The sequence below is a fragment of the Caballeronia sp. SEWSISQ10-4 2 genome, assembly GCF_030464885.1.
Taxonomy (GTDB): Bacteria; Pseudomonadota; Gammaproteobacteria; order Burkholderiales; family Burkholderiaceae; genus Caballeronia.
This window is the reverse complement of sequence record NZ_JALPRJ010000038.1, coordinates 1-87,869: the sequence shown is the minus strand read 5'-3', so window position 1 is coordinate 87,869 and position 87,869 is coordinate 1. Positions and strand designations below refer to the sequence as shown.

Sequence of the window (87,869 nt, the reverse complement as noted above, 5' to 3'; positions counted from 1 at the left end):
CTGGAACAAGCAGCGCTGGGTCGACGCCGAAAATCGCAACGACACAACGTTGCTCGAGGCGGCGTAAGCCGCCGGGAATCCTCGTTCATCAGGGCGAGGAGGACGTCAAGGTTTTTTCGGTATGATCGAACGTGAAAAATTCCAAGGAGAGCGTCATGTCCCAGATCGCTGAACCAGCGGCTTCCGTCGCGCCAACACCCTCTTCCGAACCGGCATCGTTGCCGTGGATCAAGAAGCTCGTCTCCTTCGATACTGTCAGCCGCAACCCGAACATGGGCCTGATCGAAACCGTGCGCGACGACCTGCGCGCCGCCGGTATCGAGAGCACGCTCACCACCGATCCGACCGGCAAATGGGCCAACCTGTTCGCGACCGTGCCCGCGCACGACGGCGCAACGAACGGCGGCATCGTGTTGTCGGGACATACGGACGTGGTGCCCGTCGATGGCCAGAAATGGGACAGCGATCCGTTCAAGCCGGAAATCCGCGATGGCCTGTTGTACGGTCGCGGGACGTGCGACATGAAGGGGTTTATCGGCGCAGCGCTCACTCTGCTGCCGAAGATGCAGGCGACGAAACTCGCGCGGCCGATCCACTTCGCGCTTTCCTTCGATGAAGAAATCGGCTGCGCCGGCGCGCCGCTGATGATCACCGACTTGCAAAAGCGCGGATTGCGGCCGGACGGGTGCATCGTGGGCGAGCCGACCAGCATGCGGCCGATCATCGCGCATAAGGGCATCAACGCGTACAACTGCTGCGTGCGCGGGTTCGCCGCGCATTCATCGCTGACGCCGAAGGGTTTGAACGCGATCGAATATGCGGCGCGACTGATCTGTTTCATCCGCGACGTCGCCGACGAATTCCGCGCGCAAGGCCCGTTCGACGAACAGTACGACGTGCCCTTCACGACCGCCCAGACCAGCACGATCAACGGCGGCAACGCGATCAACACGGTGCCCGCCGAATGCAACTTCGCGTTCGAATTCCGCAACTTGCCGACGCTCGATCCGGAGCCGATTTATCAGCGTATCGAGAAGTACGCGCGGGAGGAGCTGCTGCCGAAGATGCAGAAGGAACACGCGAACGCTGCGATTGAGTTTTCGAAGATTGCTGCAGCTCCCGGGCTCGATGCGTCCGAGCAAGCCGCCATCACGCAACTCGTGCGCGCGCTCACGGCGAATCAGGAGAAGCGCAAGGTGGCTTACGGGACGGAAGCGGGCTTGTTCCAGCTGGCGGGCGTGCCGAGCATTGTGTGCGGGCCGGGGAATATCGAGCAGGCGCACAAAGCGAACGAGTATGTATCGCTGGAACAGCTTGCTGCTTGCGAGGCGTTTTTGGGCAAGTTCATTCACAGCATGTCGGTCGAGGCGCAGGCACGTTGATGTTCTTTGAAATCGCTCGTTGAGGTCAGAAGGCAATCCATGTCCACCTCCCATCACTCCGACAACACCATCGACGGCACGCCGATTCCCACACTCGACGATATCGCCGGCCAGCACATGACGCTCTCGCCGTGGGTCGCGCGCACGCCGACCTTCGAGCGTCACGATTTCCCCATGCTCGGTGGCACACCCATCAACTTCAAGTTCGAGTTATTGCAGGTCGGCGGCACGTTCAAGACGCGCGGCGCCTTTTCGCACTTGCTCGCGCTCACGGAAAACGAACGCGACGCGGGCGTGACCTGCGTCTCGGCGGGCAATCACGCCGTTGCGGTCGCGTATGCCGCCATGCGCCTCGAAATCGGCGCGAAGGTCGTGATGCTGAAGACGGCAAGCCCGGCGCGCGTAGGCCTGTGCCACCGTTTCGGCGCGGAAGTGGTGATGGCGGAAAACGGCGCGGAAGCGTTCGAGACCGTGCGGCGAATAGAAGCCGAGGAAGGCCGCTACTTCGTGCATCCGTTCAACGGCTACCGGACCATCGTGGGCACAGCGACGCTCGGATATGAATGGACCTCGCAAGCGCCGGATCTGGACGCCGTGATCCTGCCGATCGGCGGCGGCGGGTTGGCCGCGGGGGTATCGCTGGCATTCCGGCTCGCGAATCCATCGATTCACGTGTACGGCGTGGAACCCAAAGGCGCGGACGCCATGGGTCAAAGTTTCGTCGCGAATCACACGGTGAAGATGGGCGCCATGCACAGCATCGCGGATTCGTTGATGGCGCCGCACACCGAAGACTACAGCTACGAATTGTGCCGGCGGCATATCGACCGTCTGGTAACCGTCTCCGATACCGAGCTGCGCCACGCCATGCTGCATTTGTTCAACGAGCTCAAGCTGGCCGTGGAACCGGCCTGTGCCGCAGCCACCGCTGCGCTGCTCGGGCCGCTGCGTGAAACCCTGCAGGGCAAGCGCGTCGGCGTCTTGCTGTGCGGCACGAACACCGACCCGGCGACGTTGAACGAACATCTGGCAACGGCGGCTCAAGACGACTGAGCGCTGTTACATCAACGCTGTTACAACACCGGGGCTACAACACACTCGTCAGCCGCTTGCGCTCATTGCGCTGCATAAAATAATTCGCGGCAATCACGCCGACCGTCACGAACGCAATGAACAGCGTGGCGAGCGCGTTCATCTCGGGATTCAAGCCGAGCCGGACGCGCGAGAACACCACGAGCGGCAAGGTTGTCGATCCCGGTCCCGACAAAAACGCGGACAACACCAGGTCGTCGATAGACAGTGTGAACGACAACAGCCACCCCGCCACCAGCGCCTGCGAGATCAACGGCAGCGTAATCGAGAAAAACACCCGCAATGGCGTCGCGCCCAAATCGAGCGCGGCCTCTTCAATCGATGGATTCAATTCCCTCACCCGCGATTCCACAATAATCGCCACGTAGGAAATACACAGCATCACGTGGCCAATCCAGATCGTGAACATACCGCGCCCGGCAGGCCAGCCGAATACCTTCGCCATTTCAACGAACAGCAAGAGCAGCGATATCCCCTGGATCACTTCAGGAATCACGAGCGGCGCGTTGATCATGCCGGCGTACAGCGTGAAACCGCGAAACCGCCCCATTCGCGCGAGCACATATCCTGCCCACGTTCCAATTACGACCGACGCGCACGCCGTGAATACCGCGATTCGAATGGACAACCACGCGGCGTTGATCAGTTCTTCGTCGTGCACCAACGCGCGATACCACTTCAGCGAAAACTGCGTCCATACCGTCACGAGCTGCGACTCGTTGAACGAATACACGATCAGACTGATGATCGGAATATAGAGAAACAGAAATCCGATACCGAGAAAGGTGAACCGGAGCGGGCGACTGGGTTGAATCATCGCTTCTGCTCCAGTTGCTTGGCCTGGTAATACTGGAAAACGGCCATGGGGACGAGCAGCAACAACACCATCGCACAGGTGACGGCGGAAGCCATCGGCCAGTCCGCGTTATCGAAGAATTCATTCCACATCACGCGGCCGATCATCAAGGTATCCGCGCCGCCGAGCAGTTCCGGAATAACGTATTCGCCGACCGCCGGAATAAACACCAGCAGACAGCCGGCGATAATCCCGTTCTTCGACAGCGGCAACGTGATCTGCAAAAACGCCTTCCACGGTTTTGCGCCGAGATCGTAAGCGGCTTCGAGCAAGGTGAGATCCATCTTCACGAGATGTGCGTAAAGCGGCATCACCAGAAACGGCAGATACGAATACACCATGCCGATATAAACCGCGATATTCGTGTGATACAGCTCGACCGGCGTATGAACAATTCCCGTCCACATCAGGAAGTTATTCAGCAAGCCGTTGTTCTTCAGAATCCCGATCCACGCATACACGCGAATCAGAAACGATGTCCAGAACGGCAGCATCACAGCCATCATCAGCAGATTGCGGGTGGCCGGACTCGAACGCGCGATGTAATACGCCATCGGATAACCGATCAGCAGACACAGCAGCGTCGATACCCCCGCGACCAGCAGCGAGTTCATGTAGGTCGCGAAGTACAGGCTGTCCGTGAGCAGGAACGCGTAGTGCGAAAAATCGAGCGCGATATTCAGCACGCCCTCTTTGAGCGCCGTCAATTCCGTATAAGGCGGAATCCCAAGGCGCGCATCGGAGAAACTGATCTTGACGACCAGCAGGAACGGCACGAGAAACAGCAGCACAAGCCACAGGTATGGTCCGGCGACGACCGCCGTCCGTCCGGTCAGGCCGAAGCGTTGCTTCAGTGAATGCAGCGTTTTCATGCTGTGAGCACCACCCCTGCCGATGCGGTCCAGCGCACGAACACTTCGTCGTCCCAAGTGGGCGAATCGATCTGCCCGAGCGCGAGGCTCGACAGGTTCGCCACCACCACTTTGCCGCTGTCGAGCTTCACGTGATACAGCGTGTAGCCGCCCATATACGCAATGTTCGCCACCTTGCCGCGGCCCCAGTTGTAGGAGCCCTCGGGCGGCTTGCTCGTCAGCGCAATGCGCTCAGGCCGCACGGAGATGGTGACCGGCATGCCGAGCGGACCTGTGATGCCGTGGTTCACATACAGTCGCGACGGTAATTCCTTCGACTCCACGAACACGTGATCCGGTTCATCCTCGACCACCGTGCCGTCGAACAGATTCGTCGAGCCGATGAATTCCGCTGTGAACCGGCTGTTCGGATATTCGTAGACCTCGTGCGGCGTGCCGATCTGCACGATCTCGCCCTCGCTCATGACCGCGATCCGGCCAGCCATGGTCATCGCTTCTTCCTGGTCGTGCGTGACCATCATGCAGGTGACGCCCACTTTATCCAGGATGTTCACCAGTTCGATCTGCGTGCGCTGGCGGATTTGTTTGTCGAGCGCGGACATGGGCTCATCGAGCAGCAGCAGCTTCGGACGCTTGACCAGGCTGCGTGCCAGCGCCACGCGCTGCTGCTGGCCACCCGACAGCTGGTGCGGCTTGCGCTTCGCATATTTGACCATCTGCACGAGGTCGAGCGTCGTGTGCACGCGCTCCTTGAGTTCCGCGCCGCGCACGCCTTCCTGCTTGAGCCCGAACGCCACGTTCGATTCGACCGACATGTGCGGAAACAGCGCATACGACTGGAACATCATGTTCGTCGGTCGCCGATACGGCGGCATGGCCGCCAGATCCTCGCCATCGATAAAAATCTGCCCCGACGTGATGGACTCGAGCCCCGCGAGCATGCGCAGCAAGGTGGACTTGCCGCATCCCGAACTGCCGAGAAGCGCGAACAGCTCGCCCTTTTTCACCGACAAATTCACGCCTTTCACTGCGACGGTTTCGTCGAATTTCTTGACTACATCGACGATCCGCACGAAGTTTTCGTCAGCCCAATCCGGGTCCCGCAAACCCGGTTCCGGCCTGCGGCCGTTGGCACCGGACTGGCCACCCTGGCCGTTTTGACTGCCCGGTCCGGCGGGCACTGCGCTCGACTGCTGCTCACTCATGATCTGCTGCCCGGCTCCTGCGCTATGCGCGTTCGTGCTGCCTTTTTTCACTTCGCGTTCTACGTCATTCTTCGATCCGGCCGCCATTCACGTCCAGCCGTGCCGAAACAAATCAAGCCGTCCACGAACAAAGCCCCCGGAGAACCGGGGGCTTCGCGTTTGTCGACTGCCTAGTACGACTTCAGCAACCTTACCGGAACCAGAATCAGCGTCCTGACTTGAATTCCGTCCAGAGCCGCGTTTGCAAACGCTGGATGTCCTGCGGCAACGGCTTGAGCAGGAACAGCGTCTTGATCACGTCTTGCGGCGGGTACACGGCCGGATCGTTGGCGACATCCTTCGATACGTATTTCCGTGCTTCGCTATTCGCACTCGGGTAATACACCTCGTTCGTGATCGCTGCGTGAACCTGCGGCGTCTCGATGTAGTTGATCCACTCGAGCGCGGCTTGCTTGTTCTTCGCGTCCTTCGGAATCGCCATCACGTCGAACCAGACCGGCGCGCCGCCCTTGGGAATGTAGTACTCGATCTTGTACGCCTTCTTCGCCTCTTCCGCACGATGCTTGGCGATCACCACGTCGCCCGACCAGCCGTAAGCGAAGCACACGTCGCCGCCGACCAGGTCGTTGATATAACCCGACGAGTTGAACTGGGTGATGTACGGGCGGATCTTCTTGAGCATCGCGAGCGCGGCGCGGTAGTCGGCCGGGTTCGTGCTCATCGGATCCTTGCCGAGGTAGTGCAGCGCAGCGGCAAACATCTGGTCGGGCGCGTCGAGTACCGAGACGCCGCAGGCCTTGAGCTTAGAGATGTTTTCCGGCTTGAACAGGATGTCCCAGTTATCCAGCGGCACGTTCTTGCCGAGGATCTGCTGGGCCTTCGTCACGTTGTAGCCGAGACCCGTTGTGCCATATGCCCATGGTACCGTGTACTGATTGCCCGGATCGGCGCCCGCGACCAGTTTCATCAAGTCAGGATCGAGGTATTTGAGGTTGGGAAGTTTGGACTTGTCGAGCGGGGCGAAGATCCCTGCCGCGATCTGCTTGCCGGCGTAGTTGCTGGTAGGCACCACGATGTCATAACCCGAATTGCCGGTAAGCAGCTTGGCTTGCAGCGTGTCGTCGCTGTCGTAGTTGTCGTACTTGACCTTGACGCCTGCCTGCTTCTCGAAGTTCGGAATCGTGTCCTTGGCAATGTAGTCCGACCAGTTGTACACGTTGAGCTGGGTGTCTTTCGCCGATGCCGCCAGTGGTGCTGTTATCGCCGCCACACCCGCGATGGCCATGGTAATCGACATAACCACGCCCGGTACCCCCGAGCGCTTCGACAACCGGTCCGCCACTTTTTCTGTCATTTCAGTTTCTCCGTCCTTTCGTCTTGCCGACCGTTACTTTCCACATCTCGATGCGCCGTTATCTCCCCTGCCCAGCCCAGTCGAGACGCTCTTTAAAAAAACGAAAACTATCATCAAAAGGTATCTTCGCAAAAAACAATCGGCGAGGTTTGTCGCGCAAAGGGCACAAGGGGACGCGTTTGATTGACGCTGGGTTTGGGAGGGGTTCTCGGGGGATCGTGGGGAGGGTTCTTGCTGGGGGGCGGGATGGCGGGTGCGGGTGATGGCGGGTTGGTGCTTTCGGCCTTAGTCGTCTGCTCGAGTTGGCTGATTTTTTTATCACTATTAGCCACTGTGCGTGGCAGCACGTCATTTCTTTGCAAACACGCAAAGAAACGAAGCAAAGAAACGCGTTCCAACCATCGGCAAGTTAGTGTCCGGGGGTGCAGACCCCAGTTTTTGGCACCTAATAGCACAGTGCTCGCCAGACTTAGAAACCCTCCTTCTCACGAATTCTTACACGAACACGCTTCGCCCCCAACGCTCTCGGGCAAGATCGACCGCCCACGCAACCATACGGCCTTTCAAGCACCGCCGGCGTTCCGCAACGCACCCGATTCGCCACGGCGCTTCCGCGCGATTCGTCTCAGTAAAGACCCCACTCGAATTGTTGAATCCAACCGCGTCTTCACCCACGTAATGTCATTATTGAGGCGTTAATGCGAAATTTACGCGACACGCGCAATTGCGGGACCACACGTTTGTTTGCTCTGAGACATCTCGCAAGCGGATTTGATTGCCTGCGGCCATGTAGTCCGGACGTCAGCGGAACAGTCATTGCTAAGGCTCTCCACGCACTCGGTTCGGCAACTCGGCACGCATGCAAGCCCTTGTCCCGATGCAGCTAACGCCCGTTTTTCGTCACTCGTGGCAACGCGCGGTTTATCGAAGTGCCAGCCGGTGGCCTGCTTCACTGCACACGCCTTTTCCCCAACCGCTTCGCATCATCCCAGCTTCAGGAAACAGGCCCCAAGAACCGCATGAACACAAATCCGTCCGCTCTCACCTCAACCGGCCCCGCGGCTCCCCCGCAATCCGATCCCGCGCCCGAGTCCGAAGATCGCGCCGGTCCGTCAAACGGTTCTCCCTCCAAGCGCGGACACTGGTTCTCGTTCGTCGGCGCAGGCGCCCTGGTCGCAGTCGGCTATATGGACCCAGGCAACTGGGCAACCGCGCTCGCCAGCGGCGCTAAATACGGCTATCAATTGCTAAGCGTCGTGCTGCTGGCAAGCCTGATGGGCCTCCTGCTGCAATGGGTCGCATCGAAAGTCGGCGTCGTGACCGGGCGCGATCTCGCACAACTCTGCCGACAACGCTACAGCAAACGCACCACCCTCTTTCTCTGGATCACCAGCGAAATCGCCATCATCGCCTGCGATGTGGCCGAAGTCGTCGGCAGCGCAGTCGCACTGCAATTGCTCCTGGGCGTGTCTCTGACAGTCGGCGTGCTGATGTCGGCGGTAGGCACGTTCGCCATGCTCGCCCTCCAAAGCCGCGGACAACGACCGCTACAGATCGCCGTGACCACGCTGATCTTTTTTGTGGGCTTCTGTTTTGTCGTCGAACTCGCACTCGCCAACCCTTCATGGTACGGCGCGCTGGCCGGCCTCGCGCCGCCCGCCGGGTTGCTGCGCGACGCCGGCATGATCTGGCTCGCGGCCGGTATCCTCGGCGCGACCGTGATGCCGCATAACCTCTATCTGCACTCCGCACTCGTCAAGGATCACGCGAAAAACGGCAACGATGAAGCCATTTCCAACGCGATGGTCGGCGTCAATATCGATACCTTCGCGTCGCTTAGCCTAGCGTTCACGGTCAACGCGTCGCTGCTGATCGTGGCGGCGGCCGTGTTCCACGCCAGCGGCCACTACGACGTCAACGATCTCGCCGATGCCCACCGTCTGATCGCCCCGCTCGTCGGCACTCACTGGGCCAGCATCATCTTCGCGGCAGCATTGCTCGCGTGCGGACTGAACGCGACAGTGACCGGCACGCTAGCCGGACAAGCCGTCATGGAAGGTTTCCTGCAGTTGAAGATCGCGCGCTGGGCGCGAGCGCTCCTCACCCGGGCGCTCGCCATGGGACCGGCGCTGCTCGCGGTCGGCGCATTCGGCGAACACGGCTCAAATCAGCTGCTCGTCGCAAGCCAAGTCGTGCTGAGCCTGCAACTGCCGCTGGCCGTGATCCCGCTCGTGCGCTTCGCATCCGATGCCGGCCTCATGGGCCGATGGCGCATCAAGCGTTTTCCGCTCGCGCTGGCATGGCTGTGCGCCGCGCTGATCGTGCTGCTGAACGGCGCGCTGTTGTGGCAGTTGCTGACGGACAGTTGATGCGGCTGGGTTGGAGAGACTTCCTTCAGTAATCCCCGTTTTGCACCGCGAACGATGTTCATCGTGCGCTACGCGTTTCCCCGGTTGCATCGTTTAGTAATCGGATGATGCACCTTCCGATACGCGCCATACTCGGCGCCGATACGCTCAACACAACACCCCTCCAGTCTGGCTAGCTCGTCGCTGACTGAGTAAATCAATGCAAGTCAGGATCGATTTTTGCTATTGCCGCCCGTTCTGCGCCCCTTTTTTGAGATGATCCCTTCACGCGTTTACAATTATGCGTTTCGCGAATTTCACCCGGAGGCCGATTGGCAAACAAGCGGTCGCGAACTGCGCAGCATGGACGGCCCGGAAGACACCTCCTTGCCGCATCGCCCGCGCCCGACGCTACTTAACGCAACAAGGACGTTCGCTTCATGGCCCGAGGCTCCCTGACGTTTTCCACCCGTTTCCGACAACGCGATGTCGCGACGGTTTGTCGCCTGACTACGCTCACGCTCGCCCTTGGCTTGGGCCTGGGGAGCAGCCTCGCCCAAGCAACCGTTTCCGTGCTCCAACCGTTGCGCGAGGCGGCCGCACAGCAGCCGCTCGAACTGACGCTGCTTTATAGCGACGACGACAAACAGCCGCTCACCATCGATGTCCCCAAAGCGCTCAACGTCACGCTGACCAATGGCGATCTGCCGCCGCAACCGCTTGCGCTGCAACGCGAGCCCAACGCTCCCGACAAGCTGACGCTACGCCCCGGCCAGTATCGAAAGATTAGTTATTCAGCGCCTTGGCCGGACACGGCTCGCGGCGTGGTGAAGGTCGATCCGGTCGGCTTCGATTCTTCGCCGATGCTAATCACGCTCAATCGCGGCAAGACGCAGACGCAAGTCGTGGCGGCGGAGAACGCTGAAACACAGGCGAAAACACCGCAGCAACTGGCCAGCGCCGAAGCCGCGGCAAACACGTCGGCCGTGCCTACGACTACCAGCGACCGCATGCTGAGCGGCCGGTTATCGACCTTCGAACCGATGTATTTCGCCGATGGCCAGAACGGCGATAACCTAGCGAAATTCCAGTTCAGCTTCAAGTACCGCCTGCTATTGCCCGACGATCCCCGCTCGCGCGCGCTCCTCGACAACCTGTATTTCGCGTACACGCAAACATCGATATGGGATCTGACGGCTGAATCGGCGCCCTTTCGCGACACGAGCTACGAGCCGCAACTGTTCTATTACCTGGAGAACACGGGCTGGAAAAGCTCGCTGTTTTCGCGAATGGGCGTCACGGCCGGTATCGGACACGAATCTAACGGCAAGGCCGGCGCCGATTCTCGCGGGATCAATATCGCTTTCGTGCGCCCGACCTGGGATTTCGGCGACATCAACTCGAGCCACCTGACGATATCGCCGAAAATCTACTACTACATCACGAAGAGCGGCAACGAGGACATCCAGGACTATCGCGGTTACGTGGACCTGCTCGTGAAATACGGCAGCCCCGATAGCTGGCAACTCGCCGCGACGCTGCGCAAGGGCACAAAAGCGGGATACGGCAGCGTCGACGCCCAGTTCACCTATCCGCTCGCCAAACTGATCAATAGCGCGTGGGGCGGCTATTTGTGGGTAGGCTACTTCAACGGCTACGGCGAGGACATCCTCGACTACAACCGGCGACAACACTGGATCGCGCGGATCGGCTACAGCATCGCGCGTTAAACTTGGATTTTTTGCGGGCGTTGCGCTCTTCACTGCATGCGGCGCCCGACTATAGGCGTTTTATGGCATCGAACCTTCATGACTTGCCCGACAGCCCGTGTATCGGTGTCTGCTCGACCCTCTTCGACGACGTCTGCAAAGGCTGCGGCCGCATGGCCGGCGAAGTTTCCAACTGGGTATTTCTCAGCGACGACGAAAAGCGCGCGATCTGGGAGCGCATTACCCGCGAAGGCACGGCCATGCGCTTCACGCGCGACAAGGTTTAATCTCGGATTGACCCGGGCCCGGAATCAGGTTGAGGTACGGGCCGATACCCGGGCAGCGCCTTTGCTCCGACCGTCCGCAGGCTGCTCCATGGCACGCTGTTGAAATATTTTGCGGAGGCACGGGGCAGGACATTGCAAACTGCTATGTCAACAGCCAGCAGCACCCGCGCCGTTCAAGCCGCCGCCGCGGGCCGGATATCCGCAACCAGCAAGTCGAGCAGTTCACGCACGCTGCGAATCGCCGATCCGAACGGCAGCGCCTCGCGCCCCCGAAAGAACAGCCCGGTCGCACGATCCCCACGCAACGCAGCGGCCAGGCGGGTATCGATACAAAAGTGCCCGAACTTCTCGATGCCATCGCGCAAACCGCACGCCGCGAGGCAATTGAGGCCCGTCGGGCACTTCTGTGCACGCGAGCCGATCTTGTCGCGAATCCGTTGCTCGTTGCGCAGATAACGCTCGAGCCACGGCGTCTTCACTGCACGCGCCGGCAAACCGGTCACACTCACGAATTCGACAATGTCTTCCGGCGTTGCGTCGGCGAGAATCCGCTTGAATTCGGGATGCGCGTCACACTCTTGCGTCACCGCGAACGCCGTGCCGAGCTGCACCCCGGACGCGCCTGCAGCCAGCCAGCGACGCACCGCCGCGTGACCGTCGATACCACCCGCCACAATCAGCGGAATCTGCGTGCGGCTGATGCCGAGGGTATCGAAGGTGAGCATCGTTTCCTCGATCACACGAGCGAAGTCAAAACGCTCGCTCGGGATATCCGCCACGCTCGCCACGCCGAGATGGCCGCCCGCATGCCCCGGATGTTCGATCACGATGGCATCGGGCAAGCGGTTCTTTTTCATCCACTTCTTCAGCACCAGCGTAATGCCGCGGCTATCCGACAGGATCGGAATCAACGCGATATCCACGCTTTGCGTCAGGTCCGGCAAATCAAGCGGCAGCCCTGCCCCCATGACGATGGCGTCGGCACCGCTCTCACACGCCGTCTGCACCGATGCTGCGTAGGAAGCCACCGCGCGCATGACATTCACAGCCACCACGCCGCGGCCTTCGCTGATCGCCTTGGCCGCAACAATCTCACGCTGCAGAGCCGTCTGGTTGGCGGCTTCCAGCGTTGCCTGAACCGGATTGTGTTTGCACATCTCAAGCAGATCCGGATGGTGATGCCGCAAGTCGATGCTCGAAATCGTACCCATTGCGCCCTCCCTGGCCACAGATCCAGCCAGGCGATGCGCTGAAACACCCACACCCATGCCTCCCTGAACGATAGGGAGCAAGGTGCGGCCGCGAATGATCAGATCCTATGAGCAGGGGGGCGTCGACGAACTGATACGTAAAATCAGCGTGTCGAGTCCCTGTTCAAAGGAGAGAGCATCATGCGCACGGATCACACATTCACGACGGGTGGTGAGGAACTGGTGCTGGCGGTGTCGCTTGAGCTGGCTGCGGCGAAGTGGAAGGTCGCGCTGCACGACGGCCGGCGAGAAAAGCCGGCCGTGCACACGGTCGCGCAGCCCCAGGCCGCCGCGCGCCTGCAGGCGGTACTGGACCTGATCGAGGCGCACAAGGAGAAGTGGTCGCTCCCGGCGGGCGTACGCACCGTCGTCAGCTACGAAGCCGGCCAGGACGCGTTCTGGATCTGTCGCGCGCTGCAGGTGCAACACATCGAGTGCTACGTCGTCGATCCGGCCAGCATTCCGGTCGAGCGCCACAAGCGGCGCGCGAAGACCGACCGGCTCGATGTCATCAAACTGGTCACCAACCTGCGCGCGTGGCTGCGCGGCGAGCGCGACCGCATGCACGTGGTGCACGTGCCCTCGCCGCAGGACGAAGCGTCCCGCCAGCTGATGCGCGATCGCGGGGAACTGCAGAAGGAAGTGCTGCAGCATCGCGACCGGATGCGCAAACTGCTGGTCACGCTCGGCTGCTGGGATGAGGTCGATCACAGGGCCTTTGCCGGCCGGCTCGCCCGTGACGAGGTGAAGTGCCACGACGGTGCGCCGCTGCCGCCCGAACTGCGCGAGCGGCTGCTGCGCGAGTGCGAACGGCTGGCGCTAGCGGAACAGCAGCTCGCCGCACTCGAGAAGACGCGGCAGGCGAGCGTGCCGGCACCCGCGCGCCAGCGCAGCGATGACCTGGCGCGCCTGAAGGGAATTGGCGAAGTGGGTGCGTCGCGCCTCGCGCTCGAACTGTTCTGGCGGGAGTTCAGCAACCGGCGCGAAGTCGGCGCGTGCGTCGGGCTGGTACCGCAGCCTTATGACAGTGGCGAGAGCCACACCGATCAGGGTATCAGCAAGCAGGGCAACCGACGGGTGCGCGCGCTGCTCATCGAGATGGCGTGGACCTGGCTGCGCTACCAGCCCGGCAGTGTGCTGACGCAGTGGTTCAACCAGCGCACGCAGGGTACCGGGCCCAATCGCCGTGCGCGGCGCATCGCGATCGTCGCGGTGGCGCGGCGCCTCGCGATTGCGCTGTGGCGCTACCTGAAGGATGGTGTGATCCCCGAAGGCGCACAGCTGAAGTCAGCCTGAGCCAGCCAGAGGCATCGCAACCACGCAAGCCCTGAAACCCGACCTATTGGCTATTGGCCCGACTTGAAGTGAACATGCCCGTGTTCCCCCCGGGTTGCCGACGCAACCGATGCTTCAGATGGGGCATGCTCCTGGAGAAATTCCAGCGTAACGCGCATGCAGGATGAGGCCGGCCAACGCGCCGGCGGATAGAAGGTGGTCAGACGTCAAGTCTGACGCGCGCGATGACCGGCTTCACAATGGGACCTTAGCCATGGGCTCACGGGTCGAGCTGCGCCGCAACACGCGAGGTGCTGGAATGGCTTGTAGGGCTGGCGAACGCAATAACCCCGCGCTCGCCAGCCCCTGGGCCAGCCTATTGCGCCTTCGCAGCGTCAAGGGTCGCTGCGCTCAGGCACTGCCTGCCCTTGACGCCGCTACGGCGCTCGCGCACTGGCCGCACGAAAGGGAGAATGGTCACTTGACCGATGATTTGTGAGTCAGCTCGTGAAAGGCCTTGACAACTTCCTGCTCATAGAAGGGGGGAAAGAGGCATCATCGAAGGGTCATCTCCAGAGTCAAATTTTTGAGCTTGCAGGAGGTTGGACAAGTACGCATTGCGTTTTATCAAGCAAGTTCGACTATGCTGTGTTTCAGTTTTCCGAGCCCGCCTCGAAACACAAACGGCCCGCTTCTTGCGAAGCGGGCCGTTTGTTTTACTGCTTATTTTTGCTTGTTTCTATTGGCTGACTGCTGTGTTACTCGCAGCGTTTCCTGTGATGTTACTGAACGCCCTGGCTCGCCAGCAATTCCTCGTACGTACCGCCAAAGTCGCGCAGCGTGCCGTCGCTCTTCACTTCGATAATCCGGTTCGCCAGCCCGTTCACGAATTCACGGTCGTGCGACACGAAAATCAGCGTCCCTTCGTACTTCTCCAACGCAATCTGCAAGGACTCAATCGATTCCATGTCCATGTGATTGGTCGGCTCGTCCATCAGCAGTACGTTCGGGCGCCCGAGCATCAGCTTGCCCCAGATCATCCGGCCTTTTTCACCACCCGACAGCACCTTGACCGATTTCTTGATGTCGTCGGCGTTGAACAGCAAACGGCCGAGCGTGCCACGGACCATCTGGTCGTCGTCGCCATCCTGACGATACTGATCGACCCAGTCGGTCAGCGTCTCGTCCTTCGGAAACTCTTCGTACGTGTCCTGCGGCATGTAGCCGACCAGCGCGTTTTCCGCCCACTTGACCGTGCCGCCGTCCAGTTCGATCGCGCCCTTCAACGCACGCAACAACGTGGTCTTGCCCGCACCGTTCTCGCCGATGATCGCAATTCGCTCGCCCGGCTGAACGCTCAGGCTGAAGTGATCGAAGATAGTGCGGTCGTATTTCTTCGTGATGCTGGTCGCCACCACCGCGATGTTGTGCAACTTTTTCTCGAACTCGAAGCGAATAAACGGATTCTGCCGCGACGAAGGCTTGAACTCCTCGATCTTGATCTTTTCGATCTGTTTCGCCCGGCTCGTCGCCTGACGTGCCTTCGACTTGTTAGCCGAAAACCGGCGCACGAAGTCCTGCAGATCGGCCACGCGGTCTTTCGCCTTCTGGTTCGCGTTCGCCTGACGCTCGCGCGCCTGGGCGGAAGCCAGCATGTAGTCGTCGTAGTTGCCCGGATACACCTTCAACGTGCCGTAATCCATGTCCGCCATGTGCGTGCAGACCTGGTTCAGGAAGTGTCGATCGTGGGAAATGATCACCATGGTCGAGTTGTACTGGTTCAGTACGTCCTCGAGCCAGCGGATGGACGTGATGTCCAGGTTGTTGGTCGGTTCGTCGAGCAACAGCACGTCCGGCTTCGAAAACAGCGCCTGCGCGAGCAACACGCGCAACTTCCAGCCCGGCGCGACGTTGCTCATCGGGCCGGTATGGTCCTCAATTGCAATGCCGATGCCCAGCAGCAATTCCCCGGCGCGTGCTTCCGCCGTGTAGCCGCCGTATTCGGCGAACTTCGCTTCGAGCTCCGCGGCGTGCATGTAGTCGTCGTCGGTGGCGTCGGGATTCGCGTAAATGGCGTCGCGCTCGGACATCGCGTTCCACATCTCCGTGTGGCCCATCATCACGACGTCGATCACGCGCATGTCTTCATACGCGAACTGATCCTGACGCAACTTGCCCAGGCGCACGTTCGGCTCGAGCATCACGTTGCCGGCGCTCGATTCCAGATCGCCACCGAGGATCTTCATGAACGTGGATTTGCCGCAGCCGTTCGCCCCGATCAGGCCGTAGCGATTTCCTTCCCCGAACTTGACCGAAATGTTCTCGAAGAGGGGCTTCGGCCCGAATTGCATGGTGATGTTGGCAGTAGACAGCACAGCGCGTCCTTTTGAATGGTGTACGGCGAAAAACCGATAATTTTAGCAGTTTTTGGGACGAATTGCGGCATTGCAGCGCAAAGCTGCAATGCGCGGGCGACAGTTCGACAGTTCGACGCTTCGCGCGACGCTCCGAACCGCCCGGCGCCGCCCGTCCCGAGCCTAGATGCGCTCCGCGATATACGCCTTCACCACACTCGCATCCGCCGCGACGATATCGAATTTCTGTGGCAATTCTTCGATACCGATAAACGCCGCCGGCCGCTCCGGCTCGCGTTCAAGCGCTTCGCGGATGGTTTCGCCGAATTTGATCGGCTGGGCGGTTTCCAGGACGATCATTGGAACACCCGGCTTCAGGTGCTCGCGCGCCACCTTCAGGCCATCGGCAGTGTGCGTGTCGATCATCGTGCCGTAGCGCTTGAATGCGTCGCGGATGGTATCCACCCGGTCCGCGTGGCTGCTGCGTCCCGACACAAAACCAAATTCCTTTACCCGCGCAAAGTCGCCGCTCGCCGCCAGGTCGAATCCACCCTTTTCCTCGACATCGCGGAACAGTTGCAGCACGCGCGCCGGATCGCGACCGAGCAGATCGAACACGAAACGCTCGAAATTCGATGCTTTCGAGATATCCATGCTCGGACTGGTCGTGTGATACGTCTCGGCGGCGGTGCGCACACGATAAATCCCGGTGCGGAAAAATTCGTCAAGCACGTCGTTTTCGTTCGTGGCGACGACCAGTTGCTCGATCGGCAAGCCCATCAACCGAGCGATGTGGCCAGCGCAGACATTGCCGAAATTGCCAGACGGCACCGTGAACGACACCCGTTCGGCATTCGATTTCGTCGCGGCGAAATAGCCCTTGAAGTAATAAACGACCTGCGCCACCACGCGTGCCCAGTTGATCGAATTGACCGTGCCGATCTTGTTGGCCGCTTTGAACGCGTGATCGTTGGACACCGCTTTGACGATGTCCTGGCAATTGTCGAAGTTGCCGACCACCGCCAGGTTGAAGATGTTCGGGTCCTGCAGCGAGAACATTTGCGCCGTCTGGAACGCGCTCATTTTCTGATGCGGCGACAGCATGAAAACGCGCACGCCCTGCTTGCCGCGCATGGCGTATTCAGCCGCGCTGCCGGTGTCGCCCGAGGTCGCACCGAGAATGTTCAGCGTTTGCCCCTGCTTGGCCAGCGTGTACTCGAACAGATTGCCGAGCAACTGCATCGCCATGTCCTTGAACGCGAGCGTCGGTCCGTTCGACAATTCCAGCAGCGACACGGTCGTGCCGCCCTCTTCGCCCAGCGTTTTCAGCGGCGTGATCTGCGCCGCGCTCTCATGATCGCGAACATTGCTGTAGACACTGGCCGTATAAGTGCTGCGCGTGAGCGAGCGCAGGTCTTCGGCGGGAATGTCGTCGCTGAATTTGCGCAGGATCTCGTAGGCGAGATCCGCGTACGAAAGCGTGCGCCAGGCGGTCAGCTCGTCCGCCGTGACACGCGGATATTCCGTGGGCAAATACAGGCCGCCGTCCTTGGCGAGACCGCCGAGCAGGATGTCGGAGAAAGTATGGCGCTCGCCGATACCGGCGCCGCGCGTAGAGATGTAGTTCATTTCAAAGCCCTAGTTCAACGCTTCCATGCGCAGCTTCGTTACCTTCGAGACAACGGTGGAGAGCGCCTCGATCTGCGCGATCGCCGCGTTGACCTGCTTTTCCACCGTCTCGTGCGTGATCAGGATGATGTCGGTTTCGCCCTTGTCCTCACCGTCGACGTGCTCGGATTCCTTCTGCAACAACGCGTCGATGGAAATCGCCTCGTCGGCGAGGATCCGCGTGATATTGGCAAGCACGCCTGTCACGTCCGCCACGCGCAGGCGCAGGTAATAACCGCTCGTCACTTCCTCGATCGGCAGGATCGGCGTGTTGGCCAGGCTATCCGGCTGGAACGCCAGATGCGGCACGCGATGCTCGGGGTCGGCCGTATGCAGGCGCGTCACGTCCACGAGATCGGCAACCACGGCCGACGCGGTCGGCTCAGCGCCCGCGCCCTTGCCGTAATAAAGCGTGGTGCCCACAGCGTCACCATGCACGACAACCGCGTTCATCGCGCCTTCCACGTTTGCCAGCAAGCGCTTTTCCGGGATCAGCGTGGGATGCGTGCGCAATTCGATGCCCTTCTCCGTGCGCCGCGCGATGCCCAGCAGCTTGATCCGGTAGCCGAGATCTTCCGCGTAGCGGATATCGATTGCGTCGAGCTTGCTTATCCCTTCCACGTAAGCCCGGTCGAATTGCACGGGCACGCCGAACGCGATAGCGCTCATGATCGTGACCTTGTGCGCAGCGTCGACGCCCTCGATGTCGAAGGTCGGATCGGCTTCGGCATAACCCAGTTCCTGCGCGGCCTTCAGCGCGGTCGCGAAGTCAAGCCCGCGGTCGCGCATCTCCGAGAGGATGTAGTTCGTCGTGCCGTTGATGATCCCCGCGATGTACTGGATCCGGTTGGCCGTCAGCCCTTCGCGCAGCGCCTTGATGATCGGAATGCCGCCCGCGACCGCTGCTTCGAACGCCACCATCACGCCCTTCTTGCTCGCCGCCTCGAAAATCTCGCTGCCGTGCACGGCGAGCAGCGCCTTGTTTGCTGTCACCACATGCTTGCCGTTGGCGATGGCGCGCAGCACCAGTTCGCGCGCGAAGCCCGTGCCGCCGATCATCTCGGCCACGATGTCGATGGAAGGATCGTCGACAACCGCGTTGAAGTCGGTCGTGACGTCAATGCCCGCGGCGCCCTGCACCTTCGACGGCGTGCGCACCGCGATGCGCGTAATTTCGATGCCCCGTCCGGCGCGCCGTTTGATTTCTTCCTGATTGCGGCGCAGCACCGTGAAGGTGCCGCTGCCGACCGTGCCGAAGCCCAGCAGGCCAACTTTGATCGGTTCCATTGCAGCGTGATTCTTATAAGAGGGGTTTAGACAGAGTGACGTTTTCGATAGCCATCGAGAAAACGCGCGATACGGTTGATCGAATCGGCGAGATCGTCCACGTTCGGCAGGAACACCACGCGGAAATGATCGGGCGTCGGCCAGTTGAAGCCCGTGCCCTGAACGAGCAGCGTGCGTTCTTCGAGCAAGAGATCCGTGATGAACTGCTGGTCGTCGACGATCGGATACATCTTCGGGTCGAGCTTGGGGAACATGTACAACGCCGCCTGCGGCTTGACGCAGCTCACGCCCGGAATGGCGGTGAGCATGTCGTACGCCAGTTCCCGCTGCTTGAAAAGCCGCCCGCCCGGCACGATCAGGTCGTTGATGCTCTGATAACCGCCGAGCGCCGTCTGGATGGCGTACTGCCCCGGCACGTTCGCGCACAGGCGCATGGAGGCCAGGATGCCGAGCCCTTCCATATAGTCGTTCGCGATGCGGCGGTTCTCACCCGTCAGGCCGGAGATGAACATCCAGCCGGCGCGATACCCGCAGGCCCGGTAACTCTTCGACAAACTGTTGAACGTGACCGTCAGCACATCCTCCGACAAAGCCGCGACCGCCGTGTGCTTGAGGCCGTCGTAGACGATCTTGTCGTAGACCTCGTCGGCGAAAATGATCAGGCCGTGCTTGCGCGCCAGTTCGATCATCTCCAGCAGCAATTCGTCCGAATACAGCGCGCCGGTCGGATTATTCGGGTTGATGATGACCAGCGCCTTCGTATTGGGCGTGATCTTCGAGCGCAGGTCGTCGAGATCGGGCATCCAGCCGGCTGATTCGTCACAGAGATAATGCACCGGCGTCCCGGACGACAAGCTCACCGCCGCCGTCCACAGCGGATAATCCGGCGCGGGCAGCAGCACTTCGTCGCCGTCATTGAGCAGCCCCTGCATGGCCATCACGATCAGCTCGGACGCACCGTTGCCAATGTAGATGTCATCCAGCTCCACGCCCGCCACGCCCTTTTGCTGGCTGTAATGCATGATCGCCTTGCGCGCGGCGAACACGCCTTTCGAGTCCGAATAACCGGACGACGTGGGCAGGTTGCGGATCATGTCCTGAATGATCTCGTCCGGCGCATCGAAGCCGAACGAGGCCAGATTGCCGATATTGAGCTTGATGATCCGATGGCCCTCGTCCTCCAGCCGCTTCGCGTGCTCGAGCACAGGCCCGCGAATGTCATAACAGACATTCTGTAATTTATTGGATTTTAGAATCGGTTTCACGGCGGGAAAACTCACTGGGTTGCTTGGAAATCAGGCTCTGGAATCAGGAAAAATCGGCAAATAAAGTTGGCACGCCAGGTTCCAATCGGGATGAACCCGGCCGCGCCGCCGTTTTCGCCGGGCGCTTCAGACGCAGAGCGCGAAAAAACGTCGAAACGGGCCGGACACCACACCGAAACCCTAAGTAGCGACGCGGAACAGGCAGTCTAGCGAAAATGCGCCGGATAGAGGCGGGTTTGGGCGGAATCATGTGAGCTTATGGCCATCAGGCCAAGGCAAAACGCCCCGGATTGCGTGTCGACAAGCAGCTTGTGGCGGCACACGATGCAATGCGCCGCCCGGGGCTCGCAACCCGCTGGCGGCTGAAAAGTTATAATTTAGCGGATTATCCGTGACTTTCGCAATGCGCCACCGGTGGCCGCGTGCACTTTGGCTTCAATCGGGGTGCCCGGGCGAGCCGACGAGCGTGCATTGCGATCCCAAGGCTGTCCCGCTGTTACAGGCCTTCGCGCAGTCACCTCTCGCCTTCAACCCGCCTGTCGGAATATCGATTTGAAATTACATCAGGAAGCCAGCGGCGCGCTCAATACCATCACGAGTTACGGCGCCGATTACGTCGCAATCAATCTGCAACGCCATGAAGGCAGCATCATCGTGATGCCGGAAACGCCGGTGATCGCGTGGCCCGTGTCGTCGTTCGAGGCGCTGACGCCGGAAGATTTCGACGCGCTCATCGAGATCGCGCCTGAAGTCGTCGTGTTCGGCAGTGGCGCACGCCTGCGTTTTCCGCATCCACGGCTCATCGCCAAGCTCTCTCAACAGCGCATCGGCGTGGAAACGATGGACTTCGGCGCCGCGTGCCGTACTTACAACATTCTCATGTCGGAAGGCCGCCGGGTAGCGGCTGCGCTGCTGATCGAAGCGTGATTCAGGCAGTCCGGCTGCAGTTGGCCTTGCTGGCGCAGACGGCGAAGCGACGCCTGGGCGCGGAATCGGCGCGCCAGTGCGATAAACTGCCGCCCGGCGTCAGCATTGGCATTCGCGACGCCTGTTTTGCGTTGGGCGCTGAGTGACGCGCACGCCTGCTATGCCCGCCGCGCGGCGATCCGCACAAGGTACTGGCCGTTTGGCCGACTTGTACGCTTCGTCAAAGCAGCGGAACCTGCACGGACTGAACGGTAAAACGTGTGCGCAGCCAAATGCCTGGCCTGGCGTAAGCCGGCCTTAAGCCTCAGTGCGTCAAACTCGAACGCCCTTTATTTTGCTACCGCCGCGCAAGCGGCATCGGACAGGTCGACTCTCATGAACGATACGCCTTCCCGGCTACCGCTCACCCGCCTCTCGCTTCTATTGCTGATCGCGGCACTCGCCGTCATCTGGTTCGCGCCATTGGGCCTGCGCCATCTGGTCCCAAGCGACGAAGGCCGCTACGCCGAAATGGCGCGCGAAATGTTCGTGACCGGCGACTGGATCACGCCGCGTTACAACGGCTACAAATATTTCGAAAAACCCCCGCTGCAAACCTGGGCGAACGCACTGACGTTCGCGTGGTTCGGCATCGGCGAATGGCAGGCGCGCCTTTACACGGCTTTGACGGGCTTTGCCGGCGTGCTGCTGATCGGCTATTCCGGCGCGCGGGTGTTCAACGGCGTAACGGGGTTTTGCGCTGCCGTCGTGCTCGCAACTTCGCCGTACTGGAACCTGATGGCCCATTTCGACACGCTCGACATGGGCCTGTCGTTCTGGATGCAACTCACGCTATGCAGCTTGCTGCTGGCGCAGCGGCCGAATCTGCCGGCGAACCAGGTCCGGCTCTGGATGTGGCTCTGCTGGGCCGGCATGGCGCTCGCGCTGTTGTCTAAGGGGCTGGTCGGGTTGATCCTTCCAGGCGCGGTACTGGTGCTGTACACGCTGATCGCGCGCGACTGGGCGCTTTGGCGGCGTCTTTATATCGGCAGCGGGCTGATCCTGTTCCTGGCAATCGCCGCGCCGTGGTTCGTGCTGGTCCAGATGAAGAACCCCGAGTTCCTGAACTTCTTTTTCATCGTTCAGCAGTTCCAGCGGTATCTGACCCCCGAACAAAACCGTCCGGGTCCGTTCTACTACTTCATACCGGTGCTGATTGTCGGATTCCTGCCCTGGCTCTCGGTGGTGTTCCAGAGCGTCCGGCATGCGCTGAAGGTGCCGCGCCAGCCGAACGGCTTCGCACCGGTCATGCTGCTCATCGTCTGGTCGGTGTTTATCTTCTTGTTCTTCAGCGCGTCGCATTCGAAACTGCTGTCGTACACGCTGCCGATCGCACCCGCCATCGCGTTGCTGATCGCCATCTACCTGCCGTTGCTCACGCGCGCGCAATGGCACCGGCATCTCACCGGATACGCGGTGTTTCTCGTGGTGGCAGCTTTTGGCGCGATTTTTTTGGGCCGGATGGGCAGCGGTCACACGCCTAACGTGCTGTATCGGGAATTTCAGGTCTGGGTGTACGCCGCGCTCGCCGTGGCCTTCGTGGTGACGCTTGCCGCCATCTGGGTGAACCGGCGCAGTTCGATCGGCGGCGTCGTGCTGCTGGGAACGGCGTGGTTGCTGATGGGTACCATCGCCGGCACGGGTCACGACGTATTCGGCCGCGAAAGTTCGGGCGTGCGGATGGTGCCGGCAGTAAAGGCGGCCATGGCGAGATTGCCGGCCGACACGCCGTTCTACTCTGTCGCCAAGCTCGATCACACCATGCCGTTCTATCTCGGCCACACCATGATCATGGTCCAGGAACCCGACGAACTGAAGTTCGGGGTCATGACGGAGCCCCAGAAATGGGTGCCGACCATCGACGCGTGGATTCAGCGTTGGGATGCGCAACGCTACGGCCTCGCGCTGATTCCGCCCGACCGGTATGACGAATTGCTGGCGAAGCACGTGCCGATGCAGGTCATTGCGCGAGACGAACGCAGGGTGATTGTCGAAAAGCCGCAGCCTTGAACAGTGGCGCCGGGCGCTGATTGCAGCGCCGGGCGCCGGCGAACACAGAAGGAGGAGATGCGACAAAGCCTTACCGCTTCGCCGCGCTCCGCAAAAAAACCCTATTACGGCCCACGATGAACCCGATATCCTTCATTTGCATCATCACCGGCGTCATGTTGAACGCCGGCGCCCAGTTGCTGCTCAAGGCGGGCGTGAATGCCGTCGGCCACTTTGAGTTCACGCCTGCAAACATCGTGCCGATCGGCCTCAAGATCGCGACACAATGGCCCATCATCGGCGGACTGGCATGCTACGTGTTCAGCGTGGTGGTGTGGATCGTGGGGCTGTCGCGGGTCGACGTCTCCGTGGCGTACCCCATGCTCTCGCTCGGCTACGTAGTGAACGCGATCGCGGCGTGGTATTTATTTGGCGAAATCCTGTCATTGCAGCGGCTGGTGGGCATCGGCATTATCCTGATCGGCGTCGTTGTGCTGACGCGTGCTTGAGGGCCCAGAGCCCACCTGAGCGCGCCCAAACGAACCTGAGCTCGCCTGAGTGGGGCTGAAACTGTGTATCAAAGATCTCACCGTTCCTTTCCTTTGCAGAGTTTCCATGACCCAGAACGTGCCTTCTAAAACGCTTCCCTTTCTGCCTTTCGTACGCTCCGAAATCGACGAAGAGACGATTCAGGGCGTCGCCGACGTTCTGCGTTCAGGCTGGATCACGACCGGCCCGCAAAACCAGCAGTTCGAAGCCGAACTGTCCGCCTATTGCGGCGGCCGCCCGGTGCGCACGTTCAATTCCGGCACGGCGACCATGGAAATTGGTTTGCGTATAGCGGGCGTAGGCGAAGGCGACGAAGTCATCACCACGCCGATGACCTGGGTCTCGACCAGCAACGTGATCATCGAAACTGGCGCCACGCCGGTTTTCGCCGATATCGACCCGGTCACACGCAATATCGATCTGGATCTGCTCGAAAAAGCCATTACGCCGCGCACCAAGGCAATCCTGCCGGTGTATCTGTCGGGACTGCCCGTGGATATGGACCGGCTGTACGGCATTGCGCGTGAACACGGCTTGCGTGTGATCGAGGACGCGGCCCAGGCATTTGGGTCGTCGTGGCGCGGCCAGAAGATCGGCGCATTTGGCGACATCGTTTCGTTCAGCTTCCACGCGAACAAGAATGTCACGTCTATCGAAGGCGGCGCGCTCGTCCTGAATAACGAGGAAGAAGCCGTGCTTGCGCAAAAGTACCGGCTGCAAGGCATCACGCGCACCGGTTTTGACGGCATGGACTGCGATCTCCTCGGCGGCAAATACAATCTCACCGATGTCGCCGCCCGTGTCGGCCTCGGACAACTCAAGCACGTCGAGCGGTTCACGGAACAGCGCCGCGAGCTGGCGCGCGCATACTTTGAGAGTTTCGCGAACGGCGCGGCCGTGCGAACCGGCGTGCAATTGCCGGTCCAGAACTTCACCGACAGCAACTGGCACATGTTCCAGATCGCGCTGCCGCTCGAGCGTCTTTCGCTCACGCGCGCCGAGTTCATGGGGCAGATGAAGGAGCGCGGCATTGGCACGGGCGTGCATTATCCTGCGCTGCACCTGTTCACGCTGTATCGCGGGCGCGGCTTTCACGAGGGCATGTTCCCGCACGCGGAAAAGTATGGCGCGTCAACGGTCACGCTGCCGCTCTTCACGCAGATGAACCAAGGCGACGTGACGCGCGTCGTACAGGCAGTCGACGAAATCTGCGCGGCGCATACCATTTAAGGCGCACTAAAGGCAAAGGTGCGCTAAGCGAACATGCGGAACCCGCAGCAAAAAACAGAACCAGAACCACATTCACCACCACGGACACCTAGCGGAACCATCGCCAACATGAGTCAAACGGATTATCTGCCGACCGGCCCCGAATTAACGGTCGTGGTCCCGGTATACAACGAAGAAGAAGGCCTTGGCGCACTCTTCTCCCGTCTGTATCCCGCGCTCGACACGCTCGGCGCGACGTATGAAGTCATCTTCATCAACGACGGCAGCCGCGACAAGTCAGCGGCATTGCTCGCCCAGCAGTTTCGCGCGCGGCCGGACACCACCCGCGTGATCCTGCTGAACGGCAACTATGGCCAGCACATGGCCATCCTCGCGGGCTTCGAACAATCCCGCGGGGAAATGGTCATCACGCTCGACGCCGACTTGCAGAATCCCCCCGAGGAAATCGCCAAGCTGCTCGATAAGATGCGCGAAGGCTACGACTACGTCGGCACGATTCGCCAGCAACGTCAGGACAGCTTCTGGCGCAAGAAAGCGTCGCGCCTGATGAACCGGTTGCGCGAGCGCATCACGCGCATCAGGATGACGGACCAGGGCTGCATGTTGCGCGGTTACAGCCGGCACATCATTGACACCATCAACCGCTGCGGCGAGATCAACACGTTCATTCCGGCACTCGCCTATACCTTCTCGCAGAACCCGATCGAAATCGACGTGGCGCACGAAGAACGTTTCGCCGGCGAATCCAAGTACTCGCTATACAGCCTGATTCGCCTCAACTTCGACCTGGTGACCGGATTCTCGGTCGTGCCGCTGCAGTGGTTGTCGTTCATCGGCGTGATCCTGTCCGTCGGATCCGCGGGCCTGTTCCTGCTGCTGTTGGTTCGACGCTTCATGTTCGGCGCGGAAGTCGAAGGTGTGTTCACGCTGTTCGCTATCACCTTCTTCATGCTGGGCGTGATCATCTTCGCGCTTGGGCTGCTCGGCGAATATATTGGCCGGATCTACCAGCAAGTGCGCGCGCGGCCTCGTTATCTGGTGCAGACCATCCTGGAAGAACGCGACGGCCTGGTTGCGCGAACCATGCCACGTCAGGAAGCGGTGGCCGCGATTACCCGCGAGGTCGATCCGCTATGAGGTCGTTATGAATTCGGCGATCCAGCCACGCGCGAAGCCCCGTGCCGTTGTGTTCGCGTATCACAATGTCGGCGTGCGCTGCCTGCAGGTGCTGCTCGCGCGCGGCGTGGAGGTCGCGCTTGTTGTCACGCACGAAGACAATCCCGACGAGAACATCTGGTTCGGCAGCGTGAAGTCGGTGGCGGCGGATCATGGCATCACCGTCATCACGCCCGCCAATCCCAAGTCACCGGAACTGCATGAAGCGGTCAGCGAACTCGCGCCGGACTTCATCTTTTCGTTTTATTACCGGCACATGCTGCCGGTCGATTTGCTCGCGCTCGCCACGCGCGGTGCGTACAACATGCACGGTTCGCTGTTGCCGAAGTATCGCGGCCGCGTGCCCACCAATTGGGCCGTGCTGAACGGCGAAACGGAAACCGGCGCAACGCTGCACGAGATGGCAGCCAAACCGGACGCCGGGGCAATCCTCGCCCAGACGCCCGTGCCCATTCTCCCCGACGACACCGCCGCGCAAGTCTTCGACAAAACCACCGTCGCTGCCGAACAAACCTTGTGGCGCGCATTGCCGGCGTTGATCGCGGGCGAAGCGCCGCATCTGCCCAACGACCTCACGAAAGGCAGCTACTTCGGGGGGCGCAAGCCGGAGGACGGCCGCATCGACTGGTCACAAACTGCGCAGCAGGTCTACAACCTGATTCGCGCCGTCGCACCGCCGTATCCGGGGGCTTTTACGGACATCGTGCAGCAACGGTTTATCGTCGCACGAGCCCGGCTTGTTCCCGAAAACGGCTTGCCGGACATCACTGCGGACACCCTTCGCGCCGTCTCGAATTTGCCCCCTGGGCTGCACGTGAAGGATAATGCGCTGTTTGGCGTATGCGGCGACGGCCGCGTCGTCGCCATCCGTGAATTACGGCAGCCGTTCGTGGACGAAAGCCAGACTCCAGCCGGCGGCGAACGCGTCGTCAGTCCCGCCGAATTCGGCCGACTCACTCAATCACTTCCACATTCATGAAAAAAGTCCTGATCCTGGGTGTCAACGGCTTCATTGGCCATCACCTCTCCAAGCGCATTCTCGAGACGACCGACTGGGAAGTCTTCGGCATGGACATGCAACGCGACCGTCTCGGCGACCTCGCCAATCACGAGCGCATGCATTTCTTCGAAGGCGACATCACGATCAACAAAGAGTGGGTCGAATATCACATCAAGAAGTGCGATGTGATCCTGCCGCTGGTCGCTATCGCCACGCCGGCAACCTACGTGAAGCAGCCGCTGCGGGTCTTCGAACTCGACTTCGAAGCGAACTTGCCGATCGTGCGTTCGGCCGTGAAGTACGGCAAACACCTCGTGTTTCCGTCCACGTCCGAGGTGTACGGCATGTGCACCGACGAACAATTCGATCCCGAAGAATCGCAGCTGAGCTACGGCCCGATCAACAAGCCGCGCTGGATCTACGCGTGTTCGAAGCAGTTGATGGACCGCGTGATCTGGGGTTACGGCATGGAAGGCCTGAACTTCACGCTGTTCCGTCCGTTCAACTGGATCGGCCCGGGCCTCGACTCCATCTACACGCCGAAGGAAGGCAGCTCGCGTGTGGTCACGCAATTCCTGGGTCACATCGTGCGCGGTGAAAACATCAGCCTAGTCGATGGCGGCGCGCAAAAGCGTGCGTTCACGGACATCGACGACGGCATCGGCGCGTTGATGAAGATCATCGAAAACAAGAACGGCGTGGCGACGGGCAAGATCTACAACATCGGCAATCCGAGCAATAACTTCTCGGTGCGCGAACTCGCCAACAAGATGCTCAAGCTCGCCAACGAGATCAGCGAATACGCCGAAAGCGCGAAGTCGGTGCAACTCGTGGAGACGTCGTCGGGCGCCTACTACGGCGCGGGTTATCAGGACGTGCAGAACCGGGTGCCGAAAATCGACAACACGATCCAGGAACTCGGCTGGAAACCGGTCGCAACCATGGACGACGCGCTGCGCAAGATTTTCGAAGCGTATCGCGGCGATGTGGGCACGGCGCGACGTCTTGTCGAAGATCAGGCTTAAGGGCGGCGCGTGGCTCGGATCGTTCTGAAAATCGACGTCGATACCTTGCGCGGCACGCGCGAAGGCGTGCCGAATCTCGCGCGCCTGCTCGACAAATACCACGCCCGCGCCACGTTCCTGTTCAGTCTTGGACCCGATCACACCGGCTGGGCGTTACGCCGCGTATTTCGCCCGGGATTTCTCAAGAAAGTGTCGCGGACATCGGTGGTCGAGCATTACGGCATCAAGACGCTGATGTACGGCGTGCTGCTTCCGGGGCCGGATATCGGCCGCCGTGCCGTTGCCGAAATGCGCGCGATCCATGAAGCGGGCTTCGAGTGCGGCATCCATACGTGGGATCACGTGTACTGGCAGGACAACGTGCGTGCCGGCAACCGTGAGTGGACCGCCGTGCAAATGCAGCGCAGCCACGCGCGTTTCGTCGAAATCTTCGGCACGCCACCCGTCACGCACGGCGCGGCGGGCTGGCAGATGAACGGCTACGCGTTCGAGCAGATCGATGCCTGGGGCATGAAATACGCATCGGACGGACGGGGCCACACGCCCTACATTCCTGTGCTCGACGGCCGGACGCTGAATCACGTCCAGATGCCGACCACGCTGCCCACGCTGGACGAAATCCTCGGTGTGGATGGTGTCGATGTCAGCAATGTGGCCGCGCATTTGCTGAACCTCACGTCGAAGCACGCGCGCGACCAGGTCTTTACGCTGCACGCCGAACTGGAAGGACAAAAACTGGCCACCGTGTTCGAGCAATTACTGGCAGGCTGGAGCGCTCAAGGTCACAGTTTCTGCACGATGGGCGACTATCATGCGACGCTGGACCGCGCGACGCTGCCCACGTACCCTGTCGCGTGGGGCGAGATTCCAGGTCGCGCGGGCGAACTGATACTCCAGCCGGACTGACGCTGCTTCAGCCTGACTTCGCGCCTGACATTTCTGTTTCCAGGCTCGGTTTCAGGCTCGGCCGGACGGCCGCAGCCTTTCCCGGATCCGCACTACCGTTCCAACGGGCTCCTTCGCCAGAAACTGGCGTATGAGCACGCGCCTACCGATAAAAATAGGAGAAACTTCGTGCCGATCGCTGTCGATCAACCCGTTCCCGATTTCACCGCGCCCGCAACCGGCGGCGACTTTTCGCTGTCGACTCTGCGAGGCAAGAAAGTCGTGCTGTTTTTTTATCCAAAAGACAACACGCCGGGCTGCACGACCGAAAGCCTGCAGTTCCGCGATCTCTATGAGCAATTCAAGGCTGCGGGCGCTGAAGTCGTCGGCATCTCGCGAGACAGCGTGAAGTCGCACGATAACTTCAAGGCCAAGCTGGAACTGCCGTACACGCTGATATCCGATTCCGACGAAGCCATCTGTTCGCTCTTCGGCGTCATCAAAATGAAGAAAATGTATGGCAAGGAAGTACGCGGAATCGAGCGTTCGACCTTCCTGCTGGACGCCAAAGGCGTGCTTCGCCGGGAGTTCCGTGGCGTAAAGGTTCCAGGTCACGTAGAGCAGATTGTGGAAGCTGTACAAGCGCTTTGAGGCACGTTATATTGATTCGCAATGAGCGCTTGCCCCTCCCTCCATTTCTCTTTACGTAGCGTCCGGTGTTTCGCGGTTTCCCCCGCGACCGGCACGGGTACCCGCTACACGCCACGTCCGGAATCCAGGGGCGTGGTGGAAGTCGAAAGGCGTGTTGAAGCAGGCGCTGTAGAGCCGCTGGTCCCATCGTCCGGGACGGCGGCTTTTTTGTTTGCGGACGCTCCCTCACCTGCAGCGCGTGCGCCCTGGGCGTCCCGCGCCGTCCGTGCGTTTCATCCCCCGTTTCATCTTCAGGACGCAACTTCCAAGGAGCCGATCGAAATCTAGGCGAACCGGCGTTTTCGAAACCGAAGCGCGTCTCCGGGCGCAAACTGCATCGACGTCTACCCTTCTGGCATGAGGGCCCGAAAGTCGACCCGGCAGGATGCGACAGGCGACGCACGACATACGATCCGAATCCTTTCGAGGGAAACCATGCCTTTGCCTACTGCACCCGTCAAGCTCGGCAACCTCCTGCCGTCTGAAGAATACAAAGCCAAAGCCCGGCCTGCCCGATCATCGAAAAAGCAGGCAAGCGATGGCGATCTGGTTGATACAGAAACCGATTTCGGCGCGAGCGTCGGTGCTTTGCGGCCTGCTGCCGCGAACACCGCCAATACGTTGCGCGCCATCGCCAGCGAAACGCTCGCGAACGCGGCAAAAGGCTCGGCGGTAGAAGCCTCCGACGCGGCACCTGCCGCGCGCACCCGCCGCGCGAAACAAACGGCGGCTCTGCTGCAACCCGCTGCCGCGCCGGCCGAACAGGTCGAAACCGCAAAGCCCACCGTCGCCCGCGCGCCGGTCGAAGCACGCGAACGCGCTCGCTCCGAAGCGCCTGCCGCGCCCGTGGCCACAGCCGTTCAGCCGCGTGGTCAGCAGAAACGTCGCCAGCGTGGTCAGCCGGAAAACGAGATCGGCAAGCTGTTCGTGCTCGACACGAACGTGCTGATGCACGATCCGTCATCGCTGTTCCGTTTCGAGGAACACGACGTCTATCTGCCGATGATGACGCTCGAGGAACTCGATAACCACAAGAAGGGCATGTCGGAGGTGGCGCGCAATGCGCGTCAGGTCAGCCGCACACTGGATGCGCTGGTGGCGCACGTCGGCGAGATGGCGGCGGGATTGCCGTTGTCCGCGCTGGGCAATCGCGATGCAACCGGCCGCCTGTACTTCCAGACCACGCTCACGGACATTGAGCCGGTTGAAGGTCTGCCGGTCGGCAAGGCCGACAACCAGATTCTCGGCGTAGTCCGCGCGCTGCAGAAAGAACGTACGGATCGCCAGGTCGTGCTGGTGTCGAAAGACATCAACATGCGCATCAAGGCTCACGCGCTGGGCCTGCCGGCTGAAGATTATTTCAACGACCAGGTGCTGGAAGACAAGGACCTGCTCTATTCCGGCGTGCGCGCGCTGCCTTCGGACTTCTGGACGAAGCACGCGAAGGGTATGGAAAGCTGGCAGGACACCAAGACGGGCACGACGTATTACCGCGTGACCGGTCCGCAATGCGCGTCCATGCTCGTGAACGAGTTCGTTTATTTCGAACCGCAGAACGGCGAACCGTCGTTCTACGGCATCGTGCGCGAGCTGAACGGCAAGACGGCGCTGCTGCAAACGCTACGCGATTACAGCCATCACAAGAACAATGTGTGGGGCATCACGTCGCGCAATCGTGAGCAGAATTTTGCGCTGAACCTGCTGATGAACCCCGACGTGGATTTCGTCACGCTGCTGGGTCAGGCCGGTACCGGTAAAACCTTGATGGCGCTGGCCGCCGGCCTCGCGCAAGTGCTCGACGACAAACGCTACAACGAGATCATCGTGACGCGTGCGACGGTTCCCGTGGGCGAAGACATCGGCTTCCTGCCGGGTACGGAAGAGGAAAAGATGCAGCCGTGGATGGGCGCATTCGATGACAACCTCGAAGTCCTGCAAAAAACCGACGACGCTGCCGGCGAATGGGGCCGCGCCGCGACTCAGGAACTGATCCGTTCGCGCCTGAAGGTGAAGAGCATGAACTTCATGCGCGGCCGGACGTTCGTGGACAAGTACGTGATCATCGATGAAGCGCAGAACCTGACGCCCAAGCAGATGAAAACGCTCGTTACGCGCGCAGGTCCGGGCACGAAGATCGTGTGTCTGGGCAATATCGCGCAGATCGACACGCCTTATCTGACGGAAGGCAGTTCTGGGCTGACGTACGTGGTCGACCGCTTCAAGGGCTGGACGCATAGCGGTCACGTCACGCTCGCACGTGGTGAACGGTCACGGTTGGCGGATTACGCGTCCGAGATTCTTTAAGTTTCCTGACACGTTTTAAGAGCCCGGCAAGCAATGCTTGCCGGGCTCTTTTTGTCTTTTCATCGGGTATTGAGCAAAAAACACGTCCCGCCGAAGCAACACTTACAGCGTAAACCTCAAGTGACTTATCAAGAAAACTTGCCGCAGCCCCGGCTGACGGGCTAGTATCGCGAGACCGCCATCACGGCGAGCGCTCATGTTCACCCTCGGCTCGCCCTCCCGAATGCGTCGATTCTGGTCACTGCTGCTTCTCACCCTCCTCGTCGCCGCGTGCTCCAGCGCGCCGACGCGGGTGTCGCGTGCACCGGCCACATCGAGCACCACCGCTTCCAACCGCACCTTCGCTACGCCATCAGGTTTCCCGAATTTCGTCGATCACAGCGTCGGACGCGAGGAAATTTCCATCCAGGCGATGTCGCTGGTCGGTGTGCCGTATCGCTGGGGCGGGAACACGCCCGAAGCCGGTTTCGATTGCAGCGGACTTGTGCGATATGTCGTGGATCGAGCGGCATCGGTGAATCTCCCACGCACGACCGCGGACATGAGCGGACGTGGCGAATCTGTTGAACCCGACGAAGTCGCGCCCGGCGATCTGATTTTCTTCAACACGACAGGACGGCCACACTCGCACGTCGGAATTTATGTGGGCAAGCTGCGGTTCGTGAACGCGCCGTCGACGGGCGGAACCGTGCGGCTTGATTACCTCACCAACCCATATTGGGCCAAGCGTTTCGATGGCATCAGACGCGTCGCGCCGCCGAAATCCGCGCCCACACCATTCGATCCCCCGACGTACCTGGCATCGCCGGTCCCCCTGCCAGCTGATAGCGCATCGGGCCAGGGGACACAGGTTGCGGCGTCGAGCAGCAAAGCTACCGTCGCGGATCGTTATGAACCGCCACCCGTTATAGCAGCTGCACAACGGCCGGCTGCGGGTTCTCAGCCGATAGCAACTACGACGACCGCGACAGGTTCATACCGCACCGCCGCCGATCAGTTCGAACCGCCGCCGCCTTCGCTTTCCGCCGCGCAGCGTCAATCGCAGGCAGCAAACGCGATGTCGCCGCCACGCGAGTCGCAGGCTGAATCGAACGCGGTCGCGGCGGTATCGAATTCCACCGATCCCGTCACAGCCGCCGCCGACGCATTCGAACCACCGCCGCCCACCGCCCGGCTGGCGGCCCAGCAAGCACGCTCGGTGCAAGAGCAACAACCGTCATCGGTTGGTCGTATTCCTGCATCGGACCCCGCCGTCCACGTGATGCGCGCATCGACGAATTCGTTCGTGCCCACGCGTCCCGCTGCGACCGACGACCCCATCGCGAAGTTCGCTAACGGCAGCTACTGAGCCGTCGCTTAAGCCCCTATTCCGGAACCGCACATCCCCCGGCAGCGTCTGCTATCGTGTCTCGATAACGATTCCACGCATTAACGAATCGACCATCGGCCTCGATAGGAGTGAACCTCATGGACTTGGGACTCGCCGGCAAAGTCGTGCTCATCACGGGCGGCAGCAAGGGTATCGGCTTCGCGTGCGCGCGGGCGTTTGCAGCGGAAGGCGCGCGCGTCGCGATTGTTTCGCGCGATGCAGCAAACCTCGCACGCGCTCGCGAACAACTCGCGAAAGATGGCTTTCACGTGCATCTCGCGCGCGCCGATCTTCACGAGGCGCACAGTGCGCAAGACGTCGTGGAAGAAGCTACCGGTGCGCTCGGCCCGATCGATATTCTCGTGAACTGCGCGGGCGCCGCGAAACGCTACGATCCCGATCTCCTCGATGCCGACGCCTACAAAACCGCAATGGAAGCGAAGTATTTCCCCTGCATCTACCCGCAGCAAGCCGTGCTCAAGCAAATGGCCGAACGGCTGAGGGCGAACCCGAAAGCCGAGCCGGGGGCAGTGGTGAACATCATCGGGATGGGCGGGAAGATTGCGAGCGATATTCACATCGCGGGGGGCGCGGCGAACGCAGCGCTGATGCTGGCGACGGTTGGACTCGCGCATCATTACGCGAAGCTCGGCATTCGGATCAACGCCATCAATCCGGGCGCGACACTAACGGAACGCGTGGAGGAATCGCTCGCGCTCGAGGCGCAAAGACAAGGGATCACGCGCGACGAAGCGCTGGCCCGCGGACAGGCAAAAGTGCCGCTCGGCCGATACGCGAACCCCGAGGAAATCGCCGACGTTGCGCTGTTTTTAGCCAGTCGCCGCGCGAGCTACGTATCTGGCGCGATCATTCCAATGGATGGTGTTGGCGCGCCGCTGATCTGAAGCGCGAAGCGGGTGACCTGACCAAGGCGCCCGGCCATCACCCGCTTCAAAGAAAGCGATGCCCAAGCCACCAGGCGGCAGCGGACATCACGGCCGATGCGGGAATCGTCAGGATCCAGGCCCAGACGATATTCCCCGCCACGCCCCAGCGCACCGCGCTGAACTTCTGCGTCGCGCCGACCCCGACGATCGCGCCGGTGATCGTATGCGTGGTCGACACGGGAATACCGAGAAACGACGCAACGAACAGCGTGATCGCCCCGCCCGTCTCCGCACAAAACCCGCCGACCGGCTTCAGCTTCGTGATCTTCTGGCCCATCGTGCGGACGATGCGCCAACCGCCGAAGAGCGTACCGAGCCCCATCGACAGATAACATCCGCCGATCACCCAAACCGGCGGCGCATCGGCCGTAGCCGATGCATAACCGGCCGCGATCAGCAGCATCCAGATAATGCCAATAGTTTTCTGCGCGTCGTTACCACCGTGTCCGAGGCTGTACAAACCCGCCGATATCAGTTGCCACCGTCTGAAGCGCCGGTCTACCTTGGAGGGCGGCGTCCGGAAATACATCCACGACACGACCAGCATGAGCAACGACCCGAGCACGAAACCGAGCAGCGGCGAGATAAAAATAAACGAGACAGTCTTGAGCAAGCCGTCCATGTTTAATGAGTCCCACCCCGACTTCGCCCACGCCGAACCGATCAATCCGCCGATCAGCGCGTGCGACGAACTCGACGGAATACCGTAGCGCCACGTAATGAAGTTCCACCCGATCGCCCCGGCGAGCGCGCCGAAGATCACATATTGATCGACGATAGCCGGATCGATCGTCCCTTTACCGACGGTTGCGGCGACCTTCAGATGGAAGACGAAATACGCAATGACGTTGAACGCGGCGGCAAACGCCACGGCTTGCTGGGGTTTCAGCACGCCGGTGGACACGACCGTTGCGATTGAGTTGGCGGCGTCGTGAAAGCCGTTCATGAAGTCGAAAACCAGTGCGACCACGACGAGTGTAATGACAGTCCAGAGGGCGAGTTGAATCGAATGCATCGTTTATCGAGTAAGTGGCGCGGCTGAAATCAGGCGTTTTCCAGCACGATGCCTTCGATGATGTTCGCGACATCCTCGCATTTGTCGGTGATCGTCTCGAGCAGTTCGTAGATTGCCTTCAGCTTGATCAGCGTCTTGACGTTGTCCTCTTCGCGAAAGAGTTTGGACATGGCCGAGCGCAAGACCCGGTCCGCATCCGATTCCAGGCGGTCGATCTCTTCGCAGATCTTGAGGATTTCGCTGGCGCGTTTCATGTCAGCGAGTAGCTTGACGGCATGCTGCACGCGCTCGGCGGTGGCGGTACAAATGTGCGCGAGCTGGCTCATTTCCGCCGTCGATTCACGTACGTCGTACAGCGAAATGGCGGTGGCGACATCTTCCATCAGGTCGAGGATGTCATCCATCGTCGTGATGAGCTTGTGGATTTCGTCGCGATCAAGCGGCGTGATGAAGGTCTTGTGCAACAGATCGATGGTTTCGTGCGTGAGCTTGTCAGCACGTTTTTCGTTGGTCTGGACGTTCTGCTTGTGGACCTCCATCTGGTCCATGTTGTCGATCAGCAGTTCGAGTTCGTGACTTGCGTCGACGATGCACTTTGCGTGCGCATTGAAGATTTCGAAAAATTTGCCCTCGGTGGGCATGAAGCGACCGAACATTAAAGCTCCGAAATTCTATTTTTTTAATTAAAATCAACCAGTTACAATAATTCTCGCAAAACCATAATTGATCGATACGAAATTTATACGAAAAATCGACTTGCAACAATTCACCGTGACGATTTCGTGACAACTAGTGATTCTATCGGATAGTTCTCGATCACAGGCGCGCATGGTCTACGCATGTACCGGAGCCATCGCTCGGTTTTTGCCTCCTCCGGGCTCGATACCGTTCCGTAACTCGCTTGATACGCGAGGAGCGCGGCGGGTTACGCGAACCAACGAAGATCCCGTAAGATATTATTTAATGCTTACAAGACGGCTACACATTCGGGGGTAACGTGAGTGAAGGAATCCCGTTCATGAACACAACGGTTCGTGGGGGCCGGATATATCAAACGACCATCCTTGTCCCGCAATCGTCCGTAGCGTCGTTCCCACAGGGCGCGCACTGAATAACCGAACTACCTGCTATGCAGGCCCAAGCAGCGATCTGAGATTCCGACCTTCCCTCGCGTGCGCGCGCGTCATGGGGTAATTCCAAATCCCGCCTCCGCAACCGCTTGCGCGCATCATGGGTTATTTCGAAACTTCCCTTATCGTTCGATTTCGTTCACCGCGCAGGGCCAACCCTCGATTCCAACAAGGCGCTCAAAGCGTAACTACAAAAACATCTGGTCTAGCATTGTTTTTGTAACTACAATAACCGCATGCGCATCGAATATGACCAAAACAAAAGCGAGGCGAACGAGCGCAAACATGGCGTATCGCTCGTGCTCGCCGCAAAAATAGATTGGTCCGCTGTGTGGTGCGCGCCGGATGATCGCCGGGACTATGGCGAGCTTCGCGAGATTGGTTACGCGCCGATCGATGGGCACCTGTATTGCGTGCTGTTCACGCAGCGCGGAGAAGCGTTCCGCGTCATCAGCCTTAGACGGGCGAATTCGAGAGAGGTTAAACGCTATGTCGAGCAAACCTAAGCTTCACATGCCAACACCGGACGAAGATGCCGTGATCCAGCGAGGCATTGACGCCGACCCAGATACGTTCGTGCCAACCGATGAACAGTTCGCGCAAATGAAGCGGCGCGGCGGTCGCCCGAAAGTTGCCAAGCCAAAAGTGTCCGTGACGATCCGATATGACCATGATGTAGTCGAGCGGTTCAAAGCAAGCGGTGACGGCTGGCAAACCCGCATGAATGACGCTTTGCGCGACTGGATCAAGACACATCGAATCTGATTCGAAACACGCGGCCCGCTCGTGAAGAAATCATCGGCGGGCACAGTGTTACAGGATCGGCTTACCCTTTGGGCCGACAACGCTAATAACCCGGCGGTTCGTCGTCATCGTCGGGAGTTGCTTTCCCCGCCCGCTCGATTGCTGCGGCCAGCAACACGGCGCGGCTCTTTTCCAGCGATTCAATGCGAGCCAGCAGGATCGAAGCCTTAGCGCCGCAATCGACGCGTTCGTACACATGCTCGGGACCGGCTCCGAACATGAAAATCCCGGAAGGCGGCTCAAAATGGCGCTGACATAAAAGTGCCACATTGTACCTTCGCGGGACCGCCGCCGCACCCTGACGGGCGTCAAATCGAGTGCGTGCGGCGTATCAATTCCCTAGTCGCCGTAGAAATTCTGTGCCCCGGCAAAATTCTCGAACTTCGTGTATTGCCCTTGGAACGTGAGCCGAACAGGACCAATTGGACCGTTGCGCTGCTTACCGATGATGATCTCCGCCGTGCCCTTATCCTGGGTATCGGGGTTGTAAACCTCATCGCGATAAATGAAAAGAATCACGTCCGCGTCCTGTTCGATAGCGCCGGATTCCCGCAAGTCGGACATGATCGGACGTTTGTTCGGACGCTGCTCCAACCCGCGATTCAACTGCGAAAGCGCCATCACGGGAACATCAAGTTCCTTGGCGAGACTTTTGAGCGAACGCGAGATTTCCGAAATTTCCGTCGCGCGGTTTTCACCGGCCGAACCGGAGCCGGACATGAGCTGCAAATAATCCACGATGATCAGGCCCAGCTTCCCGCATTGCCTGGCCAGACGACGCGAGCGCGAGCGCAATTCCATCGTGTTCAGCCCACCGGTTTCATCGATAAAAATTTGCGCCTCGCTCATTTTCTGCACCGCGTGCGTGAGCTTCGGCCAGTCTTCGTCGGTGAGACGGCCGGTACGCATTCTGTGCTGGTCCAGACGGCCGACCGAGCCCAACATACGCATAGTGAGCTGCGTGCCCGGCATTTCCATGGAAAACACAGCCACCGGCAGGCCATATTCCACAGCCACGTACTCACCGATATTCATCGAAAACGCGGTTTTACCCATCGATGGCCGGCCGGCCACGATGATCAATTCGCCGCCGTGCATGCCCGACGTCATCCGGTCGAGATCGACAAAACCTGTCGGCGTGCCGGTCACGTCGCTCGGATTGGCGGTGTGATAAAGCGTGTCAATACGCTCGACGACCTGCGTGAGCAGCGGCCCGATCTCGAGAAAACCCTGCGTCCCGCGCGCGCCGCTTTCCGCGATCGAGAACACCTTCGCCTCGGCCTCGTCCAGCAACTGGCGCACTTCCTTGCCTTGCGGATTAAAGGCATCGGCGGAAATTTCATCGGCGACTGAAACCAGCCGGCGCAACACCGCGCGATCCCGTACGATTTCCGCGTATCGACGAATGTTCGCCGCACTCGGCGTGTTCTGCGCCAGCGCGTTCAGATAGGCCAGCCCACCGACTTCCTCGGCCTTGCCGGTGTTCGTCAGCGCCTCGTAGACGGTGATCACGTCGGCTGGACGTGTGGTCGCGATCAGCTTGCCGATCGCCTCATAAATGATCCGATGGTCGTAGCGATAGAAATCGCTGTGCGACATCACGTCCGCAATACGGTCCCATGCGGCGTTATCCAGCAGCAGGCCGCCAATGACGGACTGCTCGGCTTCGATGGAGTGCGGCGGAACTTTCAGCGCATCCAGTTGGGGATCTTTCGACGGTGCGTTCATGGGGAGGAATTATCGGCGAAATGACGGGCGGCGGCGAGACCGGAAAAACAAAAAGGCGGGAACCGCTCGCGGTTCCCGCCTTTCTTTTACTGCGGCACTACTTTTGCATCAGCGGCAGGACTCAGCCCGGCCGGCTAGATACTTAAGCGTGTTCGCCCAGCACCGACACCGTGACGTCAACAACCACGTCGGTGTGCAGTGCGATCTGGACGGCGTGATCGCCAACCAGCTTGAGCGGGCCGTCGGCCAGACGCACTTGCGACTTTTCGACTTCGGCCAGACCTTGCTTCTTCAACGCGTCAGCGATGTCCGCGTTCGTCACCGAACCGAACAAACGACCGTCGACGCCAGCCTTTTGCGAGATCTGAACGGTAGCACCGCTCAGCTTTTCGCCCAGGGCCGTAGCGACTGCCAGCTTTTCAGCCGCAACCTTTTCCAGATCGGCACGGCGCACTTCGAATTCCGCGATTGCGTCTTTCGTTGCACGGCGAGCCTTCTTGCCCGGGATCAGGAAGTTACGTGCGTAACCGTCCTTGACCTTCACGATGTCGCCGAGGTTGCCCAGGTTGACGACTTTTTCCAAAAGAATGATTTGCATTTGGCTTTTTCCTTATTGCGTCGTCTGATTAGGCCTTGTGCAGGTCGGTGTACGGCAGCAGCGCGAGAAAACGAGCGCGCTTGATAGCCGTATCGAGCTGACGTTGGTAGTGAGCCTTCGTTCCTGTCAGACGAGCCGGCGTGATCTTGCCGTTCTCACCAACGAAGTCCTTCAGCGTTTCCGTGTCCTTGTAGTCGATGTACTCGACATTGGCCGCGGTGAAACGGCAGAACTTCTTGCGCTTGAAGAGCGGGTTTTGTTGCTGACGACGTTTGTCGAATTTCTTACCAGTCGGGCGGGGCATGTTCAGTCCTTTCCAATATCCTGCAATTCTGTGATGTGAAACACCAGGGTTCGCGCGTTGCGGCTTTTCTTGGCCATGAAGCCCGTGAAGAGCGTTTCAACGCCCATCGCGATGCCTTCCAGCTTGCCGCTCGCAGCTCCGGCCGCTACCGCCGGGAGAGTCAGTTCGATTTGCCGGGCAATGCCCGCTTCGACGACTTCCGTACGGTGATGCAACGTGCAACTTGCGATCGGGACGCCGGCGGGGGTGTACCGCACCGGTTCGCGTTCCACGACGCTTGCTGTCAGTTGCAGCCGGTTCACTTAAATCCTGGTGGCTTGACGCCTGTAAGGGCTGTCTATTAAGCCTGCGCTTCAGTCGACGGCTGGCTGGCCGCCTTCTTGGCTTCTTCGCGATGCACTTCCTTCATCATCGGCGACGGACCGGTTTCGGCCTTCTTCATCTTGACAATGAGGTGACGCAGCACAGCGTCGTTGAACTTGAACGCGTGTTCCAGTTCTTCGAGCGTTTCCTGGCTGCATTCGATGTTCATGCACACGTAGTGAGCCTTCGCGAGTTTCTCGATCATGTAAGCCAGCTGACGGCGGCCCCAGTCTTCGATGCGATGGATCGAACCACCGTGAGTCGTGATCGTGGTTTTGTACCGTTCGATCATGGCGGGCACTTGCTCGCTTTGATCCGGATGCACGATAAATACGATTTCGTAATGACGCATTGTTACTCCTTGAGGATATAAAGCCACCCGGGCGTCGGACCGGTGCGGCAAGAGAGAAGCCAGCGATTATAGCGAGATCAGGTCGGCCGCACAACTGATTTACGCATTTCGCGGTTTACTTCCGCTGTGTTTTCAAGGGCTTAGCCGTGTGAAGCTGCGTTCCCCCGGAGCGTCACCGTTCGCGGCTCCAGTAATCCGGCTGCGCATAGATTTTCTTCAAATAATCAATGAAGTAGCGCACTTTTGCGGGCACGTAGCGCTGCTGCGGATAGACCGCGAGGATGTCGTAGTCGGGCAGCGCGAACTCGTCCAGGACGGTTTCCAGCTCGCCGGCCGCCAGTTGCCGCTGGATCTCCCACGTGGAGCGCCAGCCGAGCCCGTGCCCTTCCGACACCCACCGGTGCAGCAATTCGCCGTCGTTGCAATCCAGGTTGCCGGAGACACGCACCGTCACGAGTTTGCCGTTGCGACGGAAATACCAGCCGCGGTTCTGGCCGCCCTGCAAGTTGAACGCGAGGCAGTTGTGGCGCGGCAGGTCATCGAGGGATTTCGGCTTGCCGTACTTTTTGAAATACGCCGGCGTGCCGCAGACCACGCGGCGGTTCTCCGCTAGTTTCACCGCCACGAAGTTCTGGTCGACCGCGCCGCCGATCCGGATCGACAGGTCGTAACCTTCGCGGATCAAATCGGCTACGCGGTCGTTCAGGTTGAACGACATCTGCAGCGCGGGTTTATCGGCGAGAAAACCGGGGGCGTGGGGCGCCACGTGCATCCGTCCGAACGCTGCGGGCGCGGACACGATCAGATGGCCATCGACGGTGCGCTGGCCATCGGCGAGTTCGTCTTCAGCCTGGTTCCAGTCGGCCAGCAGTCCACGGCAGCGCTCCAGAAACGCCGCGCCCTCTTCGCTTACCACCAGCCGGCGGGTCGAACGGTACATCAATTTCACGCCCAGACGCTTCTCGAGCGCATCGATACGCCGCCCCAGAATCACTGGCGACACGCCCTCCTCCAGCGCCGCCGCGGCAAGACTGCCGGCCTCGGCGACCTTCACGAATGTCTCAATCTGCCTGAAGCGGTCCATTTGAGTGTCTCCATTCCATACTTTTTGTATTGGATAAAACGACCATGGCTGATCTTATCAACACTCCGGCATACGCATAAAGTCCACTAAACGACGTCCCGCAGTGGCGGAACGCAGCAGAACACAATGGAAGGAGACAGAGATGACAAAAATGCGAGCAGTCGACGCAGCCGTTCTCGTGCTGGAAAAAGAAGGGATCGAAATGGCGTTCGGCGTTCCGGGCGCGGCAATCAACCCGTTCTACTCCGCCCTGCAACGCGCCGGCAGCATCGGCCACGTGCTGGCGCGCCATGTGGAAGGCGCGTCGCACATGGCCGAAGGATATACGCGGGCAGCGCCGGGCAATATCGGCGTGTGCATCGGTACATCGGGACCGGCGGGAACGGACATGATCACCGGGTTGTATTCCGCCCAGGCCGACTCCATCCCGATTCTCGCGATCACGGGTCAGGCGCCGCGTGCGCGTCTCTATAAAGAAGACTTCCAGGCCGTCGATATCGAATCGATCGCGAAGCCGGTGACCAAGTGGGCAGTGACCGTGCGTGAACCGGCGCTCGTACCGCGCGTGTTCCAGCAGGCATTCCACCTGATGCGCTCGGGCCGTCCGGGTCCGGTGCTGGTCGATCTGCCGATCGACGTGCAGCTCGCGGAAATCGAATTCGATATCGATACGTACGAACCCCTGCCCGTCTATAAGCCCAAAGCGACGCGCGGTCAGATCGAAAAGGCGTTGACGATGCTGACGGCGTCCGACCGGCCATTGATCGTGTCCGGCGGGGGCGTGCTGAACGCAGCGGCCGAGGATCTCCTCGTCGAATTCGCCGAACTCATGAACGTACCGGTTATCCCCACGCTGATGAGCTGGGGCGCCATTCCCGATGACCATCCGCTGATGGCCGGCATGTGCGGTCTGCAAACCGCGCATCGATACGGCAATGCCACCATGCTCGCGTCCGACTTCGTGCTGGGTATCGGCAATCGCTGGGCTAATCGGCATACGGGCAGCGTCGAGGTTTATACGAAGGGCCGTACGTTTGTGCACGTGGATATTGAACCGACGCAAATCGGCCGCGTGTTTGGACCGGACCTCGGCATTGTCTCGGATGCAAAGTTCGCGCTCGAATTGTTCGTCGAGGTAGCGCGCGAGTGGAAGGCCGCAGGCAAGCTGAAGGATCGCGGCACGTGGGTTGGCGAGTGCCAGGAACGCAAGCGCACGATGCATCGCAAGACGCACTTCGACAACGTGCCGATGAAACCGCAACGCGTCTACGAAGAGATGAACAAGGTCTTCGGCCGCGATACCTGCTACGTCTCGACCATCGGTCTTTCACAGATCGCCGGCGCGCAGTTCCTGCATGTGTACAAGGCGCGCAACTGGATCAATTGCGGTCAGGCCGGCCCGCTCGGCTGGACCATTCCGGCTGCGCTCGGCGTGCGCGCTGCGGACCCGCAACGGCCAATCGTGGCGCTGTCCGGCGACTACGACTTCCAGTTCATGATCGAAGAGCTTGCTGTCGGCGCGCAATTCCAGTTGCCGTACATCCATGTGGTGGTGAACAACTCGTACCTCGGCCTGATCCGTCAGGCACAACGCGGCTTCGACATGGATTATTGCGTCCAGCTCGCCTTCGAGAACATCAACGCACCCGATCTGAACGGTTATGGCGTCGATCACGTCGCGGTGGCCGAAGGACTCGGCTGCAAGGCAGTGCGCGTCTTCAATCCGGAAGACCTCGCCCCCGCCCTTCGCAAGGCGCAGGGAATGCTCGCGGAATTCGGCGTGCCGATCATCGTCGAAGTGATCCTCGAGCGTGTGACCAATATCGCGATGGGCGCGGAGATCGATGCAGTCAATGAATTCGAGCCGCTCGCCGAAACCGAGCAAGACGCGCCGACGGCCATCGCGCACCACGCCTGAGAGAGAACTGAACCATGCCGAAATTCGCAGCAAACCTGACGATGCTGTTCAACGAAGTGCCGTTCCTCGACCGCTTTGCGGCGGCGTCCGATGCGGGCTTCGAAGCGGTGGAGTTCCTGTTCCCGTATCCGTACCCGGCAACGGACCTTCGTCAGCGTCTTGACGCCAACAATCTCCAGCTTGTGCTGCATAACCTGCCGGCAGGAAATTGGGAGGGCGGCGAGCGCGGCATCGCGTGCCTGCCCGATCGGAAAGAGGAATTTCGTGAGGGCGTGACGCGGGCTATCGAATACGCGAAAGCGCTGAACGTGCCGCAGTTGAATTGTCTCGTCGGCATTCCGCCTGCTTCGGTGAGCCTCGCGGAAGCACGGGCGACTATTGTAGAAAACCTGAAATTTGCGGCCGATGCGTTGAAGAAAGAAGGCATCCGTTTGCTGGTTGAACCGTGCAATTACTTCGATATCCCCGGCTTCGCGCTGAACCGGTCGCAGGAAGGACTGGATGTAATTCGCGACGTCGGCTCGGACAATCTGTTCCTGCAATACGACATTTATCACATGCAGCGCATGGAAGGCGAACTGGCTGCCACGATCAAGCGCAACCTGCCGTCGATCGCGCATATTCAACTGGCCGATAACCCCGGCCGCAACGAACCGGGCACGGGCGAGATCAACTATCCGTTCCTGTTCTCGCTGCTGGACTCACTCGGCTACGACGGCTGGATCGGTTGCGAGTACAAACCGCACGGCACGACTGAAGCCGGCCTTGGCTGGCTGCAGGAAACCGCTGGCTGGAAGACTGCGCGAGCAGTGGCATAACTGGAGGAGACGAACGTAATGGCAACAATTGGTTTTATCGGCCTTGGAATCATGGGCGCGCACATGGCGCGCAATCTGAAGAAAGCTGGCCACGCGCTGGTGCTGAACGGGGCGTATCCCGTGCCTGACGACCTGCGCTCGCTGGGCAAACTGGTTGCCAGCTCGACCGAAGTCGCTCGGGCAAGCGAAATCATCGTCTTGATGGTGCCGGACACGCCCGATGTCGCGAACGTCCTCTTCGCTGAAGACGGCGTGGCGAAGGGACTCGAGAAAGGCCAGCTTGTCATCGACATGAGCTCCATCTCGCCGCTCGAAACGCAAGCGTTCGCGAAGAAAATCAACGCGCTCGGCTGCGATTACCTCGATGCGCCTGTGTCAGGTGGCGAAGTGGGTGCCCGCGAAGCGACGCTGACGATCATGGTCGGCGGCCCCGAAGCAGCGTTCGAACGCGCAAAACCGCTCTTCGAAGTGATGGGCAAGAACGTGACGCTCATCGGCGATAACGGCGCGGGACAGACGTGCAAGGTCGCGAACCAGATCATCGTAGCATTGAACATTGAAGCGGTGGCCGAGGCGCTGCTGTTCGCTTCGAAATCCGGCGCGGATCCCGAGCGCGTGCGGCGTGCGTTGATGGGTGGGTTCGCCGCATCGCGGATTCTGGAAGTTCATGGCGAGCGCATGACGAAGCGCACGTTCAATCCGGGCTTCAGGATCGAATTGCATCAGAAAGATCTGAACCTCGCGCTGGAGAGTGCGAAGAAGCTGGGTCTGGCGTTGCCGCATACGGCGAGCGCGCAGCAATTGTTCAGCGTGTGTGTGGCGAACGGTGGGCGCGAATGGGATCACTCGGGAATGGTGAAAGCGCTGGAACTGATGTCGAATCATCAGGTTACCGAATGAACTGCCTGAAAACCGGTTGATGCATACGCATAGCCGGTTGCATAAAGTGCAATAAAAGCTGGGTCCGTCGAGCGGCGCCCGGTGATGACGTGGAAGCCTTGGTCGGTCAGACGTCATTGCCGGGTGTCCGCCTGCCGGATCTTTTTTTGTTTTACCGCCTGACTGTGGGCCTGACTGCGAGCCCGACCCAAGTTCCATCCACACAGTATTACAACTCCATCGGCGAAATCCGAGAGCTATCGGTTAGTTCTCGCGACTAACCGGCTCGGCTCTATCGAGCCGATTCACCCGGTTATTACAGGAGTTGCAGCATGGGCATGTTCAGTTTCATCAGGGAAGCAGGCGAGAAATTGTTTGGCGCCGTATCGACGACAGCAAAGGCAGCGCCCGCTGGCACTACACCGCCGCCCAATATCGCAGCGTTGAACAAAACAGCCGGCGACGCCATCGCTACCTACGTTCGTTCGCAAGGCTTGAACGCCGACAACCTCCAAATCAGCTTCGACGGTGCGTCGCACACGGTCACGGTCAGCGGCCAGGCAGCCGATCAGGCGACCAAGGAAAAGATCCTCGTGGCAGCAGGTAATGTGCAACACGTGGACAAGGTCGACGATCGACTAACCGTGCTGAACCCCACGCCCGTTTCGCAATTCCATACCATGGTTTCCGGCGACAACCTCTGGAAGATCGCCGACAAGTACTACGGCAACGGTGCGAAGAACGACATGATCTTCGAGGCCAACAAGCCGATGCTCAAGAGCCCGGACAAGATTTATCCGGGACAGGTCCTGCGGATTCCCGCCGTGGCTTGAAGACCGGTTGAATGGTTGAACTGTTGAATAAAAACGCGACTCGAGGGTCGCGTTTTTGTTGCGTGGGATTTCGAAGGGTTTGATATGCCCTGGTCGAACGACAACCCTCGCGTGGCTCCTTGCAAATGATCCAGGCTGGCTCTTTTGGGCTTGGCGAAGGCACTCTATGATCTCCTTCACCATTTCGCACCATCCCAACACACGCCAATACAAGGACGACCATGACATCAACAACCTCTCTTCAGATCAGATCGGTGGCCGTTGCTGATTTTGATGCGTGGTTGACGCTATGGCGCGGCTATCAGGCCTTCTACAAGACCGACATCCCCATGGATACCACGCGGCGCACGTGGGGGCGAATGCTCGATCCGGCAGAACCGGTGTTCGGCGCGGTAGCGGTCATGGACGGGCGTGTAGTCGGAATGGTGCACTGGATCATGCATCGGTCGTGCTGGACCACCGGCGACTATTGTTATCTGCAGGATCTGTTCGTGGAGAGCGATACTCGCGGCGCGGGAATCGGACGCAAGCTCATCGAGCACGTCTATGCCAAGGCCGAAGAAGCGCAATGCTCGCGGGTCTGGTGGCTGACCCACGAGACCAATACCGATGCGATGCAATTGTATGACCGCATCGCGGACCGGTCGGGGTTCGTGCAGTATCGGAAGATGCTGGGGTGAGCGGTAGCCAAGGCCCAGCGTTTCTCTTCCGTCAGTACGTATCGAACACGTGTTGCAGGTCCGCCGGTGTGGTGCCCGCCGCCAGCGCCAGCATCAGCAGCACGCGCGCCTTGTACGGATTCAAAGCGCCCGCCGTAATCGAGCCAAGTGCATCGTCCGGCGCGGCGCCGTTGCGCATCACGTGCCCGGCGCCCACCCGTGACGACCGCACGACCGCCACGCCTTGCTTGACGGCATCGGCGAGGGCTTGCTGCAGCGCCGAATAAATCGAGCCGTTGCCCGTCCCTGCGATCACCAGGCCTTTGACACCGGCAGCCACGAACGCATCGATAGCCGCTCGCGACGCCCCCGCGTAACTCGTCACGATCTCGACCGCCGGCGGCTCGGCGCTTATCTGGAACGGGCTCCGCAACGTATGCGGCCTCACCACCGAGCGCTGGAATTCCACCTGTCCGTCCTGCACCCAGCCGAGCGCACCGCCTTCGGGTGACCTGAAGGCATCGACGGCATAGGTGCTCGTCTTGGTTACGTCGCGAGCGCAATGGATCTGGTTGTTGAACGCGACCAGCACGCCCTGCTTCCACGATGCCCGGCTCGCCGCGACCGTCGCCGCATTTAAAAGATTCAGCGGGCCGTCGGCGGATAAAGCCGTTGCCGGGCGCATGGCGGCCGTCAGTACGACCGGCTTCTCGCTTTTAACGGTCAGATGCAGCAGGTACGCCGTTTCCTCGAGCGTATCCGTGCCGTGCGTGATGACGATTCCATCGATATCGTCCTGCGCCAGCAGCGCGTTCACGCGCGCGCACAACGTGGCCCACAGCGCCGGCGTCATGTCCTTGCTGTCGATGCTCGCGACCTGCTCCGACTGAATCCGCGCGACTTGCGACAGCAACGGCACGGCGCCGAGCAATTTATCGACGCCGACTACGCCCGCTTTGTAGCCCGAGGTTTTCGCGGCATCGCCGGCCTCGCCCGCGATGGTTCCGCCGGTGGCCAGCACGGCGATCCGCGGCAATGAAGTGTGTGAAGAGTTCATGGCCGCAATTGTAGCGGAGCGGCGGCTGGCCGGTCTCTAAGCGGCTTCCCGCAATTGCGCCGCGATCTGCGCTTCGTCGAGTTGCGGTGCGAACATCTCGATCAACCGGTACGCGTACGCCCTGAGGAAAGCGCCCTTGCGCAAGCCCACGCGCGTGGTGCTGGCTTCGAACAGATGCTGCGTATCGAGCGCGACGAGTTCGGTATCGCGCTTCTCGTCGAAGGCCATCGCCGCCACGATGCCGATACCCATGCCCAGCTCAACGTACGTCTTGATCACGTCGGCGTCGATAGCGGTCAGCACCACGTCCGGCAGCGCGCCCACTTTCGCGAACGCCTGGTCGACGTGCGAACGGCCGGTGAAATCGTGATCGTAGGTGACGATCGGATATTCGGCGATTTCATCGAGCGTGAGGTTTTCACGGCCAACGAGCGGATGCCCCTTCGGCACAACCACCGTGTGATGCCACGAATAGCAAGGGAACGTGACGATATCCGGATAACGGTCGAGCGCTTCCGTCGAGATGCCGATATCCGCCTCGCCATTGATGATCATCTGCGCGATCTGTTGCGGACTGCCCTGGCGCAGTGCGAGATGGACTTTCGGGAACACCTCGGTGAATTGGCGAATCACTTTGGGCAACGCATAACGCGCCTGCGTGTGAGTCGTCGCCACGACCAGATGGCCGTTGTCCTGATCGGCGAACTGGCGGGCAACGCGACGCAGATTCTCGGCGTCGAGCAGCATGCGCTCGATCACCTGATGCACTTCCTTGCCCGGCTCGGTCAGGCCTGTCAGGCGCTTGCCGCGTCGAATGAAAATGTCGACGCCGAGTTCGTCCTCGAGATCCTTGATCTGCTTCGATACACCCGACTGCGACGTATAAAGCACGTTCGCGACCTCGGTCAGATTCATGTTCTGCCGGACGGCTTCACGCACGAAACGCAATTGCTGGAAGTTCATGTCAGCCTCTCTTCTTGAGTATTCTTAATGCGCCGGAAACACGCGCAGGACGCGCGGTACGGCAGTCACGCCATCGCCGATATTCAGGTTCAATCCACGCCAGGTTTCGCGATCCAGTTCTGCTTCGAGCACATTACCTTCAGCGCCCTCCAGATCCACGCGCACCGAACCGCCCAGCGTCACGACGCGCCGGACATCGACCACGATGCCATCGCGATGACCGCTAGCCGTCGGGAACAGCGTGAGGTCGTGCGGCCGGACGTAGGCCACGGCCGGGCCCGCGAAATTCGCTTCAGTGGCGATCGGTTGTGCTGCGCCTTGCGCCACAAAACCGTTTGCATCCACGCTGCCTTTGAGCCGGTTTGCCGCGCCCAGGAACTCGTACACAAACGACGTCTGCGGATGATCGTAGACATCTTGCGGGCTGCCGACCTGCTCCACATGTCCACGATTGAGCACCACGATCCGGTCCGCGACTTCAAGCGCTTCTTCCTGATCATGGGTCACGAAAATAGTGGAGATATGCAAATCGTCGTGCAGGCGACGCAACCAGCTACGCAGTTCCTTGCGGACCTTGGCATCGAGTGCACCGAACGGTTCGTCGAGCAGCAGCACTTTCGGTTCGACGGCGAGCGCCCGGGCCAATGCGATCCGCTGCCGCTGTCCACCCGAGAGTTCCGACGGAAACCGTTGCGCCAGCCAGTCGAGCTGCACCAGCTTCAGCAATTCATGCACTTTTTCGCGGATCACCGCTTCAGACGGCCGCTCCTTGCGCGGTTTCACGCGCAAGCCGAACGCCACGTTCTCGAACACCGTCATGTGACGGAACAGCGCGTAGTGCTGGAACACGAAACCGACCTGCCTTTCGCGAGCGCCCACGGCCGCCACGTCCTCGCCGTTCAGCACGACCGAACCGGCGTCCGCGTATTCCAGCCCCGCGATCACGCGCAGCAGCGTGGTCTTGCCACAGCCCGACGGTCCGAGCAACGCGACGAGTTCACCCGCCGGAAAATCGAGCGAGACGTTGTCCAGCGCGACGAAATCGCCAAAACGCTTCTGCAAATTGCGAACGATGATGCTCATGGTGATCTTCGCCTTCTAGTTCTGGATTGACACTGACGCAGCGGGCACATCGGCGGGCCGGGCTTGCGCGGCTTCTATCGATTGCGCCATGCGGTTTTCGGCGAGCAGCTTGAGGCCCAGCGTGACGAGCGCGAGCAGCGCCAGCAGTGAGGCCACGGCGAACGCGGCCGAGAAGTTGTATTCGTTGTAGAGAATTTCGACGTGCAGCGGCATGGTGTCGGTCTGTCCGCGAATATGGCCCGATACCACCGATACCGCGCCAAACTCGCCCATAGCGCGCGCGTTGCAGAGAATCACGCCGTAAAGCAAACCCCACTTCACGTTCGGCAGCGTCACGCGGCGAAAGATCTGCCAGCCGGACGCGCCGAGCACGTGCGCCGCTTCTTCCTCGTCGTTGCCTTGCGCCTGCATCAGCGGAATCAATTCGCGGGCAACGAACGGGAACGTGACGAAGATCGTCGCGAGCACGATGCCGGGCACGGCGAAGATGATCTGTACGTCGTGGTCGATGAGCCACGGTCCGAACCAGCCTTGGGCGCCAAACATCAGCACGTAGATCAGGCCCGAGACGACCGGCGAGACCGAGAACGGCAAGTCGATCAGTGTGGTCAGAAAGGCCTTGCCGCGAAATTCAAACTTGGCGATACACCACGACGCCGTCAGCCCGAACACCACGTTCAGCGGCACCGCGATGGCTGCGGTGATCAGCGTGAGCTTGATGGCGGACCACGCGTCGGGATCCTTGAGCGAATCGAAGTAATACGCCACGCCCTTCGCGAAAGCCTGTGCAAACACGGCAGCCAGCGGCACCACGAGAAATAGCGCGAGAAAAATCAGTGCGATGGCGGTCAGAATCCAGCGCACGGCGCGCGACTCGGTGACCGGATCGAGCTTATGTTCGATCGGGCGCGAAGCCGCGACACCCACTGCTTTAGGGTTAACCGTGCTCATGCTTTCGCCCCATCGATATGCAGCGCACCGGCCGAAGCGGGCGCGGGCCCTGCCCCGCTGCGGCTGGTGCGCCGCTGCAGGAACCATTGCAGCGTATTGATCAGCAGCAGCATCAGGAACGACACGCACAGCATCACCACGGCGATTGCGGTCGCCCCGGCGTAGTCATATTGCTCAAGCTTCGTGATGATCAGCAGCGAGGTGATTTCCGACTTCATCGGCACATTGCCCGCGATGAAAATCACCGACCCGTATTCGCCCAGCGCACGCGCGAACGCGAGCGCAAAACCCGTCAAAAGCGCGGGAAACAACGACGGCAACACGACGCGGCGAAACGTCAGCCAGCGCGTGGCGCCAAGGCACGCGGCCGCTTCTTCCTGCTCGCGCTCGAAATCTTCCAGCACGGGCTGCACGGTGCGCACGACAAACGGCAAGCCGATGAACGTCAGCGCCACGAGCACGCCCAACGGAGTGAACGCCACCTTGAGCCCGAGCGGTGCGAGAAACTGGCCGATCCAGCCGTTCGGCGCATACACCGCCGCGAGCGCGATGCCGGCAACGGAAGTCGGTAAAGCAAATGGCAGATCGACGACCGCATCCACCACGCGCTTGAACGGGAACGTGTAGCGCACCAGCACCCACGCCACCAGGAAGCCGAACACCGCATTGATCAGCGCGCCGCCGAGCGCAGCAGTAAACGTCAGCCGATACGACGCCAGCACGCGCGGCGCCGTGACCGCGCGCACGAACGTCGCCCAGTCGAGCGTGGCTGTCTTGGCGAACGTCGCGGCGAGCGGGATCAGCACCACGAGGCTCAAATACGCCACCGTGATGCCGAGCGTCAGGCCGAAGCCCGGCAGTGCGCTGGGCTTGCGGAAAGTGAAAGTCGTCATGCGTGAATCATCCAGTTCCGTGGCGCCGCGGGGACGGCGCTTCGGGGTCAAACTTCGGGTTGGTTTCTGGCCGTCTGACGCGGCCGTAGTGTAATTTCAAGCTTCTTTACGACTACAGCACCGCGAGCGCTTCGGCGCCGGCGATGCTGTCTTTCATGCCACCGTGCTTACTGCGGCTGATAGATCGAATCGAACACACCGCCATCGGCGAAATGCGTCTTTTGCGCCTTGGTCCAGCCACCGAATGAATCGTCGATGGTGTAGAGCTTGATCTTCGGGAACTGCTTCGTCAGCGCGGCGGGCACTGCCGTCGAACGCGGCCGATAGAAGTTGCGCGCCGCGATTTCCTGACCTTCCTCGCTGTACAAATACTTGAGATACGCCTCGGCCAGCTTGCGGGTGCCATGGCGATCGACCACCCTGTCGACGACTGCAACCGGCGGCTCAGCCAGGATGCTCACCGACGGCACCACGATCTCGAATTTGTCCGATCCGAATTCCTTCAGCGACAAAAACGCCTCGTTTTCCCAAGCGATCAGCACGTCGCCCTGACCACGCTGCACGAAACTCGTCGTAGCGCCCCGCGCGCCGGAATCCAGCACGCCGGCATTCTTATAGAGCCTGGTCACGAAATCCTTGGCGGTCGTCGCATTGCCGCCGGGCAGATGTTCCGCATACGCCCATGCTGCGAGGTAATTCCAGCGCGCCCCGCCCGATGTCTTCGGATTCGGCGTCACGATGGACACGCCCGGCTTGAGCAGGTCCGGCCAGTCCTTGATCTGCTTCGGGTTACCTTTTCGCACCAAGAACACGATCGTCGATGTGTACGGCGACGCGTTGTCCGACAAGCGCTTCTGCCAGTCCTGGGCTACCAGCCCCTTGGCTGCCAGCGCATCGATGTCGTAGGCCAGCGCCAAGGTCACCACATCGGCCTGCAAACCATCCAGGACCGAGCGTGCCTGACCGCCCGAGCCGCCGTGCGACTGTTTGAACGTGACGGTTTCGCCAGTTTCAGCCTTCCATTTCTTGCCGAACGCCTGATTGAATTCTTGATACAACTCGCGCGTCGGGTCGTATGACACGTTGAGGAACGCTGTGTCGGCGTGTGCCTGCGTGATTAAACCCACGCCCGATGCCGCCCCGATCACGGCCATCGCGAATAGCTTTCTTGCGCGTGCGCCCCACCCCGAATTCCGACTCCGCATTCCCCGTTCTCCGTCTTATGTGTTTGAGGAACCGAGTCTATCGACGGGCTTTCATTATTAAAAATAATTGTTATTCATTCTTTTAGATGAAAAAGTGCTAATGACCGCTGGAAGCGGCGTTGCGGCCATCAAACAGGCGTTGGAGCACCATGTTTTCCCCTTCTGTGTGGTTCCGACGACGTCGAACTTAAAGTAAAGCTTGAAAAGCGCCGAATACTGTATAAAACTACAGGCATCTGTTCATCCATACAGTGGACGACCTGCCATATAAGGGGCAAAAGCACGTGACCAAAATGAGCAAACTGACTGCGCGGCAGCAAGAGGTTTTCGAACTGATCCAGCGCGCTATCGAACGCACGGGGTTTCCGCCCACGCGCGCCGAGATCGCGGCGGAACTCGGTTTCAGCTCCGCCAATTCGGCCGAAGAGCATCTTCGGGCGCTGGCGCGTAAAGGGGTGATCGAACTGGCCGCGGGTTCATCGCGTGGCATTCGCTTGTTGAGCCAGGGCGGCCCTGATGATGGACCCCATCAGTTCACTTTGCCGCATGCGAGCATCATGCAATTGTCCTTGCCGCTGGTCGGGCGCGTGGCAGCTGGCAGCCCGATCCTCGCGCAGGAACATATCTCGCAGCATTACACCTGCGATCCGGCACTGTTCTCCAGCAAACCAGACTATCTATTGAAGGTGCGTGGTCTTTCCATGCGCGACGCGGGCATCCTCGACGGCGATTTGCTCGCCGTGCAGAAGAAAAACGAGGCGAAGGACGGGCAGATCGTCGTGGCGCGGCTGGGCGACGACGTCACGGTGAAACGCTGGAAACGTCGTCCGGATGGCGTTGAACTGATCGCTGAGAATCCTGACTACGAGAATATTTTCGTCGCATCAGGCAGCGACGACTTTGCGCTGGAAGGCATCGCAGTTGGGTTGATTCGTTCCGGCGAGCTTTGATTTCCGCAAGGTTTTCGGTTGCTGATTCTGTTTTGATTTCTGTTTTTTGATTCTTCCGATATGCAGTGCGGTGGCGGGCGTTCCCGCTTCCAGCCGCGCTGCAGTTGAATTCCGGTCTTATAAAGCGTGACGGACATCGCAGCCGCGATGAACTGGCGCGCGTCCTATTGTCAACGGAGAAACATCATGGAACGATTCGCCCGCCTGTTTTCTGCCTCGTTTTTAACGGCATCTTTCGCACCGGCTGCACGCTCGCCCCTGTCGTTTCGGCAATTTCGTGAATTCGGCCGGTTGCGGCATCTGCGTGCGCTGATCTCTTGCAAGACGCAAAAGCCGGCCGATACCCGCGATCTCTTCGACGAAGTTCCGGTCCTGCCCTCTCGGCAGCCGGCGTTCGCCCGGGTATCGCTGAGCGCGTCGGTGCATACGCAGGCCGAGCAACGTGCGCCGGTGCGGGTTTATCGCGGGGAGTCGCGGGTCATCATGGTCGGCAATATCAACGCCGTATCGCGCATGATCGACCGGTGTATCGACGAAGAACATGCGGGCGTTGAAGACGGGCTACTCGCCTGATTTTCAGTATCGATGAGTTTTGTTTTGCAGGGATAATTTCGGCGCCATTGCGGTCCATCTGGAGAGTTGAGCTGTCTCTACTCTCGCATTCGAGCCGCATCCATCTCATCAGCCACGAGGCGCCCTAGCGTATGTCCCGCACCAGCAAGTCCGTTGTATTCACGCTGATCATCGTGGTTGTCGTAGCGGCACTCGGTTTGATCTATGCGTCGCCGTATATCGCGCTCGACCGGTTGAAGCGCGCCGCCGACGCCCGTGACGCGCAAACCGTGAATCAGTACGTCGACTTTCCGTCGCTGCGTGAAAGTCTGAAAGACCAGGTTGGGCAGTTGCTCACGCGGAAAATCGATATACAGAAGAGCGGCAATCCGCTCGCGATGATCGGCGCCATGATTGGTGCGGCGTTGATCGGCCCGCTCGTGGATTCGTACGCGACGCCCGACGGCGTGGCGGCGCTCCTCAACGGCATACCGCCGCGAGGCGATCCGGGCGAGAAACCGCCGGTTCCGTCCAAGGCGAACAGCGCTGCTGGCGGGGCTCCGGAAGCTGCGCCAGCGACGCAACCCGCGCCTGCTGCTGCACCATCCGCACCGAAGCCCCCGCCGCAAACCACGGCGGGGTATCGGAGTTTCGATACTTTCGCGGTGAACTACCAGCATGGCGCCGGCGACGCCCGCTATTCAGCGATTCTCCGGCGCTACGGGCTGTTCTCGTGGAAGCTCGTCGCGGTGGAGTTGAACGGCTGAGCGAGTAATCAACTTGGGCTCGCGGCAACAGGACTATCCACCCCGTTGCAATCCATTGGCGAATCCGGCTAAGCAACGCGCCGCGCCCGGACGCATCAGACATTCGCCTCGGCTTTCGCGGGCATCGCCGCGTGCGCTGCATCTTCCTGCTCGGCCGATGTGCCCGTCGGCGACACCGCTACCAAAATGCTGCATGACACGCGATCCATCAGCGGCGTGTTACCCGCGCCCATCCACCAGCGTGCGAGACCCGTGCGGCACCGATGCCCCACCACTACCAGATCGACCTGCAAGCTCTGGGCGAGCCCGGCAATTTCATCGATAGGATGGCCGAACGCAAAGTGACCCTCCGCCTTTACGCCCCGCTCGGTCAGCCATTCCACGCCTTCACGCAGAATGTCCCGGGCGGCGTCCTCGAAACGGCCACATGCCATATCGGTGAGAAGGCCTGCGCTTTGGGCAATGCTGGAGCGCATATCGACAACAGCCAGCACGTGCGTTTCGGCTTTCAGGTCGAGCGCCAGATTCGCGCCGTCGCGCAACGCCTTGCGCCCTTCACGGGAACCGTCGTAACACAACAGGATTTTTCGGTAGCTCGCCATGGTGGTTCTCCGCGCTGCACAAGGGCAGCAAAGGGCATCGAAAAAACGGTCGTCAAAGTCTTGCAGATTCTGCCCCGTGGGCCGGGCGGGCGACAAAACCCGGGCCGCGTTGCCTTCATCATGGTGCGTCGCTGAAACGGTGACAACGATGGAAAACGCTAATGCGGACCCAACGTTGGCGAAACGCCAAGCGGACACCGTGCCAGGAGCGTGAATCCCTTGATGGACGGGCTTTCCAGCCACCAGACCCGGCACAACTAACGCGCCGTGAGACCACAAAATCACCGGCATGCGCACCCGCAGTGCAGGTCGCGCGACGGGACGCGCCTCGTTGGTGCAATCGATTAAACTAGTTAGCTTGTTTTCAGACCCAACTTCCGACCCAACGCCCGAGTGTTTGCGCATGTCAGATGCAGCAGTGTTACTCAGCCACGCGACCCGCATGACAGGCGCGCCGGCAAACCCGGCGATCGAATTTATCGACGTCGAAAAACATTACGGTGGCAAGACGGTCGTCAACGGCCTGTCGTTCCACGTCCAGCCCGGCGAGTGTTTCGGCCTGCTTGGCCCCAATGGCGCGGGCAAGACGACCACGCTCAAGATGCTGCTCGGCCTCACCGCGCCGGATGCGGGCACGATCCGTCTGGTCGATGAACCGATTCCTTCTCGCGCCCGTTATGCCCGGCGCCGCGTGGGTGTCGTGCCGCAGTTCGACAACCTCGATCCCGACTTCACCGTGCGCGAAAACCTGCTCGTGTTCGGCCGTTATTTCGGCATGAGCGGCAGCGAGATAGAAGCCGTGGTGCCGTCGCTGCTGGAATTCGCGCGGCTGGAAAGCAAGGCGAATGCGCGGGTCGGCGAGTTATCCGGCGGGATGAAACGGCGGCTGACGCTCGCGCGCGCACTCGTGAACGATCCCGACGTGCTGATCATGGACGAACCGACCACCGGGCTCGATCCGCAAGCGCGGCATCTGATCTGGGAGCGGCTACGCTCGTTGCTCGCGCGCGGCAAGACGATCCTGCTTACCACGCACTTCATGGAGGAAGCCGAACGGCTTTGCGACCGGCTGTGCGTGATCGAGGAAGGCCGCAAGGTGGCCGAGGGAAAACCGGACGACCTGATCCAGCGGGTGATCGGCTGCGACGTGATCGAGATCTACGGTCCCGATCCGCAAGCCCTTCGCGAGGAGCTGTTGCCGTTCGTCGGCCGGATGGAGATCAGCGGCGAGACGCTGTTTTGTTATGTCGATGACCCCGCGCCCGTGCATCAGCGGGTAAAGGGGCGGTCAGGCGTGCGTTATCTGCATCGGCCGGCGAATCTTGAAGATGTGTTTTTGCGCCTGACCGGGCGCGAGATGGTGGACTGATCCATGTCGAGCGAACCGAATGTGAACACCGTGGAATCGCCACCGCGCGCTCCGCGCTCTGTGCAAAAGCCGGAGCACGAGCCGTTCGTGGCCGCGATGCCCGCGAACGCGACGAACTGGATGTCGGTCTGGCGGCGCAATTATCTCGTCTGGAAAAAGCTCGCGATCGCCTCGATGTTCGGCAATCTCGCCGATCCGATGATCTACCTGTTCGGCCTGGGTCTCGGGCTCGGCCTGATGGTCGGCCGCGTGGACGGTGTTTCGTACATCGCGTTTCTCGCGGCGGGTACGGTAGCGTCGAGCGTGATGATGTCGGCGAGTTTCGAGGCCATGTACTCCGGCTTCTCGCGCATGCATGTGCAACGCACGTGGGAGGCGATCATGCATACGCCGCTCACCCTGGGCGACATCGTGCTCGCGGAAATTGTTTGGGCCGCGAGCAAGTCGGTGCTGTCGGGCGTGGCGATCATGCTGGTGGCCGGCGTTCTCGGCTATGCAAGTTTTCCATCGATGCTTTATGCATTGCCCGTGATCGTCCTGACCGGTCTGGCGTTTTCCAGCACGGCGATGATCGTGACCGCGGTGGCGCCCAGCTACGACTTCTTCATGTTCTATCAGACGCTCGCGCTCACGCCCATGCTGCTGCTCTCGGGCGTGTTTTTCCCGCTTACGCAGTTACCTGCAATAGCGCAGCACGTCTCGCTGCTGTTGCCGTTGTCGCACGCGGTCGAACTGATCCGGCCCGCGATGCTCGACCGGCCGGCAGAGCACCTGGTGCTGCATGTGGCGGTGCTGGCGGCGTATGCCATCGTGCCGTTCTTTATCTGCGCGATGCTGTTTCGTCGACGGATGATGCGTTAAGCGGATGGCTGAGGCTCGATGCCACCTAAAGCGCTTAATAAAAAGCCGTTCCAACTTACGTTGGAACGGCTTTTGTTTGCTGTACTCCGTTCACTTCAGCCCAGGCGTGAATTCCTTATGTCCGCCGAACCCGAATCGCATCGCCGATAACATCCGGTCTGCGAACGAATTATCTTCACGCGACCGGAACCGCGAATAAAGCGCCGCCGATAAAACCTGCACCGGCACCGCTTCCTCAATCGCCGCCTCGATCGTCCAGCGCCCTTCGCCGCTATCGGCCACTTCGGAGGAATACTTGTCGAGCGTGCTGTTACCGGCCAGCGCACCCGCTGTCAGATCCAGCAGCCACGACGACACCACACTGCCGCGCCGCCAAACCTCCGCAATATCTGCGATATCCAGATCGTAGCGCTGCGCCTCAGGCAACTCCGTCGACGACTTGTGCTTCAGGATGTCGAACCCTTCCGCATACGCCTGCATCAAGCCGTACTCGATGCCGTTATGCACCATCTTCACAAAGTGCCCCGATCCCACTGGCCCCACGTACATGTAGCCGTTTTCCACACGCGGATCGCGGCCTTCGCGATTCGGCGTGGCGGGGATATCGCCGCGTCCGGGAGCCAGCACGGACAAAATCGGATCGTGCCGCTGCACCACGTCCTTCTCCCCGCCGATCATCATGCAATAACCGCGTTCGAGTCCCCAGACGCCGCCCGACGTGCCTACATCGACGAAATGGATACCCTTCTCTTTCAGCTTCGCCGCGTGGACGATGTCGTCCTTGTAAAAACTGTTGCCGCCATCGATAACCGTGTCGCCCGCTTCCAGGATCTCATAGAGATCGTTCAGCGTGTCTTCGGTGATCTTGCCCGCCGGCAGCATCAGCCAGACCGAGCGCGGTGCAGCCAGCTTTTGCACCAGATCGCCCAGATCGCTTGCGCCGGTCGCGCCATCGGCCACGACCGCCTGCGTCGCTTCGGGCGCATGGTCGTACACCACGCACGTCTGCCCGCCGCGCATCAACCGGCGTGCAATGTTCGCCCCCATACGGCCTAGTCCCACGATTCCGATCTGCATGATGGCTACTCCTTATGACTGGTTTTGACGCGTTCGATCTGCTTTTTAGCTTCGTCGTAGACGTGTTCCGGCGTGAAGCCGAATTTCTTCTTCAAGTCGGAGAGCGGCGCCGACGCCCCGAACGTATGCATCACGACTTGCGAACCGAGACGGCCCACATAACGATCCCAGCCGAGCGTGCCGGCCTGCTCCACGCACACGCGCGCATCCACGTCCGGCGGAAACACGGAATCCTTGTAGGCTTCATCCTGCCTTTCGAACAGATCCCATGACGGCATGGAGACGACCCGCGCCGCGATCCCCTCGCTCTTGAGCTTTTCGTAGGTATCGACGCAAACCGACACTTCGCTGCCCGTCGCCATCAGGATGACTTGTGGCTTCTTGCCGTTTTCGGCGTCGGCGAGAACATATGCGCCCTTGTGAACGCCCTTCGCCGATGCATATTTCGAGCGGTCGAAAGTCGGCAGCGGCTGGCGCGAGACGATGATGCAAGCCGGCCGTTGCGGCTCGGACAGTGCAGCACGCCACGATTCAGCGACTTCGTTTGCATCGCCCGGACGGTAGCTGCTGAGTCCCGGCACGCCACGCAACGAAGCTAACTGTTCGATCGGCTGATGTGTCGGACCGTCTTCGCCCACGCCGATGGAATCGTGCGTGAACACGTAGATCACCGGCACTTCCATGATCGCGGAGAGCCGGATAGGCGGCTTCATGTAGTCGCTGAAAATCAGGAACGTGGAGCCGTAGGGGCGCAGGTTCGACAACGCGATGCCGTTGCAGATTGCGCCCATGACATGCTCGCGAATACCGAAGTGCAAGTTGCGGCCGGCGTAGTTGTCGTGCTCGAAACTGCCCGCGCCTTCGAACTTCATATCGGTTTTAGTCGATGGCGACAAATCCGCCGAGCCGCCGATCATCCACGGGAAGCGCTTCGCGATGGCGTTAAGCACCTTCCCCGACGATTCCCGCGACGCCATGCCCTTTGCATCGGCGTCGAAGGTCGGGATGTCCGCGTCCCAGCCGTCCGGCAACTCATGCGCCTCGATCTGCGCAAACTCCTTCGCCAATTCGGGATACTTCTTCGCGTAGACGTCAAAACTCTTTTGCCAAGCTTCGCGCGCCGCTTTGCCACGCGCGCCGATGCCTTCATTGAAGTGCTCATACACGCCGTCCGGCACCAGGAAACTGGAATCCTCCGGCCAGCCGTAGAACTTCTTCGCGAGCTTGATTTCATCGACGCCCAGCGGTTCGCCATGCGCCGCCGAGGTGTCCTGTTTATGCGGCGCACCCCAGCCGATAATGCTTTTCACCACGATCAGCGTGGGTTTGTCGGTCGTTGCCTTCGCCTTGTTCAGCGCGGCTTCGAGCGCGGCGCCGTCGTTGGCGTCGTCCACGTGCATCGTGTTCCAGTTGTAGCCCTTGAAACGCGTTTCCACGTCGTCGCTATACGCCAGGTCCGTGTGCCCTTCGATCGTCACGCGATTGCTGTCGTAGATCCAGATCAGGTTCGACAACTTCAGATGCCCCGCCGTCGACGCCGCTTCGTGCGAGATGCCTTCCATCATGTCGCCGTCGCCGCACAGCGCATACACGCGATAGTCGAAAATCTGCGCATCCGGCTGATTGAAATGCGACTCGTACCAGCGCGCGGCCATCGCCATGCCGACGCTATTTCCAAGCCCTTGCCCAAGCGGACCCGTCGTGGTTTCGACGCCCGTTGTCATCCGGTATTCCGGGTGGCCCGGCGTCTTGCTGTCGAGCTGCCGGAAATGCTTGATGTCGTCCAGCGACACGGCCGGGCCATCGGTCGGCTGACCAGCATGATCGACCGCCTTCACCCCGGTCAGATGCAGCAGCGAATACAGCAGCATCGACGCATGACCGACCGACAGCACGAAGCGGTCGCGATTCGGCCACAGCGGCTCGGTCGGGTCGTAACGCAGGTGGTTTTGCCACAGATGGAAGCCGACCGGTGCGAGTGCCATCGGGGTACCCGGGTGACCGGAATTGGCTTTTTGCACCGCGTCCATGGACAGCGTGCGAATGGTGTTGATGGCTAGGGTGTCGAGATCGGAAGAGGACTTCGAGGGGGATTGCGGCATGAGCGACGACTCCTTTTGCGTAGAGCGCGCTGAGGCACGAGAGGCGCCACAGCGGGCAACCGGACCTTCGAGCAAGTGTAGTGCCATGAAAACAGGCGCGTCACCAAAGAACAATGAAGCGAACAACGAAGCGCGCGCCGCCAAAGGAGCGGCGCGGCTTATGACAGACGATTACGACATCGGACGCGACAACAACTTTACGCTTGAAACTATGCAAAAACGAACGCAATGGGTAAAAAATCGTGCTGCCTTTCGATCACCGGGTGTCGACCACCATAACGGGTGCGTATGACATTTTCCGGTGGTTTTATCAGGGCGCTGGATTCGGCTGCGCTTCCTGAAGCGCATCGATTTCAGCCAGGATCTCGTCCGACAATTTCACGTCCACGCTGCCGATGTTCTCATGCAATTGCGCGAGCGACGTTGCGCCAATCAGCGTGCTGGTCGTGAACGGCCGGCTGTTCACAAACGCGAGTGCGAGTTGCGACGGGCTCAGGCCGTGACGCTTGGCGAGTTCAACGTAGCCGCTGATGGCCTTGATCGCATGCGGCTTGCTATAGCGTGCAAATCGTTCGAACAGCGTGATACGCGCGCCGTCGGGACGCGCACCGCCTTCGTACTTGCCGGACAGCCAGCCGAACGCCAACGGCGAATACGCCAGCAAGCCGATGCCTTCCTTGTGCGTGAATTCCGAGAGCCCGGTTTCGAACGTCCGATTCACCAGGCTGTACGGATTCTGAATGCTCACGATCCGCGGCAGGCCGAGTTTATCGGCGGCATTCAGGAATTGTGCGACACCCCAGGGCGTCTCATTCGATACCCCGACGTAGCGGATCTTGCCCGCCTTCACGAGATCGCCGAGCACGCTCAGCGTCTCTTCGATAGGCACCGTGTATTCGTCCTCGACCCACGGATAGTTCGCGCGACCGAACGTCATTGTGCTGCGGTCCGGCCAGTGCAGCTGATACAAATCGACGTAATCCGTCTGCAGCCGTGCAAGGCTGGTATCGATGGCTTCGGTCAGGTTCTTCCGGTCGAACTGATTGCCCGCGCCACGAATATGCCGCGGATTGTGCGGCTGGCGCGCGGGTCCCGCGATCTTGGTCGCGAGCACGATTTTCTCGCGCGCGCTCCGGTGCGCTGCCAGCCACGTGCCGATGTACTCCTCCGTGCGCCCTTGCGTCTCGGGGCGCGGCGGCACCGGGTACATCTCGGCGGCGTCGATCAGGTTGACGCCGGCGTCGAGCGCGGCATCGATCTGCGCGTGCGCCTCGGCTTCCGTGTTCTGCTCGCCCCAGGTCATCGTGCCCAGTCCGATCAGGCTGACATTGATATCCGTTCCACCGAGTTTCCGGTACTCCATCGCGTGCTTCCCCATGTTCGTGTTCAGGTTTTAAAGGCGCTAGCCGAATGCCGAAGCTACCATAGCCCCGGCCATGCTGCATCGAAGCTCATCGCAACGGCGCTGTCCGGTCCACAAGCGATGAAGCTTCCGTTCTGCCTGTCATCGCCTTACATATCACCATCATTCAAGATCCAAGCAGGAGAACGCCTTCGATGCAGGCCCCCGACCTCACCCACACCACGTCCGGCGCGACGAACCCACGCGGTTCCTCCGTCATTGTGATGCTGGTCGCGGCGACCTTCTTCATGGAGAACCTCGACGGCACGATCATCGCCACGGCGCTGCCGCAGATGGCGCGCTCGTTTTCCCTGCATCCCGTCGATCTGAGCCTTGGTATTACGTCGTACCTGCTGACGCTTGCCGTGTTCATCCCGATCAGCGGCTGGGCCGCCGATCGCTTCGGCCTGCGCACCGTGTTCGCCAGCGCGATCGCCGTGTTCACGATTGCGTCCGTGCTGTGCGGCATGACGTCGACGCTGCCCACGTTCACGGCGGCGCGCGTGCTGCAGGGTATCGGCGGCGCGATGATGGTGCCTGTCGGGCGGCTCGCGGTATTGCGCGCTACACCCAAGGAAGGCTTGATGCGCGCAATTTCGATCATCACCTGGCCGGGCCTTGTCGCGCCCGTGATCGGGCCGCCGCTCGGCGGGTTTATCACCACGTATTCGTCGTGGCGCTGGATCTTTTATCTGAATCTGCCGCTTGGGGTCATCGGTCTTGTGCTGGCGCTGCGTTACCTCGACAACACCCGCGAGCATGCCGGCCGCCGCTTCGATTTTCCGGGTTTCGTGCTGTGCGGTCTCGCCTGCACCACCCTGCTCTACGCGATGGAACTCATCGGCCGTAACGACACGCCGTGGGTGCTCGCGAGCGGTCTGATTGCGACGGGCTTGATCGCAGGCGCAGGGGCGTGGCTGCATGTGCGGCGCTCGACCCAGCCGGTGGTCGATCTCACCGCGTTGCGAATCAAGACCTTCGCTGTGGCGATGGGCGGCGGTTCGCTGTTTCGCATCTCCATCAGCGCGGTGCCGTTTTTGCTGCCGCTGATGTTCCAGGTCGGTTTCGGGCTGAACGCGTTCGAATCCGGGCTGCTGACGTTGTCCGTATTCGCCGGCAATTTATCGATGAAACTCGTCACCACGCCCGTCATGCGGCGCTTCGGCTTTCGTCCGGTGCTGATCGTGAACGGAATTCTGGCGGCGGTGTCACTGGCGGTGATGAGTTTGATATCGCCGACAACGCCGACCTGGATCGTCGTCGCCGTGTTGTTCGCGAGCGGACTGTCGCGCTCACTGCAATTCACCGCGCTGAACACGCTCAGTTTCGCCGACGTCCCGAAGGCCCAGATGAGCGGCGCGTCCGCGTTGTCAAGCACGCTGTTTCAGTTGACGATGGGCGTAGGCGTCGCGTTAGGCGCGATTGCGTTGAGGCTCGCTGAATGGATGCATGGCCGCGATATGCAGACAGTCGTGCCGGCGGATTTCAACGTTGCGTTTCTGATTGTGGCGGCGCTCGGGTTGCTGGGCGTGGCGGATTTGTTCAGCCTGCAGCGCGATGCGGGGGCTGAGGTGAGTGGACATCGGCGAAAGGGGTGAGGGAAGAATTGGCTGACTGCGGATTTCAGCGGTAGCCCCGCCCCGCGAGCGGCCAGTCAGTGCTCTTCCGAGCGTTACGGTAAAATTACAAACTCGGCGCCGGAAAGGCGTCCAACGCTCAAAATTAGCAGTTCCCATGTCAACAGCTTTAAAACCCAGCCCGCGCCGCGTAAGCGTCGCCCCGATGATGGACTGGACTGACAGGCATTGTCGGTCATTTCATCGCATCTTGACGCGGCATACGTGGCTCTACACCGAGATGGTCACGACCGGCGCCTTGCTCCACGGCGACGTCGCGCGCCATCTCGCGTTCACGTCAGGCGAAGCTCCCGTCGCGTTGCAGCTTGGCGGCAGCGAACCGGCCGATCTCGCTCACAGCGCGAAGCTGGGTGAACAGTGGGGTTACGACGAAATCAACCTGAATTGCGGCTGCCCGTCCGAGCGCGTGCAGCGCGGCGCTTTTGGCGCGTGCCTGATGAACGAACCGCAACTGGTCGCGGATTGCGTGAAAGCCATGCGCGATGCGGTATCCATTCCTGTCACGGTCAAACATCGGATCGGCGTGGATGCGGTCGAGGACTACGCGTACGTGCGAGACTTTGTGGGCACGATCGCCGATGCCGGATGCGAGGTGTTCATCGTCCACGCGCGCAACGCGATCCTGAAGGGTTTGAGCCCGAAGGAGAATCGTGAGATTCCACCGCTGAAGTATGAATATGCGTATCAGTTGAAGCGCGATTTTCCGCATCTGGAGATATCAATCAATGGCGGCATCAAGACGCTCGATGAGGCGGAAGAGCATTTGAAACACGTCGATGGCGTGATGCTCGGTCGAGAGGCTTATCACAATCCCTATGTGCTCGCGGCCGTCGATTCGCGTTTTTACGGCGCGCAGACACCCGTGCTCGCGCGCGAGGAAGTGGAGGCCCGGTTGATCGACTATGCGCGTCAGGAAGTGGCGCAAGGGACGTTCCTTGGCGGCATCACGCGCCATTCGCTGGGCTTGTATCGAGGTGTAGCGGGTGCGCGTGGCTGGCGTCGAGTGCTCTCGGATAGCCGCAGGCTCGCGACCGGCGATCTGGCCATTTTCGATGAAGCACGCACGCATCTGCGCGAAGCCATCGAATTGATCGAATAAGGGACTAGGCAAACCGAATCTTTGTTCGTATAATCTCGTTTCTCGATTCGGCAAGCCAGTTCCTGGTGACCCAGAGAGGCAGTAAGAAGTAAGTCAGTGGTGGCTGTAGCTCAGTTGGTAGAGTCCAGGATTGTGATTCCTGTTGTCGTGGGTTCGAGCCCCATCAGCCACCCCAAAAGATTAGTTAAGGCTAAGCCGTTCCGAATTAAACCCGGAACGGCTTTTGTCTTTTCTGAAGTCACTCTGTTGCGCTCAGCCTTTCATCCCGTATTGACTATCGCATTTATGGGGCGTGCCGGTCTTCGACGTCTACGCAAAAGTCCCTAGATGGTTTTCAAACTAGTCCCGCGGGCAAAAAAAAACGAATCTTCCGCATTCTCCGGTGTCACAAAAGCAAAAGGCAGCGCTTGCCAGTCTCGATCGAAACGCGCCGCCGATCCGGAGAAACCCATGAACTGCCGTGCGATCAAAGCGCTCCCCGACACCGTCGTTGCCCTTGCCTTGCTAACGACAGGAATCGGCATCGGCATCGGAACAAGCGTGCAAGCCCAGACCGCTGCGCCAGCCGGTTCCGCGTCGATGGCCAGACCGCCTGTTGCCCCCAGCGCCCCGAATGCGAACGGTGCGCGTATGTACAACCCAGACAACATGCCGACGAAGCGCCCCGCCCTGCCGCCCAACAGCGACCGCATGCTGCACAACAACCCGGCAAGCGACGCGATCGCCAAATAAAACCGGCGGGCGAAAGGCATTGCTCCAAAACCCACACACGCCACTCGATCAATCCAGAATCCATCGTGGCTCTGGGCAAGCACCCCGTTGCATCCACCGCAAAGCCGGTCTCGATTGCACCATAACGCGGCATGCCCGACCCTATAATGACGCCACCTTAAAATATTCGCGCAGCCGCTGCTCGCGTCCCAAGCGGTGCTTTTCAATGCAAAAAGTAATTCTGCCGTTCGTCGCGGGCTTTCTCGCCGCCCTGTTCTTCCGTGAGTCCACCATAGCGCTGTTTCACGCAGCGGGTGTCGTCGATCCAGCCGGCTACTCCACCGCTCCGTTCCTGCCGCTGGGCATTCCCGAGTTCATCGTCAATGCGTTGTGGAGCGCATTTTTCGGCATTCTGATGGCATGGCTGCTGCGCGTCGCGCCTGACCGCACAGCGCCATGGATCGGTGCACTGGTGTTCGGCGGGATGGTGCTGACGGCTGCGAGCGTGTTCGTAGTCGATCCGCTGCGCGGCATCTGGCCGAGCGGCAACATGCTGCCGCGGCTAGCACTTGGATTTGCATCGAATGCGATGTGGGGCTGGGGCGCGCTTGTCTTCATGCGCGCCTTCATGGCCGGCAGCAACGCGGACTAATCCGCGAGTGCGGCAAGCGGATGGTCGTATCCAGTCCACGGGCTATCGAACATCCGCAGCACCTCTTCGCGCGTCACATCTTCCATACGCGTCACCTTCCACGCCGGCTGATTGTCTTTATCGACGATGCGCGCCCGGATACCTTCCATCACATCGCCATGATCGAACGTCGCGCGCGTGAGCCCGAGGTCGCGACGCAGCGTCTCGGCCATGCTCGACGACTTCGCGCGGTCCACGAGTTCCAGCGATACATCGACGGATAACGGCGAACGTTCGCGCAACTCAGCCGCCGTATGCGCTGCCCACTCGCTTTCCGCGCAGCTCGTCACGCTCTCCAGCGACTTCAGGCAATCCGCGCCGTTGCCCGAAGCAAAATGCTTGTCGATAAACGCGCGGTCCCGCTCGAGTTCGCTCGACTTGCCCACATCGCACCGAGCCTCGGCTTCGATAAACCGCACAACCTCCGCGCCTGAGGCGAAAGATTTCTCCTTCAGCGTGTCCACGAGCGCGGGCAGCGCTTCATCGTCCATATAGGCGTCGGCAAGACCGGCGTGGAGCGCATCGGCGGCATCGATCGTCGCGCCCGTGGCGGCGAGATAACGCCCGATCGCACCCGGCGTGCGCGCGAGAAACCAGCTCACGCCGACATCCGGAAACAAGCCGATACGCGTCTCGGGCATCGCCATCTTCGTCGAGCCGGTGACCACGCGTACGCCGCCCGTATGCCGTGCGCCTTGCGAAATACCCATTCCCCCGCCCATCACCACGCCGTTCAGCAACGCGATATACGGCTTCGGGTACGTGAAAATCGCGTGGTTCAGACGGTATTCATCGGCGAAAAATTCGTCGATGGCCGCGCGCTCGCCCGTCTTCGCCGATTGGTACAAAAAGCGGATATCCCCGCCGGCACAGAAAGCGCGGGGATGCGGGCTGTACACGACCACCGCGTGCACCGACGCGTCGTTGCGCCAGGCCTCGAGCGTGCGATGAATGGCATGCAACATTGGCGTGGACAGCGCATTGAGCGCCTTCGGCCGATTCAGCGCGATAAAGCCAATACCCTGTGCACGTTCAATACGAATTTCGTCGATAGTCTCGGTCATATGCGATACGCGTCTTGATGAATGTGATTAGAACTGGAGAGTATGGCGTCAAACGTCAGGCGGTCCGCGCGGACGGCCTCCTGCGAGCGGATTTTTTCTTGACGCCGACGTAGAGAGCCGGCAAACAAAGGTCAAGCGTTGCGTCAATAAGCACATCGGCCGGCGTGGGCAAATACTTCGCCGCGGTCAGGCTCAACGACACAATGCCATGCAACGCAGTCCACACTATTTCGGCTGCGGCTGGCGGGTTATCGGAGGATGTCAGCGCCTGCGTGAATAACGACAGCGCCGACTCGCCGGCCGCTTCGGGGTCGCTGAACGCTGCATCCGTGTACGCCGGATTCTGCATGAATATCAGCCGATACACCTCCGGATGCGCCCGCCCGAACGCGACGTACGCATGCGCCATCGCCTTCACGCGCTCGCCGGGGTCCAGCATGGAATCGTGCGTATGCAGCGAGACCAGCAACTGCGCGTAACCTTCGATGCACAGCGCGTGGGCGATTGCATCGCGTCCGCTGAAATGCAGATAGAGCGAAGCGGGCGAATAACCGACAACCTCGGCGAGCTTGCGCATCGACAACGCGTCGAAGCCCTGGCGCACAACGATAGAGCGCGCCGCATCGAGGATATGGCCTCGCTGGAGCGGTTGATTAGAGAGGTGTTGCGTTGAACGGGCCATCCCGCGCATTTTCCGGATGATACCGGCCAAGTCAATTCAAAACTGAACGGTGTTTAGCGCGGTCGCCTTTTCAGCATCTGTAATGAGCCTGTCATCATGCCGCGCCCGGCGGAAAATGCCCGCTTTTCAAAAGCACCGGCGCGCCCTGACTGATCGACAGGTGCTCCCGCGCCACGGCTTCGATCTTCGGGCGCGCCGCGTCGAATGCGCGGATCCAGCCGCTGCTGTCGAAACTCTCCACGCCGAAATGATCTTCAAGCGCTTCGACTGAAATCGCACATGGAATGCGCTCCCCGTCGACCAGTGCGGCAAACACCACCGTCAGATTCGTGTCGCGATACGCGGGCGCATCGGCCGGAAAGTGGATGTTCATGATTGCCTCGGGCGCAAGAAAAACGGGATCGCAACGATGGTACTCGCGGCGCACGGATTCGGTCTACCCCACGTACCCCATGGCGGCCATGCTCTTGCGGACCAGCTCGGCCGGCACATCGACAATCTTCAGCGAAACCGCGTCCGGATCGGCGTAGTCGAACTTCAGATGCCGGCTCATGTCCCTCACCTGCTCGCAGAACCGGTGCTGGGCGGGTTCGGAGGCGAGATCGAAAAGACTCAGCGCTTCGGCCTCGAACCGGTAATGCACGCCCCAGGCGATATTACCCGGGTGGCTCGCCATGCCGCCCGTGCGCCAGCTCACGAACAGGCACGGTTTCGCGTCCGTGCCGATTTCGCTGATATCCGCGCCGCTCGGAAACAGATCGAGCAGCGCCTCGGCAACACATCGCATAGCCGGGTGACGGATGTTGAGCGTGCGCATCAGTTATTTTGCAACAATCTGTCAATGTAGGCGCGGGCCGCTTGCTCTACGTGACCCAGCGCCTCGTCCTCGGTCGCGAAGCGCTGCTGTTCGCCGAGATCGACGAGTGCTTCGAACCGGTGGACGTTGTCCGGGCCGCCCTGCGCGACGCTGACCGTGCCGACGTAAATAGGCGGACCCGGCTCGCCGCCGGCCGGATCGGGTGATTGGATGAGACGTGCCGCAGCACTGACGTAATACCCGCGATATGGGCCGCTAACGCGTTCAGCCATGGCTTTTTCCTCTCATATGTTTTTTAGATGTTCGTCAATGCTCCCGCTTCTGTAAGGCGTACGTGCTCGCAATAAGTTCTCGCCCGTTGCATCCGGTTGCATTTTCTTCCGATCACCGGATGTCCGCTGCGTTAGAAAGTTGGATCGATGAAACGCGTGTTGCAAAGGCAAAGCGCGCCAGCAAGCTGAGTACGAGGTTTCAGGACAAGTCCTTCATCGAAAGCGTCTTTGACGACCGTCAAAGACGCGGCTTTTAACCGCGCTCATTGGCGTGTGGGAAAATGCTGCACGAAACATGTCCGGGAAAACGTCTGAGTGTAAGGTCCCTGTCGGGATCGATCCTGGCTCAATCGTGGCTCGGACGCAATCCGGCGTTGGTCACCAGAGGAACAGAATGAAGCAATTTGCACGGCGCTTGCCGCTTACCCCATCTCTTCGCGCTTTGCGCGTTCTACAGGTCGCTGGCGTGGTCGCAGCGGCCGCGGGCGTGATGAGCCTCGGCGGATGTGCATCGTCGACCGATGCCTCGCTGATCCATCTCCCCGATGGCCAGAGCGGCTACGCCATCAACTGCAGCGGCGCGGACGCCAGCACGACGTGGGCGAGTTGCTATGTCATGGCCGGCAATAAATGCGGCGCGACGGGCTACACGATCGTATCGAAGGATAACGAGGAAGGCGGACCGTCGGGCGGCAGTATTACCAACGTGGTATCGGCGAATGTGAAAAATCGTTCGATGGTTGTGCGTTGTAACTGACTTTAGGAGCGCCCGTCCTGCTACAAAAACTAGTGCGGACTCACCTTCGAAAAAACGTTGAGGACGATCACGCCCACCACGATCAGGCCCATGCCGAGCACGGCGGGCAGATCGGGGATCTGCTTGAATAAAAGCGCCGCCACGAGCGTGATCAACACGATGCCCGCCCCTGACCACACGGCATACACAATGCCGACGGGCAGCGACTTCAGCGTCAGCGAGAGCAAGTAGAACGAGATGCCGTAGCCGATCACCACAATGACGGACGGCACGAGCCGCGAGAATCCCTCCGATGCCCGCAAAGCCGATGTCGCCACGACCTCGGCAACGATAGCGACCGCGAGCAGCACATAAGCGGAAGAGCGCATGGATTAAGCCTTGTCCGATGCAAACGCGAGCGCGCTTGCATCGTGGCCGAGGACCGCGCACAGCGCTTCGACCACGAACTCATGATCCTGGCGTTGCGGCAAGCCGGACACCGTCACCACACCGATCACGCCGGCGCCTTTGACCGTCAGCGGGAACGCGCCGCCGTGCGAGGCGAACTCGGCGGCGGGGAGACTGTATTTATCGGCGAGGGTTGTCGATGCCTGCTGCAGGCTCAGGCCGATCGCATATGAACTGCGGCGAAAGTGCTCGACCGTACGCGCCTTGCGTTGTACCCAGCGGACGTTGTCGGGCGTGGTGCCATTGAGGGCGGCGAAAAACAGCGGCAAGCCGAAAGTGCGCACGTCGATCACCATCGCCGCGCCGCGCGCGACAGCCATTTCGCGAAGCTGCGAGCCAATCTGCCAGGCACGGTCAGAATCGAAGTGCGGGAAGACGAGAGTCTTTTCCTGTTGGGCGATGGTCTGCAGGTCGTGGGGAATGTTCATAAGCAATGGTTCCTGGCAAGTGATAGATCAAGCGACGCGGCCATAGAACGCGCGACGCAATTAGACAAATTGTGACACGGTCAGGCGATCGAGCTTGCGTGATCGCGTCATTGAACTGCTCTTCGACGACGAGTGCGCGTCGTCGACACTCGATTTGCGGATCGCCCCCATCGCCCAAGAATTCCCAACTAGTCTTAAATCGTCCTATAAAGCCCATTGATTCGGGTGCCTAATATGTTGTTTATCTTGTACTACGAGGTGAATTAGGAGCTTTCTCATTAGGGCATTCAGGCTTGCTCAGTAGAGTTCTAACCCTGTCCACACAGCCATCGGCGAGTCCAAGCGAATTCGACAACGGCACTGGCCCGGCACGCAGATCACGCCTCATCTCTCTGCGAGCTCGCGTCATGGATTCGGATCAACTTTACGCAGGTATGCAAAATGAATAATGTTTACAAGTCCGTCTGGAATGAAGCCCTCGGCGCATGGGTCGCGGTTTCGGAAACGGCAAAGGGTCGAGGGAAGAAATCTAACAAAAAGATAGTCAGTTCTGTGTTGCTGGCGAGTGCGTCAGCAGCGGGAGGCATGGCGTTTGCACCCGCAGCATTTGCCAGTCAGATATGCGGTACGAACGCTAACGGCGCCTTAACGTCATCAATACAGGGAGGTTCAACTTCGCTTGTGCCAACTGTGGTACCAACGCCTATCTGCCTTCCGGACGCGATATTGCACAACTCGAGGCCGGAGCTTCAGTGGTGTATGTCGACGGTACGGCGGGTACCATCGGCTTTCGTGCGACTTCTACCGGGAATATCGTCACGATCAATTCCGCCGGACAGATCCGCAACATTGGTGCCGGTACGTCGAACACCGACGCGGTGAATGTAGGCCAACTCACGCCTCTCGTCAGCGCACTCGGCGGCACAGCATCGCTTAATGCCGACGGATCAATCTCCGCACCGTCGTACAAAATCGGAACGACTACAACGGTTCGCAGTTGTTCGCCACAAACGCGGACGTCTCCACACTCAAGACTTTCGCCAACGACATCAACAATGGTGGCGGCATCAAGTACTTCCATACCAAGTCCACCCTCATCGATTCGTCGGCAACGGGCACAGACTCGGTCGCCATCGGTGGCGCGGCGGTTGCATCCGCCAATAACGCGGTCGCACTGGGTTCCAATTCGGTAGCGGACCGCGCCAATGCCGTGTCCGTCGGCTCGGCGGGCAAGGAACGCCGATCACCAACGTTGCAGCGGGCACGCAGTCCACCGACGCGGTGAACCTCGCGCAACTCACAGCGGTATCGAAGGATGCGACTAACGTCACGTTGCTTGGCGCGAGTGCGATCAAGTACGACGCCAACGCCGACGGCACGCCGGACTATGCCAACGCTACACTCGGCAACGGCAACGCAGCGGGCACGGCGCTCCACAATGCCGCTGCGGGCACGAGCGGCATGGACGCGGTCAACCTGAGCCAGGTGAACGACATGATCGGCCAGGTCACCAACATCGCGAACGGTGCGTACAACCCGCTCTTTAACGCCGATGGCAATCGCGACACCGAAGTCGCCACGTCGAGCGGCACGCACTCGGTAGCATCGGGCGCAAACGCGTTGGCATCCGGAGTGAACGCAGTGGCTTCCGGGGCTACATCGGTCGCTAGCGGCGCCGATTCGGTCGCAGTCGGTTCGAACGCATCGGCTACGGCGAACAACGCGGTGGCACTCGGCGCAGGCTCGGTGGCGGATCGTGCGAACTCGGTGTCGGTGGGTACGACGTCGGCAGGCGGTCAGCGCCAGATCACGAACGTCGCAGCCGGCACGGACGGTACAGATGCCGTCAACGTGAACCAGATGCAGCAGTCTGTGAACACAGGCGTGAAGTCGGCCAAGGGTTACACGGACGCGCTTCGCTCTGACATGAACAGCGGCCTGTCGCTTGCGAATAACCACATCAACAACGTCGGTGCGATGAGCAGCGCCATGGCGATGATGGCAGGCAGCGCAGCAGCCATCGCGGACAAGGACAACCGTTTTGCGGCAGGCACCGGCGTGTATCGCGACAAGGCGGCAATTGCGATTGGTTTCCAGAAGCGCTTCGGGACCAACATGGTGCTGACGGTCGGCGCTTCGACGACCGGCGAAGAAACCACGGGCGGTGCGGGCTTCGCGTTCGGGTTCTAACCAGCATTCAGGCAACTAAGAAGCACAGTTGAAAAACGCGGCCGCTGATCTCTCTCACGAGATCAGCGGCCGCGTCCTTTTATTCGCCCAACGCCATGCAGAGCAACTCGAGCAACGCCTCGCACTTGCGGCACTTGCGCTCAGCTTCTTAAAGCATTTGCCCACGAACATAGTCGATGCTCCTGATAGCCCGATGCTGTGTTCAATCACGTCATCAACCAAAGCAACATGACAAACATGTTGCACTGCAATCACGGTTGTCTTATAATCTTTTTCGCGGGGTGGAGCAGTCTGGCAGCTCGTCGGGCTCATAACCCGAAGGTCATAGGTTCAAATCCTATCCCCGCAACCAAGGATTAAAAGTCAAAAGCCCGGTTCTCCGGGCTTTTTTCATTTCACACGCTGATGTTCTCTTTCGGCCTGTAGATCCAGTGCCTTGAGCAATACCGTTGCCGCAACAGGTCGTATCGCAACCGAACGAATGGCGCTTCCACGCGTGGCATAATCGAGCGCTCAGCCGCTTTGGAAGCCAACGTTAGCCTCATGCGCCGTCGCCTAGTCCGCAAGTTCGGCAGCCTCATCGGATTGCTTGCAATCCTGATGACCGTGCTCGCTCCGGCCGTATCGCAAGCACTTGCTTCAGGCACTCACGCAGAGACTATTCTTAGCGCTTACTGCTCGGCGGCATCGCAGACTCAAGCCGAAAAACACACGCCTTCGCAGCACTCCGCCACAGGCCATTTGGACGCGTGCGGCTACTGCAACTTCGTGGCCCATTCACCTGCTGCGCCACCTTCAACGCACACGCTTGAACCACGGCTCGCAGCGGCATCCCAGGCTGCCAACGCGGGTGCTCAATCCATCGCGCCGTATGCGCCGGTGTTCGCCGCGCAACCTCGTGCGCCGCCCTTCTCCGCCTGATTCTTCGCACTGTCGCCGGCGCTATTTTGCCGGCTCTCATCTCTCGCGTAAAAACAGGATCCGCATGACCTCGCCCATCGCAAACATCGCAAACATGGCCAAGCGCGGCGCGCTTGCCGCCACGCTTCTCGTGACCGCTCAACTGGCCTTCGCTCACGCGCTGCCAAAGCAACAAAGCCCTGCGCCCGACTCGACCGTCGAAGCGCCGCATGAAGTCATCATCGATTTCTCGGAAGGTCTCGAGCCGGCGTTCAGCACGCTGGTTGTCGTCGATGCCGCCGGCAAACAGGTCAACAGCGCAAAGTCAGCCGTCGATGCCAGCAACAAGAAGCACATAAGCGTCGCGCTCGGCGATCTCAAGACGGGCACGTATCAAGTGGAATGGACAGCGGTAGCAGACGACGGCCATCGGACTAAGGGCCACTACCTGTTCAACGTCAAGTGAGCCGGCCATGAAAAAAACTACGCTGATTCGCGCCGGCATACTTTTGCTGTGCGCTCTTGCGGCATCGGGCGCGCAAGCCGCGACACTCGAAGCACATGATTGCTGGATCCGTTCGATGCCGGCGAACCTGCCGTCGTCAGGCTACTTCGTGGTATCGAATAGCGGCGATAAACCCGCTACCCTCACCGGCGCCGAAACACCCGCGTTCGGCATGGCGATGCTGCATAAATCGACGAGCAACGGCAGCACATCGACCATGTCGATGATCGAGTCCGCCGAGGTCCCCGCTCACGGTACGCTTGCGTTTGCACCGAGCGGTTATCACCTGATGCTCGAGGACGCACCCAAGCCTTTGAAGGTCGGCACGACGATCCCGTTGAAGCTGACGTTCGCGGACCAGTCGAGCATCCAGACAACGTGTGCAGTGAAGCCGGCGTCCACATTAGGCAAGTAGGTTCGCAGCAGTAATAAAAAAGCGCGCCTCAATTGGATTGCGGCGCGCTTTTTTACTTGACGTTGTCTGCGCCCCAGGGACGGGCGCATCGAACAAACATGCCGTTCAATGCCCCTTGAAGAGATCCATGATCTCCTTGCGCTCGGCCGGGTTCACGTTGGGCGGCGGCACGCTCGGAGGCGTCATCCCGCCAGGACCGACACCGCCCACCGCATCGCTTGCACCTTCAGCCGGATTCGCCGAATCCATGCCGATACTCGCGACAAAACCATTGCCCGGCGTTTTATCGGCGTAGAACAACTCGCCGTCGACGGTCGTCAACCCGTCAGGCATCGCCATGGGCTGCTGCGGAATCTTGGCGAGCGCCCGTTGCATGAACTCCACCCAGATCGGCAGCGCAAGTTGCGCACCGAACTCACGGCCGCCGAGCGATTTCGGCTGGTCGTAACCCATCCACGCCACCGCCACAAGTTGATGCTGGTAGCCCGCGAACCAGCCGTCCTTCGCGTCATTGGTCGTACCGGTCTTGCCCTGCAAGTCGCTGCGCTTGAGCACGTTGGTGCCGGCGCCCGTGCCGCCGGTTGCGACCGAATGCAGCAAGCTGTTCATGACGTACGCGTTGCGCGGCTCCAGAGTCTGCGGCGCGTTGCTGCCGGCAATCAGCGGATTGGCGCGCGAAATCACCGTGCCGCGTGCATCGGCTACTTCGCCGATCAGATACGGATTGATCCGCGAACCGCCGTTGGCGAACACCGAATATCCACCGGCCAGTTGCAACGGCGTGACAAGACCGGCGCCCAGCGCGAGCGGCAGATAAGGCGGTGTCTTGTCAACATCGAAACCGAATTTCTGCGTGACGTAGTCCTGTGCGTACTTCGTGCCGATGTACGAAAGGATGCGGATCGACACAAGGTTCTTCGACTTCTGCAAAGCGGTGCGCATCGACATGGGACCATCAGGCTGGTCGTCGTCCTTCGGCTCCCATGCCTGGCCGCCCGGTGAAGTCGGCGGGAAATACAACGGCGCGTCGTTGATGATGGTTGCCGGTCCAAGCCCCTTTTCCAGCGATGCCGAATAGATAAACGGCTTGAAGCTCGACCCAGGTTGACGCCATGCCTGCGTCACGTGATTGAACTTGTTCTTGTTGTAATCGAAGCCGCCGACCAGCGCGCGAATCGCCCCGTCCTGCGGCACAAGCGAGACCAGCGCGCCCTCCACTTGCGGCAACTGCGTGATGCTCCAGTTGCCCTTCGCGTCCTGCATCACACGCACGATGGAACCCGGCTTGATCCGCACCGCTGCCGGCGCATTGCCGCGCAAACCAGCTGTGGCGAAACGCAAGCCATCGCCGGTAACGGTCGCCGGATCGGCGTTGACGAACGTCACCACCACCTGCTTCGGACTCACCGATGTCACCACGCCCGCGACCAGATCGCCGTTATCGGGATGATCGGCGAGCGCATCGTCGATGGCCTCATCGCGGTCGTCCTGGTTCGGCGGCAGATCGACGAACCCTTCCGGCCCGCGATACCCATGGCGCCGCTCGTAATCCATCACGCCCTTGCGCACTGCGTTGTACGCCGCCTCCTGATCGGCGGAATCGACGGTCGTGGTCACCGAAAAACCGCGCGTGTACGTGTCGTCGCGATATTGCGCGTACATCATCTGCCGCACCATCTCCGCCACATATTCCGCGTGCACGCTGTACTCCGTGCCCGTCACACGCGCGTGTATTTCTTCGGCGCTGGCCTGATCGAATTGTGCTTGCGTGATGAAATTCAGGTCGAGCATGCGCTTCAGGATGTATTGCTGACGGACCTTTGCGCGTTTCGGATTGACGACCGGGTTATAAGCCGACGGCGCTTTCGGCAACCCGGCGAGCATCGCGCATTCGGCCAGCGTTAGGTCCTTGAGGTCCTTGCCGAAATACACCCGTGCCGCCGATGCAAACCCGTACGCCCGCTCGCCCAGGTAAATCTGGTTCATGTACAGCTCGAGAATCTGGTCCTTGGTCAGCGCCCGCTCGATCTTGTAGGCGAGCAGCATTTCATAAACCTTGCGCGTGTAGGTCTTCTCACTCGACAAGAAGAAGTTGCGCGCGACTTGCATAGTGATCGTGCTTGCGCCCTGCGACGCACCGCCGTGCATGATGTCGCTCAACCCCGCCCGCGCAATGCCGATGAAATCGACGCCGCCGTGCTCGTAGAAGCGGTAATCCTCGATCGCGAGGACCGCCTTCTTCATCTGGTCCGGAATCTCGTCGAAGCGCGCGATGCGCCGCCGCTCCTCCCCAAATTCACCGATCAGCACGTGATCCGCGGTGTAGACGCGCAACGGCACTTTCGGACGATAGTCGGTCAACGCCTCGAGCGACGGCAGGTTCGGCCCCATCACGACCAGCGCATAACCGATGATCAGCGCGCCGACTATCGCCGCGACGGCGAAGAGGCCGACGAACCACAACACGATGCGCGCTGCGATCGAGGGCCCGGCTGACGACTTGACGGTGGGTTGACGGTAACGATTGGGACCCTCTTGATCCCGGTCATCGCGTGGAGCGTTCGAGGAATTCGGTCGTTTGATGATTGGCATGACTTGGATTGAACGGCGCGCCCCTAAGGCGCCCGGTGCGCCACGCCCTGACACTGCGTGGCGATAAATGTTGGGGTGGGCGAAAGCCGTGGCCAGCTCCGCCGTGTAGCCGATGTGTAGCGCCGCGGCCCGATCGAAACGTGCAAACGCTCAAATAAACGTGTGCACGAAAAATCGACCTGGACTGCTGCGTCGCGTGCCGTTGCCCCCCGGACTGGCTGCGCGTTCCCGCGAATGACGCCGTTATCACATTGTAAGAAAACCTGCAACGCTGGCGGCCACGCGGAATAACAGCGCATTTTAAAGAATTCGAGCGCCGAGCACCGGCAGCGACACGATTTTTTTGTAAGTAAATCCCGTGGAATGGAGCCGCCGCACAAGTATGCCCGGCAAGGCTGACCGTTCGGGGCCGCATCGCGGACACGGCTTTATCACCACTATCTCAATATTGCAAGCCATTGATGCGGCGACCGTTTGAAGTGCGGCTTGGTAAATGTGCGGGGGCGCACGAGAAGATGGCAAAACGATATGATGGAAACCTTGGTTGCGTGGTTTGCCGTACCGCCGCGCATACTTAAAGCGCATCAAATGGCGTTGCCCGTGTCGGATATCGGCCGTTCGGACTTGCCCAGCCCTGCTTGTGTGAGGCGCTCATGACTACCAAACCCAGCGAACGCATCGTTGTTTTTGTCACCCCCGCGCAGAAACTTGCGATCACCAGCACCGCCGACGGCCTTGGCATCAGCGTGAGCGAACTCATGCGCCGCGCCGTGCTGAGCTTCAACGCGACCAGCGAACAAGTGAAAGTGGCAGGTCTTGTGGACAAGTTGCGTGCGCCCAAAACGCCTGATCCGCTGAATGTCGCGCTGCGGCAAGTCGCCGAACGGGCGGCAGCACGTGAGGCCCGAGACGCCGCGCAGGTTGCCAAGGTGGCCAGCAAACGCACGTTGGCCGCCGAACCGCCAGCAACTTCGGCTGCGCGCAAGCCGGACATGGACGACGTCTTGCCGGAAACCTGCGATTCCGAAGAGGACCTCGGTTCGCCGGATGAATCCGGGGAAGATGCCTCGCTTTCCGGACGCTCCTGACGGAACTGCCTGCCGAACCGTCTGCAGACGGTCTGGCTGTTCAGGCGCGCGGCGCCACGCGCAGGGTCACCGCCACCGCAACGGCCGACGCGACCGCGCTTGCGAATGCGCCCCACGCGATATCGATGAATACAAGCGTTGTGCTCCAGCCTTTCAGCGTGGCGAGATTGGTCAGGTCATACGTGGCATACGCGACGATCCCGAACAACGCTCCGCTCACCAGTCCGCGCATGGCGCTCTGACGGGTCACACTCGGCACGACGCAGAAATGCACCAGCCCCGCTATGTAGATCACATAGAAGATTGCCGCCGCGCCAAAGTTGGGTTTCGGCAACAATAAATCTCCAATCTCACGCCGATACAAATTTCGCGTAATCACGCCGAGCCAGATGGCATCGAGAACTAGGAAAGCGACCGCCGTAACGGCAAACGCAACAACAAACATCCTGAACATGGTCGATCCGTTCTCAATTCGTTCAAAAATGTGAAATTCCGCGCCGATGCTGGCTAAACCAACCGCATGGTGTACCGTTAAGGTAGAACAGTTAAGCCCGGTTTAAGCCGTTGCGTGGTTTAATACCCCGGCAAAAATCGGATAGTGGGCACGGGCGAAAGCATGAAGTTTAAAGATCGTGCACTGCCGGCCAAAACCAGCCGTCAAGCTACGGATTCCAGTTCGCAACAAAATGTACCGGTGAGCTTGCAATCCGCGCGCCTGGCCCGATTTATCCGACGCGCGGTGCCGTGGGCGCCGCGATTAATCAAACGTTCATCGAATCTTCATCGAACGTTGCTGCTTCGCAGCCGACTTCATTTCGGAGGAAACTCATGTCGCTTTTGGATTCCATCTCGCGCACCGTCAAGGGCCTGCTGAACGACGCCGCCGATACCGTGCAGGACCCGTCGCGCGACGCTCGCCAGATCGTTCGCGAACTCGACGACAGCATCGCAAAGGCCGAGAACTCGCTGATCGAAATCGAGGCGCAGGTTGCCACGCAGCAAAGCAAGCGCGACGTTGCCGCCGAGAAGGCGAAGAAGTATGAAGACGGCGCCAAGCGCGCGCTGCAAAACGGCGACGAAGCGCTGGCACGCGAAGCGCTGGGCGCCCAGGCAAATGCCGAAACAGAACGCGATGCGCTGGCTGCCGAGTTGGTGACGCTGGTGCCATCGGTGGATCATTTGAAGCAGCAGATCGACGATATGCGCCAGCGGCGCAACGAGCTCAACTCGCGCTCGAACATTCTTCAGGCCAAGCAACAGATCGCGACCGCGAAAGATGTTGCGGCGACCGCGTTGGGTGGCATCGGCGGAAAGAACCTGTCGGAAGACTTTCAGAAGCTTGAAGACAAGGTGCAGCTGTCGAATGCGCGCTCGGATGCACGGCTGAACTCGGCTGATCAGAAGAGCGGCAAGGCCCTTGAAGACAAACTCGCGGCGCTCACGCGCGGCCCGTCTGTCGAAGATCGTCTGGAAGCGCTCAAGAAACAGATGAATACGCCGGCACAGTAAGACGTTGGTTCATGCCGGCGCGAAAACTCGCGCCGTGTACGAACCGCAGGACCAAGGCTTGCGCCCTTGCGAGGCGCGCGCCGACAAGCGCGGGTGAGTGTTCAAGCTGCGCGCAGTCAAAGGCGCGGGGGACTACGGAATACCGTGGTTCGCTGCGGGCAGCATTGGGATATTGCATCGAAATGTCGCATGGAATGGAGACGGGTGCGAACGCCCCCGGTCCGCTGATGAAAAAATATGTGATGGCTGTGGCTGCATCGCTGATGCTGGTTTCGGCGGCGGCATTTGCCGTGCCGAGCGCCACCCAGATCGAGCAATCGATGACACAAGGCAACTGGAGCCAGGCCGACGCCCAATTGACCGAAGTGCTGCAGGCGCATCCGAACAATGCCAAGGCGCACTATCTGTACGCGCAAGTGCTCGACCGCGAGGGCCGTTCCGCCGACGCGCTCGCCCAGGTTCAACAAGCGCGCACGCTAGATCCCGCCATCAAATTCACCGATCCGTCGCGTTTCAACGCCATGGAAGCACGTATCCGCTCGGATGCGAACCGTGTGAATTCATCGGCGAATACGTCTACCGCGGTCACGCGCAATCCGTTCAATCAAAGCGCTGTAGCGGCCCCTGAGAAACACGGTGCTTCGATGGGCATGTGGGTGTTGCTCGCGATCCTGTTCGCCGGCATTGCGCTCGTGCTGCGCTGGTGTCTGAAACGCGCGCGTTCGAACGACGACGGCCAGGCCGATGCCGAACGCCGCACGCAACTCAAGCGCGCAACCGAACTGCTCAACGACGTCCGGTCGCTGAAGCTCGACGTCCGTTTATCGACACAGCCGGGTCATGAAGCGATGCTTCAGGAAGTCGAAGGTATCGAGACGCAATTGCGCCAGATGGTCGAAGCGCTGTCCAACTCGAAGAACCCCGTGCCGCCGTATGCGATCGAAGATCTGTCGAAGCAGATCGACAGCGTGCGGGCACGTTCGGAAGGCCGGCCTGATCCGCGTGCGACCGTGGCGCCGTCAAGCACCGATGGCCAGTCGGTCTACGCACAGGAAGCGGAGCGCTTTGGGCGCAACCCGCAAGGTCAGCCGCCGTATTCGCCTTATCCGCCGCAGCCGCAACAACAACCGCCGGTCATCGTGCAGCAAGGCGGTGGTTTTGGTGGCGGCATGGGCGGATTGCTGACGGGCGTGCTGTTGGGCGAGGCGCTTTCCGGTGGTAACCGTGAGCGCGTGATCGAGCGGGAAGTTCCTGTCGACGACGAATTGCGACGCCGTGGCGGCAACAACAACAACGGTGGCGGTCTCGACTTCGGCAACGGTTCGAACGACTGGAGCGACAACGGCGGCGGTGTCGACCTCGGCAGCAACGATTCCAGCGACTGGGACAACACCTGAGTTGCTTGCCGGTCAGACGTTAAAAAGCGCCGAACGAATCTATTCGAATCGTTCGGCGCTTTTTTATTGTTGCGGCAGATCAGACGCAATAAGGGGTTTTCATCCGCCCCCAAGAAAGCGCAGCAGCGCCCACAAGAACTTAAAGAACCCCACCACGAATTCCCAGATGCGCTCGAGCTGATCCCAGTTCGCGACACGCGCGAGTGCCTCGAACATCACGTCGCCCGGGCGCACTGCACGACGCGCTGCAATGCGGGTGGAAACGGTGGCTGTGAATGGGAGCGCAACAGTGTGTCAAAGTTCATGACCCGCATGATAGCCGTTACAAACCGCTGCCGTAGATCACCGCCTCTTACTCCGCGTTACCGCCTTCCGGTTCGACTTCGTCGGTGAGCGCTTCTTCCAGGCGCTTGAAGATCCGCTTCGTCGCGCCGCGCGCATGCAGCGCGAACAGCAACAGCGATCGTCCGGTTACCTGATAAACCCCGCCCGAATCGAAGTCTTCCAGTTCTTCGCGGATCGGCGCGTTGGTATCGATCAGGCAGCTCCACTGGTCGCTGCCGGGAATCTCGGGCAGCGTCAGATCCACGACATCGTGATGCGCGTTGAGCACGAGCAATAATGTGGCGTCCGATGCCGGACGGCGAATGCCCGTTGCCTGCGCGCGGCCATCGATCACGAGCCCGAAGCAGCGCATCGCCGGATCGTCCCACTGTTCCGGCGTCAGTTCCACGCCTGCAGGACTCAGCCATTTCACGTCGGAGAGTTGCAGGTCCTCGTGAAACTCGCCCGTCAGGAAACGTCCGCGACGCAGCACCGGCAGCGTGTGCCGCAAGGTGGTGAGCTTGCGCACGAAGTCGTTGAGCGCGCGGCCATCGTCGTCGATGTCCCAGTTGACCCAGCTGATGTCGTCGTCCTGGCAATACGCGTTGTTGTTGCCTTGTTGTGTGCGCCCGAACTCGTCGCCGGCGAGGATCATCGGCGTGCCTTGCGAGAACAGCAGCGTCGCCAGCATGTTGCGTTTCTGGCGTTCACGCAGCGCGCGGATCTCAGGGTCGTCGGTCGGACCTTCCTCGCCGCAATTCCATGAACGGTTGTCGGAACTGCCGTCGTTGTTGTCCTCGCCGTTCGCCTCGTTGTGCTTCTCGTTGTAGGAGACGAGGTCGTTGAGCGTAAAACCGTCGTGCGCGGTGATGAAATTCACGCTCGCCCACGGACGGCGGCCGCGGTGGTTGAATTTGTCGCCGGAAGCGGTGACGCGCGTGGCAAGTTCCGCCGCCACGCCCTCCTCGCCCTTCCAGAACTCGCGCACGGTGTCGCGGAATTTATCGTTCCATTCGGCCCAGCCCGGCGGGAAACCGCCAACCTGATATCCGCCGGGACCGCAATCCCACGGTTCGGCGATCAGCTTCACGCTGGAGAGAATCGGGTCCTGGCGGCAACTGTCGAGGAAACCGCCACCTTCGTCGAAACCGTAGGGCTCGCGGCCAAGAATGGTCGCGAGATCGAAGCGGAAGCCGTCCACGTTCATCTCCGTCACCCAGTAGCGCAGGCTGTCGGTGACCATTTGCAGCACGCGCGGATGCGACAGGTTGAGCGTGTTGCCCGTACCGGTATCGTTGATGTAATAACGCTTGTCTTCAGGCAGGCGATAGTACGACGCGTTATCGATACCCTTGAACGATAGCGTCGGCCCGCGTTCGTTGCCTTCGGCCGTGTGGTTGTAGACCACGTCGAGAATGATTTCGAGGCCGGCTTCGTGGAAACGGTCGATCATCTGCTTGAGCTCGGCGACCGCGCCCGGGCCTTGTGCAAAGAAGCGCGGATCGGCGGCGAAAAAGCCGATCGTGTTGTAGCCCCAGTAGTTGGTGAGGCCTTTGTCGGTGAGATGACTGTCGTTCACGAACGCGTGGATGGGCAGCAATTCAACCGATGTCACCCCAAGGCTCTTGATGTGCTCGATCACCTCCTTCGTGCCCAATCCCTCGAATGTGCCGCGCAAATGTTCGGGCACGGCCGGATGGCGCTTCGTGTAACCGCGTACGTGGGTTTCGTAGAAGATCGTCTGCTCCCAGGGCACGCGAACGCGCGTCGGGTGGACCCACGAAAAACTCTGATCGACCACCTGGCACTTTTGTACGAACGGCGCGCTATCGCGTTCGTCGAACGTGAGGTCGTCGCCGTCCGCATTCAGCGTGTAGCCGAACACCGCGGGGTCCCACGTAAGCTCGCCCACATGCGCCTTGGCGTACGGGTCGAGCAACAGCTTGTTCGGATTGAATCGATGCCCGTTCTCCGGCTCGTACGGACCATGCACGCGATACCCATAGACCGCGCCCGGCTTCAAACCGAACAGGTAGACGTGGAAAACTTCATCGGTGTATTCAGGCAACTCGATGCGTTCAAGTTCCTTTTCGCCGTTGTCATCGAAGAGGCACAACTCGACCTTCGTGGCGTGCGCCGAGAACAAGGCGAAGTTGACGCCCTCGCCGTCCCAGGTCGCGCCCAGGGGAAACGGCGAGCCTTCGGCAATGCGGATATCGTGTGCCATGTATGCGGGTGTCCAGGTATTGGGTGCTTCAATCGATGTGGTAATGGCTGCTCCAGCCTGCCTATGCCGCGAACGTTGGCGGGGCATGGGGCAACGGATCTTCGCGTCACGCATGCAGCGGCATCGGAAGCTCACGGGCAGAAGAAAGAGCAGGTTTCGTGCCCATCGAAGAGCGTCCATTTCGGACAGCTTCTGGCTACTCGGGCTTTCCGCCCTGTTTCTATTCTGCAGCTTCGCCGTTGTGGAAAGCTCGCCGCCAGCGTGTTCGGGTACGTTTGAGCACGTTTGGAACGGGGGACTGTACGAAATTGCCGTTGGCGAGCATCGTGTTCATGTACTTCCGTATCGGGCCGACCGCAGTATCAAACCAATCGCGTCGCCCACGCCATCGCTTAACCCGAGGATTGCCATCTTGCCCACCCATCCCGCTTCAGCCGCGAATCCACCGGTCAACCTGGCCGGCGCGTCCATCGGCAGCGCTGAGGAAAGCCGCGTTCTTGGCCGTTCGCGGCGAGACTCGGTCCCCTTCGACGCGCACGCCTCCTGGCGGCCGGAAGGCGGCCGCCCCGACCCGGTTGCGCGTGTGCTCGCCAACAATGCGGGCCGGCAGGAACGGCTGATCCCGCTGCGCATGTCGCGCATGGCCGCGTCTCCGTTTGCGTTCCTGCGCGGCGCGGCGAGCGTGATGGCATGGGACCTTGCGCACACGCCATCCATTGGGCACCACGTGATGATCGACGGCGACGCGCATCTGAACAATTTCGGCCTGTTCCGCACGCCCCGGCAAGATGTGGTCTTCGACCTGAACGATTTCGATGAAACGCTGGTCGCTCCGTGGGAATGGGACCTGAAACGGCTCACCGCCAGCATCAACGTGGCAGCGCGCGAAAACGGAGTCGATGCCGCCGGGCGCGAACGCGCCGTACAATCCGCCTGCGCAGCCTATCGGACCACGATGTCAACGCTCGGACAGGTCCCCGCCTACGAGCTGTGGCAAATGCGTTCATACGCGAGCGTGTTGCATATCGAAGCGCCGGTCACACTCGATTCAACCGAGAAGGCGACCATTGCGAAGGCCGTCGAGCGCGCCACCAAGCGCAGTCACGCGACGATGCTGGCCCGCGTCGCCGAGCCGGACGGCAAAAGCTGGCGTTTTCGCGACGATCCACCCATCCTCACGCAGCTTGACGCGGCGCGGAAGAATCACGTTATAGAAGGGCTGCGAGGGTACTTGGACACCATAGCGGGGGAATGGCGCACGATGCTCGAACGCTACGATGTGGTCGATGTCGCGCATCGCGTGGTGGGCGTAGGCAGCGTCGGGACACGCGCGTATCTGCTGCTGTTGCTTGGGCGGGCTCACGGCGATCCGCTCTTCATGCAGGTGAAGGAAGGCATTGTGCCGGCGGCGGCGCCGTTCGTACCGGCGCTGCCCGAGCCGTTCAGCCATCAGGGGCGGCGCGTGGTGCACGGCCAACGCCTGCTGCAAAGCTCGTCTGACCCGCTGCTTGGCTGGACGACCATCTCGGGCCGCGACTTCTACGTGCGGCAGATGAAAAACATACGCGGCTCGATTCCGGTCGAGTGGCTGCACGGTGCGACCTTCGACTTCTACGCCTGGTGCCTCGGCTTGCTGCTGGCCCGCGCGCATGCGCGAACCGGCGATGCGGCGCTGATCGCCGGTTATTGCGGCAACTCGGACCGCCTCGATGCAGCCTATGCCCGATGGGCGGAAAGCTATGGCACGCAGACCGTCGACGACCACGCTGCATTCGTCCAGGCGATCGCGCAGGGCCGCGTGACGGCCGCGCCGCCGGAGAAAGCGTAGCGCTACGGATCAGGCCCAAACTTCAGGGCCAAAAGAGCGGGATCGATCCGCCAAGCCTTATCCAATCAGCCGATGACGTCAAAAACCCGGGACGCAAATGCTACCGATTGGCTATCATTGCTGTTATCCGTTTCAAAACGGTGAGAGCCTGAACAGAAAAGCAAAGGCCAGGACGGCCGCCCGAAATACGGCGTCGTCTAATGGCACGTCCCTTGCTGCCGATTCTTATGAACTTAATGGAGGAAGCAACGCATGAGCATGATTCAGGAGTTCAAGAGCTTCGCCCTCAAGGGCAACGTGATGGATCTGGCTGTCGGTGTGATTATCGGCGGCGCGTTTTCCACCATCGTCAATTCGATCGTCAAGGATCTGATCATGCCGGTGGTGGGGCTGGTCACGGGCGGGCTTGATTTTTCCAACATGTTCATCAAGCTGGGCAACATTCCACCCACGTTCAAGGGCAATCCCGACTCGTACAAGGACCTGCAGACCGCGGGTGTCGCCGTGATCGGTTATGGCTCGTTCATCACCGTATTGATCAACTTCATCATCCTGGCGTTCATCATTTTCCTGATGGTCAAGTTCATCAACAAGTTGCGCAAGGCCGAGGAACCGCCGCCTGCTGCAACGCCGGAAGACGTGCTCTTGCTGCGTGAAATTCGCGATTCGCTCAAGGCTGCGCCGCGCGTCTGACCTGAGACGGCGGCGGTTCAGAAAAGCCCGCGACGGTCGTCGCGGGCTTTTTCATTTTTGGATGCAATCCCGGGGCAAATGGCTTTCATGACACGCGTTTGAATTTTCCTAGTGATTTTTCGTCGCAGCGGGGTTTCGTAGGTCTATTATTGAGACTGAATGCCATGCGAGCCGCAGCAGGGTTATCGGCATGATTCGTGCGGCGCCGTGCGGCCGGTCGAGCCTGACCTGCCTGCGGTGTCCTAACCTGAATCGCCGTGAATCCACCACTTCGATGTGCTATAAAAGATCGATGTGTCCAGACAAACGAGCGGCCCGCCAGACGGGAGTGGCCGCATGAGGACGCTGCGTTTTTTGCAATTCTTTTTCAGGCGAATTTTTATGTCCTTCCCGAAAAAGCGTAGACGCGCAAAGGTCGACGGTGACGAGTCTTTCCTCGCCGTGCTTAGGCATTTCAAGCCGTTCGGCCAGCTTGATACCAAAATTGCACGCGCCCGCGCACAGGATGAGCCGGTGTTGTACGCGCACGTGCTGCCGGGGCTCGACGTGCTTCTTTGCAGCGTTCGCGGCGCGCAACCGCCTTATCCGGCGGTGGACGAGTTGCGTCGCCGGTGCATTGAATGCATTACGAACGCGCTGGAGCAACCGCTCGATGGGTTGGAGAATGGCGGTTACTGGTATGAAGCCAACGGCTTCGGGTTTCTGGTGTTTGCCAGCCGGGCACGAACGCAGATCTTGAGCGAATTCGGCGCATCGGCGAGCGCGCGGACGAGGCGCGGCGCGCGCCGGCAGGATGCGGGGGATGCGGCATCGCGATTGAGGTAGGGGTTTCGTTCGCACTGGGGTGTTGGGGTGGGTCAATGCCGGGTTGGTGCTTTCGGCCTTAGTGGTCTGCGTGAGTTAGCTGATTTCTTTATCACTGTTAGCCACTGTGCGTGGCGGC

The 87,869-nt window shown here is 60.4% G+C and carries 85 protein-coding genes, 2 tRNA genes and 3 pseudogenes; 52 read left to right on the top strand and 38 right to left on the bottom strand.

Annotated features, from left to right (window positions below; all coding sequences use genetic code 11):
- Positions 1-155: 155 nt before the first annotated feature.
- Both argE and M0D69_RS24815 read left to right on the top strand, forming a co-directional pair.
- The gene (gene argE / locus M0D69_RS24820; RefSeq protein WP_301784505.1) at positions 156-1,382 is read left to right on the top strand and encodes an acetylornithine deacetylase; all 1,227 of its coding nucleotides are present in this window, start codon (positions 156-158) and stop codon (positions 1,380-1,382) included.
- A gap of 39 nt (positions 1,383-1,421) precedes the next feature.
- The gene (locus tag M0D69_RS24815) at positions 1,422-2,435 is read left to right on the top strand and encodes a threonine/serine dehydratase (protein ID WP_301784504.1); all 1,014 of its coding nucleotides are present in this window, start codon (positions 1,422-1,424) and stop codon (positions 2,433-2,435) included.
- A 34-nt stretch (positions 2,436-2,469) separates the two neighbouring features.
- Here the strand turns inward: M0D69_RS24815 and M0D69_RS24810 are convergent, their stop codons facing one another.
- The 4 genes and pseudogenes from M0D69_RS24810 to M0D69_RS24795 all read right to left on the bottom strand — a co-directional run bounded on the left by M0D69_RS24810 (position 2,470) and on the right by M0D69_RS24795 (position 6,704).
- A complete protein-coding gene (locus tag M0D69_RS24810; protein ID WP_301784515.1) occupies positions 2,470-3,288 on the bottom strand; it encodes an ABC transporter permease subunit in 819 nt (272 codons plus the stop codon).
- Positions 3,288-4,202 carry an ABC transporter permease subunit gene (locus M0D69_RS24805; protein WP_301784503.1) on the bottom strand — a complete coding sequence of 305 codons (915 nt, stop codon included), beginning with the start codon at positions 4,200-4,202 and terminating at the stop codon, positions 3,288-3,290. The genes M0D69_RS24810 and M0D69_RS24805 overlap by 1 nt, the downstream gene beginning before the upstream one ends.
- Positions 4,199-5,284 (bottom strand): annotated as a pseudogene (locus M0D69_RS24800) (ABC transporter ATP-binding protein); the annotation flags it as partial. The pseudogene M0D69_RS24800 and the gene M0D69_RS24805, both read right to left, overlap by 4 nt.
- 328 nt (positions 5,285-5,612) lie before the next feature.
- On the bottom strand, positions 5,613-6,704 hold the full coding sequence (locus M0D69_RS24795) for a polyamine ABC transporter substrate-binding protein (protein ID WP_301784513.1): 1,092 nt from the start codon (positions 6,702-6,704) through the stop codon (positions 5,613-5,615).
- 1,076 nt (positions 6,705-7,780) lie between these two features.
- Between M0D69_RS24795 and M0D69_RS24790 the strand changes: the two genes are divergently transcribed.
- The 3 genes from M0D69_RS24790 (at position 7,781) to M0D69_RS24780 (ending at position 11,105) form a co-directional block, all read left to right on the top strand.
- Positions 7,781-9,130: an Nramp family divalent metal transporter gene (locus M0D69_RS24790; RefSeq protein WP_301784502.1), complete on the top strand. Its 1,350-nt coding sequence runs from the start codon at positions 7,781-7,783 to the stop codon at positions 9,128-9,130.
- A gap of 419 nt (positions 9,131-9,549) precedes the next feature.
- Complete coding sequence (locus M0D69_RS24785) at positions 9,550-10,839, top strand: phospholipase A (protein ID WP_301784501.1); 1,290 nt, start codon at positions 9,550-9,552, stop codon at positions 10,837-10,839.
- Between the two features lie 62 nt (positions 10,840-10,901).
- Positions 10,902-11,105, top strand: coding sequence for a DUF1289 domain-containing protein (locus M0D69_RS24780; protein ID WP_047896852.1), 204 nt, complete (start codon positions 10,902-10,904; stop codon positions 11,103-11,105).
- Between the two features lie 173 nt (positions 11,106-11,278).
- Here M0D69_RS24780 and M0D69_RS24775 read toward each other — a convergent pair whose 3' ends face one another.
- Positions 11,279-12,418, bottom strand: a complete 1,140-nt coding sequence (locus M0D69_RS24775; RefSeq protein ID WP_301784512.1) for a nitronate monooxygenase family protein — start codon at positions 12,416-12,418, stop codon at positions 11,279-11,281.
- Between the two features lie 78 nt (positions 12,419-12,496).
- Between M0D69_RS24775 and M0D69_RS24770 the strand changes: the two genes are divergently transcribed.
- Entirely contained in the window at positions 12,497-13,651 is a 1,155-nt protein-coding gene (locus M0D69_RS24770) for an IS110 family transposase (RefSeq protein WP_301784500.1), read from the top strand.
- A gap of 761 nt (positions 13,652-14,412) precedes the next feature.
- On the opposite strand, the gene M0D69_RS24765 is transcribed toward M0D69_RS24770, so the two are convergent.
- The 4 genes from M0D69_RS24765 to M0D69_RS24750 all read right to left on the bottom strand — a co-directional run bounded on the left by M0D69_RS24765 (position 14,413) and on the right by M0D69_RS24750 (position 20,204).
- Entirely contained in the window at positions 14,413-16,005 is a 1,593-nt protein-coding gene (locus M0D69_RS24765) for an ABC-F family ATPase (protein ID WP_277044620.1), read from the bottom strand.
- Between the two features lie 162 nt (positions 16,006-16,167).
- The gene (gene thrC / locus M0D69_RS24760) at positions 16,168-17,613 is read right to left on the bottom strand and encodes a threonine synthase (protein WP_301784499.1); all 1,446 of its coding nucleotides are present in this window, start codon (positions 17,611-17,613) and stop codon (positions 16,168-16,170) included.
- A 9-nt stretch (positions 17,614-17,622) separates the two neighbouring features.
- Positions 17,623-18,939 (bottom strand): homoserine dehydrogenase, encoded by a 1,317-nt coding sequence (locus M0D69_RS24755; protein WP_301784498.1) that lies wholly within the window; start codon positions 18,937-18,939, stop codon positions 17,623-17,625.
- A 26-nt stretch (positions 18,940-18,965) separates the two neighbouring features.
- Positions 18,966-20,204, bottom strand: a complete 1,239-nt coding sequence (locus M0D69_RS24750) for a pyridoxal phosphate-dependent aminotransferase (protein ID WP_301784497.1) — start codon at positions 20,202-20,204, stop codon at positions 18,966-18,968.
- A gap of 552 nt (positions 20,205-20,756) precedes the next feature.
- Between M0D69_RS24750 and M0D69_RS24745 the strand changes: the two genes are divergently transcribed.
- From M0D69_RS24745 to M0D69_RS24685, 13 genes are all read left to right on the top strand, one after another.
- Positions 20,757-21,131, top strand: a complete 375-nt coding sequence (locus M0D69_RS24745) for an Mth938-like domain-containing protein (protein WP_301784496.1) — start codon at positions 20,757-20,759, stop codon at positions 21,129-21,131.
- Positions 21,128-21,277 carry a hypothetical protein gene (locus tag M0D69_RS24740; protein WP_301784495.1) on the top strand — a complete coding sequence of 50 codons (150 nt, stop codon included), beginning with the start codon at positions 21,128-21,130 and terminating at the stop codon, positions 21,275-21,277. The genes M0D69_RS24745 and M0D69_RS24740 overlap by 4 nt, the downstream gene beginning before the upstream one ends.
- Positions 21,278-21,506: 229 nt before the next feature.
- Entirely contained in the window at positions 21,507-23,180 is a 1,674-nt protein-coding gene (locus tag M0D69_RS24735; RefSeq protein WP_301784494.1) for a glycosyltransferase family 39 protein, read from the top strand.
- 116 nt (positions 23,181-23,296) lie between these two features.
- Entirely contained in the window at positions 23,297-23,668 is a 372-nt protein-coding gene (locus M0D69_RS24730; protein ID WP_301784493.1) for an SMR family transporter, read from the top strand.
- Between the two features lie 106 nt (positions 23,669-23,774).
- Positions 23,775-24,938, top strand: coding sequence for a DegT/DnrJ/EryC1/StrS aminotransferase family protein (locus M0D69_RS24725; protein ID WP_301784492.1), 1,164 nt, complete (start codon positions 23,775-23,777; stop codon positions 24,936-24,938).
- 108 nt (positions 24,939-25,046) lie between these two features.
- Positions 25,047-26,075 carry a glycosyltransferase gene (locus M0D69_RS24720; protein ID WP_301784491.1) on the top strand — a complete coding sequence of 343 codons (1,029 nt, stop codon included), beginning with the start codon at positions 25,047-25,049 and terminating at the stop codon, positions 26,073-26,075.
- A 7-nt stretch (positions 26,076-26,082) separates the two neighbouring features.
- Complete coding sequence (locus M0D69_RS24715) at positions 26,083-27,093, top strand: formyltransferase (RefSeq protein ID WP_301784490.1); 1,011 nt, start codon at positions 26,083-26,085, stop codon at positions 27,091-27,093.
- Positions 27,090-28,139: a bifunctional UDP-4-keto-pentose/UDP-xylose synthase gene (locus tag M0D69_RS24710; RefSeq protein WP_053064141.1), complete on the top strand. Its 1,050-nt coding sequence runs from the start codon at positions 27,090-27,092 to the stop codon at positions 28,137-28,139. The genes M0D69_RS24715 and M0D69_RS24710 overlap by 4 nt, the downstream gene beginning before the upstream one ends.
- 9 nt (positions 28,140-28,148) lie before the next feature.
- Complete coding sequence (locus M0D69_RS24705; protein ID WP_301784489.1) at positions 28,149-29,045, top strand: polysaccharide deacetylase family protein; 897 nt, start codon at positions 28,149-28,151, stop codon at positions 29,043-29,045.
- A 168-nt stretch (positions 29,046-29,213) separates the two neighbouring features.
- Positions 29,214-29,675, top strand: coding sequence for a peroxiredoxin (locus M0D69_RS24700; protein WP_301784488.1), 462 nt, complete (start codon positions 29,214-29,216; stop codon positions 29,673-29,675).
- A 474-nt stretch (positions 29,676-30,149) separates the two neighbouring features.
- On the top strand, positions 30,150-32,018 hold the full coding sequence (locus M0D69_RS24695; protein ID WP_301784487.1) for a PhoH family protein: 1,869 nt from the start codon (positions 30,150-30,152) through the stop codon (positions 32,016-32,018).
- A gap of 223 nt (positions 32,019-32,241) precedes the next feature.
- Positions 32,242-33,366, top strand: a complete 1,125-nt coding sequence (locus tag M0D69_RS24690) for a C40 family peptidase (RefSeq protein WP_301784511.1) — start codon at positions 32,242-32,244, stop codon at positions 33,364-33,366.
- 119 nt (positions 33,367-33,485) lie between these two features.
- The gene (locus tag M0D69_RS24685; RefSeq protein WP_301784486.1) at positions 33,486-34,292 is read left to right on the top strand and encodes an SDR family oxidoreductase; all 807 of its coding nucleotides are present in this window, start codon (positions 33,486-33,488) and stop codon (positions 34,290-34,292) included.
- 46 nt (positions 34,293-34,338) lie between these two features.
- Here M0D69_RS24685 and M0D69_RS24680 read toward each other — a convergent pair whose 3' ends face one another.
- Both M0D69_RS24680 and M0D69_RS24675 read right to left on the bottom strand, forming a co-directional pair.
- A complete protein-coding gene (locus M0D69_RS24680) occupies positions 34,339-35,349 on the bottom strand; it encodes an inorganic phosphate transporter (protein ID WP_301784485.1) in 1,011 nt (336 codons plus the stop codon).
- A 29-nt stretch (positions 35,350-35,378) separates the two neighbouring features.
- Entirely contained in the window at positions 35,379-36,005 is a 627-nt protein-coding gene (locus M0D69_RS24675) for a DUF47 domain-containing protein (protein WP_301784484.1), read from the bottom strand.
- A gap of 710 nt (positions 36,006-36,715) precedes the next feature.
- Here M0D69_RS24675 and M0D69_RS24670 point away from each other — a divergent pair.
- Together M0D69_RS24670 and M0D69_RS24665 are read left to right on the top strand one after the other, a co-directional pair.
- The gene (locus tag M0D69_RS24670) at positions 36,716-36,985 is read left to right on the top strand and encodes a BrnT family toxin (protein ID WP_301784483.1); all 270 of its coding nucleotides are present in this window, start codon (positions 36,716-36,718) and stop codon (positions 36,983-36,985) included.
- On the top strand, positions 36,969-37,244 hold the full coding sequence (locus tag M0D69_RS24665; RefSeq protein ID WP_301784482.1) for a BrnA antitoxin family protein: 276 nt from the start codon (positions 36,969-36,971) through the stop codon (positions 37,242-37,244). Before M0D69_RS24670 ends, M0D69_RS24665 begins: the two co-directional genes overlap by 17 nt.
- An 82-nt stretch (positions 37,245-37,326) precedes the next feature.
- Here the strand turns inward: M0D69_RS24665 and M0D69_RS24660 are convergent, their stop codons facing one another.
- The 7 genes from M0D69_RS24660 to M0D69_RS24630 all read right to left on the bottom strand — a co-directional run bounded on the left by M0D69_RS24660 (position 37,327) and on the right by M0D69_RS24630 (position 41,712).
- Positions 37,327-37,503 carry a hypothetical protein gene (locus M0D69_RS24660; protein WP_301784481.1) on the bottom strand — a complete coding sequence of 59 codons (177 nt, stop codon included), beginning with the start codon at positions 37,501-37,503 and terminating at the stop codon, positions 37,327-37,329.
- Positions 37,504-37,622: 119 nt separating this feature from the next.
- Complete coding sequence (locus tag M0D69_RS24655; protein WP_301784480.1) at positions 37,623-39,011, bottom strand: replicative DNA helicase; 1,389 nt, start codon at positions 39,009-39,011, stop codon at positions 37,623-37,625.
- Positions 39,012-39,153: 142 nt separating this feature from the next.
- Positions 39,154-39,609 carry a 50S ribosomal protein L9 gene (gene rplI, locus M0D69_RS24650; RefSeq protein WP_301784479.1) on the bottom strand — a complete coding sequence of 152 codons (456 nt, stop codon included), beginning with the start codon at positions 39,607-39,609 and terminating at the stop codon, positions 39,154-39,156.
- 28 nt (positions 39,610-39,637) lie between these two features.
- Positions 39,638-39,913: a 30S ribosomal protein S18 gene (gene rpsR, locus M0D69_RS24645; RefSeq protein WP_047896822.1), complete on the bottom strand. Its 276-nt coding sequence runs from the start codon at positions 39,911-39,913 to the stop codon at positions 39,638-39,640.
- Positions 39,914-39,915: 2 nt separating this feature from the next.
- A complete protein-coding gene (gene priB / locus M0D69_RS24640; protein ID WP_047896821.1) occupies positions 39,916-40,215 on the bottom strand; it encodes a primosomal replication protein N in 300 nt (99 codons plus the stop codon).
- A gap of 38 nt (positions 40,216-40,253) precedes the next feature.
- Positions 40,254-40,628, bottom strand: coding sequence for a 30S ribosomal protein S6 (gene rpsF / locus M0D69_RS24635; RefSeq protein WP_047896820.1), 375 nt, complete (start codon positions 40,626-40,628; stop codon positions 40,254-40,256).
- A gap of 172 nt (positions 40,629-40,800) precedes the next feature.
- Positions 40,801-41,712: a LysR family transcriptional regulator gene (locus M0D69_RS24630; protein WP_301784477.1), complete on the bottom strand. Its 912-nt coding sequence runs from the start codon at positions 41,710-41,712 to the stop codon at positions 40,801-40,803.
- A 142-nt stretch (positions 41,713-41,854) separates the two neighbouring features.
- Between M0D69_RS24630 and gcl the strand changes: the two genes are divergently transcribed.
- The 5 genes from gcl to M0D69_RS24605 all read left to right on the top strand — a co-directional run bounded on the left by gcl (position 41,855) and on the right by M0D69_RS24605 (position 46,840).
- A complete protein-coding gene (gcl, locus tag M0D69_RS24625; RefSeq protein WP_301784476.1) occupies positions 41,855-43,630 on the top strand; it encodes a glyoxylate carboligase in 1,776 nt (591 codons plus the stop codon).
- Between the two features lie 14 nt (positions 43,631-43,644).
- The gene (gene hyi / locus M0D69_RS24620) at positions 43,645-44,448 is read left to right on the top strand and encodes a hydroxypyruvate isomerase (protein WP_301784475.1); all 804 of its coding nucleotides are present in this window, start codon (positions 43,645-43,647) and stop codon (positions 44,446-44,448) included.
- An 18-nt stretch (positions 44,449-44,466) separates the two neighbouring features.
- Positions 44,467-45,348: a 2-hydroxy-3-oxopropionate reductase gene (gene glxR / locus M0D69_RS24615; protein WP_301784474.1), complete on the top strand. Its 882-nt coding sequence runs from the start codon at positions 44,467-44,469 to the stop codon at positions 45,346-45,348.
- A gap of 311 nt (positions 45,349-45,659) precedes the next feature.
- The gene (gene lysM, locus M0D69_RS24610; RefSeq protein WP_301784473.1) at positions 45,660-46,160 is read left to right on the top strand and encodes a peptidoglycan-binding protein LysM; all 501 of its coding nucleotides are present in this window, start codon (positions 45,660-45,662) and stop codon (positions 46,158-46,160) included.
- A 221-nt stretch (positions 46,161-46,381) separates the two neighbouring features.
- Entirely contained in the window at positions 46,382-46,840 is a 459-nt protein-coding gene (locus M0D69_RS24605; RefSeq protein ID WP_301784472.1) for a GNAT family N-acetyltransferase, read from the top strand.
- A 31-nt stretch (positions 46,841-46,871) separates the two neighbouring features.
- On the opposite strand, the gene M0D69_RS24600 is transcribed toward M0D69_RS24605, so the two are convergent.
- From M0D69_RS24600 to M0D69_RS24575, 6 genes are all read right to left on the bottom strand, one after another.
- Complete coding sequence (locus M0D69_RS24600; RefSeq protein WP_301784471.1) at positions 46,872-47,876, bottom strand: asparaginase; 1,005 nt, start codon at positions 47,874-47,876, stop codon at positions 46,872-46,874.
- Between the two features lie 36 nt (positions 47,877-47,912).
- A complete protein-coding gene (locus tag M0D69_RS24595; RefSeq protein ID WP_122171588.1) occupies positions 47,913-48,839 on the bottom strand; it encodes a CysB family HTH-type transcriptional regulator in 927 nt (308 codons plus the stop codon).
- 24 nt (positions 48,840-48,863) lie between these two features.
- Positions 48,864-49,922, bottom strand: coding sequence for a sulfate/molybdate ABC transporter ATP-binding protein (locus tag M0D69_RS24590; protein WP_301784470.1), 1,059 nt, complete (start codon positions 49,920-49,922; stop codon positions 48,864-48,866).
- A 15-nt stretch (positions 49,923-49,937) separates the two neighbouring features.
- Positions 49,938-50,873 (bottom strand): sulfate ABC transporter permease subunit CysW, encoded by a 936-nt coding sequence (cysW, locus tag M0D69_RS24585; protein WP_301784469.1) that lies wholly within the window; start codon positions 50,871-50,873, stop codon positions 49,938-49,940.
- Positions 50,870-51,766, bottom strand: a complete 897-nt coding sequence (cysT, locus tag M0D69_RS24580) for a sulfate ABC transporter permease subunit CysT (protein ID WP_277041765.1) — start codon at positions 51,764-51,766, stop codon at positions 50,870-50,872. The genes cysW and cysT overlap by 4 nt, the downstream gene beginning before the upstream one ends.
- 167 nt (positions 51,767-51,933) lie before the next feature.
- Positions 51,934-52,971, bottom strand: coding sequence for a sulfate ABC transporter substrate-binding protein (locus tag M0D69_RS24575; protein ID WP_301784468.1), 1,038 nt, complete (start codon positions 52,969-52,971; stop codon positions 51,934-51,936).
- Between the two features lie 293 nt (positions 52,972-53,264).
- Between M0D69_RS24575 and lexA the strand changes: the two genes are divergently transcribed.
- The 3 genes from lexA (at position 53,265) to M0D69_RS24560 (ending at position 55,240) form a co-directional block, all read left to right on the top strand.
- Entirely contained in the window at positions 53,265-53,921 is a 657-nt protein-coding gene (lexA, locus tag M0D69_RS24570) for a transcriptional repressor LexA (protein WP_301784467.1), read from the top strand.
- A 186-nt stretch (positions 53,922-54,107) separates the two neighbouring features.
- Complete coding sequence (locus M0D69_RS24565; RefSeq protein ID WP_301784466.1) at positions 54,108-54,494, top strand: hypothetical protein; 387 nt, start codon at positions 54,108-54,110, stop codon at positions 54,492-54,494.
- A gap of 131 nt (positions 54,495-54,625) precedes the next feature.
- Positions 54,626-55,240, top strand: a complete 615-nt coding sequence (locus tag M0D69_RS24560) for a DUF2939 domain-containing protein (protein ID WP_301784465.1) — start codon at positions 54,626-54,628, stop codon at positions 55,238-55,240.
- A 95-nt stretch (positions 55,241-55,335) separates the two neighbouring features.
- On the opposite strand, the gene M0D69_RS24555 is transcribed toward M0D69_RS24560, so the two are convergent.
- The gene (locus M0D69_RS24555) at positions 55,336-55,842 is read right to left on the bottom strand and encodes a universal stress protein (RefSeq protein WP_047896843.1); all 507 of its coding nucleotides are present in this window, start codon (positions 55,840-55,842) and stop codon (positions 55,336-55,338) included.
- 442 nt (positions 55,843-56,284) lie between these two features.
- Between M0D69_RS24555 and nodI the strand changes: the two genes are divergently transcribed.
- Both nodI and M0D69_RS24545 read left to right on the top strand, forming a co-directional pair.
- Positions 56,285-57,211, top strand: coding sequence for a nodulation factor ABC transporter ATP-binding protein NodI (nodI, locus tag M0D69_RS24550; protein WP_301784510.1), 927 nt, complete (start codon positions 56,285-56,287; stop codon positions 57,209-57,211).
- A 60-nt stretch (positions 57,212-57,271) separates the two neighbouring features.
- Positions 57,272-58,072 carry an ABC transporter permease gene (locus M0D69_RS24545; RefSeq protein WP_367619757.1) on the top strand — a complete coding sequence of 267 codons (801 nt, stop codon included), beginning with the start codon at positions 57,272-57,274 and terminating at the stop codon, positions 58,070-58,072.
- Positions 58,073-58,162: 90 nt separating this feature from the next.
- On the opposite strand, the gene gnd is transcribed toward M0D69_RS24545, so the two are convergent.
- Positions 58,163-59,149 (bottom strand): phosphogluconate dehydrogenase (NAD(+)-dependent, decarboxylating), encoded by a 987-nt coding sequence (gnd, locus tag M0D69_RS24540; protein ID WP_301784464.1) that lies wholly within the window; start codon positions 59,147-59,149, stop codon positions 58,163-58,165.
- 5 nt (positions 59,150-59,154) lie between these two features.
- The gene (gene tkt / locus M0D69_RS24535) at positions 59,155-61,251 is read right to left on the bottom strand and encodes a transketolase (protein ID WP_301784463.1); all 2,097 of its coding nucleotides are present in this window, start codon (positions 61,249-61,251) and stop codon (positions 59,155-59,157) included.
- 85 nt (positions 61,252-61,336) lie between these two features.
- Between tkt and M0D69_RS24530 the strand changes: the two genes are divergently transcribed.
- The gene (locus M0D69_RS24530; protein WP_301784462.1) at positions 61,337-61,543 is read left to right on the top strand and encodes a hypothetical protein; all 207 of its coding nucleotides are present in this window, start codon (positions 61,337-61,339) and stop codon (positions 61,541-61,543) included.
- Between the two features lie 18 nt (positions 61,544-61,561).
- Here the strand turns inward: M0D69_RS24530 and M0D69_RS24525 are convergent, their stop codons facing one another.
- The gene (locus M0D69_RS24525) at positions 61,562-62,614 is read right to left on the bottom strand and encodes an NADP(H)-dependent aldo-keto reductase (protein WP_301784508.1); all 1,053 of its coding nucleotides are present in this window, start codon (positions 62,612-62,614) and stop codon (positions 61,562-61,564) included.
- A 194-nt stretch (positions 62,615-62,808) separates the two neighbouring features.
- On the opposite strand from M0D69_RS24525, the gene M0D69_RS24520 reads away from it, so the two are divergent.
- From M0D69_RS24520 to M0D69_RS24500, 5 genes are all read left to right on the top strand, one after another.
- Complete coding sequence (locus M0D69_RS24520) at positions 62,809-64,251, top strand: MFS transporter (protein ID WP_301784461.1); 1,443 nt, start codon at positions 62,809-62,811, stop codon at positions 64,249-64,251.
- Between the two features lie 136 nt (positions 64,252-64,387).
- Positions 64,388-65,389, top strand: coding sequence for a tRNA dihydrouridine(20/20a) synthase DusA (gene dusA, locus M0D69_RS24515; RefSeq protein WP_367619756.1), 1,002 nt, complete (start codon positions 64,388-64,390; stop codon positions 65,387-65,389).
- A 99-nt stretch (positions 65,390-65,488) separates the two neighbouring features.
- Positions 65,489-65,564 (top strand) — tRNA-His (locus M0D69_RS24510).
- A 275-nt stretch (positions 65,565-65,839) separates the two neighbouring features.
- Positions 65,840-66,121 (top strand): hypothetical protein, encoded by a 282-nt coding sequence (locus M0D69_RS24505; RefSeq protein ID WP_301784460.1) that lies wholly within the window; start codon positions 65,840-65,842, stop codon positions 66,119-66,121.
- A gap of 205 nt (positions 66,122-66,326) precedes the next feature.
- Complete coding sequence (locus M0D69_RS24500; protein ID WP_301784459.1) at positions 66,327-66,752, top strand: hypothetical protein; 426 nt, start codon at positions 66,327-66,329, stop codon at positions 66,750-66,752.
- Here the strand turns inward: M0D69_RS24500 and M0D69_RS24495 are convergent.
- The 5 genes from M0D69_RS24495 to M0D69_RS24475 all read right to left on the bottom strand — a co-directional run bounded on the left by M0D69_RS24495 (position 66,749) and on the right by M0D69_RS24475 (position 69,626).
- Positions 66,749-67,855: an enoyl-CoA hydratase/isomerase family protein gene (locus tag M0D69_RS24495; RefSeq protein WP_301784458.1), complete on the bottom strand. Its 1,107-nt coding sequence runs from the start codon at positions 67,853-67,855 to the stop codon at positions 66,749-66,751. The two genes, M0D69_RS24500 and M0D69_RS24495, sit on opposite strands and share 4 nt — an antisense overlap.
- 55 nt (positions 67,856-67,910) lie before the next feature.
- Positions 67,911-68,537, bottom strand: coding sequence for a TetR/AcrR family transcriptional regulator (locus M0D69_RS24490; RefSeq protein ID WP_301784457.1), 627 nt, complete (start codon positions 68,535-68,537; stop codon positions 67,911-67,913).
- A gap of 94 nt (positions 68,538-68,631) precedes the next feature.
- Positions 68,632-68,910 carry a DUF1488 domain-containing protein gene (locus M0D69_RS24485; protein ID WP_301784456.1) on the bottom strand — a complete coding sequence of 93 codons (279 nt, stop codon included), beginning with the start codon at positions 68,908-68,910 and terminating at the stop codon, positions 68,632-68,634.
- A 63-nt stretch (positions 68,911-68,973) separates the two neighbouring features.
- A complete protein-coding gene (locus tag M0D69_RS24480; RefSeq protein WP_301784455.1) occupies positions 68,974-69,354 on the bottom strand; it encodes a hypothetical protein in 381 nt (126 codons plus the stop codon).
- Positions 69,354-69,626, bottom strand: a complete 273-nt coding sequence (locus M0D69_RS24475) for a hypothetical protein (RefSeq protein WP_301784454.1) — start codon at positions 69,624-69,626, stop codon at positions 69,354-69,356. The genes M0D69_RS24480 and M0D69_RS24475 overlap by 1 nt, the downstream gene beginning before the upstream one ends.
- 394 nt (positions 69,627-70,020) lie before the next feature.
- Between M0D69_RS24475 and M0D69_RS24470 the strand changes: the two genes are divergently transcribed.
- Complete coding sequence (locus M0D69_RS24470; protein ID WP_301784453.1) at positions 70,021-70,383, top strand: hypothetical protein; 363 nt, start codon at positions 70,021-70,023, stop codon at positions 70,381-70,383.
- Positions 70,384-70,412: 29 nt separating this feature from the next.
- Here M0D69_RS24470 and M0D69_RS24465 read toward each other — a convergent pair whose 3' ends face one another.
- Positions 70,413-70,751 (bottom strand): multidrug efflux SMR transporter, encoded by a 339-nt coding sequence (locus M0D69_RS24465; protein ID WP_301784452.1) that lies wholly within the window; start codon positions 70,749-70,751, stop codon positions 70,413-70,415.
- 3 nt (positions 70,752-70,754) lie between these two features.
- Positions 70,755-71,258 (bottom strand): heme-degrading domain-containing protein, encoded by a 504-nt coding sequence (locus M0D69_RS24460; protein WP_301784451.1) that lies wholly within the window; start codon positions 71,256-71,258, stop codon positions 70,755-70,757.
- Between the two features lie 441 nt (positions 71,259-71,699).
- Between M0D69_RS24460 and M0D69_RS43860 the strand changes: the two genes are divergently transcribed.
- From M0D69_RS43860 to M0D69_RS24425, 8 genes and pseudogenes are all read left to right on the top strand, one after another.
- Positions 71,700-72,140 carry an ESPR domain-containing protein gene (locus M0D69_RS43860; protein WP_367619755.1) on the top strand — a complete coding sequence of 147 codons (441 nt, stop codon included), beginning with the start codon at positions 71,700-71,702 and terminating at the stop codon, positions 72,138-72,140.
- Positions 72,098-72,202, top strand: a pseudogene (locus M0D69_RS43855) (hypothetical protein); the annotation flags it as partial. The gene M0D69_RS43860 and the pseudogene M0D69_RS43855, both read left to right, overlap by 43 nt.
- 53 nt (positions 72,203-72,255) lie before the next feature.
- Positions 72,256-72,543: a hypothetical protein gene (locus tag M0D69_RS24450; RefSeq protein WP_301784516.1), complete on the top strand. Its 288-nt coding sequence runs from the start codon at positions 72,256-72,258 to the stop codon at positions 72,541-72,543.
- Entirely contained in the window at positions 72,540-73,448 is a 909-nt protein-coding gene (locus M0D69_RS24445) for a YadA family autotransporter adhesin (RefSeq protein WP_301784450.1), read from the top strand. Before M0D69_RS24450 ends, M0D69_RS24445 begins: the two co-directional genes overlap by 4 nt.
- A gap of 275 nt (positions 73,449-73,723) precedes the next feature.
- Positions 73,724-73,800, top strand: a tRNA-Met gene (locus tag M0D69_RS24440).
- A gap of 191 nt (positions 73,801-73,991) precedes the next feature.
- A complete protein-coding gene (locus tag M0D69_RS24435; RefSeq protein ID WP_301784449.1) occupies positions 73,992-74,369 on the top strand; it encodes a DUF2946 domain-containing protein in 378 nt (125 codons plus the stop codon).
- Positions 74,370-74,433: 64 nt separating this feature from the next.
- The gene (gene copC / locus M0D69_RS24430) at positions 74,434-74,814 is read left to right on the top strand and encodes a copper homeostasis periplasmic binding protein CopC (protein ID WP_301784448.1); all 381 of its coding nucleotides are present in this window, start codon (positions 74,434-74,436) and stop codon (positions 74,812-74,814) included.
- A gap of 7 nt (positions 74,815-74,821) precedes the next feature.
- A complete protein-coding gene (locus M0D69_RS24425; RefSeq protein ID WP_301784447.1) occupies positions 74,822-75,268 on the top strand; it encodes a copper chaperone PCu(A)C in 447 nt (148 codons plus the stop codon).
- Positions 75,269-75,373: 105 nt separating this feature from the next.
- Here M0D69_RS24425 and M0D69_RS24420 read toward each other — a convergent pair whose 3' ends face one another.
- A complete protein-coding gene (locus tag M0D69_RS24420; protein ID WP_301784446.1) occupies positions 75,374-77,860 on the bottom strand; it encodes a penicillin-binding protein 1A in 2,487 nt (828 codons plus the stop codon).
- Positions 77,861-78,513: 653 nt separating this feature from the next.
- On the opposite strand from M0D69_RS24420, the pseudogene M0D69_RS24415 reads away from it, so the two are divergent.
- A pseudogene (locus M0D69_RS24415) lies at positions 78,514-78,741 on the top strand (hypothetical protein); the annotation flags it as partial.
- 247 nt (positions 78,742-78,988) lie between these two features.
- Here the strand turns inward: M0D69_RS24415 and M0D69_RS24410 are convergent.
- Positions 78,989-79,402: a DUF2177 family protein gene (locus tag M0D69_RS24410; RefSeq protein WP_301784445.1), complete on the bottom strand. Its 414-nt coding sequence runs from the start codon at positions 79,400-79,402 to the stop codon at positions 78,989-78,991.
- 374 nt (positions 79,403-79,776) lie between these two features.
- On the opposite strand from M0D69_RS24410, the gene M0D69_RS24405 reads away from it, so the two are divergent.
- Complete coding sequence (locus M0D69_RS24405) at positions 79,777-80,457, top strand: PspA/IM30 family protein (RefSeq protein ID WP_301784444.1); 681 nt, start codon at positions 79,777-79,779, stop codon at positions 80,455-80,457.
- Positions 80,458-80,684: 227 nt separating this feature from the next.
- Positions 80,685-81,854, top strand: coding sequence for a tetratricopeptide repeat protein (locus tag M0D69_RS24400; RefSeq protein ID WP_301784506.1), 1,170 nt, complete (start codon positions 80,685-80,687; stop codon positions 81,852-81,854).
- A gap of 352 nt (positions 81,855-82,206) precedes the next feature.
- On the opposite strand, the gene glgX is transcribed toward M0D69_RS24400, so the two are convergent.
- Positions 82,207-84,405 carry a glycogen debranching protein GlgX gene (gene glgX, locus M0D69_RS24395; RefSeq protein WP_301784443.1) on the bottom strand — a complete coding sequence of 733 codons (2,199 nt, stop codon included), beginning with the start codon at positions 84,403-84,405 and terminating at the stop codon, positions 82,207-82,209.
- Positions 84,406-84,817: 412 nt separating this feature from the next.
- On the opposite strand from glgX, the gene M0D69_RS24390 reads away from it, so the two are divergent.
- The 3 genes from M0D69_RS24390 to M0D69_RS24380 all read left to right on the top strand — a co-directional run bounded on the left by M0D69_RS24390 (position 84,818) and on the right by M0D69_RS24380 (position 87,751).
- The gene (locus M0D69_RS24390) at positions 84,818-86,233 is read left to right on the top strand and encodes a DUF2252 domain-containing protein (protein WP_301784442.1); all 1,416 of its coding nucleotides are present in this window, start codon (positions 84,818-84,820) and stop codon (positions 86,231-86,233) included.
- A gap of 252 nt (positions 86,234-86,485) precedes the next feature.
- Positions 86,486-86,926, top strand: a complete 441-nt coding sequence (gene mscL, locus M0D69_RS24385; protein WP_047896771.1) for a large conductance mechanosensitive channel protein MscL — start codon at positions 86,486-86,488, stop codon at positions 86,924-86,926.
- Between the two features lie 336 nt (positions 86,927-87,262).
- Positions 87,263-87,751, top strand: a complete 489-nt coding sequence (locus M0D69_RS24380; RefSeq protein WP_047896770.1) for a hypothetical protein — start codon at positions 87,263-87,265, stop codon at positions 87,749-87,751.
- Positions 87,752-87,869 lie beyond the last annotated feature (118 nt).

What these genes read in the sequence shown, in the direction of transcription:
- argE (WP_301784505.1), top strand. Translation starts at nt 156, where the DNA reads ATGTCCCAGATCGCTGAACCAGCGGCTTCCGTCGCGCCAACACCCTCT.
- M0D69_RS24815 (WP_301784504.1), top strand. Translation starts at nt 1,422, where the DNA reads ATGTCCACCTCCCATCACTCCGACAACACCATCGACGGCACGCCGATT.
- M0D69_RS24805 (WP_301784503.1), bottom strand. Translation starts at nt 4,202, where the DNA reads ATGAAAACGCTGCATTCACTGAAGCAACGCTTCGGCCTGACCGGACGG.
- M0D69_RS24795 (WP_301784513.1), bottom strand. Translation starts at nt 6,704, where the DNA reads ATGTCGATTACCATGGCCATCGCGGGTGTGGCGGCGATAACAGCACCA.
- M0D69_RS24790 (WP_301784502.1), top strand. Translation starts at nt 7,781, where the DNA reads ATGAACACAAATCCGTCCGCTCTCACCTCAACCGGCCCCGCGGCTCCC.
- M0D69_RS24785 (WP_301784501.1), top strand. Translation starts at nt 9,550, where the DNA reads ATGGCCCGAGGCTCCCTGACGTTTTCCACCCGTTTCCGACAACGCGAT.
- M0D69_RS24780 (WP_047896852.1), top strand. Translation starts at nt 10,902, where the DNA reads ATGGCATCGAACCTTCATGACTTGCCCGACAGCCCGTGTATCGGTGTC.
- M0D69_RS24770 (WP_301784500.1), top strand. Translation starts at nt 12,497, where the DNA reads ATGCGCACGGATCACACATTCACGACGGGTGGTGAGGAACTGGTGCTG.
- thrC (WP_301784499.1), bottom strand. Translation starts at nt 17,613, where the DNA reads ATGAACTACATCTCTACGCGCGGCGCCGGTATCGGCGAGCGCCATACT.
- M0D69_RS24755 (WP_301784498.1), bottom strand. Translation starts at nt 18,939, where the DNA reads ATGGAACCGATCAAAGTTGGCCTGCTGGGCTTCGGCACGGTCGGCAGC.
- M0D69_RS24735 (WP_301784494.1), top strand. Translation starts at nt 21,507, where the DNA reads ATGAACGATACGCCTTCCCGGCTACCGCTCACCCGCCTCTCGCTTCTA.
- M0D69_RS24730 (WP_301784493.1), top strand. Translation starts at nt 23,297, where the DNA reads ATGAACCCGATATCCTTCATTTGCATCATCACCGGCGTCATGTTGAAC.
- M0D69_RS24725 (WP_301784492.1), top strand. Translation starts at nt 23,775, where the DNA reads ATGACCCAGAACGTGCCTTCTAAAACGCTTCCCTTTCTGCCTTTCGTA.
- M0D69_RS24720 (WP_301784491.1), top strand. Translation starts at nt 25,047, where the DNA reads ATGAGTCAAACGGATTATCTGCCGACCGGCCCCGAATTAACGGTCGTG.
- M0D69_RS24715 (WP_301784490.1), top strand. Translation starts at nt 26,083, where the DNA reads ATGAATTCGGCGATCCAGCCACGCGCGAAGCCCCGTGCCGTTGTGTTC.
- M0D69_RS24710 (WP_053064141.1), top strand. Translation starts at nt 27,090, where the DNA reads ATGAAAAAAGTCCTGATCCTGGGTGTCAACGGCTTCATTGGCCATCAC.
- M0D69_RS24695 (WP_301784487.1), top strand. Translation starts at nt 30,150, where the DNA reads ATGCCTTTGCCTACTGCACCCGTCAAGCTCGGCAACCTCCTGCCGTCT.
- M0D69_RS24690 (WP_301784511.1), top strand. Translation starts at nt 32,242, where the DNA reads ATGCGTCGATTCTGGTCACTGCTGCTTCTCACCCTCCTCGTCGCCGCG.
- M0D69_RS24685 (WP_301784486.1), top strand. Translation starts at nt 33,486, where the DNA reads ATGGACTTGGGACTCGCCGGCAAAGTCGTGCTCATCACGGGCGGCAGC.
- M0D69_RS24680 (WP_301784485.1), bottom strand. Translation starts at nt 35,349, where the DNA reads ATGCATTCGATTCAACTCGCCCTCTGGACTGTCATTACACTCGTCGTG.
- M0D69_RS24675 (WP_301784484.1), bottom strand. Translation starts at nt 36,005, where the DNA reads ATGTTCGGTCGCTTCATGCCCACCGAGGGCAAATTTTTCGAAATCTTC.
- M0D69_RS24670 (WP_301784483.1), top strand. Translation starts at nt 36,716, where the DNA reads ATGCGCATCGAATATGACCAAAACAAAAGCGAGGCGAACGAGCGCAAA.
- M0D69_RS24665 (WP_301784482.1), top strand. Translation starts at nt 36,969, where the DNA reads ATGTCGAGCAAACCTAAGCTTCACATGCCAACACCGGACGAAGATGCC.
- M0D69_RS24660 (WP_301784481.1), bottom strand. Translation starts at nt 37,503, where the DNA reads ATGTTCGGAGCCGGTCCCGAGCATGTGTACGAACGCGTCGATTGCGGC.
- M0D69_RS24655 (WP_301784480.1), bottom strand. Translation starts at nt 39,011, where the DNA reads ATGAACGCACCGTCGAAAGATCCCCAACTGGATGCGCTGAAAGTTCCG.
- rplI (WP_301784479.1), bottom strand. Translation starts at nt 39,609, where the DNA reads ATGCAAATCATTCTTTTGGAAAAAGTCGTCAACCTGGGCAACCTCGGC.
- rpsR (WP_047896822.1), bottom strand. Translation starts at nt 39,913, where the DNA reads ATGCCCCGCCCGACTGGTAAGAAATTCGACAAACGTCGTCAGCAACAA.
- rpsF (WP_047896820.1), bottom strand. Translation starts at nt 40,628, where the DNA reads ATGCGTCATTACGAAATCGTATTTATCGTGCATCCGGATCAAAGCGAG.
- M0D69_RS24630 (WP_301784477.1), bottom strand. Translation starts at nt 41,712, where the DNA reads ATGGACCGCTTCAGGCAGATTGAGACATTCGTGAAGGTCGCCGAGGCC.
- gcl (WP_301784476.1), top strand. Translation starts at nt 41,855, where the DNA reads ATGACAAAAATGCGAGCAGTCGACGCAGCCGTTCTCGTGCTGGAAAAA.
- hyi (WP_301784475.1), top strand. Translation starts at nt 43,645, where the DNA reads ATGCCGAAATTCGCAGCAAACCTGACGATGCTGTTCAACGAAGTGCCG.
- glxR (WP_301784474.1), top strand. Translation starts at nt 44,467, where the DNA reads ATGGCAACAATTGGTTTTATCGGCCTTGGAATCATGGGCGCGCACATG.
- lysM (WP_301784473.1), top strand. Translation starts at nt 45,660, where the DNA reads ATGGGCATGTTCAGTTTCATCAGGGAAGCAGGCGAGAAATTGTTTGGC.
- M0D69_RS24605 (WP_301784472.1), top strand. Translation starts at nt 46,382, where the DNA reads ATGACATCAACAACCTCTCTTCAGATCAGATCGGTGGCCGTTGCTGAT.
- M0D69_RS24600 (WP_301784471.1), bottom strand. Translation starts at nt 47,876, where the DNA reads ATGAACTCTTCACACACTTCATTGCCGCGGATCGCCGTGCTGGCCACC.
- M0D69_RS24595 (WP_122171588.1), bottom strand. Translation starts at nt 48,839, where the DNA reads ATGAACTTCCAGCAATTGCGTTTCGTGCGTGAAGCCGTCCGGCAGAAC.
- M0D69_RS24590 (WP_301784470.1), bottom strand. Translation starts at nt 49,922, where the DNA reads ATGAGCATCATCGTTCGCAATTTGCAGAAGCGTTTTGGCGATTTCGTC.
- cysW (WP_301784469.1), bottom strand. Translation starts at nt 50,873, where the DNA reads ATGAGCACGGTTAACCCTAAAGCAGTGGGTGTCGCGGCTTCGCGCCCG.
- cysT (WP_277041765.1), bottom strand. Translation starts at nt 51,766, where the DNA reads ATGACGACTTTCACTTTCCGCAAGCCCAGCGCACTGCCGGGCTTCGGC.
- M0D69_RS24575 (WP_301784468.1), bottom strand. Translation starts at nt 52,971, where the DNA reads ATGCGGAGTCGGAATTCGGGGTGGGGCGCACGCGCAAGAAAGCTATTC.
- lexA (WP_301784467.1), top strand. Translation starts at nt 53,265, where the DNA reads ATGAGCAAACTGACTGCGCGGCAGCAAGAGGTTTTCGAACTGATCCAG.
- M0D69_RS24565 (WP_301784466.1), top strand. Translation starts at nt 54,108, where the DNA reads ATGGAACGATTCGCCCGCCTGTTTTCTGCCTCGTTTTTAACGGCATCT.
- M0D69_RS24560 (WP_301784465.1), top strand. Translation starts at nt 54,626, where the DNA reads ATGTCCCGCACCAGCAAGTCCGTTGTATTCACGCTGATCATCGTGGTT.
- M0D69_RS24555 (WP_047896843.1), bottom strand. Translation starts at nt 55,842, where the DNA reads ATGGCGAGCTACCGAAAAATCCTGTTGTGTTACGACGGTTCCCGTGAA.
- nodI (WP_301784510.1), top strand. Translation starts at nt 56,285, where the DNA reads ATGACAGGCGCGCCGGCAAACCCGGCGATCGAATTTATCGACGTCGAA.
- gnd (WP_301784464.1), bottom strand. Translation starts at nt 59,149, where the DNA reads ATGCAGATCGGAATCGTGGGACTAGGCCGTATGGGGGCGAACATTGCA.
- tkt (WP_301784463.1), bottom strand. Translation starts at nt 61,251, where the DNA reads ATGCCGCAATCCCCCTCGAAGTCCTCTTCCGATCTCGACACCCTAGCC.
- M0D69_RS24530 (WP_301784462.1), top strand. Translation starts at nt 61,337, where the DNA reads ATGAAAACAGGCGCGTCACCAAAGAACAATGAAGCGAACAACGAAGCG.
- M0D69_RS24525 (WP_301784508.1), bottom strand. Translation starts at nt 62,614, where the DNA reads ATGGAGTACCGGAAACTCGGTGGAACGGATATCAATGTCAGCCTGATC.
- M0D69_RS24520 (WP_301784461.1), top strand. Translation starts at nt 62,809, where the DNA reads ATGCAGGCCCCCGACCTCACCCACACCACGTCCGGCGCGACGAACCCA.
- dusA (WP_367619756.1), top strand. Translation starts at nt 64,388, where the DNA reads ATGTCAACAGCTTTAAAACCCAGCCCGCGCCGCGTAAGCGTCGCCCCG.
- M0D69_RS24505 (WP_301784460.1), top strand. Translation starts at nt 65,840, where the DNA reads ATGAACTGCCGTGCGATCAAAGCGCTCCCCGACACCGTCGTTGCCCTT.
- M0D69_RS24500 (WP_301784459.1), top strand. Translation starts at nt 66,327, where the DNA reads ATGCAAAAAGTAATTCTGCCGTTCGTCGCGGGCTTTCTCGCCGCCCTG.
- M0D69_RS24495 (WP_301784458.1), bottom strand. Translation starts at nt 67,855, where the DNA reads ATGACCGAGACTATCGACGAAATTCGTATTGAACGTGCACAGGGTATT.
- M0D69_RS24490 (WP_301784457.1), bottom strand. Translation starts at nt 68,537, where the DNA reads ATGGCCCGTTCAACGCAACACCTCTCTAATCAACCGCTCCAGCGAGGC.
- M0D69_RS24485 (WP_301784456.1), bottom strand. Translation starts at nt 68,910, where the DNA reads ATGAACATCCACTTTCCGGCCGATGCGCCCGCGTATCGCGACACGAAT.
- M0D69_RS24480 (WP_301784455.1), bottom strand. Translation starts at nt 69,354, where the DNA reads ATGCGCACGCTCAACATCCGTCACCCGGCTATGCGATGTGTTGCCGAG.
- M0D69_RS24475 (WP_301784454.1), bottom strand. Translation starts at nt 69,626, where the DNA reads ATGGCTGAACGCGTTAGCGGCCCATATCGCGGGTATTACGTCAGTGCT.
- M0D69_RS24470 (WP_301784453.1), top strand. Translation starts at nt 70,021, where the DNA reads ATGAAGCAATTTGCACGGCGCTTGCCGCTTACCCCATCTCTTCGCGCT.
- M0D69_RS24465 (WP_301784452.1), bottom strand. Translation starts at nt 70,751, where the DNA reads ATGCGCTCTTCCGCTTATGTGCTGCTCGCGGTCGCTATCGTTGCCGAG.
- M0D69_RS24460 (WP_301784451.1), bottom strand. Translation starts at nt 71,258, where the DNA reads ATGAACATTCCCCACGACCTGCAGACCATCGCCCAACAGGAAAAGACT.
- M0D69_RS43860 (WP_367619755.1), top strand. Translation starts at nt 71,700, where the DNA reads ATGAATAATGTTTACAAGTCCGTCTGGAATGAAGCCCTCGGCGCATGG.
- M0D69_RS24435 (WP_301784449.1), top strand. Translation starts at nt 73,992, where the DNA reads ATGCGCCGTCGCCTAGTCCGCAAGTTCGGCAGCCTCATCGGATTGCTT.
- copC (WP_301784448.1), top strand. Translation starts at nt 74,434, where the DNA reads ATGACCTCGCCCATCGCAAACATCGCAAACATGGCCAAGCGCGGCGCG.
- M0D69_RS24425 (WP_301784447.1), top strand. Translation starts at nt 74,822, where the DNA reads ATGAAAAAAACTACGCTGATTCGCGCCGGCATACTTTTGCTGTGCGCT.
- M0D69_RS24420 (WP_301784446.1), bottom strand. Translation starts at nt 77,860, where the DNA reads ATGCCAATCATCAAACGACCGAATTCCTCGAACGCTCCACGCGATGAC.
- M0D69_RS24410 (WP_301784445.1), bottom strand. Translation starts at nt 79,402, where the DNA reads ATGTTCAGGATGTTTGTTGTTGCGTTTGCCGTTACGGCGGTCGCTTTC.
- M0D69_RS24405 (WP_301784444.1), top strand. Translation starts at nt 79,777, where the DNA reads ATGTCGCTTTTGGATTCCATCTCGCGCACCGTCAAGGGCCTGCTGAAC.
- M0D69_RS24400 (WP_301784506.1), top strand. Translation starts at nt 80,685, where the DNA reads ATGAAAAAATATGTGATGGCTGTGGCTGCATCGCTGATGCTGGTTTCG.
- glgX (WP_301784443.1), bottom strand. Translation starts at nt 84,405, where the DNA reads ATGGCACACGATATCCGCATTGCCGAAGGCTCGCCGTTTCCCCTGGGC.
- mscL (WP_047896771.1), top strand. Translation starts at nt 86,486, where the DNA reads ATGAGCATGATTCAGGAGTTCAAGAGCTTCGCCCTCAAGGGCAACGTG.
- M0D69_RS24380 (WP_047896770.1), top strand. Translation starts at nt 87,263, where the DNA reads ATGAGGACGCTGCGTTTTTTGCAATTCTTTTTCAGGCGAATTTTTATG.